Annotated in this window: 105 protein-coding genes (1 of these 105 running past the window's edge); 43 read left to right on the top strand and 62 right to left on the bottom strand. The window is 65.2% G+C overall.

Annotated elements, in window-relative coordinates; genetic code table 11:
• The 15 genes from V6M50_RS09900 to V6M50_RS09830 form a co-directional block, all read right to left on the bottom strand.
• Positions 1–307, bottom strand: the 5' portion of a protein-coding gene (locus V6M50_RS09900; RefSeq protein ID WP_332818394.1) for an MAPEG family protein. It extends 104 nt beyond the left edge of the window; 307 of the gene's 411 nt are visible here — the first part of the coding sequence; it begins with the start codon at positions 305–307; its stop codon lies beyond the left edge, outside the window.
• Between the two features lie 53 nt (positions 308–360).
• Entirely contained in the window at positions 361–1,368 is a 1,008-nt protein-coding gene (locus tag V6M50_RS09895; protein WP_332818393.1) for an alpha/beta hydrolase, read from the bottom strand.
• Positions 1,369–1,428: 60 nt separating this feature from the next.
• Entirely contained in the window at positions 1,429–1,800 is a 372-nt protein-coding gene (locus tag V6M50_RS09890) for a tRNA-binding protein (RefSeq protein WP_332818392.1), read from the bottom strand.
• A gap of 105 nt (positions 1,801–1,905) precedes the next feature.
• Complete coding sequence (locus tag V6M50_RS09885) at positions 1,906–3,912, bottom strand: acetyl/propionyl/methylcrotonyl-CoA carboxylase subunit alpha (RefSeq protein ID WP_332818391.1); 2,007 nt, start codon at positions 3,910–3,912, stop codon at positions 1,906–1,908.
• Positions 3,913–4,026: 114 nt separating this feature from the next.
• Entirely contained in the window at positions 4,027–4,419 is a 393-nt protein-coding gene (locus tag V6M50_RS09880) for a lysozyme inhibitor LprI family protein (protein WP_332818390.1), read from the bottom strand.
• Complete coding sequence (locus tag V6M50_RS09875) at positions 4,416–4,667, bottom strand: hypothetical protein (RefSeq protein ID WP_332818389.1); 252 nt, start codon at positions 4,665–4,667, stop codon at positions 4,416–4,418. The genes V6M50_RS09880 and V6M50_RS09875 overlap by 4 nt, the downstream gene beginning before the upstream one ends.
• Complete coding sequence (locus tag V6M50_RS09870; protein WP_332818388.1) at positions 4,664–4,894, bottom strand: hypothetical protein; 231 nt, start codon at positions 4,892–4,894, stop codon at positions 4,664–4,666. The genes V6M50_RS09875 and V6M50_RS09870 overlap by 4 nt, the downstream gene beginning before the upstream one ends.
• Positions 4,891–5,916, bottom strand: a complete 1,026-nt coding sequence (gene bioB, locus V6M50_RS09865; protein WP_332818387.1) for a biotin synthase BioB — start codon at positions 5,914–5,916, stop codon at positions 4,891–4,893. The genes V6M50_RS09870 and bioB overlap by 4 nt, the downstream gene beginning before the upstream one ends.
• Positions 5,917–5,937: 21 nt before the next feature.
• A complete protein-coding gene (locus tag V6M50_RS09860; RefSeq protein WP_332818386.1) occupies positions 5,938–6,384 on the bottom strand; it encodes a hypothetical protein in 447 nt (148 codons plus the stop codon).
• Complete coding sequence (gene scpA / locus V6M50_RS09855; RefSeq protein ID WP_332818385.1) at positions 6,381–8,528, bottom strand: methylmalonyl-CoA mutase; 2,148 nt, start codon at positions 8,526–8,528, stop codon at positions 6,381–6,383. The genes V6M50_RS09860 and scpA overlap by 4 nt, the downstream gene beginning before the upstream one ends.
• A gap of 109 nt (positions 8,529–8,637) precedes the next feature.
• Positions 8,638–9,075 carry a methylmalonyl-CoA epimerase gene (gene mce / locus V6M50_RS09850; protein WP_332818384.1) on the bottom strand — a complete coding sequence of 146 codons (438 nt, stop codon included), beginning with the start codon at positions 9,073–9,075 and terminating at the stop codon, positions 8,638–8,640.
• Entirely contained in the window at positions 9,072–9,530 is a 459-nt protein-coding gene (locus tag V6M50_RS09845; protein WP_332818383.1) for an OsmC family protein, read from the bottom strand. The genes mce and V6M50_RS09845 overlap by 4 nt, the downstream gene beginning before the upstream one ends.
• A gap of 22 nt (positions 9,531–9,552) precedes the next feature.
• Complete coding sequence (locus V6M50_RS09840) at positions 9,553–10,302, bottom strand: hypothetical protein (RefSeq protein WP_332818382.1); 750 nt, start codon at positions 10,300–10,302, stop codon at positions 9,553–9,555.
• Positions 10,303–10,446: 144 nt separating this feature from the next.
• A complete protein-coding gene (locus V6M50_RS09835) occupies positions 10,447–10,620 on the bottom strand; it encodes a hypothetical protein (RefSeq protein WP_332818381.1) in 174 nt (57 codons plus the stop codon).
• A gap of 56 nt (positions 10,621–10,676) precedes the next feature.
• Positions 10,677–12,209, bottom strand: a complete 1,533-nt coding sequence (locus tag V6M50_RS09830) for an acyl-CoA carboxylase subunit beta (protein ID WP_332818380.1) — start codon at positions 12,207–12,209, stop codon at positions 10,677–10,679.
• Between the two features lie 248 nt (positions 12,210–12,457).
• Here V6M50_RS09830 and V6M50_RS09825 point away from each other — a divergent pair, with 248 nt between their 5' ends.
• Positions 12,458–13,867 (top strand): helix-turn-helix domain-containing protein, encoded by a 1,410-nt coding sequence (locus V6M50_RS09825; RefSeq protein WP_332818379.1) that lies wholly within the window; start codon positions 12,458–12,460, stop codon positions 13,865–13,867.
• 15 nt (positions 13,868–13,882) lie between these two features.
• Here V6M50_RS09825 and V6M50_RS09820 read toward each other — a convergent pair whose 3' ends face one another.
• The 3 genes from V6M50_RS09820 to pgi all read right to left on the bottom strand — a co-directional run bounded on the left by V6M50_RS09820 (position 13,883) and on the right by pgi (position 17,999).
• Positions 13,883–14,899 (bottom strand): SDR family oxidoreductase, encoded by a 1,017-nt coding sequence (locus tag V6M50_RS09820; protein ID WP_332818378.1) that lies wholly within the window; start codon positions 14,897–14,899, stop codon positions 13,883–13,885.
• A 139-nt stretch (positions 14,900–15,038) separates the two neighbouring features.
• Positions 15,039–16,385 (bottom strand): glutathione-disulfide reductase, encoded by a 1,347-nt coding sequence (gor, locus tag V6M50_RS09815; protein WP_332818377.1) that lies wholly within the window; start codon positions 16,383–16,385, stop codon positions 15,039–15,041.
• A gap of 108 nt (positions 16,386–16,493) precedes the next feature.
• On the bottom strand, positions 16,494–17,999 hold the full coding sequence (gene pgi / locus V6M50_RS09810) for a glucose-6-phosphate isomerase (protein ID WP_332818376.1): 1,506 nt from the start codon (positions 17,997–17,999) through the stop codon (positions 16,494–16,496).
• 288 nt (positions 18,000–18,287) lie between these two features.
• Here pgi and lepB point away from each other — a divergent pair, with 288 nt between their 5' ends.
• The 4 genes from lepB to V6M50_RS09790 are packed head-to-tail and all read left to right on the top strand — an operon-like array spanning position 18,288 to position 21,019.
• A complete protein-coding gene (gene lepB, locus V6M50_RS09805; RefSeq protein WP_332818651.1) occupies positions 18,288–19,106 on the top strand; it encodes a signal peptidase I in 819 nt (272 codons plus the stop codon).
• Complete coding sequence (gene rnc / locus V6M50_RS09800) at positions 19,103–19,783, top strand: ribonuclease III (protein WP_332818375.1); 681 nt, start codon at positions 19,103–19,105, stop codon at positions 19,781–19,783. Before lepB ends, rnc begins: the two co-directional genes overlap by 4 nt.
• A complete protein-coding gene (gene era / locus V6M50_RS09795) occupies positions 19,780–20,673 on the top strand; it encodes a GTPase Era (RefSeq protein ID WP_332818374.1) in 894 nt (297 codons plus the stop codon). Before rnc ends, era begins: the two co-directional genes overlap by 4 nt.
• A gap of 10 nt (positions 20,674–20,683) precedes the next feature.
• Positions 20,684–21,019: a hypothetical protein gene (locus tag V6M50_RS09790; protein ID WP_332818373.1), complete on the top strand. Its 336-nt coding sequence runs from the start codon at positions 20,684–20,686 to the stop codon at positions 21,017–21,019.
• Here V6M50_RS09790 and V6M50_RS09785 read toward each other — a convergent pair.
• The 6 genes from V6M50_RS09785 to plsY form a co-directional block, all read right to left on the bottom strand.
• Entirely contained in the window at positions 21,016–22,140 is a 1,125-nt protein-coding gene (locus V6M50_RS09785) for a lipase family protein (protein ID WP_332818372.1), read from the bottom strand. The two genes, V6M50_RS09790 and V6M50_RS09785, sit on opposite strands and share 4 nt — an antisense overlap.
• Positions 22,141–22,319: 179 nt before the next feature.
• Entirely contained in the window at positions 22,320–24,869 is a 2,550-nt protein-coding gene (gene topA / locus V6M50_RS09780) for a type I DNA topoisomerase (protein ID WP_332818371.1), read from the bottom strand.
• A 66-nt stretch (positions 24,870–24,935) separates the two neighbouring features.
• Complete coding sequence (locus V6M50_RS09775; protein WP_332818370.1) at positions 24,936–25,553, bottom strand: hypothetical protein; 618 nt, start codon at positions 25,551–25,553, stop codon at positions 24,936–24,938.
• Between the two features lie 210 nt (positions 25,554–25,763).
• On the bottom strand, positions 25,764–27,371 hold the full coding sequence (locus tag V6M50_RS09770; protein ID WP_332818369.1) for a vWA domain-containing protein: 1,608 nt from the start codon (positions 27,369–27,371) through the stop codon (positions 25,764–25,766).
• Positions 27,372–27,483: 112 nt separating this feature from the next.
• Positions 27,484–28,569 carry a DNA-processing protein DprA gene (gene dprA, locus V6M50_RS09765; protein WP_332818368.1) on the bottom strand — a complete coding sequence of 362 codons (1,086 nt, stop codon included), beginning with the start codon at positions 28,567–28,569 and terminating at the stop codon, positions 27,484–27,486.
• Positions 28,566–29,168, bottom strand: a complete 603-nt coding sequence (gene plsY, locus V6M50_RS09760) for a glycerol-3-phosphate 1-O-acyltransferase PlsY (protein ID WP_332818367.1) — start codon at positions 29,166–29,168, stop codon at positions 28,566–28,568. The genes dprA and plsY overlap by 4 nt, the downstream gene beginning before the upstream one ends.
• A gap of 233 nt (positions 29,169–29,401) precedes the next feature.
• On the opposite strand from plsY, the gene murI reads away from it, so the two are divergent.
• Positions 29,402–30,208, top strand: a complete 807-nt coding sequence (murI, locus tag V6M50_RS09755; RefSeq protein ID WP_332818366.1) for a glutamate racemase — start codon at positions 29,402–29,404, stop codon at positions 30,206–30,208.
• Positions 30,209–30,215: 7 nt separating this feature from the next.
• On the opposite strand, the gene V6M50_RS09750 is transcribed toward murI, so the two are convergent.
• The gene (locus tag V6M50_RS09750) at positions 30,216–30,743 is read right to left on the bottom strand and encodes a hypothetical protein (protein WP_332818365.1); all 528 of its coding nucleotides are present in this window, start codon (positions 30,741–30,743) and stop codon (positions 30,216–30,218) included.
• Positions 30,744–30,956: 213 nt separating this feature from the next.
• Here V6M50_RS09750 and hemA point away from each other — a divergent pair, with 213 nt between their 5' ends.
• The 3 genes from hemA to V6M50_RS09735 all read left to right on the top strand — a co-directional run bounded on the left by hemA (position 30,957) and on the right by V6M50_RS09735 (position 34,192).
• The gene (gene hemA / locus V6M50_RS09745) at positions 30,957–32,171 is read left to right on the top strand and encodes a 5-aminolevulinate synthase (RefSeq protein ID WP_332818364.1); all 1,215 of its coding nucleotides are present in this window, start codon (positions 30,957–30,959) and stop codon (positions 32,169–32,171) included.
• Positions 32,168–32,857, top strand: coding sequence for a nitroreductase (locus V6M50_RS09740; RefSeq protein WP_332818363.1), 690 nt, complete (start codon positions 32,168–32,170; stop codon positions 32,855–32,857). Before hemA ends, V6M50_RS09740 begins: the two co-directional genes overlap by 4 nt.
• A 75-nt stretch (positions 32,858–32,932) precedes the next feature.
• On the top strand, positions 32,933–34,192 hold the full coding sequence (locus V6M50_RS09735; RefSeq protein ID WP_332818362.1) for a YceI family protein: 1,260 nt from the start codon (positions 32,933–32,935) through the stop codon (positions 34,190–34,192).
• Here V6M50_RS09735 and V6M50_RS09730 read toward each other — a convergent pair whose 3' ends face one another.
• The 4 genes from V6M50_RS09730 to V6M50_RS09715 form a co-directional block, all read right to left on the bottom strand.
• Positions 34,193–34,852, bottom strand: a complete 660-nt coding sequence (locus V6M50_RS09730; protein WP_332818361.1) for a class I SAM-dependent methyltransferase — start codon at positions 34,850–34,852, stop codon at positions 34,193–34,195. It lies immediately after the preceding gene.
• Between the two features lie 4 nt (positions 34,853–34,856).
• Positions 34,857–36,074, bottom strand: a complete 1,218-nt coding sequence (locus V6M50_RS09725) for a DUF3419 family protein (protein WP_332818360.1) — start codon at positions 36,072–36,074, stop codon at positions 34,857–34,859.
• Positions 36,075–36,299: 225 nt separating this feature from the next.
• The gene (locus V6M50_RS09720; RefSeq protein ID WP_332818359.1) at positions 36,300–36,746 is read right to left on the bottom strand and encodes a hypothetical protein; all 447 of its coding nucleotides are present in this window, start codon (positions 36,744–36,746) and stop codon (positions 36,300–36,302) included.
• A 49-nt stretch (positions 36,747–36,795) separates the two neighbouring features.
• Positions 36,796–37,785, bottom strand: coding sequence for a threonine ammonia-lyase (locus V6M50_RS09715; RefSeq protein WP_332818358.1), 990 nt, complete (start codon positions 37,783–37,785; stop codon positions 36,796–36,798).
• Between the two features lie 66 nt (positions 37,786–37,851).
• Between V6M50_RS09715 and V6M50_RS09710 the strand changes: the two genes are divergently transcribed.
• The 4 genes from V6M50_RS09710 to V6M50_RS09695 all read left to right on the top strand — a co-directional run bounded on the left by V6M50_RS09710 (position 37,852) and on the right by V6M50_RS09695 (position 41,813).
• Complete coding sequence (locus tag V6M50_RS09710; protein ID WP_332818357.1) at positions 37,852–39,060, top strand: saccharopine dehydrogenase family protein; 1,209 nt, start codon at positions 37,852–37,854, stop codon at positions 39,058–39,060.
• Positions 39,061–39,210: 150 nt separating this feature from the next.
• The gene (locus V6M50_RS09705) at positions 39,211–40,278 is read left to right on the top strand and encodes an alpha/beta fold hydrolase (protein ID WP_332818356.1); all 1,068 of its coding nucleotides are present in this window, start codon (positions 39,211–39,213) and stop codon (positions 40,276–40,278) included.
• A complete protein-coding gene (locus tag V6M50_RS09700; RefSeq protein WP_332818355.1) occupies positions 40,275–40,628 on the top strand; it encodes a DMT family protein in 354 nt (117 codons plus the stop codon). Before V6M50_RS09705 ends, V6M50_RS09700 begins: the two co-directional genes overlap by 4 nt.
• A 12-nt stretch (positions 40,629–40,640) precedes the next feature.
• Positions 40,641–41,813, top strand: a complete 1,173-nt coding sequence (locus V6M50_RS09695) for a carboxynorspermidine decarboxylase (RefSeq protein WP_332818354.1) — start codon at positions 40,641–40,643, stop codon at positions 41,811–41,813.
• A 42-nt stretch (positions 41,814–41,855) separates the two neighbouring features.
• On the opposite strand, the gene V6M50_RS09690 is transcribed toward V6M50_RS09695, so the two are convergent.
• Positions 41,856–43,514, bottom strand: coding sequence for an FAD-dependent oxidoreductase (locus tag V6M50_RS09690; RefSeq protein ID WP_332818353.1), 1,659 nt, complete (start codon positions 43,512–43,514; stop codon positions 41,856–41,858).
• 256 nt (positions 43,515–43,770) lie between these two features.
• On the opposite strand from V6M50_RS09690, the gene V6M50_RS09685 reads away from it, so the two are divergent.
• Complete coding sequence (locus V6M50_RS09685) at positions 43,771–44,964, top strand: type III PLP-dependent enzyme (RefSeq protein ID WP_332818352.1); 1,194 nt, start codon at positions 43,771–43,773, stop codon at positions 44,962–44,964.
• Positions 44,965–45,007: 43 nt separating this feature from the next.
• On the opposite strand, the gene V6M50_RS09680 is transcribed toward V6M50_RS09685, so the two are convergent.
• Positions 45,008–45,898, bottom strand: coding sequence for a PhzF family phenazine biosynthesis protein (locus V6M50_RS09680; protein ID WP_332818351.1), 891 nt, complete (start codon positions 45,896–45,898; stop codon positions 45,008–45,010).
• A gap of 66 nt (positions 45,899–45,964) precedes the next feature.
• Here V6M50_RS09680 and V6M50_RS09675 point away from each other — a divergent pair, with 66 nt between their 5' ends.
• The 5 genes from V6M50_RS09675 to V6M50_RS09655 all read left to right on the top strand — a co-directional run bounded on the left by V6M50_RS09675 (position 45,965) and on the right by V6M50_RS09655 (position 49,864).
• A complete protein-coding gene (locus V6M50_RS09675) occupies positions 45,965–46,264 on the top strand; it encodes an ArsR/SmtB family transcription factor (RefSeq protein WP_332818350.1) in 300 nt (99 codons plus the stop codon).
• Between the two features lie 61 nt (positions 46,265–46,325).
• A complete protein-coding gene (locus V6M50_RS09670; RefSeq protein ID WP_332818349.1) occupies positions 46,326–47,639 on the top strand; it encodes an MFS transporter in 1,314 nt (437 codons plus the stop codon).
• Between the two features lie 122 nt (positions 47,640–47,761).
• Positions 47,762–48,922, top strand: a complete 1,161-nt coding sequence (locus V6M50_RS09665) for a CaiB/BaiF CoA transferase family protein (RefSeq protein WP_332818348.1) — start codon at positions 47,762–47,764, stop codon at positions 48,920–48,922.
• 63 nt (positions 48,923–48,985) lie between these two features.
• Positions 48,986–49,417, top strand: a complete 432-nt coding sequence (locus V6M50_RS09660) for an MAPEG family protein (RefSeq protein WP_332818347.1) — start codon at positions 48,986–48,988, stop codon at positions 49,415–49,417.
• 12 nt (positions 49,418–49,429) lie between these two features.
• On the top strand, positions 49,430–49,864 hold the full coding sequence (locus V6M50_RS09655; protein WP_332818346.1) for an MAPEG family protein: 435 nt from the start codon (positions 49,430–49,432) through the stop codon (positions 49,862–49,864).
• Here the strand turns inward: V6M50_RS09655 and V6M50_RS09650 are convergent, their stop codons facing one another.
• Genes V6M50_RS09650 through V6M50_RS09615 form a run of 8 tightly spaced genes read right to left on the bottom strand, consistent with a single transcriptional unit; the run spans position 49,865 to position 59,652 of the window.
• Complete coding sequence (locus V6M50_RS09650) at positions 49,865–51,064, bottom strand: class I SAM-dependent RNA methyltransferase (protein ID WP_332818345.1); 1,200 nt, start codon at positions 51,062–51,064, stop codon at positions 49,865–49,867.
• 1 nt (position 51,065) lies between these two features.
• Complete coding sequence (locus V6M50_RS09645) at positions 51,066–52,418, bottom strand: NAD(P)H-hydrate dehydratase (protein WP_332818344.1); 1,353 nt, start codon at positions 52,416–52,418, stop codon at positions 51,066–51,068.
• A gap of 25 nt (positions 52,419–52,443) precedes the next feature.
• Positions 52,444–52,833, bottom strand: coding sequence for a hypothetical protein (locus V6M50_RS09640; protein ID WP_332818343.1), 390 nt, complete (start codon positions 52,831–52,833; stop codon positions 52,444–52,446).
• Positions 52,830–54,707, bottom strand: coding sequence for a dihydroxy-acid dehydratase (gene ilvD, locus V6M50_RS09635; RefSeq protein ID WP_332818342.1), 1,878 nt, complete (start codon positions 54,705–54,707; stop codon positions 52,830–52,832). The genes V6M50_RS09640 and ilvD overlap by 4 nt, the downstream gene beginning before the upstream one ends.
• Positions 54,708–54,766: 59 nt before the next feature.
• Positions 54,767–55,498, bottom strand: a complete 732-nt coding sequence (locus V6M50_RS09630; RefSeq protein ID WP_332818341.1) for an N-formylglutamate amidohydrolase — start codon at positions 55,496–55,498, stop codon at positions 54,767–54,769.
• Positions 55,495–56,343 carry a 4-(cytidine 5'-diphospho)-2-C-methyl-D-erythritol kinase gene (locus tag V6M50_RS09625; protein WP_332818340.1) on the bottom strand — a complete coding sequence of 283 codons (849 nt, stop codon included), beginning with the start codon at positions 56,341–56,343 and terminating at the stop codon, positions 55,495–55,497. The genes V6M50_RS09630 and V6M50_RS09625 overlap by 4 nt, the downstream gene beginning before the upstream one ends.
• The gene (locus V6M50_RS09620; protein ID WP_332818339.1) at positions 56,340–57,992 is read right to left on the bottom strand and encodes a tetratricopeptide repeat protein; all 1,653 of its coding nucleotides are present in this window, start codon (positions 57,990–57,992) and stop codon (positions 56,340–56,342) included. The genes V6M50_RS09625 and V6M50_RS09620 overlap by 4 nt, the downstream gene beginning before the upstream one ends.
• A 4-nt stretch (positions 57,993–57,996) precedes the next feature.
• Positions 57,997–59,652, bottom strand: a complete 1,656-nt coding sequence (locus V6M50_RS09615) for an electron transfer flavoprotein-ubiquinone oxidoreductase (RefSeq protein WP_332818338.1) — start codon at positions 59,650–59,652, stop codon at positions 57,997–57,999.
• Between the two features lie 139 nt (positions 59,653–59,791).
• Here V6M50_RS09615 and V6M50_RS09610 point away from each other — a divergent pair, with 139 nt between their 5' ends.
• The 4 genes from V6M50_RS09610 to V6M50_RS09595 all read left to right on the top strand — a co-directional run bounded on the left by V6M50_RS09610 (position 59,792) and on the right by V6M50_RS09595 (position 64,067).
• Entirely contained in the window at positions 59,792–60,559 is a 768-nt protein-coding gene (locus V6M50_RS09610) for a uracil-DNA glycosylase family protein (protein ID WP_332818337.1), read from the top strand.
• A 3-nt stretch (positions 60,560–60,562) separates the two neighbouring features.
• Complete coding sequence (locus tag V6M50_RS09605) at positions 60,563–62,326, top strand: lytic transglycosylase domain-containing protein (RefSeq protein ID WP_332818336.1); 1,764 nt, start codon at positions 60,563–60,565, stop codon at positions 62,324–62,326.
• Positions 62,316–62,840 carry a molybdenum cofactor biosynthesis protein B gene (gene moaB / locus V6M50_RS09600; RefSeq protein WP_332818335.1) on the top strand — a complete coding sequence of 175 codons (525 nt, stop codon included), beginning with the start codon at positions 62,316–62,318 and terminating at the stop codon, positions 62,838–62,840. Before V6M50_RS09605 ends, moaB begins: the two co-directional genes overlap by 11 nt.
• 138 nt (positions 62,841–62,978) lie before the next feature.
• Positions 62,979–64,067, top strand: a complete 1,089-nt coding sequence (locus V6M50_RS09595; RefSeq protein ID WP_332818334.1) for a PA0069 family radical SAM protein — start codon at positions 62,979–62,981, stop codon at positions 64,065–64,067.
• A 145-nt stretch (positions 64,068–64,212) separates the two neighbouring features.
• Here the strand turns inward: V6M50_RS09595 and V6M50_RS09590 are convergent, their stop codons facing one another.
• The 9 genes from V6M50_RS09590 to tpiA all read right to left on the bottom strand — a co-directional run bounded on the left by V6M50_RS09590 (position 64,213) and on the right by tpiA (position 76,135).
• Positions 64,213–65,811, bottom strand: a complete 1,599-nt coding sequence (locus V6M50_RS09590; RefSeq protein WP_332818650.1) for a long-chain fatty acid--CoA ligase — start codon at positions 65,809–65,811, stop codon at positions 64,213–64,215.
• A gap of 79 nt (positions 65,812–65,890) precedes the next feature.
• Positions 65,891–69,391 carry a DNA polymerase III subunit alpha gene (gene dnaE / locus V6M50_RS09585; RefSeq protein WP_332818333.1) on the bottom strand — a complete coding sequence of 1,167 codons (3,501 nt, stop codon included), beginning with the start codon at positions 69,389–69,391 and terminating at the stop codon, positions 65,891–65,893.
• 39 nt (positions 69,392–69,430) lie between these two features.
• The gene (locus V6M50_RS09580) at positions 69,431–69,907 is read right to left on the bottom strand and encodes a glutathione peroxidase (protein WP_332818332.1); all 477 of its coding nucleotides are present in this window, start codon (positions 69,905–69,907) and stop codon (positions 69,431–69,433) included.
• Positions 69,908–69,934: 27 nt separating this feature from the next.
• Entirely contained in the window at positions 69,935–70,612 is a 678-nt protein-coding gene (locus V6M50_RS09575) for an ABC transporter ATP-binding protein (RefSeq protein WP_332818331.1), read from the bottom strand.
• Complete coding sequence (locus tag V6M50_RS09570; RefSeq protein WP_332818330.1) at positions 70,605–71,855, bottom strand: lipoprotein-releasing ABC transporter permease subunit; 1,251 nt, start codon at positions 71,853–71,855, stop codon at positions 70,605–70,607. Before V6M50_RS09570 ends, V6M50_RS09575 begins: the two co-directional genes overlap by 8 nt.
• Positions 71,856–72,324: 469 nt before the next feature.
• Entirely contained in the window at positions 72,325–73,008 is a 684-nt protein-coding gene (locus V6M50_RS09565) for a Crp/Fnr family transcriptional regulator (protein ID WP_332818329.1), read from the bottom strand.
• 30 nt (positions 73,009–73,038) lie between these two features.
• On the bottom strand, positions 73,039–74,670 hold the full coding sequence (locus tag V6M50_RS09560) for a CTP synthase (RefSeq protein ID WP_332818328.1): 1,632 nt from the start codon (positions 74,668–74,670) through the stop codon (positions 73,039–73,041).
• Positions 74,671–74,790: 120 nt separating this feature from the next.
• Complete coding sequence (secG, locus tag V6M50_RS09555) at positions 74,791–75,237, bottom strand: preprotein translocase subunit SecG (RefSeq protein ID WP_332818649.1); 447 nt, start codon at positions 75,235–75,237, stop codon at positions 74,791–74,793.
• A 148-nt stretch (positions 75,238–75,385) separates the two neighbouring features.
• A complete protein-coding gene (gene tpiA, locus V6M50_RS09550; RefSeq protein ID WP_332818327.1) occupies positions 75,386–76,135 on the bottom strand; it encodes a triose-phosphate isomerase in 750 nt (249 codons plus the stop codon).
• A gap of 178 nt (positions 76,136–76,313) precedes the next feature.
• Here tpiA and V6M50_RS09545 point away from each other — a divergent pair, with 178 nt between their 5' ends.
• The 8 genes from V6M50_RS09545 (at position 76,314) to lexA (ending at position 84,997) form a co-directional block, all read left to right on the top strand.
• Positions 76,314–78,260 (top strand): SurA N-terminal domain-containing protein, encoded by a 1,947-nt coding sequence (locus V6M50_RS09545; RefSeq protein WP_332818326.1) that lies wholly within the window; start codon positions 76,314–76,316, stop codon positions 78,258–78,260.
• A 7-nt stretch (positions 78,261–78,267) separates the two neighbouring features.
• On the top strand, positions 78,268–79,785 hold the full coding sequence (locus V6M50_RS09540) for an anthranilate synthase component I family protein (RefSeq protein ID WP_332818325.1): 1,518 nt from the start codon (positions 78,268–78,270) through the stop codon (positions 79,783–79,785).
• 165 nt (positions 79,786–79,950) lie between these two features.
• Positions 79,951–80,541: an anthranilate synthase component II gene (locus tag V6M50_RS09535; RefSeq protein WP_332818324.1), complete on the top strand. Its 591-nt coding sequence runs from the start codon at positions 79,951–79,953 to the stop codon at positions 80,539–80,541.
• Complete coding sequence (trpD, locus tag V6M50_RS09530; protein WP_332818323.1) at positions 80,538–81,533, top strand: anthranilate phosphoribosyltransferase; 996 nt, start codon at positions 80,538–80,540, stop codon at positions 81,531–81,533. Before V6M50_RS09535 ends, trpD begins: the two co-directional genes overlap by 4 nt.
• 266 nt (positions 81,534–81,799) lie before the next feature.
• On the top strand, positions 81,800–82,594 hold the full coding sequence (trpC, locus tag V6M50_RS09525) for an indole-3-glycerol phosphate synthase TrpC (protein WP_332818322.1): 795 nt from the start codon (positions 81,800–81,802) through the stop codon (positions 82,592–82,594).
• On the top strand, positions 82,591–83,061 hold the full coding sequence (moaC, locus tag V6M50_RS09520) for a cyclic pyranopterin monophosphate synthase MoaC (protein ID WP_332818321.1): 471 nt from the start codon (positions 82,591–82,593) through the stop codon (positions 83,059–83,061). Before trpC ends, moaC begins: the two co-directional genes overlap by 4 nt.
• Positions 83,058–84,248 (top strand): molybdopterin molybdotransferase MoeA, encoded by a 1,191-nt coding sequence (locus tag V6M50_RS09515; protein WP_332818320.1) that lies wholly within the window; start codon positions 83,058–83,060, stop codon positions 84,246–84,248. The genes moaC and V6M50_RS09515 overlap by 4 nt, the downstream gene beginning before the upstream one ends.
• A 65-nt stretch (positions 84,249–84,313) precedes the next feature.
• Complete coding sequence (gene lexA, locus V6M50_RS09510) at positions 84,314–84,997, top strand: transcriptional repressor LexA (RefSeq protein ID WP_332818319.1); 684 nt, start codon at positions 84,314–84,316, stop codon at positions 84,995–84,997.
• On the opposite strand, the gene V6M50_RS09505 is transcribed toward lexA, so the two are convergent.
• The gene (locus tag V6M50_RS09505) at positions 84,951–87,110 is read right to left on the bottom strand and encodes a ComEC/Rec2 family competence protein (protein ID WP_332818318.1); all 2,160 of its coding nucleotides are present in this window, start codon (positions 87,108–87,110) and stop codon (positions 84,951–84,953) included. The two genes, lexA and V6M50_RS09505, sit on opposite strands and share 47 nt — an antisense overlap.
• A gap of 59 nt (positions 87,111–87,169) precedes the next feature.
• Here V6M50_RS09505 and gltX point away from each other — a divergent pair, with 59 nt between their 5' ends.
• Entirely contained in the window at positions 87,170–88,636 is a 1,467-nt protein-coding gene (gene gltX / locus V6M50_RS09500; protein WP_332818317.1) for a glutamate--tRNA ligase, read from the top strand.
• 36 nt (positions 88,637–88,672) lie between these two features.
• Positions 88,673–89,959: a citrate synthase gene (locus V6M50_RS09495; protein ID WP_332818316.1), complete on the top strand. Its 1,287-nt coding sequence runs from the start codon at positions 88,673–88,675 to the stop codon at positions 89,957–89,959.
• 62 nt (positions 89,960–90,021) lie between these two features.
• On the opposite strand, the gene V6M50_RS09490 is transcribed toward V6M50_RS09495, so the two are convergent.
• The 3 genes from V6M50_RS09490 to V6M50_RS09480 are packed head-to-tail and all read right to left on the bottom strand — an operon-like array spanning position 90,022 to position 93,606.
• Positions 90,022–91,401, bottom strand: coding sequence for a sensor histidine kinase (locus V6M50_RS09490; protein WP_332818315.1), 1,380 nt, complete (start codon positions 91,399–91,401; stop codon positions 90,022–90,024).
• Positions 91,398–92,333, bottom strand: a complete 936-nt coding sequence (locus V6M50_RS09485; RefSeq protein WP_332818314.1) for a hypothetical protein — start codon at positions 92,331–92,333, stop codon at positions 91,398–91,400. Before V6M50_RS09485 ends, V6M50_RS09490 begins: the two co-directional genes overlap by 4 nt.
• 58 nt (positions 92,334–92,391) lie before the next feature.
• Positions 92,392–93,606, bottom strand: a complete 1,215-nt coding sequence (locus tag V6M50_RS09480) for a hypothetical protein (RefSeq protein WP_332818313.1) — start codon at positions 93,604–93,606, stop codon at positions 92,392–92,394.
• 262 nt (positions 93,607–93,868) lie between these two features.
• Between V6M50_RS09480 and gyrA the strand changes: the two genes are divergently transcribed.
• From gyrA to V6M50_RS09465, 3 genes are all read left to right on the top strand, one after another.
• Entirely contained in the window at positions 93,869–96,589 is a 2,721-nt protein-coding gene (gyrA, locus tag V6M50_RS09475; protein ID WP_332818312.1) for a DNA gyrase subunit A, read from the top strand.
• Positions 96,586–96,894 carry a DUF952 domain-containing protein gene (locus V6M50_RS09470; protein WP_332818311.1) on the top strand — a complete coding sequence of 103 codons (309 nt, stop codon included), beginning with the start codon at positions 96,586–96,588 and terminating at the stop codon, positions 96,892–96,894. Before gyrA ends, V6M50_RS09470 begins: the two co-directional genes overlap by 4 nt.
• A 149-nt stretch (positions 96,895–97,043) precedes the next feature.
• Positions 97,044–99,113 (top strand): amidohydrolase family protein, encoded by a 2,070-nt coding sequence (locus tag V6M50_RS09465; RefSeq protein WP_332818310.1) that lies wholly within the window; start codon positions 97,044–97,046, stop codon positions 99,111–99,113.
• Positions 99,114–99,170: 57 nt separating this feature from the next.
• On the opposite strand, the gene V6M50_RS09460 is transcribed toward V6M50_RS09465, so the two are convergent.
• Positions 99,171–100,160 carry an MBL fold metallo-hydrolase gene (locus tag V6M50_RS09460; protein WP_332818309.1) on the bottom strand — a complete coding sequence of 330 codons (990 nt, stop codon included), beginning with the start codon at positions 100,158–100,160 and terminating at the stop codon, positions 99,171–99,173.
• A gap of 141 nt (positions 100,161–100,301) precedes the next feature.
• Here V6M50_RS09460 and V6M50_RS09455 point away from each other — a divergent pair, with 141 nt between their 5' ends.
• On the top strand, positions 100,302–101,156 hold the full coding sequence (locus V6M50_RS09455; protein ID WP_332818308.1) for a TauD/TfdA dioxygenase family protein: 855 nt from the start codon (positions 100,302–100,304) through the stop codon (positions 101,154–101,156).
• Here the strand turns inward: V6M50_RS09455 and V6M50_RS09450 are convergent.
• On the bottom strand, positions 101,153–101,824 hold the full coding sequence (locus V6M50_RS09450; protein WP_332818307.1) for a lysoplasmalogenase family protein: 672 nt from the start codon (positions 101,822–101,824) through the stop codon (positions 101,153–101,155). The genes V6M50_RS09455 and V6M50_RS09450 overlap by 4 nt on opposite strands.
• A 75-nt stretch (positions 101,825–101,899) precedes the next feature.
• On the opposite strand from V6M50_RS09450, the gene trmFO reads away from it, so the two are divergent.
• The gene (gene trmFO, locus V6M50_RS09445; protein WP_332818306.1) at positions 101,900–103,246 is read left to right on the top strand and encodes a methylenetetrahydrofolate--tRNA-(uracil(54)-C(5))-methyltransferase (FADH(2)-oxidizing) TrmFO; all 1,347 of its coding nucleotides are present in this window, start codon (positions 101,900–101,902) and stop codon (positions 103,244–103,246) included.
• Positions 103,247–103,346: 100 nt separating this feature from the next.
• Here trmFO and V6M50_RS09440 read toward each other — a convergent pair whose 3' ends face one another.
• The gene (locus tag V6M50_RS09440; protein WP_332818305.1) at positions 103,347–103,814 is read right to left on the bottom strand and encodes a hypothetical protein; all 468 of its coding nucleotides are present in this window, start codon (positions 103,812–103,814) and stop codon (positions 103,347–103,349) included.
• Positions 103,815–103,951: 137 nt separating this feature from the next.
• Here V6M50_RS09440 and V6M50_RS09435 point away from each other — a divergent pair, with 137 nt between their 5' ends.
• On the top strand, positions 103,952–104,857 hold the full coding sequence (locus V6M50_RS09435) for a hydrogen peroxide-inducible genes activator (protein WP_332818304.1): 906 nt from the start codon (positions 103,952–103,954) through the stop codon (positions 104,855–104,857).
• A gap of 145 nt (positions 104,858–105,002) precedes the next feature.
• Here the strand turns inward: V6M50_RS09435 and V6M50_RS09430 are convergent, their stop codons facing one another.
• From V6M50_RS09430 to pgsA, 3 genes are read right to left on the bottom strand one after another with little or no spacing between them, the layout of a single operon-like run.
• Positions 105,003–105,449, bottom strand: a complete 447-nt coding sequence (locus tag V6M50_RS09430) for a molybdenum cofactor biosynthesis protein MoaE (RefSeq protein WP_332818303.1) — start codon at positions 105,447–105,449, stop codon at positions 105,003–105,005.
• Complete coding sequence (gene moaD, locus V6M50_RS09425; RefSeq protein WP_332818302.1) at positions 105,446–105,703, bottom strand: molybdopterin converting factor subunit 1; 258 nt, start codon at positions 105,701–105,703, stop codon at positions 105,446–105,448. Before moaD ends, V6M50_RS09430 begins: the two co-directional genes overlap by 4 nt.
• 7 nt (positions 105,704–105,710) lie before the next feature.
• On the bottom strand, positions 105,711–106,283 hold the full coding sequence (gene pgsA / locus V6M50_RS09420; RefSeq protein WP_332818301.1) for a CDP-diacylglycerol--glycerol-3-phosphate 3-phosphatidyltransferase: 573 nt from the start codon (positions 106,281–106,283) through the stop codon (positions 105,711–105,713).
• 144 nt (positions 106,284–106,427) lie between these two features.
• Here pgsA and V6M50_RS09415 point away from each other — a divergent pair, with 144 nt between their 5' ends.
• Complete coding sequence (locus tag V6M50_RS09415; RefSeq protein WP_332818300.1) at positions 106,428–107,723, top strand: MFS transporter; 1,296 nt, start codon at positions 106,428–106,430, stop codon at positions 107,721–107,723.
• Between the two features lie 2 nt (positions 107,724–107,725).
• On the opposite strand, the gene V6M50_RS09410 is transcribed toward V6M50_RS09415, so the two are convergent.
• From V6M50_RS09410 to nadC, 3 genes are all read right to left on the bottom strand, one after another.
• The gene (locus tag V6M50_RS09410; protein ID WP_332818299.1) at positions 107,726–107,950 is read right to left on the bottom strand and encodes a hypothetical protein; all 225 of its coding nucleotides are present in this window, start codon (positions 107,948–107,950) and stop codon (positions 107,726–107,728) included.
• 83 nt (positions 107,951–108,033) lie between these two features.
• A complete protein-coding gene (locus V6M50_RS09405; protein ID WP_332818298.1) occupies positions 108,034–108,741 on the bottom strand; it encodes a ribonuclease T2 family protein in 708 nt (235 codons plus the stop codon).
• Positions 108,742–108,898: 157 nt separating this feature from the next.
• Complete coding sequence (gene nadC / locus V6M50_RS09400) at positions 108,899–109,747, bottom strand: carboxylating nicotinate-nucleotide diphosphorylase (RefSeq protein ID WP_332818297.1); 849 nt, start codon at positions 109,745–109,747, stop codon at positions 108,899–108,901.
• A gap of 104 nt (positions 109,748–109,851) precedes the next feature.
• Here nadC and V6M50_RS09395 point away from each other — a divergent pair, with 104 nt between their 5' ends.
• A complete protein-coding gene (locus V6M50_RS09395) occupies positions 109,852–110,985 on the top strand; it encodes an NAD(P)H-dependent flavin oxidoreductase (protein ID WP_332818296.1) in 1,134 nt (377 codons plus the stop codon).
• Positions 110,986–111,020: 35 nt separating this feature from the next.
• Here the strand turns inward: V6M50_RS09395 and V6M50_RS09390 are convergent, their stop codons facing one another.
• Positions 111,021–111,470, bottom strand: coding sequence for a peptidylprolyl isomerase (locus V6M50_RS09390; RefSeq protein WP_332818295.1), 450 nt, complete (start codon positions 111,468–111,470; stop codon positions 111,021–111,023).
• A gap of 171 nt (positions 111,471–111,641) precedes the next feature.
• On the opposite strand from V6M50_RS09390, the gene mgtE reads away from it, so the two are divergent.
• The gene (gene mgtE, locus V6M50_RS09385; protein WP_443030497.1) at positions 111,642–113,096 is read left to right on the top strand and encodes a magnesium transporter; all 1,455 of its coding nucleotides are present in this window, start codon (positions 111,642–111,644) and stop codon (positions 113,094–113,096) included.
• A gap of 228 nt (positions 113,097–113,324) precedes the next feature.
• A partial coding sequence (locus V6M50_RS09380) for an entericidin A/B family lipoprotein (RefSeq protein ID WP_443030499.1) occupies positions 113,325–113,429 on the top strand: 105 nt, incomplete at its 3' end.

The following is a 113,429-nucleotide window of genomic DNA, read 5'->3' as shown; positions in this document are numbered from 1 at the left end:
TGCCCGGTTCGGAAGGCGTATAGAGTCCGATCACATGCGCCACACGGCCGATCAGGAAGACCGCACCGATGATCATCAGCGCCAAATGATTGGCGCGCGCCGTCTCCAGCAGGCCGAGCAGGATGATGGTGATCGGTGCATATTCGGCAAGATTGCCATGCGCGCGGCTGGCGCTGATCAGCTTCGCGTCGCCATGGTCACCGAAGGCAGCCTTGAGCCTCAGGCGCTGGCGTACGGTGTCGATCGCCGTGACAAGCAGCAGCAGCGCGCAAATCGCGGCCACAAATGCGGTTACCGGTAAAGTCATGCACCCTCTCCCCTATTTCCCGTGCGCAGCCTAGCCGGTCGTTCGCCGCTTGGCTATTCGCGCGGCTTGTTGTCCAGCTTGGCCTCCAAAAACGCGAGGATGCGCGTCTCGACCGAGGTGCGGCTGACCTCGCCGCCTAGGCTGACCGCCCCCATCGGATAAAAGTGGCCGAAACCGGGCACCCAGGCCTGCTCGGTCGCGATCCCTTTGCTCGCCAGCGCCTTGACCGCGAAGCGCGTTCCCGACTGGATGCCTTCCAGATCGTTCTGGGCGACGAAGAAAAGCGCCGGCGGCATGCCCGGCTGGACGGTTTCGAAGAGATTGTAACCGCTCAACCCGCCCGAGAGCGCGAAAACCGCCTTGACCGGCGTGCCGATGCCATAAGCCGTGTTGAGCGCGGTGATCGCGCCCGCCGAAAAACCGCCGAGCGCGATGCGATCGGCATCGACACCGAATTTTCCCGAATGGCTGCGGATAAATTCGGTCGCCATCGCCATGTCCTCGGCCGCGCCGAGGATGCTGCGCCAATATTGGTCGCGGGTCGCGTCGTCGAGCGGCGGCAGCCCCATGCGCTGGCGCACGATTTCGATGCGCGCGAGCGCGGCGGGCGACAAATTGACCGACTTTGGGACCAGCTTCTTTTCGTCGACGGATTTCGCGAGACCGGGGTCTTCCTGCGTCAGGCGATAGTCGATCGAGAAACAGACATAGCCGTCGCGTGCGAAGCGGCGGCAATAATCGGCCATCGAGCTGTCCTGCGCGCCATCCTCGGTAAAGCGCTCCTCGCCTTTGCTGCCGCGATGGAAGGCGCCGCCGAACGCCATGATGACCGCGGGGCGGTTCGCCAGCGGATTGCCGTCTGCGACGGGACGATAAACGTCGAGCAGCAGGTCGCGTTCGCGTGGCCGGCTTTGCGAGGCGTGTATCGGCGCGCGGCCATAGACCACGTTGCGCGACAACTGCACATCATGTTCGCGCCGCACTTCCGCTTCGGCTGCCGCCGTTACGGGCAGCAGCATCGCGCAAGCAACCGCAACAATGGCGGCTTTCAGCAAGGCCATCGTCCTTCTCCCCCTGTTTCTTCACGCCAACCTAGCCCGAAGTATCAGAAGAGAGAAAGATCAGAAGAGCCGCGAGCCGTCCGGAACCGGACGATCTGGCGCGAACAGGATCACCGCGCCTTCCTCGTCCGCAAAACCGAGCGTGAGCACCTCCGACATGAACTTGCCGATCTGGCGCGGCGGGAAGTTGACGACGGCGGCCACCTGCCGCCCCGCCAGTTCCTCCAGCGCATAGCGATCGACGATCTGCGCGCTGCTTTTCCGGATGCCGATCGCGGGGCCGAAATCGATCTTCAGCTTGAACGCGGGCTTGCGTGCCTCGGGAAAGGGCTCGGCCTCGACGATCGTGCCGACGCGGATGTCGACGCGGAGGAAATCATCGAATGCGATTGTTTCCGCGGCGGGAGCGTCCTGATCGTGGCTAACGTGCATCTACAAAACTCCGCTCGCCCTGAGCTTGTCGAAGGGCCGTTCTTCTCTTCAACGCCGTAGAAGGAAGGACTGTGCTTCGACAAGCTCAGCACGAACGGATGGGGATTATTCCATCTCGAGGATCACCGCGTCGACCGCGAGGCTGTCGCCCTGCTCGGCGTTGACGCTTTTCACCGTGCCCGACTTTTCGGCGCGAAGGATGTTTTCCATCTTCATCGCCTCGACCGTCGCGAGCGGCTGGCCGCCCTCGACCTTGTCACCCACCCCGACATGCAGCGTGACGAGCAGGCCCGGCATCGGGCAGATCAGGAATTTCGAGAGGTCGGGCGGGATCTTTTCGATCATGTGCTGGGTCAGCGGCGCGATATGCCACGGCAGCACGCGCACGTCGTGGATGCGTCCGCGCGTCGTCATCCGCCAGCCGGTGCGCGTCCTGGCGACTTTCACCGCAAGCTCGGTGTCGTCGATCTCGGCAATCACGAGCCGGTCGCCGGGGGTATATTCGAGCGCGATGTCGAGCGCTTCGCCATCGACCTTGATATGCTTGTGGCCGAGCTTCACCTTGTGCTCGGCACCGCCCACGGTGACCTGCCATTTCGCCGGCGGATCGAGCCGGTCGCCGAGCTGGCCGTCGGTGCGGCGCGCGCGATCGGCCTCGGCGCTCGCCATGAAACCCGCGATCGCCGCGAGCGCGCGGATCACATGCTCGTCAGTATCGGCGCCGTGGAAGCCCTCGGGATATTCCTCGGCGATAAAGCCCGTCGTCAACTCGCCCGAGCGAAAGCGCGGGTGCTGCATGATCGCCGAGACGAAATCGATATTGTGGCCGAGCCCTTCGATCTCGAAGCGGTCGAGCGCCGCGATCTGCAGGTCGGCGGCTTCGTCGCGCGTCGCGCCCCAGGTCACGAGCTTCGCGATCATCGGGTCGTAGAAGATCGACACCTCGCCGCCCTCCTCGACCCCCGCGTCGACGCGAACGCCATCGACGCCGCGTGTCTCGCCTTCCCACGCCGGAACGGGGGTCCGGTAGCGCACGAGCCGCCCGGTCGAGGGCAGGAAGCCGCGATAGGGATCCTCGGCATAGACGCGGTTCTCGATCGCCCAGCCGTCGATCTTGATGTCATCCTGCGTCATCGCGAGCTTCTCGCCCGCCGCGACGCGGATCATCTGCTCGACGAGGTCGATGCCGGTGATCGCCTCGGTCACCGGATGCTCGACCTGGAGCCGCGTGTTCATTTCGAGGAAATAGAAGCTTTCGCCCGTCGGGTCGGCGCCCGAGACGATCAGCTCGACCGTGCCCGCGCTGTAATAGCCAACCGCCTTCGACAGCGCGACGCATTGTTCGCCCATCGCTTTGCGCATCTTCTCGGTGACGAAGGGCGACGGCGCTTCCTCGACCACCTTCTGGTGGCGGCGCTGGATGCTGCATTCGCGCTCGTTGAGGTAGAGGACATTGCCGTGCTGGTCGCCGAGGATCTGGATCTCGATGTGGCGCGGGTTGAGAATGAATTTCTCGATGAAGACGCGGTCGTCGCCGAAGCTGTTGAGCCCCTCGCGCTTGGTCGCCTCGAAACCCTCGCGGACGTCCTTTTCGTCATAGGCGAGCCGCATGCCCTTGCCGCCGCCGCCGGCGGACGCCTTCATCATCACCGGATAACCGATCTCGTTCGAAATCTCGACCGCATGTTCGGTGTCGCGGATCTCGCCGACGAAGCCGGGGACGACATTGACGCCCGCTTCCTTCGCAAGCTTCTTCGACTCGATCTTGTCGCCCATAGCCGCGATGGCGTTCACCGGCGGGCCGATGAAGGCGATATTTTCCTTCGCGAGCGCCTCGGCAAAGCTGGTGCGCTCGGAGAGGAAGCCATAGCCCGGATGCACCGCCTCGGCGCCCGTCGCCTTGCACGCCGCGATGATCTTGTCGGCGATCAGATAGGATTCGGACGCGGGCGAGGCGCCGATATGCACCGCTTCGTCGGCCATCTGCACGAAAGGCGCACGTGCGTCGGCGTCCGAATAGACAGCGACGGTCGCGATCCCCATGCGGCGCGCGGTCTTGATGACGCGGCAGGCGATTTCGCCGCGGTTGGCGATCAGGATTTTCTTGAACATGACAGCTCCTTCAAGCCGTCACCCCGGCGAAGGCCGGGGTCTCTGGCGAGACAGCTCTATGGTTGAGAGGGAGAGATCCCGGCCTTCGCCGGGATGACGAATAAGAAATGATCATCAATATTCCTCGACCAGTTCCTTGAGCTGCTTGGCGCGGGCTTCGGTGAGTTGGGCCTGGCAACCGCTGATCACCATCGGCTCGGCCGAACCGCCGCGCATCGTGTAGCCCTCACTGGCGCAATGCTGGTCGCGATAGGTAAGCCATGCGCGCTGCGCGGCGAGGAGCGTGTCGAAATAGCCCGGGCGATTGTCCTGCGTGCGGTCGAAATCCTTGTCGATTTGCTTCATGCGCGCAGACGTCAGCTTCCATTGGGCGTTCATCGCCGCATCGGCGCGCTCGAACTCCTTGTAAGCACAGGCGTTGAGTTCGAATTGCGCCATCGCATTGTCGCAATCGATCTCGGGTTCCACGGTGGCCGCGGAAAGAAGCAGCAACGAGGCAATTATCATTCGATGATCTCCTTGGGGGCCGGCTCGCCGGCTTCCGTTCGATAAAGGCGCTTGATCCGGTGTGCCCACACCAGCATCAGCGCGAGCGCTGCGACCCAGAGCAGGTTTTCCATCCAGAGCGGTCCGCCCTCGCCCGCCGAAGTTCCCAGCCGTACGCCCTGCATGCGGTTTGCAGTCACGCCGAACGCACAGGAGGCGGGAAGCAGCAGGATCGAAGTCAGGGCGGCGAGAAGCGGTTTACGGGTCATTCAAACATGTCCCTGCGTGCCGCCAGGCCCATCGCGCGTGCCAGCCGGTGACAAAAGATCAGGCACAGGACCGCATAGATCATCGGTGGAACTGCGCCAAACAGCCACTGCTGCCACATTGGCTCCGCTCCCGGACCGTCTATGGCGTAACTCCAGACGCCCTGCACCACCATCCAGTAGAGGGTGGATAACAGGGCAAATCCGATGGCGACCTTGCGGATGTTCACTCCGCAGCTTCCATCCGCATCGGCTCTTCGGCGACCATCGGTTTGATGCCGAGCTTCGCGAACAGCGCGGCGTCGGCGCTGTCGCCGCGATTGCCCGTGGTGAGCAGCTTGTCACCAGTGAAGATGCTGTTCGCGCCGGCCATGAAGCACAGCGCTTGGCATCCTTCCGACATGCTCTCGCGCCCCGCCGACAGGCGCACCATGCTCATCGGCATCGTGATGCGCGCGACCGCGACGGTGCGGACAAACTCGATCTCGTCGATCTGGGCAAGCGGCGTATCGGCGAGCATGTCGCCGAGCACAGTGCCCTTGATCGGGATCAGCGCGTTGACGGGCACGCTTTCGGGGTGACGCGGGAGCGTCGCGAGCGCGTGGATGAAACCGACGCGGTCTTGCCGTGTCTCGCCCATGCCGACGATGCCGCCCGAGCAGACGTTGATGCCCGCGGTGCGCACTTCCTCGAGCGTATCAAGTCGATCCTGGAAGGTCCGCGTCGAGATAATATTCTCGTAATTCTCCGGGCTCGTGTCGATATTATGATTGTAATAGTCGAGCCCGGCGACCGCGAGCGTCTGCGCCTGCTCCTTGCTCAGCATGCCCAGCGTCATGCAGGTTTCCATGCCCATCTGGCGCACGCCCTCGATCATCTCGACGATCGCGGGCATGTCGCGATCCTTGGGGTTGCGCCACGCGGCGCCCATGCAGAAACGCTGCGAGCCCGCATCCTTCGCCTCGGCAGCGGCCTGCAGCACCGCGCGGACATCCATCAGTTTCGTGGCCTTCAGGCCGGTGTCGGCGTGGGCGCTCTGCGAGCAATAGCCACAATCCTCGGCGCAGCCGCCGGTCTTGATGCTGAGCAGCGTGCAAAGCTGGACTTCGCCGCGCGCATGATGGCGGCGGTGGACGCCCTGCGCCTCCCACATCAACTCGTCGAACGGCAGGTCGAACAGTTCGGCAATTTCTTCGCGCGCCCAGTCGTTGCGCGCCGGATCGCCCTGATCGGCGGAAGCGGAGAGGTTCATCGTTTGCAACCCTTGTTGATGTTATTTGCAGAAGCGCGCGAGCGCCGCGTGGTAAAATTCCAACGGTGGCGTTTCGCCGAAGAGCGGCTGGTAATTGCCGTCGGCCCATGGTCGCCGGTCGGAATAGGGAACCGTCACCCGCCGGCGGTCGGCGTCGCTGCCATATTTGCCGACATCGTACAGGATGAGGTCGATATCGGCCTCGGGATCGGCACAGTTGAGGCGGATCAGCCCCTTGTTCACATATTTGTCGGCGGTTTCGAAATAGACGTCGCGCCACGGGCCGTCGGACTTTTCGAGCCGGCCGTACCAGTGGGTGAAATAGACGTCGTCGAGGTCCTGTTTGTATATCCACTCGACGGTCACATCGGGCCGATATTCGCTCGGCTTGCTCGCGGGTTCGGCGTGCGTCGTCGTCCCTGTCATCACGGCCACTCCGGCGAGCATCAAGCCAAATATCCGGTTCATGCGGCATCCTCCAATGGCGGCATATTGTGCCCGAGCAGGCGCAGCACGTCGGCGGCGCATTCGACGACGTTCGAGCCGGGCCCGTAAATCCCCTGTACCCCGGCGTCACGCAGATATTGGTAATCTTGCGGCGGGATGACGCCGCCCGCGATCACCTTCACATCAGCGCGCCCTGCCTCCTTCAGCTTGTGGATAAGTTCGGGGATAAGTGTCTTGTGCCCCGCCGCGAGGCTCGACGCGCCGATGACGTCCACGCCGCTGTCGAGCGCCAACACGACGGTCTCTTCGGGAGTCTGGAACAACGGCCCCGACACGACGTCGAAACCCATGTCGCCGAACGCCGAGGCGATGACGTTGGCGCCGCGGTCGTGCCCGTCCTGCCCCATCTTGGCAACGAGCAGCTTGGGTTTGCGCCCCATGCGTTGTTCGACCGCCTTGACGCCGTCGAGCACCTGCCGCCAGCGGCTGTCCCCCTCATAGGGCGCGGCATAGACGCCCTTCACCGGCGTCGGCTGGGTGCCGTAGCGGTCGAAGCTTTCTTCCATCGCCGAGCTGATTTCGCCGAGCGTCGCACGGGCGCGCGCCGCTTCGACTGCGAGCGCGAGGAGGTTGTTTTCGATGCTCGATGGCTGGGCCGCACCGTCGCGGAGCGCCTTCAGCGCGGCCTGACATGCCGCCTCATCGCGGCTCGCCTTGATCCGGTTGATCCGCGCGATCTGGCCTTCGCGCACCTTCGCGTTGTCGATATCGAGCGTTTCGAGCAGATCCTCGTCCTTCAGGCGATATTTATTCACCCCAACGATCACGTCGTCGCCGCGGTCGACGCGCGCCTGGCGGGCGGCGGCGGCGGTCTCGATCATCGCCTTGGGCCAGCCCGCGGCGACCGCTTTGGCCATCCCGCCTTCCTTTTCGACGCGCTCGATGATCTCCCACGCCTTGTCGACCAATTCTTGCGTCAGCGCCTCGACATAATAAGAGCCGCCGAGCGGATCGACGACCTTGGTCATCCCGGTCTCTTCCTGGATGACGATCTGCGTGTTGCGCGCGATGCGGGCCGAGAAATCGGTCGGCAGCGCAATCGCTTCGTCGAGCGCGTTGGTGTGGAGGCTCTGCGTCCCGCCGAGCATCGCCGCCATCGCCTCGATCGTCGTGCGCATGACATTGTTGTACGGATCCTGCTCGGTCAGCGAGACCCCCGACGTCTGGCAATGCGTGCGCAGCATCTTCGACCGCTCGTCCTTCGCGCCAAGGTTGGTCATCACGCGGTGCCACAGCACGCGCGCGGCGCGCAGCTTCGCGATCTCCATGAAGAAGTTCATGCCGATCGCAAAAAAGAAGCTGAGGCGCCCTGCGAACTTGTCGATGTCGAGGCCGCTGGCGACGCCGTAGCGCACATATTCGGCGCCATCGGCGATGGTGAAGGCGAGTTCCTGCACCTGCGTCGCGCCGGCTTCCTGCATATGATAGCCGGAGATCGAGATGCTGTTGAACTTGGGCATCTCGCGCGACGTGTAACCGAAGATGTCCGAAATGATCCGCATGCTCGGCTCGGGCGGGTAGATATAGGTGTTGCGGACCATGAACTCCTTGAGGATGTCGTTCTGGATCGTCCCGTCGAGCAGTTTGCGGTCGACCCCCTGCTCCTCGCCCGCGACGATGAAGAAGGCGAGAATGGGGATCACCGCGCCGTTCATCGTCATGCTGACCGACATCTGGTCGAGCGGGATGCCGTCGAAGAGGATTTTCATATCCTCAACGCTGTCGATCGCGACCCCCGCCTTGCCGACGTCGCCGACGACGCGCGGGTGGTCGCTGTCATAGCCGCGGTGGGTGGCGAGGTCGAAGGCGACGCTGAGGCCCTTCTGACCCGCCGCGAGGTTACGGCGATAGAAAGCGTTGGATTCCTCGGCGGTGGAAAAGCCCGCATATTGCCGGATCGTCCACGGCCGACCGGCGTACATCGACGCGCGCACGCCGCGCGTGAAGGGCGCGAAGCCGGGGAGACCCGGATCGGTCTGCACATCGTCGGCGGTATAGAGCGGCTTGACGTCGATCCCCTCGGCCGTGTGCCAGGTGAGATCTTTGCCCTTCACTTCCTTTGTCGCGGCGGCGGCCCATTGGTCGATGCTCGGCTTGTCAGTCATAAACAGTCTCTACTCTCTTTTCGTCATGCCGGACTTGATCCGGCATCCCGCTTTGCGACGTTGAATAGCGGGACCCCGGATCAAGTCCGAGGTGACGATGAAATGAAGGTCAGTGATCGCCCTTCGGCGTCTCCATAATCTCGGTCAGCACCCCGCCCATATCCCGTGGGTGGACGAAGAAGATCAGCGTCCCATGCGCCCCGATCCTTGGGCTCCCGAGCACGCGCTTGCCCATCGCCTCGAACTCGGCCTTAGCGGCGTGAATGTCGGGGACTTCGTAGCACATGTGATGCTGCCCGCCCGCCGGGTTCTTCTCGAGGAACCCCGCGATCGACGTGTTGCCGGGCAGCGGTTCGACCAGCTCGATCTGCGTGCCGTTTAATCCCGTATCGGTGGGTGTGTCGACGAAGCACACCTTCACCCCCTGTTCGGGCAGGTCGAAGGGTTCGTGAATTTGCGTCGCGCCCATCACATCGCGGTAAAAGACGATGCTGTCGGCGATCGACGGCGTCGCGACGCCGATGTGGTTGAGCCGGCCGAGCTTCATTGCACCACCTCGATCGGGAATTTGACGCTGTTCGCGATAAAGCATTGATCGTGCGCGTCGTGATGCAGTCGTTCGAGCGTGGCGGCGTCGGGCGCCGCGCCATTCCACGCGATGTCGGGTGAAAGATCGACCCTCGTTATCTGGACGCGCCCGTCGTCGCCCTTGGCCATCGTGCCCACGGCGGCATCGCGATAGGATCGAACGGCATAGCCCGCCTTTGCGGCCAGATAGAGGAAGGTCAGCATATGACAGCTGGAGGCGGATGCGACCAAGGCCTCTTCGGGATCGACCGCGGCTTCGACCGACCAGGGCAGCGGCACGACATGCTTCGACGACGAAGCCGGAACGGTCACATTTTCATCGAACGTCCAGCGATGCGCGCGGCCATATTTGCCCCCCAGGACATCGTCGCCCGGCGACGCTTCCCATTCGATCAATGCTTGATATTTCGCCATTTCGCCAATCCTTCGATCTGCCTCAGCAACCCGGAACCTGGTCCTTGCCGACCAGTTCGTATTTGCCATTCTTCAGCACATATTGCTGCTTGATCGCGCGCGTCCCGGTATAGGCGACGGTGAAGCTTTTGTCGGGAACCGCGGCAGCGATCTTTCCGTCATATTGTTCTTCCTTCTGGCCGATCCCGGCGCCCGAGCTCATCCCGTCGGTGAAACTGCCGCGGTCGACCGGGCCATCGGGCGCGAGTTCGGTGACGGTCGCCGATCCGATCGCACAGCCTTGCCACACCCCGCCGCCCGAGGTGATCAGATAAGGGTTGCGGCCCAAAAGGCTCGAAAAGGCCCAGCTCGTCGCGCCATTGCCCACCGTGCCGACCGCGCCGAGCCCGGTCCATTCGCCCTGCTTCACCCAGCCGGTGGGGCTCGATTTCAGATAGTGGATCGCGTTCAGCCCGCTTTCGCTATGCCCGGCTTCACCCAACGATCCGACGCTCAACAACACGCCGACGTTGTTCGGCAACAGATGAATCGCGACCGGCCGAAACTGATAGCTCCGCCCGTCGATCGTCCGCGTCGCTTCGGGGTCGGCACCGCGCGCCAGTCCGAAGGCGGCCCGGAAAGCAAGTTCGATCGTGCTATCCTCGTCGCTGCCGAGCGCGATCGGGAAAGCTTCCTTCTTTGCTTCGACAGGCGTGTCGGGGTCGAACGCCGACGCGGCCGGCGACACAAGCCCGGACAGGGCGACAAGAGCGGCGAGAACGGATTTGCGCATCTGAAAACCTCATTTGATCAGTCGAACATCGCGGCCGCGTTTTCGGGCCGCGATCCCTAACTACCTTATCCCCGGGGAAATTTTAGTGCCCGCTGTCACAGCGTGATATTGAAATGCTTCTTCCACGGGTTCTTGAGCATGTGCTCATTTCCATCCGTTCAATGCCATCAAGCCCACATAGACGAGTATCCCGATGCCCACGACGGCCAGCAGTTCGTTGAAGACGAACGAACGCGGATGATCCTCGCGGCGCTGGATCTCGCCATCCTCGTCCTTGAACCAGCCGCGCCGATGCGTGCGGATTGCGTAAAGGGTCATTACCCCCGCTGCCGCAAACATCATGTACGGCCAGATCGGTTCGAGTAGCGCACTGATCACAGTGGGATATTATCATGTTTCTTCCACGGATTCTCGAGGCTCTTGTTCCGTAGTTTCCGCAGCCCCAGGGCGATGCGCTTGCGCGTATTGTGCGGATGGATGACCTCGTCGATATACCCCCGCGACGCCGCGACGAACGGGTTGGCGAACCGGTCCTCATATTCCTTCGTGCGCTGCGCGATCTTTTCGGGGTCGCCGATGTCGCTGCGGAAGATGATTTCCACCGCGCCCTTCGCGCCCATCACAGCGATCTCGGCGGTCGGCCAGGCATAGTTCAAATCGCCGCGCAGATGCTTCGACGCCATCACGTCGTAGGCGCCGCCATAGGCCTTGCGTGTGATCACCGTGATCTTGGGCACCGTTGCCTCGGCATAGGCGAAGAGCAGCTTCGCTCCATGCTTGATGATGCCATTATATTCCTGCGCCGTGCCGGGCAGGAAGCCGGGGACGTCGACGAAGGTGATGATCGGGATCTCGAACGCGTCGCAGAAGCGCACGAAGCGCGCCGCTTTCTTCGACGAATTGATGTCGAGCACGCCCGCGAGCACGAGCGGCTGGTTCGCGACGATACCGATCGTACGCCCCTCGATGCGCCCGAAGCCGCAGATGATGTTCGCAGCGTGCGTGGTCTGCACCTCGAAGAAGTCACCTTCGTCGACGGTCTTCCGGATCAGTTCGTGCATGTCGTACGGCTGGTTCGCATTCGGCGGGATCAGCGTGTCGAGGCTCGGCTCGGCGCGGTCGAAGGGATCGCTCGTCGGGCGCGCCGGAACGCCGCTGCGGTTGTTCTCGGGCAGATAGTCGAAGAAATCGCGCGCCGCGAGCAGCGCCTCGATGTCGTTCTCGAACGCCAGGTCGGCGACCGAGCTTTTCGTCGTGTGGGTGATCGCGCCGCCCAGCTCTTCCTGCGTCACCACCTCGTTGGTCACCGTCTTCACCACATCGGGACCGGTGACGAACATGTAGGACGAATCCTTCACCATGAAGATGAAGTCGGTCATCGCGGGGCTGTACACCGCACCACCCGCGCACGGCCCCATGATCAGGCTGATCTGCGGCACGACACCCGATGCGAGGACGTTGCGCTGGAACACTTCGGCATAGCCGCCGAGCGAAGCGACGCCCTCCTGGATGCGCGCGCCGCCGCTGTCGTTGAGGCCGATGATGGGCGCGCCGACCTTCATCGCATTGTCCATGACCTTCATGATCTTCTCGGCATGGCGCTCCGAAAGCGACCCGCCGAAGACGGTGAAATCCTGGCTGAAAACATAGACGAGGCGGCCGTTGATCGTGCCCGATCCGGTGACGACGCCGTCGCCGGGGACGATCTGATCCTCCATCCCGAAGTCGGTGCAATTATGCTCGACATAGGTGTCGAGCTCTTCGAACGAGCCTTCGTCGAGGAGCACATCGAGCCGCTCGCGCGCGGTCAGCTTGCCCTTGCTGTGCTGCGCGTCGATGCGCTTCTGCCCGCCGCCCAAGGCAGCGGCGGCGCGTCGGCGTTCCATTTCGGCGATATTGGCGGACACATGGTTCTCCATCGAAGCGGGAAAGCGTCGTCTGCCCGCTTCGCATCGCATAGGCAAATGTGAATTTGCAAAGTTGCAAAGTACAGGTTTGCAAAGTATCTCACCCTCTCTCCCCTTGCGGGAGAGGAAGACGTGGCTTGGCGACTCGCCGCCTAGCAAGTCTTGAGAGGGGGCGCCCCTCTCCAACTACGCCCCGGATCAAGTCCGGGGCTCCATACCTCTCCCGCAGGGGGAGAGGAGGAGAAGCCATGGCACGCCAACGGATATTCGCAGGGACCCGCCTCAAATCGCTTCGCGACACGCGCGGTTTAAAACAGGCGGACTTCGCCAGCGCGCTCGCCATCTCTACCTCCTACCTCAGCCAGATCGAGCATGACGACCGCCCGCTGACCCCCGCGCTGCTCGACCGCCTGCAGCGGTTGTTTCCGCTCGAATGGGAAGAGGTGACCCACGACGCGGGCGATCGCCGCCAAGGCGCACTGCGCGAGGCGGCGGCCGATCCGCTGTTCGCCGCACAGCCGCTGGCACCCGAACAGCTCGAACGCGCGGCGCTGCAGCAGCCGCAGCTCGCCGACCAGTTCGTCGCGCTCCACGCCGCCTACCGCCGCGCGGGCCAGCGGCTTCAGATCATCGACGAGGCGCTGACCGGCGGCACCGCCGAGGGCAGCCGCCTGCCGTGGGAAGAGGTGCGCGACTGGTTTCACGACGCGGGCAATTATGTCGACAGCATCGACCGCGCGGCCGAGGCGCTGGCGGGACAGCTCCGCGGCAAAGAGCCCTCCCCAGCGATCGAGACGATCGAGCGGCGGCTGCGCGACGCGCTCGGCATTTCGATCGTCTATCAACAGACGCAGGCGCTGCGCGATTTCGACGCGACGATGCGCCATCTGGTGATCGATCCGTCACAGCCCGCCGAAAGCCGTCGCTTCCAGCTCGCGCACCAACTCGCCGCGCTCGCGTTGGCGGGCGAGATCGCAGCCGTAGTCGAGGCCTCGCCGCTGCGCACCGCGGCGGCGCGCCAGTTGCTCCATGTCGGGCTTGCCAATTACGCTGCCGGCGCGGTGCTGATGCCCTATGCTCCGTTTCGCTCCAGCGCGCGTGCGGTGCGGCACGACATCGATCGGCTGCGGCTGGCCTATGGCGTGAGCTTCGAACAGGCATGTCATCGGCTGTCGACGCTCCAGCGCCCCGGCGCGCGCGGCATTCCGATGTTCTTCTGCCGCGTCGACATGGCGGGCAATATCACCAAGCGGCACTCGGCAACGCGGCTGCAGTTCGCGCGCTTCGGCGGCGCCTGCCCCTTGTGGATTGTGCACGAGGCGGCGGCGATTCCCGACCGTATATTGTTCCAACTCGCCGAGACACCCGATGGGCTGCGTTATGTGTCGATGGCGAAGGGGCTGGTGAAACCGTCGGGAAGCTATGCGCGCAGCCCGCGCCGTTATGCCGTCGCATTGGGGTGCGAGGCGCAATATGCCGGCGACTTCGTCTATGCCGACGGGGTCGACGTCGCCGCACCGCAGGCGGCGACGCGCATCGGGCTGTCGTGCCGCATCTGCCCGCGCGACGATTGCGACCAGCGCGCCTTTCCGCCGAGCGACAGGCCGATTTTGGTCGATCCGGATCGGCGCGATGTGGTGCCTTACCGGATTGGGTGAATCGAACGGATTTTCTTAGATTTTGACGATTCCGCGCTCGATCAGGCTATGCGCCGTCGCCAGAATCGCCTCTTCGGGCGACCGCATCGTCCAGCCGAGCGTCTTCATCGCATGGCCGCTGTCGCCGCCGCGAACATTGCCCAGCTCGGCGACGAGCTGCTTGAGCTCGGGCCGGACCAGCGCGAACAGTTTGAGCAACCAGTCGGGCATCTTCCGCGCCGGCACCTTCTTCGCCTGCTCTCCCAGATTGGCGCGCAACAGGTTCGCGACGTCGATCATCTTGAGGAACGGTCCCGAGCAGACATAGCGCTCGCTCTGGATGTCCGGCGCGGTCAGCGCCCTGTAATGGAGGTCGGCGACGTCGCGCACATCGATGATACCGAAACCGATGTCGGGGCACATCGGCACCTTGCCCTCCAGCAGTTGCTTTACCAGTTCGATCGAGGTCGAGAGATCATCCGAAAGCAACGGCCCGAACACCGCGGCGGGATTGACCGAGGCGAATTCCATGTCGTCGCCTTCCGCGGCGACCCAATCGCGCGCGGCGCGCTCGGCGACGGTCTTCGAGCGCGGATAGGGCATGACCTCGGGGTTATCCAGATTGGTCCAGTCGCTCTCGTCATAGATGCCGCTGTCCTTGCCATGGCCATAGGCGATCGCCGCCATCGACGAGGTCAGGACGAAGCGCTTCACCCCTGCCGCTTTGGCGAAGCGCAATGCGCGGAGCGCACCCTCGCGCGCCGGGGTGATCAGTTCGTCGGGATCCTTCGGCACGCTCAGCGGAAAGGGCGAGGCAACGTGCGCGACATGGCTGCACCCCGCCATCGCTTCGGCCCAGCCGGCGTCATTTTCCAGATCGGCGGCAAAAAAGTGGAGCTTGTCGTTGTCGACGCCTAGCCAGCCGCGCACCTCGGGCTCGCGCTTCAGGCTGCGAACGGTGGTGTGGACGGTCCAGCCATTCTCGATGAGCTGCCGGATCAGGAAGCCCGCGATATAGCCGCTGCCCCCGCTGACCAATGCCGTGCCCGTCATGTGCGCCTCCATGCCAATATGCCGAGAGGTAGCAGATAAGTTGCGCCTTGGAACCGGTCCTCTCAATTCGTCATCCCGGCGAAGGGTGTTCAGAGTCACGTGCCTCTGAACACCCTTCGCCGGGGTGACGGACGTGTTGCTATTTCAGCAGCACCAGCTCCTCGGCCATGCTGGGATGCAGCGCGACCGTCGCGTCGAAATCGGCCTTGGTCAGCCCGGCCTTCACTGCGATCGCCGCGGCCTGCAGGATTTCGGGCGCGTCGGGGCCTATCATGTGCAGCCCGACGACCTGATCGGTCGCGGCGTTGACGATCATCTTGTAGAGCGCCCGCTCGTTACGCCCGGCGAGGACATTCTTCATCGCGCGGAAATCGCTCGTGTAGACGCGGATCGAGCCGAGCTTGTTGCGTGCCTCGGCCTCGGTCATCCCGACCGCGCCGATCGGCGGATGGCTGAACACCGCGCTGGGAACATTGGCATAATCGACCAGCACCGGCTTGTCGCCATAGAAAGTATCGGCAAAGGCATGGCCTTCGCGGATCGCCACCGGGGTCAACTGGATGCGGTTGGTGACGTCGCCGACCGCGAAGATGCTGGGCACCGACGACTGGTTGCGCTCGTCGACCTTGACCGCGCCATCCTTGTCGAGCTCGACCCCGGCGTCCTCGAGGCCAAGCCCCTTGGTGTTGGGAACACGGCCCGCCGCGACGAGTACGGCGTCTGCGTCGATCGGGTCGCAGCCGCCCAGATGGACGGTCAGCGATCCGTCTTCCTTTTTCTCGATATTTTCGAACGGCGCGTTGAAGCGGAACTCGATTCCCTTCGTCATCGAAATCTGGAGCAGGCGGTCGCGGATCTGCTCGTCATAGCCGCGCAGGATCGTGTCGCCACGGTTGACAATAATGACCTTGCTGCCGAATTCGTTGAAAATGCCCGCAAATTCGTTGGCGATATAGCCGCCGCCGGCGATCACGATGCGCTTCGGCAGTTTTTCGAGATGGAAGACCTCGTTCGAGGTGATGGCATGTTCGCTGCCCGGGAATTCGGGAACGAACGGCCAGCCGCCCGTCGCGATCAAGATACGCTCGGCGCTGATTTCCTGCCCGTCGGCGAGCCGCACCTTCTGCGGACCGATCACCGTCGCGCGGGTCTTGAACAGCACCACCTTGTGGCTGTCGAGCGTCTGCCCGTACAGGCCTTCGAGCCGTGTCACTTCCTCGAGCACATTGTCGCGGAGGCGGTTCCAGTCGAATTTGCAGTCGGGGACGTCCCAGCCGAATTTGCGCGCGTCCTTCAGATCCTCGGCGAAATGGGCGCCGTAAACGAGCAGCTTCTTGGGCACGCAGCCGCGGATCACGCAGGTGCCGCCGACCCGATATTCCTCGGCCACCGCGACGCGCGCGCCATAGGATGCGGCGATGCGCGAGGCGCGGACCCCGCCCGACCCGGCGCCGATGACAAACAGGTCGAAATCAAACTCGCTCATGGAAACCCCTGATCTGGATGGTCGCGTAAACTTCGCGCCGGGAGCCTATGTGGTTACCCGACCCCGTGATGCCAATCGAATTTTGCGGTCACAGTGATGGACCGGGGCTCACTCTCCCAGCGCGGCCTGCATCAGCGCGCGGGTCGCCGGGTCGAACTCGACCGTGCCCTCGGCAAGCCCCTTGGCCATTTCCTTGCCCAGCTCGACCCCGAACTGGTCGAACGGATTGATCCCGAGCAGCACGGCGTTGGCGAACACGCGGTGCTCGTAGAAGGCGATCAGCGCGCCAAGGCTCTGCGGCGTCACCTGGTCGAGCAGAATCGTCGTCGACGGCCGATTGCCCGGATAATTGCGCGCGCCATCCTCGTTCGCGCGCCCGGTCATCAGCGCCGCGCCCTGCGCGATGCAATTGGCGACGAGCGTTTCGTGATGGGCATCGTCGAGCAGATGGTCGGGTTCGCGCGCGACGACGAATTCGACCGGGGTCAAATGCGTGCCCTGATGGAGCAGCTGGAACACAGCATGCTGGGCATCGGTGCCGACGCCGCCCCAGGTGATCGGCGCGCTGTGGCAGCCGACCGGCTTGCCTTCGAGCGTCACCGACTTGCCGTTCGATTCCATCTCGAGCTGCTGGAGATAGTCGGGAAGCAGGCGCAACCGTTCGTCATAAGCGAACACCGCGCGCGTCTGGCAACCCAGGCGGTTGGCATAGAGCTGATCGGCAAAGGCCGCGAGCAGGCAGACATTGTCGGCGCCGTTGGCGAGCCGGAAATGGCGGTCCATCTCGGCCGCGCCCTCGAGCAGGTCGGCAAAGGCATCCCAGCCCAGCGCGAGCGCGGCGGGAAAACCGATCGACGACCAGAGCGAATAGCGGCCGCCGACGGTTTCGTTGAACGGCAGGATGCGCGTCTCGTCGATGCCCCATTCCATCGCGCGTTCGGGCTTGGCGGTCAGCGCGATAAAGCGGCCGAGCGGATCTTCGACCCCGGCCTCATCGAGCCATTGGAGCGCCGAATTGGCATTGAGCAGGGTTTCGGTGGTGGTGAAGGTCTTTGACGCGACCGCGACCAGCGTATGCTCGGGGCTGAACCGCGCGAACACTTCGTCCAGCGCCGCGCCATCGACGTTCGACACCACGGCGACGTCATAACGGTTGCTGTGACGCCCGAGCGCATCGACGAGCAGGTCGGGACCGAGCGCCGATCCGCCGATTCCGATGTGCAGCAAGTGGCGGATTTCGCCGAACGCGCCGGCCTCGATCGCGTCGATCATCATCCGCATCCGCTGATGCAGCGCCTGCGCAGCATGAACCGATTCCGGCGCACCGTCGCCGCGTTCGGCGCTATGCTCGGCGGCGCGGTCCTCGGTCGGGTTCGCGATACCGCCCGAGAAGAGCGTCTTGCGGCGCCCGTCGAAATCCTGCACCTCGGCAAGACCCGACAGGATTGCGACCACCGCGCCGTCGAGATGCGTCTTGGCGAAATCGAAGCGGATGTCGGCGACGCTGCGCACCAGCACCTGGAGTCGCGCTTCGGGATCGGCAGCGACAAGCTCGGTCAGCTGCCGCGGCTGCCATTCGGCAAGGGCCTGCCATGAGTGATCGGCTGTCGTCATCGAATTTCCCTTCATTTCCGTTCGTCTCGCGCGAAGTCGAGACACCCCGAAGGCAGATGCTGCCGATGGGCATCTCGACGGCGCTCGACACGAACGGATGCAAATGATCGTCGTTTTCATAGGCGCGGCGCCTTCATCGCGCCAGTGTCGTCCACCGATATTTGCTTGACGTGGCAACCTATTCATCGCCAATGCCGCGGCATGACCAATGCCAGCTTTACTGCCGATGTGACGCCCCCGACCGAGCCCCCGATCGGACCGAAGCCGTCCGGCCCCACCCCGGCGCCGGTGTCCGCCAAGGAAGAGGCGGTCGACACCGTGCGCTTCCTCGTCCTGCTCGCGATCGCGGTGCTGATTTTCCGCAGCTTTTTCCTGTCGCCCTTCAACATTCCATCGGAATCGATGCAGCCGCGGCTGCTGATCGGCGACTATCTGCTCGTGAACAAGATGGCCTATGGCTATTCGAAATACAGCCTGCCGTTCAGCGTCCCGCTGATCCCGGGGCGCATTTTCGCGCGAACCCCCGAACGCGGCGACGTCGTCGTGTTCAAGGCGCCGCCCGTCGCCGACAATGATTATATCAAGCGCGTCATCGGCCTGCCCGGTGACAGCGTGCAGGTGAAAGAAGGCGCCGTCTGGCTGAACGGCAAGCCGCTGAAGCGCGAGGCGATCGCCGATTTCGTGATCCCGGTAACGCCGAACATGATCGAGGCATCACGCACGATGGGCACCCTGCCCTGCTATTCGACGGAATTCGAGGAAGTCTCCGCCGACGGCCAACGCCAGTGCCGCTACAAGCAGTATCGCGAGACGCTGCCGAGCGGCAAAAGCTATGCAATCCTCGACATCACGAACATTCCCGAAGACAACACGCCACTCGTCGTCGTGCCCGAAGGGCATCTGTTCCTGATGGGCGACAACCGCGACCGCAGCGCCGACAGCCGCTTCCCCGCGATGGAGAATCAGGGTATCGGCCTTGTCCCCGAGGAAAACCTCGTTGGCCACGCGCTGGTCGGCATGTTCTCGACCGACGGGTCGGCGAGCTGGCTCAACCCGATCAGCTGGTTCACCGCCGCGCGCTGGAGCCGCATCGGGGACGGTTTTTGAACGATCCACTTAACACCGGGGCGCTCGCCGAGATCATCGGCTGCGCCCCGGGCGACCTGAAGGTCTATGATCTGGCGTTGACGCACGGCAGCACCGGGCGCGCCGATTATCAGCGGCTCGAGTTCCTTGGCGACCGTGTGCTCGGGCTCGTCATCGCGTCCGAACTCTACACGCGCTTTCCGACGGCCAGCGAGGGCGAGATGTCGTCGCGACTGCACGTGCTCGCGTCGGGCGCGACCTGCGCGGCGATCGCGCAGCGGCTGAACCTCACCGACCTCGTTCGTTTCGGGGCACAGGCACGAAGCGACGGCGGGCGCTACAGCGACAATATCGCCGCCGACGCGATCGAGGCGCTGATCGGCGCGCTCTATCTCGATCGGGGTATCGACGCCGCGCGCACCTTCATCCTCACCCACTGGGGTGATATGATCGACGGGCAGCAGGAAGCGCCCAAGCATCCGAAGGCGGCGCTTCAGGAATGGGCGCTTGCCCGCAAGCGCCGCCCGCCCGAATATGAAATCGTCGCGCGCGAAGGTCCCGACCACTCGCCGCGCTTCCGCGTTGCGGTGAGCATCGGCAAGCTTGCGCGCGCCGAGGCCGAAGGCACCAGCAAACAGGCGGCCGAAAAGGCCGCGGCGGCGGCCTTGCTCGCCGAACTCGAAGGACAAACTGAATGACTCACCGCTGCGGATTTGTCGCCGTCGTCGGCGCGCCCAACGCGGGCAAATCGACGATCGTCAACGCGCTCGTCGGCCAGAAGGTCGCGATCGTCAGCCCCAAGGCGCAGACGACGCGCACGCGGCTCATGGGCGTCGCGATGGACGGCGAAACGCAAATCGTGCTGATCGACACGCCCGGCATCTTCGCCCCCACCCGCCGCCTCGACCGTGCGATGGTCGCCGCCGCGTGGAACAGCCTCGACCAGGCCGAGGCGATACTCGTGATGATCGACGCCGCGGCCAAGCTCGGCGAGCGCGCCGAACGCGTGTTGCAGGGGATCGAGGGGCGGCCCGAGAAGAAATTCCTTGTCCTCAACAAGGTCGACCTGACCAAGAAGGACAAGCTGCTGACGATCGCGACGCAGCTCAACGAGCGCGTCGCGTTCGACGAAACCTTCTTCATCTCGGCGAGCACCGGCGACGGGGTTCCCGAACTGAAAGCGACGCTGGCGGCGCTGATGCCCGAAGGTCATTGGCATTTTCCCGAGGACGAAGTCAGCGACGCGCCCGAACGCATGCTCGCCGCCGAAATCACGCGCGAGCAGCTTTATCGCCAGCTCCACGAGGAGCTGCCGTACCAGTCGACCGTCGAGACCGAGAAATTCACGACGCGTAAGGACGGCAGCGCCGAAATCCACCAGCAGATCCTCGTCGCGCGCGACAATCAGCGCGCGATCATCCTCGGCCACAAGGGCGAGCGGATCAAGGAGATCGGCAGCAAGGCCCGCGCCGAACTGACCGAACTCTTGGGGCGCAACGTCCATCTGTTCCTGCATGTGAAGGTCAAGGCGAACTGGGACGAGGACCGCGGCGTCTATCGCGACATGGGGCTCGACTGGGTCGATTGAGAGGACAATCGTGACCTTCGACCCTTTCGACACGCCAGCGGATCGCATGCGTCAATGGAAGGCCTACCTTCTTGGAGGCGCCGTAATTTTGCTGATTCTTCTCGGTGGCAAGTTCGCGACAACCGGCGAAGACCATCTTGTTAACGGCACCGTGGTTCGCATCGAAAAAATCGGTACAAAGCAATTGGATGTCCGCGCGATCGTACGCCTCGATAATGGCGGCCAGATCTCTACGTCGCTTCCATCCCTCACCAACTGCCGGACAGGGTCGAAAATCAGACTGATACGGCGCGACAATATTGTTGGTAGAAGCTTCCGTCCTGCCGTCGCCGCCTGCGCGGATTAAATCCGCCGGCAATCGTTCGGCGGCGGGTTGCCGTCGAAGCGCGAGGTGATCCAGCCGATCGTTTCCTGGGCACTTTCGCGCGCGCTCGCGCCGTGATCGCCGGTCATATCGATCCAGCGTAGCTGCGTCCCGCGCCGGCAGACGGCCTTGGCGAATTTGCGCGTCACCGCGGGGGCGACGATCGTGTCGTTGCTGCTCTGCGCGATCAGCAGCGGCCCCGGAACGCGGGCCGCATCGATGCTGTTGGCGCGGGCAAAGCTTCCGAACGGCTCGATCCTCGCAATATCCTTGTTCTTCGTCGCGCGGACGATGGTCAGGATGCCGAGGATCGTGCCGAGCTTCGGCTTCTTGTCGAAATTCACGCAATTGTTCTGCGCCAGCCGGCGGACGATGCCCTGGTTCGTGCGGTTGACGATGGGATCGAGCGAAAAGCCATAAAGCGTCGACCAGCTATGCAGTGTGAAGGATAGCAATAGCGCACGCGCATTCTTGTCGCTGCCTTCGCGAAGATTGGCGGCGAGGTCGGTCGGCGGCGCGGCAGCCGCGGTGCCGATAAGCGTCAGGTCGGGGGCGTAAGAGCGCGCCGAAATCGCGGTCCACAGCGCGGCATGGCCGCCCTGCGATTCGCCCCACACGGCAAAGCGGCTGCCCGCCGCGGCCCCCGGAATCTCGCGCGCGGCGCGCACGCCGTCGAGTACCGACTGCGCGGTGTCGGCGCCGACGAGGAACGGGTGCATCGTCGGGTTGGCGAGGCCGATATAATCGGGCGCGACGACGACATAACCACTGCGCACCGCGTCAATCCCAGCGGTCGCGGCGAAGAATTTCGGGCTGAGCGACGGCGCGCATTTCTCGGCTACGCCCCATGCGCCGTGGGTCCAGACGATCACGCGGCGCGGGCGCGGCGGGATCGCTTCGCGCGGCGCGGCGACGATGCCGGTGACTGCGAAGCGCGCGCCGTTCCCGTTGGTGGTCCAATATTGCACGCGCCACGCCTGCACGCCGGGCGGGGTATCGGCGATCGGATCGGCCGAGATCAGGTATCGCGACTGCTGTGCGGAAGCCGGCAACGAAAATGCGGACAATATGGCGAGCAGGACGGCGGCAAGCAGGTGGCGCATGGACATGTCTCCCGGATGCGGCACCCTAACACGGGTTCGCGGTTGCGGGAACGCCGGCTGTAACGTCACCTCAAACCTCGCCATTCCCGCGAAAGCGGGAACCCAGCGAGCAACCGTTGCGCATCGGAAACTGGGTTCCCGCTTTCGCGGGAATGACGAGGCAATGAGAGGAGGTGCTGCTACTCGGCGGCTTTCTTCTTGGCCGGCGCCTTCTTTTTCGCAGGCGCTTTCTTGACCGCAGCCTTCTTCGGCGCCGCCTTCTTCTTGCCCTTGGCCGGCCCCTTCGCCGCGCGCGCGTCGATCAGCGCGATCGCTTCTTCGAGGGTCAAGGTCGCCGGATCGGCGCTTTTGGGCAATGTCGCGTTGGTCGTACCGTCGGTCACATAGGGACCAAAGCGCCCCTCCATCAGCTTCATCTCGCCGCCGCTCGTCGGATGCGGGCCAAAAGTGTTGAGCGGTTCGGCCTTGGTCCGCCCGCGCCCGCCGCCATTCGCCGCCTCGGCGATGCGGACGACCGCGGCGTTCATGCCGATGTCGAAGATTTCGGCGGTGCCCGCCAGCTTCGCATATTTTCCGTCGTGGAGCAGGTACGGGCCATAACGCCCGAGCCCCGCCATGATGACATTGCCGCTTTCGGGATGTGTCCCGACCTCGCGCGGCAGGCTGAGCAGCCGGAGCGCATAATCGAGATCAAAATCCTCGCCGGGAATATCCTTCGGAATCGACGAGCGTTTCGCCTCCTTGCCGTCGCCAAGCTGGATATAGGGACCGAAGCGCCCGCTGCGCTTCGTCACTTCCAGCCCGCTGTCGGGGTCATTGCCCATGGTCTCGGGGCCGGTGTCGGCGCCGTCGTTGCCGCCCGGCTGCGCGAATTTGCGCGTGAACTTGCAGTCGGGATAATTGCTGCACGCGATGAACGGCCCGAACTTGCCGCCGCGCAGCGCCAGCTTGCCGGTGCCGCAATTGGGGCAGAGGCGCGGGTCGGTGCCGTCGCCCTTGTCGGGGAAGAGATAGGGGCCGAGAAATTCGTCGAGCGCCGCAGTGATCTCCGACGGCTTCTGCTCCATCACCTCGCCGGTGCGCGGCTTGAAATCGCGCCAGAAGCGGTCGAGCACCGCCTGCCACTGTGCGCGGCCGCCCGAGACGTCGTCGAGCTCTTCCTCGAGCCCCGCGGTAAAATCATACCCGACATAGCGTTCGAAGAAGCGCTCGAGGAACGCCGTCAGCAGCCGCCCGCTTTCCTCGGGGATGAAGCGGTTCTTTTCGACCGTCACATAAGCGCGATCCTTCAGCACCTGGAGGATCGAGGCATAGGTCGACGGACGCCCGATGCCGAGCTCTTCCATCTTCTTGACGAGGCTCGCTTCCGAATAGCGCGGCGGCGGCTGGGTCTCGTGCTTTTCGACTTCGATCCCGGTTTTCGCGGGCGCGTCGCCCTTGGCCATCGCTGGCAGCAGGCGCGCGTCCTCATCCTCGCTGTCGTCGCGGCCTTCGTCATAAAGCGCGAGGAAGCCGGGGAATTTGATCACCTGCCCCGTTGCGCGCAGCATCGTCTTGCCGGTGCCGTCGGCCAGGTCGATGCTCGTGCGTTCGAGCCGCGCCGATGCCATCTGGCTCGCCATCGCGCGTTTCCAGATCAGCTCGTAAAGCCGCGCATGGTCGCCGCCGCCGGCCTTGTCCTTCGAAAAGTCGGTCGGACGGATCGCCTCATGCGCTTCCTGCGCATTCTTTGCCTTGGTCTGATACTGCCGCGGCTGGTCGGGGACATAGCCGCCGTCATAGCGCGTCGCGATGGCTTTCCGGGCGGCGCTGATCGCGCTGCCGTCCATCTGGACGCCGTCGGTACGCATGTAGGTGATCGCTCCATCCTCATAAAGGCCCTGCGCGATCCGCATCGTATGGCTGGCCGAGAAGCCGAGCTTGCGCGCCGCCTCCTGTTGCAGTGTCGACGTCGTGAACGGCGGCGGCGGGTTGCGGGTGAGCGGCTTGGTCTCGACCAGGTCGACGGTGAAATGCCCCGCCTTCACATCGGCTTCGGCGGCGCGCGCGTCGGCTTCGTTGGTGATCGTCAGCCGCTCGATCTTGTCGCCGCGCCAGCGCGCGAGCCTTGCCCGAAACGGCGTTCCCGACATTTCAAAGAGGCCGGTGACCGACCAATATTGCTGCGCAACAAAGGCCTCGATCTCGCGCTCGCGCTCGACCACGAGACGCAATGAAACCGACTGCACGCGGCCCGCCGATTTAGCGCCGGGCAGCTTGCGCCACAACACCGGCGACAGGGTGAAGCCGACGAGATAGTCGAGCGCGCGGCGGGCGCGATAGGCGTCGATCAGATCGTCGTCGAGCGCGCGCGGGTTCGCCATCGCGGTGAGCACCGCATCCTTGGTGATCGCGTTGAAGGTGACGCGGTCGACCTCGGCGGGCAGCGCCTTCTTGCTGCGCAGCAATTCCTGCACGTGCCAGCTGATCGCCTCACCCTCGCGATCGGGGTCGGTCGCGAGGATCAATCGGTCGGCGGTCTTCGCCGCGTCCTGAATTTCCTTCATCCGCTTCGCTTTGTCGGGGTAGAGCAGCCACTGCATCGCAAAGCCGTCGTCGGGATCGACCGAGCCGTCCTTCGGCGGCAGGTCGCGGACATGGCCGTACGACGCCAGCACCTTGAAATCGCGCCCCAGATATTTCTCGATCGTCTTCGCCTTCGCGGGCGATTCCACAATTACCAACTGCATGAAAAACCTTAGTCCTAACTGTCCCTTACGTACGTACGCGTGAGGGTGGCGCCGTCGGGCGCCGCGTCAACCGAAAATTTCCTGCAATGTCGATGCGGGGGATTCGATATTCAATAGCAGGGCCACCGCGGCAAGATATCCACCGACGATGCCGATGGCGGACACCATATTTGTCGCGACCAGCCAGCCGAACGCATATTCCGCCGCCAGCGCAGGCACCACGAACTCGAGCGCCAACGGCGCGACCGACAGCAGGAAAAGGATCAGTCCGACGCCGAGCGCTGCCGGCCAATGCACCGCCAGCATATCCCAACTGTGCCGCATCGCCGCTCGCCGACCGCCCTCGTCGCGGACCAGCAAGGCGGATGCCAGATACCAGCGAGCGAAAACATACAGCCCGGGCAGGACGAGCAACGCGAGACCGAGCAATATGCCGAGCCCGACAAGAAGGCCCTGCAGATAGACGCTGAGCGCATTGGTCATCGACATGGCGGCGGCGACCCCCGCCTGCTTCAGGGCTTCGCGCGTTATCCAGACCTGGATGAAGGTGATGGCGAGGCCATAGACGATCAGGATTCCGCTTCCACTGCCCCCCACGCGTTCGATGGCGACGTCCGACGCGACGCCGGCGACTGTCATCGCAAGCCACGCGACCAGAACCGCACCCGGCATCGCGGCAGCCATATCCCATGTGCGCCGCAAGGTTGGAACGAGCAAGCTCGCATCATATGGCATGTATCGACAATTCCCCGCTTGCCCCGTAGCGCGCGAAGGTGGCGGGCGGGGCGCCGTCCCGTCAAGAGGGATTGGCAGTGCAGATGGAAAGACCCACGAGGCGAGCAGCGCATGCCCCGCATCGATCAACTGCGGGGCGCGCGCCGGCCCATTTCCGCCCTATCCGTTTTGCCATTTGAAGTCGGCGGGCAGGATGCACTTGCCGGCGTCATATTTGCCGACGCTGCGAATGATCTCCTGATCGTCGGGCTCGATCCGGCGGCCGCTGATCTGGGTGTCGATCACGCGGCGGACCAGCGCGTCGAGCCGGGTGACGAGGTAGCAGTCGATCGCCGGCGGCGCGTGCGAATTGCCGACGCCGCTGTCGTCGGTCAGGAACAGGTAGCGCGACTGGGTTGCCGCCGCCATCGCCCGCATTGCATATTCGGCCTTGTCGGCAACGCCCGATGCGGCGACCGGGGTGATATGGATACGCTTGGCGCGCGCGGCTTCCGCGGCCGCCCATGTGCGCCCGACCTTGTCGTCGTGCGGCGGCGCGTCGGCGACCAGCAACAGCGACTTCACTGCGTCGGGGCGCCATGCCTGCCCGACCGCGCGGATCATCGCCTGGTCCATCGCCTCGGGATAGTCGCCGCCGCCATTCGCTTCCTGCCGCGCAAGCGCGCCCTGGATGCGCCCGACGTCGCGGTCGAAGGCGACCGTCCGTGTGACATAATCGTCGCCGAGATCGCGGTAGAAGACGAAGCCGATGCGGATATCGAGGTCGCGATGCTTCGCGGTGATCGCGCTGATGATCGATCGCAGCTCGGCCTGAAGATAATTGATCTCGTCGCCCATGCTGCCTGTCGTATCGACGACGAGCATCAGGTCGAGCTTCGTGACCTTCGTCGCGGCCTGATTCGCGGTCAGGCCGACCAATTGCCCACCCGCTGCGTTGGCGACGAGGACCGGCCGCGCATCGGCGATCGTGCGCCCCGCCTTCCGCACCGAAACGGTGATCCGTTCGCTCAGCCGGTCGAGGCCGGGGAAGAAGACCGCGCTGCCATCGGCCTGCGTCGCCATCGTGATGCTGTTACCGTCGCTGCATGTCACGGTGACGTCGGCAAAGGGGATCGGCTGCCCGCTGCGATCATTGACCTTCACCGTCACGACGCGCGTCGTATCGACTCGCGGCAAGTTGCGAACTTCCTGCCCCAGGTCGCCGCTACGGTTCACATAGGCGGCATAAAGTTCGGGGTTGAGCAGGTCGTCATGCTCACCCGCGGTCAAGATGCCCGATTGGGGTTGCGGTTGCGGGCGCGGATAGGGGCGCGGCGGCGGCAGGCGCGAATCCATCGACGAACCGGGCACGGGGGGCGCGGCCGACCGTTCGGCGCCGGCGTCGTCTGCGCTGATCGTCGTTATGGAACTCGTCGATTCCAGCGCGGGGGCGGAAACACGTGACCCGGTCACGATCACTTCCGACGCTTCGCTCCCATCGACATAGGACGGCGGCGGTGGAGGCGGTGGAGGCGGTGGCGGAACGGGCTCGGCGGTCATCGCGAGATCGCGGTCACGCTTGCTGCCGCCTTTCGTCTTCACGCCGCCGCTGGTCTGTTGCTGATGCGGCTGAACCTCGGGGTCGAGACGCGGCAGCGGATCGGCGGTCCGGCAAAAGCCCTGTCCCGGTGTGGTCCGGGCCTGCGCCATGGCGAGCGGGATCGGCGCGGGGGCAGAAGCCAGCACCGCGAACATCGTGACACCTGTCAGAAACCGGCTTCGCATCATCGAACTCCCCGCCATGTGATACAATATCATCAACCTGCGGGTCAGCCGCTGAACCGTGGCTGAACCGCGACGAAGTGTTAGATCGCCGGCAGTCAGAATGTTGTGCGAGCGATCACACGAGCGAAATCTTTGCCCCCGCGTGGCGTTCGACCCGGCCCGCCAGCTCGAGTTCGAGCAGCACGAGCTGCACCGTCGCCGCGGCCTGCCCCGACTGGCGCACCAGCTCGTCGACCGCGACCGGCGTCGGACCGAGCAGGTCGATCAGGGCGCGCCGGTCGCCGTCGCGCGCGTCCATTCCTGCGGAGGGCGCGGCATAGCGCGGCGCCGGCTCGCGAACCATCCGCGCGTCGATCGGGCCGACCGCCTCCAGCACATCGTCGATCGTCTGGATCAGCGTCGCGCCCTCGCGGATCAGCAAATTGCACCCCTGCGCGCGCGGGTCGAGCGGTGAACCCGGCACCGCCATCACCTCGCGCCCATAATCGCCGGCGCGGCGTGCGGTGATGAGCGACCCCGAGCGCGGCGCCGCCTCGATCACCACCGTCCCGTGCGCAAGCCCCGCGATGATCCGGTTGCGCGAAGGGAAATGACGCGCGAGCGGCTCGGTGCCCGGCGGCTGTTCGGCGATCAGCAACTGGTCGCTCGCGATCTTTTCCTGTAGCGCGGCATTTTCGGGCGGGAAGGCGATGTCGATCCCGCTCGCGATCACTCCAACCGTCGACCCACCGAGCGCGCCGATATGCGCCGCGGTGTCGACCCCGCGTGCGAGCCCGCTCACCACGGTCACATCGCGCGCGGCGAGGTCGGCGGCGAGCTGGCGCGCGAAACGGCAGGCAATCGCCGAAGCGTTACGCGCGCCGACAATCGCGACGCACGGACGGCGCAGCATCGCGGCGTCGCCGCGCACGACGACGACGGGCGGCGCGCCCTCGACCTCGCGCAGCAACGGCGAATACTCATCCTCGTCGCTGAAGATGTGGCGCGCGCCCAGCGCGGCGGCGCGGTCGAACTCGCGTTCGGCGATCTCGGCGGAAGCGACACGGGTCCTCCCCGCCCCGCCGCGCAGCACGAGGTCGGGCAAGACATCGAGCGCGGCTTCGCCCGATCCGAACCGCTGCATCAGCTGGTGCCAGCTCACCGGCCCGACATGCGGCGTGCGGATCAGCCGCAGCCGTGCCAGCCGTTCGGCGTGCGTCACGCCGGCTCTTTCTTTCCGCCCACGCGCGGCTCGGTCCCGGCACGCAGCCGCGCGATATTTTCGCGGTGCCGCCACAGCACGATCACCGCCAGACCGGCGAGCCCGACGGCATAGACGGAATGGCCAAACGCCAGCGCCGCGACGGGCGCCGAAACCGCGCCGAGCATCCCGCCGAGCGACGAAATACGCAGCAGTAGCACGGTTCCGACCCACACGGCCGCGAATACCAGCCCGATCGGCCAGGCGAGCGCGAGCGCGAGCCCGAGCAGCGTTGCGACCCCCTTGCCGCCGCGGAAATTCAGCCAGACGGGATAACAATGGCCAATCATCGCCGCGGCGCCCGCGATCATCGCGCCGTGATCACCGAACTCGGGCACGAAATGCCGCGCGAGCAGCACCGCCGCCGCGCCCTTCGCCCCGTCGAGGATCAGCGTCGTCGCCGCCAGCCCCTTGCGCCCGGTGCGCAGCACATTGGTCGCGCCAATGTTGCCCGACCCGATCTGGCGCAGGTCGCCCGCGCCGAACAGGCGCGTCAGGATGATGCCAAAAGGGATCGAACCGAGCAGGTAGCCGGCAGCGATCAACAAAAATATCGTCATGGGCACTCCCCGCTCCGTTCGGCGCCAGTGTGGCGATGTTGGACGATGCAATCAACGGATTCGATGGTGTTGGCTGCCAAAACGGACGAACATCAACGGGAAGTAATGGAAGCGTCGCCCCCGCGAAGGCGGGGGCCGTTGTCGGCGTGGTGTAAGGTTGCCAGCGGCCCCCGCCTTCGCGGAGGCGACGGCAGGTGATTGAGCGACATTCAACTGCCTGCTAGGCGATATACATGCACGCTCCCTCCCCCGACGCGCCCATCCTCTTTTTCGACAGCGGTCTCGGCGGGCTTACCGTACTCGGCCCGACGCATGCGCTGTTGCCGACCGCGCCGATCGTCTATGCCGCCGATTATGCTGGTCTGCCTTACGGGCAAAAAAGCGAAGCTGAACTCGCGGCGCGCGTCCCCGCGCTGCTCGGCCGCCTCGTCGAGCGATACCAGCCGCGCCTCGCGGTCATCGCGTGCAACACCGCCTCGACGATCGCGCTCGCGCATGTCCGCGCCGCGCTCGACCTACCGATCGTCGGCACCGTGCCCGCGATCAAGCCCGCCGCCGAACTCAGCAAAAGCGGTGTGATCGGGGTGCTCGGCACCGAGGCAACGGTACGCCAGCCCTATGTCGACGATCTCAGCGCCAGATTTGCGGCCGGCAAGACCGTCCTGCGCCACGGCAGCCCCGGCCTGGTCACCGGCGCCGAGGCCAAGCTGCGCGGCGAGGAAATCGATCCCGCGACAATTGCGCGCGCGATCGCGGGCCTTCGCGACCAGCCGGGGGGCAACGCGATGGACGTCATCGTCCTCGCCTGCACTCATTTCCCGCTGCTCCAGGCCGAGTTACAGGCGGCCGCCGGCCCCGGCGTCCAGCTGATCGACGGCGCGAGCGGCATCGCGCGCCGCGTCGCCGTGCTAACCGAAGGCCAGGCTTGGCCCGCAGCGGCCACGCCGGGCATCGCCGTGTTCACACGCAGCGCCGAACGCCCGCCTCCGCCTTTGGCAACGCTGACGCCCTATGGCATCAACCGGATCGAAACGATCTGACGAACCCTCATTCGGCGCCGCCGGCACAGGATTTCAGCCAGGCGAGATCCTCGGGTCCGGGGCCATCGCCCTTCAGCGATTTTGCCTTAGGCAAGCCCGCTGCGCGGCTTACCGCGCCGCAACCGGGCGCATCCCCCTCGCTCGCTCCGTGTAGACGCCCGTTGCAAAGGGCCAGCTTTTCGTTCGAAGCTTCCCAACCGACCTTTTCGGCATCGGACGGCGCCCGGCCTGTACAATAGGTATCGGTCTCCGATCCCGGATCGCCGCAAATCTTCTCGATGCGCGCCACATTCGCCTTGGCGGTGCCGACGAACCGCTGTTCGTAATAGGCGTTGGTCGCAAAATAGCGCTGGACGCCGCACACGCGGTTTCCGCGCTGGACCAGCTGTTTATATTCGCAAATTTCCGCGCCTTGCCAGGTTTCGCAACGCATCCATTTGCCGGTGAACGGCTCAGCGACGGGCGCGGGTTTCGTGGCCGACACGCCGCAGCCCAACGCAGCGACCGAAAGGATGGCGACCATTATGAAACGCATAGAACCCGACTCCTTTTCAATCTGCTTTTCCGGTTTCACGATAGCCGCGATCCGTCAACGGACACGTGCGATCGATCACAGTGATCGAGGCCGTAACTTGCGAATCGTTCGCACTGGATTTCAGCCAGATTCGGCGTTATTGGCCCGCGTGTTAATAGCCGCCGGAGGGAGCGGCCAAAGACCTGGACTGGCACCTGACTGCGGGGCTGATACGTGAACTATAACGATATTTTCGCCCGGGCCATCGACCGGCTGCACGAAGAAGGGCGCTACCGCGTCTTCATCGACATCCTGCGCAACCGGGGCTCCTTTCCCAATGCGCGCTGCTTTGCCGGCCACAACGGGCCGAAGCCGATCACGGTCTGGTGCTCGAACGACTATCTCGCGATGGGCCAGCATCCCAAGGTCGTCGAGGCGATGGAAGAGGCGCTGCACGACGTCGGCGCCGGTTCGGGCGGCACGCGCAACATCGGCGGCAACACCCATTATCATATCGACCTCGAGGCCGAACTAGCCGACCTGCATGGCAAGGACGGCGCGCTGCTCTTCACCTCGGGCTATATCTCGAACGAGGCAACACTCGGCACACTCGGCAAGCTGCTGCCGAACTGCATCATCTATTCGGACGAACTCAACCACGCGTCGATGATTGCGGGCATCCGCAACTCGGGCTGCGAAAAGCGCGTGTGGCGCCACAACGACCTCGACCATCTCGAGGAACTGCTCGCCGCCGACGATCCCGACGCGGCTAAGCTGATCGCGTTCGAAAGCGTCTATTCGATGGACGGCGACGTCGCCCCGATCCACGCGATCTGCGACCTCGCCGAAAAATATAACGCGCTCACCTATTGCGACGAAGTCCATGCCGTCGGCATGTACGGCCCGCGCGGCGGCGGTATTTCGGACCGCGACGAAGCCGCCGATCGCATCACCATCATCGAAGGCACGCTGGGCAAGGCGTTCGGCGTGATGGGCGGCTATATCGCCGCCGACAAGAATATCATCGACGTGATCCGCAGCTATGCGCCGGGCTTCATCTTCACGACCAGCCTGTCGCCGGTGCTCGTCGCTGGCGTGCTTGCCAGCGTGCGTCACCTGAAAGCATCGAGCGTCGAGCGCGACGCGCAGCAACAGGCCGCCGCTTACCTCAAGCAATGCTTCCGCGACGCCGGCCTGCCGGTGATGGATTCGACGACGCACATCGTCCCGCTGATGGTCGGCGACCCGGTGCGCGCCAAGAAGATCAGCGACATCCTGCTCGCCGAATATGGCGTCTATGTGCAGCCGATCAATTTCCCGACTGTCCCGCGCGGCACCGAACGCCTGCGCTTTACGCCGGGCCCGGCGCATGACGAGGCGATGATGCGCGAACTGACGTCTGCGCTCGCGGAAATCTGGGACCGGCTGGAGCTGCGCAAGGCGGCGTGACAAACCTGCCCGGCTATGACGAGATTGTGGTCGGGCGCCGCTCGATCCGTGGCTTCCTCGACAAGCCCGTCCCGAAAGCGCTGGTCGCCGAGGTGATCGCGATGGCGATGCGCGCGCCGTCGTCGTTCAACAATCAATGCTGGAATTTCTCGGTCGTCACCGGCGCGCCGCTCGATGCGATCCGTCGGGGCAACACCGACGGCATCTTGGCGGGTCAGCCCGACAGCCGCGAGTTCCGCCGCTTCGACGGCATCGCCGACGCGCATCGCGGCCGTCAGATCGAAATTGCCAAGCAGTTGTTCGGCGCGATGGGGATCGAACGCGGCGACAAGGACGCGCGGCAGGACTGGGTTCTGCGCGGCTTTCGCCAGTTCGACGCGCCGGTGAGCATCGTTGTCACCTACGACCGCGTATTGCTCGGCAGCGACATCGCCCCCTTCGACTGCGGCGCCGTGACCAACGCGCTGGTCAATGCCGCCTGGTCGCGCGGGCTCGGCTGCGTCATCAACAGCCAGGGCATCATGCAAAGCCCCGTCGTGCGCGAACATGCGCACATTCCCGACGATCAGGTTATCATGATCTGCGTCGCGATGGGTTGGCCCGATGCGGATTTTCCGGCCAATGCGGTGGTGTCGAACCGCAAGAGCGTCGAAGAGGCGGTACGCTTCATCGGGTTCGACGGTTAGCGCACCCTTCGACAAGATCGAGGCGAGCGGATAGGGTGACCGCGAATCCGACACCCCCGATCACGAAAGATTGTCATGCCAACACAGCGTTATAGCTATACCGCCATCACGCTTCACTGGCTCATCGCGCTGCTGCTGGCTTTCCAGATTGCGCTTGGCTGGGCGCTCGAAGGCAATAACAGCCCCGAACTCTTCGCGCGCTATCAACTGCACAAGTCGATCGGCATCACGATCCTGCTGCTCAGCCTTGGACGCCTTGCTATTCGCCTGTTCGCGCAACGCCCGCCCGCGTCCGACGGCCCGGTATGGACGCGCACGCTCGCGAGCGTCGTCCATTGGCTTTTCTATGCGGTGATGATCCTTGGTCCCATCACGGGGTGGCTGGTCGTGTCGACCGCACGGATACAGGTCCCGACCGTGCTATACGGACTCATCCCCTGGCCCCACCTGCCCGTCGGCCGCGGATTGCACGAGCCGGCCGAGACGATCCACGGCGCGATGGCGTGGCTTGCGATCGGCCTGTTCGCACTTCATATCGCGGGCGCGCTTCGCCATCAGTGGCTGCTTGGAAAACCCGAACTCCAGCGGATGATCCCCTTCGCGCGTGGCAAAGCAGCCGGTGCAGCGATCGGCGCGCTGGCGCTCGTCCTCGCCGCATTTCTCGCGGGCGGGATGGTCTATCCGGACGCCGAACGGACCGCCGTCAGGAATAGCACGGCGCTGCCCGTCCCCGCCCTCGCAACACCCGCCCCCCCTGCGGCTTCCGCGACCAAGGAAGATGAATCGGCCACCGCCGAGACACCCGATGCCGCACCGGCCGACACGGGCCAGCCGCTCGCCGACTGGACCGTCGCCTCCGGTGGACGCCTCGGCTTCACCGCACGCTGGAACGGCGAAGCGGTCAACGGCCGCTTCGACCGCTGGCGCGCGGCGATTCGCTTCAGCCCCGACGAACTCGCCAGGTCGCAGATCCGCGTCACGGTCGACCTTGCTTCGGCAGACACCGGCGATGGCCAGCGCGACGATTCGCTGAAGGGCAGCGATTTCTTCGACACCGGTGCGCATCCCAGCGCGGTCTTTACCGCGCGCGACGTCCGCCACCTCGGCGGGGATCGCTATGAAGCGCGCGGCACGCTCGATCTGCGCGGCGTCGGCAAACCGGCGACGGTGCGTTTCACGCTGCGCATCGACGGTGACCGGGCACGCGTCGCCGGTACCGCACGTATCGACCGCACCGCCTTCGGCGTTGGCCAGGGCGAATGGGCGGCAACCGACGCGATCGCGGCCAGCGTAGACATCGCTTTTTCCTTCACCGCGACGCGCCCGGCGTCCTGATTAGCGCGGGCGCCTGTCGAGCCGGAGCGCCCACGCATAGCCGCGATGGAGGCGCGTCACGGCAAGCCGTGCGCCGGCATCGTTCGCGACCTCGCGCGCGGCTTCGATCAACAAGGCGCGCGGTGCTACATGAAAGCGCGCCAGCCAGCCAAACAGCGCCGCGCGGAACCACTCGGGCATCTCCTCCTGCTGCCCGAAATCGACGATGTGGAGCGATCCATAGGCCGACAGATGGCGCACTGCTTCGCGGATCGCGCCCTGCCAATCGGGGATCATCGACAGCGTGTAGCTTTGAAAGATGCGGTCGAAGCTGGCGATACGGAACAAGGCCTGCGGATCGAAACCCGCCGCATCGCCCAGCGCGACACTCACCCTTCGGGACAGCCCGGCGCGCGCGATCGACGCACGCGCCGTCTTCAGCATCTCCTCCGAAATATCGATGCCATGGAAATGGGCCCCGGGCCAGCAGCGCGCCGCGGCGATCAGGTTGCGTCCGGTGCCGCAGCCGATTTCCAGCACATGCCCGCCAACCGGCGGCATCAGTTCGTCGATCAGCCGGTCGCGCCCGAGCAGATAATATTTGCGCGTCAGGTCATAGATATGACGCTGACCCCGATAAACGCCGTCCATGCGCGCGGCATGCCCCTCCCCCCCGGTCATGGCATCAGTCTTTCAGGATATAGAGATGGACCCCGCCATAGATGGCCGACCGGTCGCGCCGCGTAAATGCAAGCGATTCGGCGGCGCGATAGTCCCACCGTTGCAACAGGTCGTCGGGAAGTCGCCCCGGCAGCAGGCTCGGTTCGGCAGCGGTGCGGAACAAAACGCGCGCGCCGGGCCGCGCGGTGCGCGTGACCTCGCTCCACAGCGCCGCGAGCTGCGCGTCGCTCATCCAGTCCTGCGCATCGAGGAAGATATAGCGATCGAAGCTCGCGGCCCCCGCTGCGGCGAGCATGTCGGTCATGTTGGCGTGCAGCATCGTCACCCGCCCGGCGCGCGCGCGGACGGCGTCGTAATGGGCCGCTTGCAAATAGGGCGGCAGCGACGCCGCAGCACCCTTTCCATAGCCGCGCCCAAAGGCCTGCCAGGCGAAATAATTATCCTCGAGCGCGAAGTCGCAGGTCAGCTTTTCCAAGCGGCCGCGTAGGACATCAGCCATCGGCTTCCCGTCCGCCAGTGCGTCATATTGCGCCGGCGGAATGCCCAGCCCGAACAGCGACGAGCGCTGGTCGGTGATCCAGCGGATGAACTTGCGGTCAAAGAAAGGCGCGAATTTCTCCTCGAAGATCGCGCGCTGTTCCTCGATCGTCTTGGCGGCAAGGAACTGGCGCGGATCGATGCGGTGCATCCGCGCGACCAGATGTGCGAGCCCGATGAAGCTGCCGAGCAGTCCGCGCTTGTAGAGCCCGTGCGCGAAGCCGTTGATGCGGCGGCGCCCGACGAGATCGCGGCCTTCCCAATAGCGCCGGCTCGTCTCGTCGAGTTGCGGGCGGACGAAGGCGCGATAGTCGGCGATATTGGCGCTGTTGTCGGCGTCGGCGAAAAAGCGATGCAGGCTGCCATGATCGGGCAGCCGCTGGATCGCGACGCGCTTGAGATTGTTCAGCGCGACATGCGCGGTGTTGAGGTCGACCGCGACGATTTCGGCCGGGTCGGCGACAAGATAGGAAAAGACATTGCAACCGCCGCTGGCGATCGTCGCGATTCGGTTGCCTGGCTCGATCGCCAGCGCCTCCATGTCGACGACCGGATCCTCCCAGATCTGGGCATAGACCAGCCCCTTGAAAGCGAAAGAAAAAGCGCGATCAAGCAGGCGCTGTTTACGCGCGCCATCCTCGCGGACGACGGCAGCGGCGATCTTGCGGTTGGGTTGGCTGGCCATGCGAATGGGTTCCCCGGATTATGTTGATCCGAGGCCGCGCATGGCAGGCTTTCATGCGATTTCCGTGCCGGTTCGATGACAAATCGGCGACATGGGCGAAAAGATACGCCGCCGATTCGAACCTTCCATGGCCGTCATCCCGGCGAAGGCCGGGATCTCGCCGTTGCGCTCTGTGGCTCCGGTGAGACCCCGGCCTTCGCCGGGGTGACGACCAGAGTGGTGAGCCTAATCCCGGCAATAGCCCTCGCCAGTCTTGACGATCAGGCATTCCTTCTTGCCGGCCAGATATTTGAGGCCCGTTTCGTCGCCGTTGCCGCGGCGCAGGCTCAGTTCTTCGGTCCCGCGCTTGAACTGGATGCCATGCTCGGTGTCGTTGCCGTCGTACGTTCCCTTGGTGTCGAGGTCCGACTGCATCTCGAGCTTGTATTTGCCCGGTTCGGCAGCGGTGATCGTAACAAACATACCCTCGACCCCCGTCCATTTGCCCGCCCAGCTCGCAAAGCGGTGCGGCGCGGTGGCCGGGTCTTCGGCCGCGGTCGGTTCGGAGGGAACGGTTTCGTCGGGAACTTCGGTCGTCGTCGTATCGGTTGGCGCGGGCGCCGGCGCTTCGGCCTTCTCGCACCCGCTCAGCAACACCAGCGCCGCAGCGCCGATCAGAAAGCTCTTTTGCATCTTGCTTCTCCTTTCCCGTCCAAACGCACGCGCGCGGATAAGTTTCCGCTTATCCCGCCAGTATCTCTGCATAATGCTTCGGGTCGACGTTGCCGCCCGACAGGGTGACCAGCGTTGCCTCGCCCGGCTCGACCTTGCCCGCGAGCACCGCGGCAAGCGCCGCCGCGCCGCCCGGTTCGACGATGAGATGCAGTTTTTCGAACACCACGCGCATCGCATGGCGCACCTCCTCGCGCGTCACCACAACCCCGCGTACCCCGCGCGCCTGCAGCACCGCGAAATTGATCGGCCAGGTCTGCGGCGTCTGCAGCGCATCGCATTCGGTCGGATAGGACAGATCCTCGACCGGCAGTATCTCGCCAGCTTCGAGCGAACGCGTCACATCGTCCCAGCCTTCGGGCTCGACCGCGATGACCTCGGCATAAGGACAAGCGAGCGCGAGTCCCGCCGAGAGGCCCCCGCCGCCGCAGCAGGCGATAATCTTGTCCGGACCGGCAATCCCGCGCGCGGCGAGCTGAGCATGCGCTTCAATCCCGGCGCTGCCCTGTCCTTCGATGATCCACGGATCGCCATAGGCATGCACCAGCGTCCCGCCGCGCTCGTCGAGTAGCTTCGCCGCCACCGCATCGCGCGATTCGGTCACACGGTCGTAGAGCACGACCTCGGCCCCCAGCGCGCGCGTCGCGGCGAGCTTCATCTGCGGCGCGTTGCTGGGCATCACGATCGTCGCGGGGATGCCCAGCCGCTTTGCCGCCCAGGCGACGCCCTGGGCGTGGTTGCCGCTCGATACGCCGACGACCCCGGCGGCCGCCTGCTCGGGCGTGAGGTCGGTCAGCCGGTGCCATGCGCCACGAATCTTGAAAGCGCCGACCGGCTGCAGGCATTCGGCCTTGCACCATATGGTAGCGCCATCGACTTCGAGCGGCAAAAGCGGTGTCTGCGGAAGCAATGCAGCGACTTTTGCCGCCGCGCGTTCGACACCGGCGAGGGATGGCGCGCGCGCCGGATCGAGCAGGGGATCGGGGCTTTGCTGTGTCATGGCTTCGTCCTATAGGGCGCGGCATAGATCACAAGCGGCATAAGGGTCGCGACAGGAGATTTTTCAATGAGCAAGGTTCTGGTGATCGGCGCAGGCGGCGTCGGTTCGGTCGCGGTGCACAAGATGGCGATGAACCCCGACATTTTCCCTAGCATCACGCTGGCCAGCCGCCGCAAGTTCAAGTGCGACGCGATCGCCGAATCGGTGAAAGAACGCACCGGCGTCACGATCGAGACCGCCGAGGTCGACGCCGACCATATCGACGCGACCGCGGCGCTGATCCGCTCGATCGGCGCGACGCACGTCGTGAACCTCGCGCTCCCCTATCAGGACCTGACGATCATGGAGGCGTGCCTGTCGACCGGCGCGCATTACCTCGACACCGCGAATTACGAACCGCGCGACGAGGCGAAGTTCGAATATCACTGGCAGTGGGCATATCAGGGCCGCTTCAAGGATGCGGGGCTGATGGCGCTGCTCGGTTCGGGCTTCGACCCCGGCGTGACGAGCGTCTTCACGACCTGGCTCAGGAAGCATCATTTCGACCGCATCGATACGCTCGATATTCTCGATTGCAACGGGGGCGATCACGGCCAGCATTTCGCGACCAACTTCAATCCCGAGATCAACATCCGCGAAGTGACCGCGGTTGCGCGCCACTGGGAAAATGGCGACTGGGTCGAAACCCCGCCGATGTCGGTCAAACAGCAGTTCGATTTCGAAGCCGTCGGCCCGAAGACGATGTACCTCATGTATCATGAGGAGATCGAAAGCCTGAAGACGCACCTGCCCGAGATCCAGCGCATCCGTTTCTGGATGACCTTCGGCGAGGCCTATATCACGCACCTCACCGTCCTCCAGAATGTCGGCATGACACGCATCGATCCCGTCATTTACGAGGGCCGCGAGATCGTCCCGCTCCAGTTCCTGAAGGCCGTTCTGCCCGAACCGTCGAGCCTCGGCGAAACGACCAAGGGCAAGACCAACATCGGCGTCATCGCCACGGGCCTGGGCAGGGACGGCAAGGAAAAGACGCTCTACCTCTACAACATCTGCGACCATGAGGACGCCTATGCCGAAACGGGCAATCAGGCGGTCAGCTACACCACCGGCGTCCCCGCGATGATCGGCGCCGCGATGATGGTCACCGGCACGTGGTCGGGTGACGGCGTGTTCAACATGGAACAGATGGACCCCGATCCCTTCATGGATATGCTCAACCAGCATGGCCTGCCGTGGCAGGTGAAGGAATTGGACGGGCCGCTGGATTTCTGAGCGGCTTTCCATTTTCGTCATTCCCGCGAAAGGCGATCAGAGGCACGTGACTCTGACACGCAACCCAGTAGCCACGTCGGAACTGGGTTCCCGCTTTCGCGGGAATGACGCGAGGTAGCTAAAATGAAGTTGGGATTTGCAGCACTTGCTATGCTTGCCGCCCTCACCACCCCCGCGGCGGCCCAAATCGGCGACGCTTACGCTCCAGCGCGCGCGATCGTCGCCGACATCGGCAAGATCGTCACCCCGAACGGCGTACAGGAAACCTTCGAGGCAACGCTCGGCGGCGCGCGCCAAGTCGTCAATGTCCGCGGTTCGGACAAGGACAACCCGATCCTCGTTTTCGTCCACGGCGGGCCCGGTGCGGTCGAGATGCCCTTCGCCTGGGCGTTCCAGCGATCGTGGGAGGACGTCTTTACCGTCGTTCAGTACGACCAGCGCGGCGCGGGACGCTCCTATCCGCTCAACAACCCCGCGACGCTTGCGCCGACGATGACGGTCGAGCGCTATCGCGACGATGCGATCGAGCTGATCGAATTGCTGCAAAAGCGCTATGGCAAGCGCAAGATCGTGCTGATGGGCCACAGCTGGGGCTCGGTCGTCGGCCTGTCGGTCGCAGTGAAACGCTCCGACCTGCTCTACGCCTATGTCGGTGTCGGTCAGGGCATCGATTTTCGCGAAGGCGAAAAGGCCGGTATGGCGTGGACCCGCGCCAAGGCGGTCGCAGCAGGGAATACTGAAGCCGTCGCGGCAATCGACGCGCTAGCGCCCTATCCACAAGGCGATTTCACCATCGCGAAAGCCGACGGCTGGCGCAAATATGCGATCCCTTACGGCTCGCTCATGTATAACAAGCCCGACCTCAATCTCTATTTCCAGACCCCGCGCCTGTCGCCCGAATATAGCGAGGCCGACCGCAAGGCGTGGGGCAAGGGCAGCGAATTTTCGGTGACGACACTCTGGCCGCGCCTCGCCGACGTCAGCTTCACCAAGGTGAAGACGATGGACGTGCCGATCGTCTTCCTGCTCGGGCGGCATGATTATACTGTGCCTTCGCCGGTGGCCGCCCAGTGGTTCGGACAGGTCAAGGCGCCGTCAAAGAAACTCATCTGGCTCGAAAATTCAGCGCATATGCCGATGGTCGAGGAACCGGGGCATTTCTTCGCCGCGCTGCTCCGCGACGTGCTGCCGCTGACGAGGACGAAAGAGACAAAATGACCGCCTATCTCGCGCCGATCGGGCTGCTGTTCGTCTCGAACATCTTCATGACCTTCGCCTGGTACGGACAGCTTGGCGCGGTATCGCGGCCGATCTGGCTCGCGGTGCTGATCGCGTGGGGCATCGCCTTTTTCGAATATTGCCTCGTCATCCCCGCGAACCGCATCGGTTATGGCGTTTACAGCGCCGCCGAACTCAAGACCTTGCAGGAAGTCATCACGCTGATCATATTCGCGGGCTTCGCGGTCTTCTGGCTGGGCGAGAAGCTGACGCTCAACCATCTCGTCGGTTTCGGACTCATTGCCGCCGGGGCCTTTTTCATCTTCAAGGGGCCGATTGCGGTCTCATAGGAATATAGCGACATGGAAACCCGTGCCGGCGACCCCGGAGCCTTTGCCCGCTTCGACCTGACCCGCGTCCCCTCGCCCGCCTTCGTCGTCGATGCCGCGAAGGTGCGCGCCAACCTGTCGGTGCTCCGCCGTATCGGCGACGCGTCGGGCGCGCGCGTGCTCGCGGCGCTCAAGGCCTTCTCGATGTGGCCTTTGGGACCGACCGTCACCGAATATCTCGACGGGGTCTGCGCTTCGGGCCTCTACGAAGCGAAGCTCGGGCGCGAGGAATATGGCGGTGAGGTTGCGACCTATTGCGCGGGCTACAAGGAAGCCGACCTGCCCGAGATTGCGCGGCTGTCCGACCATCTGATCTTCAATTCCCCCGGCCAGATTGCGCGCTTTCGTCCGCTCCTCGACGAACTGCGCGCCGGGGGCGAGGTCTTCGACATCGGCCTGCGCATCAACCCGATGCACAGCGAGGGCGAGGTCTCCAAATATGACCCCGCCGCGCCGTGCAGCCGCCTCGGCTTCCCGGTCACCCAGCTGCTCCCCGAGCATATGGAGGGGATCGACGGCATCCATATGCACAGCCTCTGCGAACAGGACTTTCCGCCGCTCGCGCGCACATGGGAAGCGGTGCAACCGATGCTGCGTCCCTTTTTCAGCCAGCTCAAATGGATCAACTTCGGCGGCGGCCACCATGTGACGCGCGCCGATTACCAGGTCGACGATCTGATCGCCTTCCTGAAACAGGTTCGTGCATCGACCGACTGCGACGTGATGATCGAACCCGGCGAGGCGATCGCGCTCGACGCCGGCATCCTCGTCGGCGAAGTGCTCGACCTGTTCGACAATGGCATGCCGATCGGCATCACCGACATTTCGGCGACCTGCCACATGCCCGACGTGATCGAGGCGCCCTATCGGCCCGCGATGCTCGATGAGGGCAGCGAAGGCATGCCGACGCGGCTTGGCGGACCGTCGTGCCTCGCGGGCGATGTCATCGGCGATTACCGCCTGCCCGGCGGGGCGCGGATCGGCCAGCGTTTCGCTTTCCTCGACCAGGCGCATTATTCGATGGTGAAGACAAACACCTTCAACGGCGTGCCGTTGCCGTCGATCTGGCTGTGGGACAGCGAGAGCGATGCGCTGAAACTGATCCGCGAATTCGGCTACGAGGATTTCAAGACGCGGCTGGGGTGAACCCGGTATCTTTCGTCATCCCGGCGAAGGCCGGGATGACGATTAGTCGGCGGCTGGGCTGAGTTCCGCTAGCGCCTGATGAATGTGGCTGACCACCACCGATCCCTCGCCGACAGACGACGCGACGCGCTTCACCGACCCCTTGCGGACGTCGCCGACGGCATAAATTCGCGGCCAGCTCGTCTCGAGACGGCTCGGCATCCGGTCGAGCGACCAGCCCGCCTTGACCAGTTCCATCGGCGTGATGTCAGCACCGGTCTTCACAAAGCCCCGCTCATCGCACACCATTTCCTTGGGCAGCCAACGCGTGTTCGGCGTTGCGCCGAGGAACAGGAACAGGAAGCGGCAATCGCAATGCCCCTCGGCGCCCGTCTCGCGGCAACGATAGGTCAGGCCCGCAAGCCCTTCTTCGCCGTGCAGCGCGGTGACGTCGGTCGATGGAATTATTTCGATATTCGGATGCTCTTCCAGCCGCTTGACGAGATATTCGGACATGGTGTCGCGCAGGCTCGACCGGCGGAAGATGACATAGACCTTGCGCGCAACGCTCGCGAGATAGATCGCGCCCTGCCCCGCTGAATTGCCCGCGCCGACGACGGTCACCTCGGCATTGCCGCAAAGCTGCGCCTCCATCGGCGTCGCGCCATAATAGATGCCGCGCCCTTCATAGGCCTCGATGCCGTCGATCGGCAGCCGCTGATATTGCGCCCCGCTGGCGACCACCACCGCGCGGCTGCGCAGCTTGCGCCCGTCGGCCAGATGCAGGCAATAGGCGTCTTCGTCGCGTGCGATAGACGCCGCGCGCACCGGCGCCACCAACCGCGCACCGAATTTCTGCGCCTGCACCGTCGCGCGCCGCGCCAGCTCGTTGCCCGAAATGCCGGTGGGGAAGCCCAGATAATTCTCGATCTTCGACGACGTGCCGGCCTGTCCGCCGGGCGCGAGCGAGTCGATTGCAATCACGGTCAGCCCTTCCGACGCGGCATAGACCGCCGCCGCCAGCCCGCCGGGGCCGCTGCCGACAACGATGACATCGGCGGTCGCGCCATCAGGCAACAGGTCTAGCCCGAGACCCGCCGCGAGTTGCTCGGGGGTCGGCTGGATCAGCACGTCGGCCGCGCCCAGGATAACCGCCGGCAATTGCGCCCCGGTCAGCCCGCGCTCGGCCATCAGATGCCCCGCGACCGGGCCGTCGGCGGGGTCGAACCAGCGATGCGCGACGCCGTGCTTCATCAAAAGGTCGCGCAGCGCATAGACGCTGCGATCCATCGCCGCGCCGATCACAATGGTCACCGCGAAACCGCGATGATTGCTGAACTCACGCCGCGCGGACAGGACACGAACGAAAATGTCCGAATAGTGCGAGTTGCCCGCGATCAGCCGCTGGAAATCGGGGTGGACGATGCGAAGAATCTCGCCGTCGGCGCCCATTTCGACGCGCGACAGATGCCGCTGCCCGGTCAGCACCGACAGATCGCCCGCGAACTGCCCGCGCTCCATCCAGCCGACGCGTTTGCGCCCCTCGTCGGTCGAGGCGAAGATGTCGGTGTGACCCGACAGGGTGATGATGCAATCGGGCGCCATCGCGCCTTCCTCGACGATAAGGTCACCCGCCTTGTGCGATTCGACCACGCCGAACGCCGTCAGTTCCTCGAGTTCCGCGTCGGTGAAATCAAAATTGACGTCGGAGCGGGAGACCATGACGAACGCGTCCTTTCGGGTTGGGGAATCGCACAATCCCTAGCGCGGACATACGGCTTTGTCTCGTTTTGCCCCGCTCGGCGCGCGCCGGCCCCGGTTCGCCCTTTATGTTACCGGACGATTACAAAATTGCGCGATAGGGTCTTTACAGGGGGGACCCCCCTCCATATATGCGCTCTCCGCTGCCCCAGGGGGACTTCCAATAACCGCAAGGCAGCCTTGTCGTTTACCGTTTAATTTTTGGGGGTCCCTTGAGTTGCACCAGCATCATAGCGCCCACGGGCTGATTCAGGCACTTTCGCCGATCGAACCTGTTACGCTTGTCCGCCCGCACGCCGCGCGGCGCGCAGCGCGTTTCTTCATCGAGCGATTTCCCGGCACGACCATGTACGCGGTCAAGGCGAATCCCTCGCCCGACCTGCTGCGCGTGCTGTGGGATTCGGGAGTCACGCATTTCGACGTTGCCTCGATCGCCGAGGTGCGGCTGGTCGCGCGCGAACTGCCGCAGGCGACGCTTTGCTTCATGCACCCGGTGAAGGCCGAGGAAGCGATTTCCGAAGCCTATTGGAAGCATGGCGTGCGCACCTTCTCGCTCGACACGATGGACGAGCTCGAGAAGATCGTCCGCGCGACCGAAGGCGCTGCCGATCTGAACCTGCTCGTGCGTCTGCGCGTTTCGTCCGACCATTCGAAGCTCAGCCTCGCCGCCAAGTTCGGCGCCGAGGCCGATGAGGTCGTCGAACTGCTGATGGCGACTCGCCAGGCGGCCGACGCGCTCGGCATCTGCTTCCATGTCGGCAGCCAGGCGATGACCCCGCACGCTTATGCGCAGGCGATGGAGCGCGTCCGCGCCGCGATCGTCGCGGCGTCGGTCACGGTCGACATCATCGATGTCGGCGGCGGCTTCCCCTCGACCTATCCGGGCATGGAGCCCCCGCCGCTCGACGCCTATTTCGAGACGATCCACCGCAGCTTCGAAAGCCTGCCGATCAGCTATTCCGCCGAACTCTGGTGCGAGCCCGGCCGCGCGCTGTCGGCCGAATATAGCTCGCTGATCGTCCGCGTCGAAAAACGCCGCGGCGACGAACTCTACATCAACGATGGCGCGTACGGCGCGCTGTTCGACGCCGCGCACGTCGGCTGGCGCTTCCCGGTCACGCTGCAGCGCGATGCCGGCAGCGATGCCGAGATGGTGCCGTTCAGCTTCTATGGCCCCACGTGCGACGACCTCGACCATATGGCCGGTCCCTTCTTCCTCCCGGCCGACATCAAGGCGGGCGATTTCATCGAGATCGGTATGCTCGGCGCCTATGGCTGCGCGATGCGCACCAAGTTCAACGGCTTCGGCGCCGAGGAAACCCACGTCGTCAGTGACGAACCGATGGCGAGCCTCTACACCGGCGAAGTCGAACAGGAACGCCGCACCGCGACGGTGACCAAGCTGTTCTGATCCATCGAGGGGCGGGTCCCGACCGGCCCCTCCTGCGACCCGCTCAGCCGCAGTCGATCTCGCCCTTCATGATCGGAACGCAGGTTCCGCGCAGCGTCGCCCGAATACCGTCGGGTGTCCGGCGAGCGGTGACGTCGAGCAGGCTAGGCCGCCCCATCTCGACGCCTTGGTGGATTTCGAACCGGGCCTCATCGGTGCCCGGCTCCAGCGACAGGAGCAGGCAGGCAAGCGGCGCATTCGCGCTGCCGGTCGCGGGGTCTTCCCACGTTCCTGCGAGCGGCGCGAACATACGTGCGCGAAGCGTGCGCCGGTGTTTGCAATAGACATGGACCGACATCCGCGTGCCGAACTGCGGATGCGCAGCCAGCGCGTCGCGGAACGCCGCCAGATCGGGATCGCACCGCGACAAGGCCGCTTCGCTCAGTTCGGCAATCACATAGGGGTTGCCGACCGACGCCAGGATCGGCGGATGGCTGGTCACGACAATATCGCCCGGCGCGAGCCGCAGCATGCTCGCAACGACCTCGGGCGCCACCGTTTCACCAAGGTTGAGCGGTTGCGGCGCGGCAACCGTGGCGCCAAGAGGGGCGCCCTCGGCATTACGCTCGATCTTTATCTCCACGGTCCCTGCAGGGATCTCGAAGGTCACGGTCGCGAGGCCCGGGTCGGCGGCAGCAAGGACGAACGCGGTCCCGACCATCGGATGCCCGGCGAAGGCCATTTCCTCGGTGCGGTTGAAGATGCGCACGCGCGCCGTGTGTGCCGGGTCGGCGGGCGGGAGGACGAAGGTCGTCTCGCTCAGGTTGAACTCCGCTGCCACCGCCTGCATCGCCCGATCGGAAAGGCCTTCGCCGCCCCTCACGACCGCGAGCGGATTTCCGCCGAACCGGGTTTTGGTGAACACATCAACGGTCGAAAAGGGCAGCAGGGACATGGCACGGGCTCCGTTTGATTCGGGCCGACAGTTGACACATAGTTCGTTGATTGGCAAATTACCGATATGACCGATGCTGAACTGTTCCGCGCGCTGGGAAACGAGCGTCGCCTTCAAATCCTCGCCTGGCTCAAAGACCCGCGGGCGCATTTCCGCCCCCAGGTGGACGGCGATCTGGTCGATGACGGCGTGTGCGGGCAATTGATCGCCGAAAAACTTGGCATCAACGCCTCGACGCTCAGCGAACATATGCGTATCCTGCAGGGCAGCGACCTCGTCATCGCAAAGCGCATCAAGCAATGGACATTCTACCGCCGCAACGATGAAAGGCTGCGCGCGCTAGCGGCGGTGGTCGGGACGATCTAGGGTCCAGCCATGCAAATTTTGGAATAGCCTGACCGAAGGGCGCCGCTAGATTGCCGGATCCATGCAGCCCTTTCATCATCTCCTCGCCAATAATCTGATCGCCAACATCACCAATTTCACGGTGTGGTTCGCGCTGACCTTCTGGATCTTCCTCGAAACCCGGTCGGTGTTCGCGACGGGGATGATCGCGGGCATCTATCTCGTGCTCACGGGCGCGCTCGGCATATGGTTCGGCAGCCTCGTCGATCATCATCGCAAGCGGGGCATGATGCTTCTGTCCAGCCTCGCTTCGCTGGCGATTTACGGACTGGCGCTCGGCGCCTTCCTCGTCGATCCCGACATTCGCGCCGCCAGGGTACCCAGCCTGTCCCTCTGGCTGTTCGTCCTCTTGACGATGCTCGGCGTCATTGTCGGCAACATTCGCATGATCGCCCTACCGACGCTCGTCACCCTGCTCGTTCCCGAGGACCGGCGCGACAAGGCGAACGGGCTGGTCGGCATGGTCAGCGGCATCGGATTTCTTACCACCTCGGCGATCAGCGGCTTCCTCGTCGCGTGGGGCGGGATGGCCGCGACGCTCGTCTTCGCGCTGGTCTTTTCACTCTGCGCAGCGCTGCACCTTCTGTTCGTCCACGTCGACGAGCCGCGCGCTACCGGCGAACATGGCGCACCGAAGCGGATCGACCTGGCCGGAACCTTTCGCCTCGTCATCGGCATTCCGGGGCTTTTCGCGCTGATCCTCTTTGCCGCATTCAACAATCTGCTCGGCGGCGTCTTCATGGCGTTGATGGACGCCTATGGCCTGTCGCTGATGGCGGTCGAGGAGTGGGGATTGCTCTGGGCTTTCGTCTCCTGCGCCTTCATCCTCAGCGGCGCCGTGATCGCGCGCACGGGGCTGGGTGCGAACCCGGTGCGAACGCTGCTTCTCGTCAACCTGATCGTCTGGGCCGTCGCCGCGGTGTTCACCGTCCAGTCGTCGATCCTGTTGCTGACGGTCGGCTGCTTCATCTGGCTTTTCCTCGGCCCCTATGCCGAGGCGGCAGAGCAGACGACGTTGCAGAAGGTCGTGCCCTTCGAACGGCAAGGCCGTGTTTTCGGTTTCGCCCAGTCGGTCGAACTCGCCGCCTCGCCGCTGACCGCTTTCTTCATCGCCCCGCTCACCCAGTTCATCTTCGTGCCTTTCATGACCGACGGTGCGGGTGCGGCGGCGATCGGCGACTGGTACGGACGCGGCCCCGAACGCGGTATCGCGATCGTTTTCACGATCACGGGCCTGCTCGGCATCCTCGCGACATTTGTGGCTTTCCGGTCGCGATCCTATCGCCAGATATCGGCGGCCTATGCGACCGGAACCGAGGCTGTTCCCGCAAAATAGCGCCGCCGGTCAATCGCCTCTTCCGTTTCACTTCGCAATCATTCTATCCTCTCGCCAAGATCAACGAGAGGACACCGCATGGCCGCCAAGATTTCCGGGACTGTCCGATCGGCAAAACCGGCATGAGGATGCTCGAGGGCATCCGCATCGTCGATCTGACGACGGTCATCTTCGGCCCCTATGCGACGCAGATGCTCGCCGACCTCGGCGCCGAGGTGATCAAGGTCGAGACGCCGGGTGTCGGCGACGTCTCGCGCTATCTGGGCAACGGCATTCCCGACCCGACGATGGGGTCGATCCACCTCACCGTGAATCGCGGCAAACGATCGATCGCGCTCGACCTCAAAAAGCCCGAGGACGCGGCGGTTTTAAAAGACCTTATCGCGACCGCCGACGTCTTTTTCCACAATGTCCGCGGCAAGGCGATTGCGCGGCTGGGCTTCGACTACGCGGGCTGCAAGGCGATCAAGCCCGACATCATCTATGTCCATGGCACCGGTTTCGGACAGGACGGCCCCTATGCCGACCTCCAGGCCTATGACGACGTCATCCAGGCCGCGACCGCGACGACCAGCCTGCTGCCGCGAGTCGATGGCGACCCGCGCCCGCGCTACCTCCCATCGCTGATCGCCGACAAGATCGCGGGCCAGTTCGGCGCGCAGGCGATCCTCGCCGCGCTCGTCCATAAGCTCAGAACCGGCGAAGGACAGCAGGTCGAGGTGCCGATGTTCGAATGCTTTGCGTCGTTCATGCTGGTCGAACATCTGCGCGATGCGACGCTCGACCCGCCGATCGGCCCCGCGGGCTATCCGCGCCAGCTCGATCCGACGCGCCAGCCCTTCCCGACCCGCGACGGCTATCTCGCGATCGTCCCCTACACCCCCGAATCGACAGCACGGCTGATGGATCTGCTCGGCAGCACGGGCCTTACCGAAACGCCCGAGTTCGAAGCCGCCAAGGCAAAGGGGCAGCATATGCCGATCGTCTATACCGAGATCGCCCGCAAGACCCCCGCGAAGACCACCGCCGAATGGCTCGCGCTGTTCGTCGCGAACGATATTCCGGCAATGTCGGTCCGCGATCTCCAGGATATCGAGGAAGACCCGCATCTCGCCGCCACCGGCTTCTTCCGCCGCCGCGAGCATCCCGATGTCGGCGGATTCCACGAAATGCAGCCGCCGGTGAAATATGGCGCGGCGCCGGCGCGCGACCTTGGATTTGCCCCGCGCGTCGATGGCGATGGCGCCGCGATCCGCGCCGAACTGGACGGCAGACGCGGCTGAACTCGGCCGTTGCATATTGGCGGCGGCGCCGTAGCATCGCCGCAAACAATCAGGGGGAATATCATGCCTGAAAGCCTGCTCGCACCCGGCGCGGTCCTCGCGCTGTGGACATTGATCATGCTCGGCTGGGTAGCGGCAACGCGTTTCGGCGCGATGGCGAAGGCCGGCATCGATCTGAAAGCGGCACCGCCCGGCGGGCGCGGCGTCGATCTTGAAAGCGTACTGCCGCCGCTGACCAACTGGAAATCGCACAATTATACACACCTGCTCGAACAGCCGACGCTCTTTTATGCGGTGACCCTGTTCCTGCATCTTTCGGGCGGCAGCACCGACCTGACGCGCGGGCTGGCATGGACCTATGTCGTGCTGCGCATCGTCCACAGCCTTTGGCAGGCCACCGTGAACCGCATTCCGATACGCTTTGCCATCTTCGCGCTCGCGACATTCTGCCTGTTTGCGTTGTCGGTGCTGGCCGTGATCGCCACATTGGGTTGAGGGGAAGAGAATATGGAAAACAATGCGATTCTGGGTCCGGTCGCGACGCTTGCGCTGTGGTCGATGATCATGTGGGTGTGGATGTACGCGACGCGCATCCCCGCAATGCAGCGCGCCAAGATCGACGCGGCGAAAATGGTCGGCGGCACCGGAAAAGGCCTCGACGATGTCTTGCCGCCCGAGGTCCAGTGGAAGGCGCACAATTATAATCATCTGATGGAACAGCCGACGGTCTTCTATGCCGTTGCGCTGGCGCTCGCGATCGGGGGCATGGGCGGCGGACTCAACGCGCAGATCGCCTGGGCATATGTCGCGCTGCGCATCGTCCACAGCCTGATCCAGGTAACGGTCAATCGCGTGATGTGGCGCTTTGGCGTGTTCGCGCTGGCAAGCCTCGCGCTATTCGCGCTCTGCCTGCATGCGTTCATGGGCTTTGTTGTGCACTGATTACCGGCTGAAGCGTGCCGCCAGTTCCACATGGGTCGACCAGCGGAACTGGCCGACGGGCTGCACCCAATCGAGCGTGTAACCACCCTCGACCAGCATCTTCGCGTCGCGCGCGAAGCTCGCGGGATTGCAGCTGACATAGGCGATAACCGGCGTCGTTGACGCCGCGAGCTGCTTCACCTGATCTTCGGCCCCAGCGCGCGGCGGATCGAGGATGACCGCGCCGAAGCGGCCCAGCTCGGTAGGCACCAATGGGCGGCGAAACAGGTCGCGATGTTCGGTTGCGACAAGCGCGCGGGCGCGGTTGGCGGCTCCCGTCAGCGCCGCAATCGCATCGCGCGCGCCCTCGGCGGCATAAATCTTCCGCCCGCCCTGCACCGACAGCGCGAACGTGCCGACCCCCGCGAACAGGTCCGCCACCGCCCCGGCATCGCCGATCGCTTTGGTCACCGCATCGACCAGCGCCGCCTGCCCCGTCGTCGTCGGCTGCAGAAAGGCAAAGGGCGGCACTTCGACCGTGACATCGCCAAAGCGCATCGTCGGCGGCTCGGGTTGCCAAAGAATTTCAAGGCCATCGCCCTGGTCGATCGCGAAACGCGCAAGCTTGTGCGCGCCGGCAAAATCCTGCAGCGCCATCGCGGCATCGAGCCCCTCGGCCTTCACGCCTTCCAATATCAGCTCGACGCCCTGGTCGAGCATCTGCAGCTTGACCTTCACCGGGCGGCGCTGCTGCGCAATCATCGTCAGCAATTCGCGCACCGGCGCGATCAGCGCGAAGAGTTCGGGAAGCAGCAGCGGGCACATCCGCATATCGACGATCTGGTTGCTCTGCGCGGCGTTGAACCCGATCGCGACCTGCTTGCCCGTCCGGAGTGCAGTCAGCGCGGCGCGGCGGCGGCTCTGCGGGGGCGAAAGCTGCGCGGGCAGCACCTCACCGAAAGGGACCTCCTGCCCTTCCAGCCCGCCAACCACGCGGTCGCGCACGAACTCGGCGAGTGCAGGTTCGGCGACATGCTGCAACTGGCAGCCGCCGCATTTGCCGAAATGGCGGCACGGCGGTTCGGTCCGGTTCGGGCCGGGGATGATGATCCCGTCGTCGCGGACACGATCACCCGGAACGCCGCCCGCCACATGGCGGCCGTCGCCCGTCACGCCATCGCCGCGCGCGGCGATGCGCTCGATCAGCGCAGCTTCACTCATTTCATTCCCTAACCAGATCGTCGGCGACAAGGCCGGGGCCTATACGCGCGGCCTGCGCGATATGCCACCCCACGGCCGCGACGGCGGCGTCGAAGGTATCGCCGCCACGCGCCAGCATCGCGCCGCATGCGCCCGCGAGCACATCGCCGGTCCCCGCTGTCGCCAGCCATGGGCTGCCGGGCCAGGCGGCCGCAACGCGTCCATCGGGCGCCGCGATGATCGTGTCGGCGCCCTTGTAGATGATGACGGCCTGCGTCCGCATCGCGGCTGCCTTCGCGCGATCGATCTTGCTGCCGTAAAGTTGCGGAAAGGCGCGCGCGAACTCGCCCTCGTGCGGCGTCAGGATCGCCTTGCGCGGCGTTTCGGACAGACGTGGCAGCGCCGCCACAATCGCCGCGGCGTCGAGTACGAGCGGTTTGCCCGAATCAAGCGCCGCCTCGACGTCGAAAAGCAGTTCATCGCCCGCCGGGAACCCCGATCCGATCACGACCGCGCCGACGCGCGGATCGTCGAGGCGCTCGCCGAACCGTTCGTCACTCTCGGCGATAATCGCCGAAAAAGGTGCGCGCACACTACCTTCAAGCACGACATACCCCGCCCCCGCCCGCTGCGCCGCTGCGGCCGTCAGCCCAGCGGCACCGCGCATCGGCCCGGCAAAGACCAGCACCATCCCGCGGGTGAATTTATGCGCCGTCGCATCGGGCTTCGCGGTGTGCGATCGCGGCAGCGTTCGCATCGCGTCATTCGCGACAATATTGATCGGCGCGAGCAGCACGCGGCCGCATGTCGACGCTGTTGGCAGCAGCACATGCGCGGGCTTCAGTGCACCGAGCGCCAGTGTCACATCGGCGGGCAGCGGCGGCATCCACTCGGCGGCGCCATCGCCGTCGACACCGCTCGGGACATCGACGGCAAGAATGCGGCGATCGGCAAAAGAGCGCAGGGTCGCCGCCAGATCATCCGCGATCGGCCGCGAAAGGCCGACGCCGAACAGTGCGTCGACAATCAGTGGCGCGTTCCTCGTCCTGCCGTCCAGCGTCTCGACCGGCCCATCCCAGCGCGCCCGCGCCGCGCTGGCAAGCTTGGTCGCGGGCTCGGCCAGCGCCGTCACGCGCACGGTCGCTCCGCGCGCCGCGAGCAGGCGCGCCGCGACATAACCGTCGCCGCCATTGTTGCCGGGGCCGCACAGGATCAGGATCGGCGCGCCCGCTGCCATCCGCCACGCGGTATCGGCAACAGCGGCGCCCGCATGATCCATCAACTCGGACAGCGAGGTGCCTTGGACCGCACAAGCGGCCTCGGCCTCGCGCATCGCGGCGCTGGTCAGGATCGGGGCGTTGGCGGGAACGGACATCGCCGTTTCCCTAGCATGATTTCCGCTATTTCGCGCCGCCCGTATTGGCGGGCAGGCGATAGCGATCGTTGCCCACTGCCACTTCGATCACATTGTCGCCGACGATGCTGACTTTCGCGGGTTCGGCGCCGTCGGCCGACACGACGCCGCGCCCGTCGGTGGTAATCTGTAGGCGGCGGTAGCCGACATTGCTGCGCCCGACGACCAGAATCGCCCCTTCGGCGCCGCTCATTTCCTCGACGGTGCAGGTGCGGTCGAACAGCTTCGCGCCCTCGAGCGCACATTCGATACGGCCATTCTCGGCGGCTTCGCGCGAACCGCGCGCTTCGGCTTCGGCGAGTTCGCCATTGTCGGGCGCGCCGCTGCACCCCGCGAGCAGCAAGAGCGGCAGGATCGCGCCCCGTTTCGATATCATCCCTTGCCCCCCCTTTGGCCCTGTTTGGCGAGCTGCGACAGGTCGCGCACCGCGCCGCGCGCAGCGCTCGTCGTCATCGCAGCATAGGCCTGAAGTGCTACCGAAACCTTGCGCGGGCGCGGCTTGGCCGGCTGCCATGCGGCGTCGCCCTTCGCTTCCATCGCGGCGCGGCGCTCGGCGAGAACGCTATCGGAGACCGCGAGCTCGATCGTGCGCTTCGGAATATCGATCTCGATAAGGTCGCCATTTTCGACGAGACCGATCGTACCGCCCTCGGCGGCTTCGGGCGAAGCATGGCCGATCGACAGCCCCGACGTGCCGCCCGAAAAACGTCCGTCGGTGACCAGCGCACACGCGGCACCCAGCCCCTTCGACTTGAGGTAGCTCGTCGGATAGAGCATTTCCTGCATCCCCGGCCCGCCCTTCGGCCCTTCGTAACGGATGACGACGACGTCGCCCGCTTCGACCTGCCCGGTGAGGATACCCGCGACCGCGGCATCCTGGCTTTCATAAACCTTCGCGGGACCCGAGAATTTCAGGATCGATTCGTCGACGCCCGCGGTCTTCACGATACAACCGTCGAGCGCGAGGTTGCCCGACAGCACCGCAAGCCCGCCGTCCGTGCTGAACGCATGTTCGGCCGAGCGGATTACGCCGCTTGTCCGATCGAGATCGAGCGAGTCCCAGCGTCGGTCCTGGCTGAACGCGACCTGCGTCGGCACCCCGCCGGGCGCCGCCATGAAGAATTTCTGCACGTCGGGGTCGTTGGTGCGCGATATGTCCCATTTGTTGAGCGCATCGCCCAGCGTCGCGCTGTGTACCGTCGGCAGATGCGCGTGGAGTAGTCCCGCGCGCTCGAGCTGGCCGAGGATCGCCATGATCCCGCCGGCGCGGTGGACGTCCTCCATATGGACGTCGCTCTTCGCCGGCGCGACCTTCGACAGGCACGGCACGCGGCGCGACAGTCGGTCGATGTCGGTCATGGTAAAATCGACCCCCGCCTCGAAGGCCGCGGCCAGCAGGTGAAGCACGGTATTGGTCGATCCGCCCATCGCGATGTCGAGGCTCATCGCATTCTCGAACGCCTCGAAGGTCGCTATATTGCGCGGCAACACGCTGTCGTCGTCTTCCTCATAGTGCCGCTTGCACATCTCGACGACGATGCGACCGGCGCGCAGGAACAGCTCCTTGCGGTCGGCGTGGGTGGCGAGCGTGGAGCCATTGCCGGGCAGCGAGAGCCCCAGCGCTTCGGTGAGGCAGTTCATCGAGTTCGCCGTGAACATCCCTGAGCATGAACCGCAGGTCGGGCACGCCGCGCGCTCGATCTCGGCCACTTCCGCGTCGGTATATTTCTCGTCGGCGGCGGCGACCATCGCGTCGACCAGATCGAGCGCGACTTCCTTACCCTTCAGAATCACCTTGCCCGCTTCCATCGGCCCGCCCGAGACGAAGACAACCGGAATATTGATCCGCAGCGCCGCCATCAGCATGCCCGGGGTGATCTTGTCGCAGTTCGAGATGCACACCATCGCGTCGGCGCAATGCGCATTGACCATATATTCGACCGAGTCCGCGATCAGGTCGCGCGAGGGCAGCGAATAGAGCATGCCGTCATGCCCCATCGCGATGCCGTCATCGACCGCGATCGTGTTGAATTCCTTGGCAACCCCGCCCGATGCCTCGATCTCGCGCGCGACCATCTGCCCCAAGTCCTTGAGGTGGACATGGCCCGGCACGAACTGGGTGAAGCTGTTGACCACCGCGATGATCGGCTTGCCGAAGTCGCTGTCCTTCATTCCCGTCGCGCGCCATAGCCCGCGGGCACCGGCCATATTGCGGCCATGGGTGGTGGTACGCGAACGATAAGAAGGCATTTAACAGGCTCCGAGAAATATTATTTCACAAAATGGCGACTGCGTGCGCGTCTACACGCCTATTTAGCGATGTTCAATGTTACTTTCTTGCACATGCGCGCCAGCCGTTCGGCGAACAGCGCCTGTCCCGCCGCATCGCCGACCAGATCCTGCCGCATCTCGATCCCGACATAGAGAATGCCTTCACCCTCGGCATGGCGGTTCATCGTCGCGTTGAGCAGCTTGCCCGAATAGGGCTGCTGATCGCCGACGGTCATCCCCTCGGCCTCCAACGCGGCAATCGCGGTAGCCGCGAGCCGGTCGTCGTCATTATAGAGCACCCCGACATGCCACGGCCGCGCCTGATCGGGGTGGCTCGCCAGCGACGGCGTGAAGCTGTGCAACGACAGGATCATCGCCGGGCGATGCGCCGCGATCGTCGCGGCGATATGGTCATGATAGGGCCGGAAAAAGCGCGCGAGCCGCGCCTCGCGCGCGGCTTCATCGAGTGCGTTGCCCGGAACCGCATGTCCGTCGCTCGCAATCGGCAGCACCCCCGGCGCCGCTTCCTCGCGGTTACAATCGACGACGAGCCGCGACACGCCGCCAAGGATCGCGGCGTCGACCGCGCCGCTTTCGACCAGCAGCGCTGCGACCTCGGCAACCCCGATGTCGATCGCGATATGGTTCGCCAGCAGCGCAGCATCGATGCCAAGGTCGATGTCGTCCGGAACAAACGCCGAGGCATGATCGGCGATCAGCAAAATGCCGCCGGCGCGCGCGCCGCCGAGCTGGCGCCACGCCTCGCTCATCGCAGCGCCCCCGCCATCAGCCACCAGCCCGGATGTTTCTCCGCAAGGATGGCCGCCGCCGCGTCGCGGTCGGCGGCGGCGTCGAACAGCGCGAAACAGGTCGCGCCCGACCCCGACATGCGGAACAGCCACGGCCTGAGCCCACCCAGCTCGGTCAGGACATCGGCCACCGCCGGGCACCCTGCGGTCGCCGGGCGCTGCAGATCGTTGCGCCCCGCGAACAGCTGCGCCCGCAGATCGGCGCCGGTGAACAGCGGCCCGCGATCGATCCCGTCCCATGCCGCAAAGACCGGCCCCGTCGCGACCGGCTGCCGCGGATTGACCAGCAGCACCGGCGTCGCCGCCAGCCGCAATTCGGGAACCGCGCTCAATTGCTCGCCGACGCCGAGACCGAGGCACGTTGCGCTCGCGACGCACGCGGCGATGTCGGCGCCGAGCGGCCCGACGAGCCGCGCGAGTTGCTCGTCGCCCAGTTCGGGCAGGAAATGCCGCCGCACCAGCCGCGCCATCGCCGCGGCATCGGCCGAACCGCCGCCGATCCCCGCCGCCACCGGCAATTTCTTCGTCAGCGTCACCGCGAGCGCTGGCACCCGGTCGGCGCCATAGCGGCTGCGCAGCAGCGTCAGCACCTGCATCACCAGATTGTCGCCGCCCGTGCTCAGCCCCTCGGCGAACTCGCCGTCGATCGCCAGGCTGTCGGTATCGGCAAATTCGGCCTCGATGGCATCGCCGTCGTCGACGAAAGCGAAAAGCGTCTCGATGTCATGATAGCCGTCCGCGCGCCGTCCGCGGACATGCAGCGCGAGGTTGATCTTCGCCCAGCCGGTGTCGCGATAGGCGGTCACGGCGCGGTGTTGGCGGGGGTCAGCCCGTCGCGCAGCTTCGCTTCCAGCCGCGTCGCCATCTCGGCCTCCGCGAGCAGCGCGGCGGCGCGCCAATTATATCGCGCCTGGAACTTCTGCCCCGCCTGCCAATAGGCATCGCCGAGATGCTCGACGATCACCGCATTGTCGGGTTCGCCGCGCTGTGCCTTTTCAAGCATCGTCACGGCATCGTCGGCGCTGCCGGTCAGGAAATAGGCCCAGCCGAGCGAGTCCGTGATGCTCGCATTCTGCGGCTCCTGTGCCCATGCCGCCTCGATCCGCGCCAGCGATTGCTTCACATCCTTGCGCCGCTCGAGCGCCGAATAGCCGGCGAAGTTCAATATGCTCGCATCGTCGGGACGCAGCTTTACCGCCTTTTCCATCAAAGGCTCGGCTGCATCCCAGTCGCCGGCCTGCAACAAAAGCTCGGCGCGGGCGATCAGCAAGGTGCCGCGTAGCGACCGGTCGCCTTCATCGTCGCCGAGCGCGGCGTCGAGGCGCTCATAAGCACGCGCGGTCGCCTTCGGATCGTCCGCTCGCCGCGCAATATCGGCAAGTCGCACCAGCAGGCTGCGCGGAGGTTTATCGTCGGCCGCGGCGGACTCGGCCAGCTTCGCTGCCCCCGGCAGGTCGCCGGCGTCGGCCATCAGCTCAGCGCGCCGCATCGCGAGCACCGGCGGCAGCACGGTGCGCCCGGTGCCGAGCAGCGCCATCGCCTCGGCTTGCTGCCCATTGCGGTCGAGCGCCTCGACCAGCGTCGCGCGAACCGCCCAATCCTGATCGTTCAGCCAGTGCGCGGCGCGCGCGAACAACAAAGGCACTTTCGAGCCGCCATTCGGCGTGCGCGCGAGGCCATCGGCGAGCAGCCCGAGCCACTGCGCCGCACCGGCGCGCGGAGTCGAAACGGGCTGGTCGGGCAGCAACAGCATCGGATCCTCGCGCTGCCCCGATGCAAGCGCGATGCGGCCGCGCAGCCGTTCGGCTGCGCCGCGCTCGCCCGCTTTGTCGAGCGTCGCCGCGAGCCGAAGGCCGACGAGCTGGCTCGTCCGATCGGTGAGCGTGATGCCGTCGGTCAGCGTCGCCGCCTCGCCCGCGCGCTGCGTCGCGATCTGCACCAGCGCGACCTGGAGCGACAGCGCAGGTTCGGGACGCGTCTGGCCCGCTGCAGCAAGCAGATGGCGTTCGGGCAGTTTCTCGCGCGCGCCGACGTCGATCCAGGCGTTGATCGTCGGCAGGATCAGCCGCGCGATCGTGTCGGCCCCCGCCTTGGCGTTGCGCCCTGCCATATATTCGCGCGCGGCCTTCCAGTCCGAGCGGCGCATTGCGTCGACCATCAGCACCAGCTGGGCATCGAAACGGCGGTCGCCAGCGGTCCACAGCCGGAGCGCCGCCGCGCGCGCAGAGGCCAAGTCACCCGCCTGGATCGCCTGTTCGAGCATCCGGCCGCGCACTCCCGGCAGCTCGGGCGCGAGGCTCGACACAGCGGTGAGCGCCGACAGCGCCGCCGCAGGCTCGCCACCTTCCTCCGCCAGCCGCGCCCGTACCAATGCGTTCAGTGCTGCGCCGCCGTCGTCCGCGGCCTGCGCGGGCAAAGCCACCGCAAGCGCGCCGACGGCCAACAGGAAACGCACGGGGTTACATGTTCGGATAATTGGGGCCTCCGCCGCCTTCGGGGGTGACCCAGTTGATATTCTGGGTCGGGTCCTTGATGTCGCACGTCTTGCAATGGACGCAATTCTGGGCGTTGATCACGAATTTGGGATCGCCCTCGGCCTCGCCGACGATCTCATAGACGCCCGCCGGGCAATAGCGTTGCGCGGGCTCGTCATAGAGCGGCAAATTATAGGCCACCGGGATCGACGGATCCTTGAGCTGCAAATGGACCGGCTGGTCCTCCTCGTGATTGGTGTTCGAAACGAACACCGAAGAGAGACGGTCAAAGGTCAGCACGCCGTCGGGTTTCGGATAATCGGGTTTCGGCATGATGTCGGCCCGGTACAGGCTCTCATTGTCCGGATGATGCTTCATCGTGAACGGCATTTTGATCTTCAGCGTCTCGGCCCACATCGTAATTCCCGACAGGATCGTGCCGGCGAGGTCGCCCCATTTCTCGACGAGCGGCAGGACGTTGCGGACAACACTCAGTTCCTTCTTCACCCAGCTGTCGTCATAGGCCGCCTGATAGGCGTCGAGCGTGTCGCCGCCACGCCCCGCGGTCACCGCGGCAAAGGCCGCTTCGGCCGCCATCATCCCCGATTTCATCGCGGTATGCGTGCCCTTGATGCGCGGGACGTTGAGGAAACCCGCGCTGTCGCCGATCAGCGCGCCGCCGGGGAACGCGAGCTTGGGCACCGACTGATACCCACCGTCGCTGATCGCGCGCGCGCCATAGGACACGCGCTTGCCGCCTTTCAGGATCGCGGCGATCGCAGGATGCGTCTTCCACTTCTGCATCTCCTGGAACGGGGAGATGTGCGGATTGCGATAATTGAGCCAGGTCACGAAACCCAGCGCAACCTGCCCGTTCGCCTGATGATAGAGGAAACCGCCGCCATTGGCGTTTTCGTCGAGCGGCCAGCCCTGCGTATGGATGACCCGGCCGGCGGCGTGGTTCTCGGGCTTGATGTCCCAGAGTTCCTTGACGCCAAGGCCATAGACCTGCGGCTCGCAATCGGCGTCGAGCGCAAACTGCGGCTTGAGCATCTTGGTCAGATGCCCGCGCACGCCTTCGCCGAAAAAGGTATATTTGGCATGGAGTTCAAGCCCTGGGGCATAGTCCGCCTTGTGGCTGCCGTCGCGCGCGACGCCCATGTCGCCGGTCGCGACACCCTTTACCGAGCCGTCTTCATTATAGAGGATTTCCGCCGCCGGAAAGCCGGGAAAGATTTCGACCCCCAGCCCCTCGGCCTGTTCGGCGAGCCAGCGGCAGAGGTTGCCAAGGCTGCCGGTATAGGTGCCCTCGTTGTGCATGAAGGGCGGGGTGATGAATTCGGGCATGCCGAACTTTTTGGTCTTGGTCAGCACCCAATGCTGGTTGTCGTTCACCGGCACCTCGGCGAGCGGGCAGCCCTGTGTCCGCCAATCGGGCAAAAGCTCGTCGAGCGACTTCGGATCGATCACGGCCCCCGACAGGATATGCGCGCCGACCTCGGACCCTTTTTCGAGGATACAGACCGACAATTCGCTGCCGGCGTCATTCGCCAATTGCTTCAATCGGATCGCCGCCGAAAGCCCCGCCGGACCCGCACCGACGATGACCACGTCATAGGGCATCGATTCCCGTTCGCTCACCGCAATAACCTTTCTGCCGTCCCCGCGCCGACGTTCATCGCGTCGGGCGCTCATTCTGTCACGAATTGCGATGCCCGCCAATTGACGGGTCCGTCAACCACCTGTTTGGTGTAAATCGATGGGTGGGACTTATTCAGCCTTGCTGGCGGAAAGCACGTGCGACTGGTGGTCGCTTGCGGGCGTTGACGCGCTTGTCGGTGAGCAGCCGGCGGGCTGGCTTGTGTTGCCTCCCGCAAATGACGCTGCTGCCGCCAAACCGAAACAGGCGGCCATCGCCGAACCCGAGCAGCCACCGCTGCCCGCCGCACTGCAGCGTCAGGAAGCGCCAAAAGCGCCGGAACCAAAGGCCCCTGCGGTCTTCCCCGACGATTGGAATGATTTTCAGCACTGGCTCGCGACAAGCGACGATGTACCCGGCAGCCAATGGGATGCGCGCCGGGTGCTGCCGACCGGGCAGACCGAAGCGCCGCTGATGCTGCTCACCGCCTGGCCCGAAATCGACGACCAGCGCGACGGAAACCTGTTTTCGGGTTCGGCAGGCCAATTGCTCGATGCGATGCTGCAGGCGATCGGCCTCGCGCGCGGCGATTGCTATGTCGCCAGCCTCGCCGTGACCCGCCCTGCTGGCGGCCGCTGCGACGGCGAAGAGGCGGCGGAGCTCGAGCGGCTGCTTTGGCACCATTTGCGGCTCGCAAAACCCGGACGCCTTCTCCTCATCGGCGGCGACATCGTCCGCATGGCGGCTCAGACGACGCTTCCCGACGCCCGCGGAAAGTTACTCAATATTAACCAAGATGGCGGCAAGGTGGAGGCGGTGGCTGTGGCGCATCCCGCGATGCTGCTGGCCCGGCCCGCCCAGAAGGCGGCCGCCTGGGATAGCCTGAAACTGTTCAACCGGGGACGTTGACAGATGCAGAAGATGACCAAGACCTTCATTTCATGTGCGGTTCTCGCCGCTGCCTTCGCCGCGTCACCGGTCCTGGCTGCCGATGCCGGCGACCGCGACCTCGTAACCGCGCCGCAGACGGTGCCCAACATATTGTCGTCGAAGCAGAAGCAGCTCTACACACAGGTGCTCACCGCGATCCGCGGCCAGCGCTGGGCCGATGCCAAATCATTGCTCGACGGCGCAGACAACGGTGCGCTCACCGATTTCCTGCGCGCCGAACTGCTGACAGCACCGAACAGCCCGCGCGCCGAAGTCGCCGACATCATGCCGATCCTCTCGCGCTCGCCTTACCTGCCGCAGGCCGAACAGCTTGGCCGGCTTGCGACGAAGCGCGGTGCGACCGACCTGCCGACGCTGCCCTACCAGTCGCGGCTCGCCTGGGCCGGCAGCGCCCCGCGCCGCCTCGGCGCCGACGCGGTCAGCGGCGACCCCGCCGCCGCCATGCTCGCCAGCACGATTCCCGAACGGATCAAGAATGACGACCCGGCAGGCGCCGAAGCGCTGCTCAACGCCGCTGCCGATCGGTTGACCCCCGAGGCGCGCGACGAATGGCGGCAAAAGGTCGCCTGGTCCTATTATATCGAAAATGACGACGCCAACGCGCTGCGCCTCGCCAACGACTGCAGCGCGGGCAGCGGTGCCTGGTCGACGCAGGGCGCGTGGGTAAAGGGTCTCGCCGCGTGGCGCACCCGCGACTATCGCACCGCGCTGACCGCTTTCGACCGCGTCGCGAAGGAAGCGCCCGACAGCGAACTGCGCGCCGCGGCGCATTATTGGGCCGCGCGCGCCGCGATCGCGGCCGGCGAGCCTGCATCGGTGCAGACACGCCTGCGCGCCGCCGCCGCCAACGAGGAAACCTTCTACGGCCTGCTCGCCGCCGAAACGCTCGGCGTCGAGCCGAACCGCCAGCGCGAGAATGTCCGCGCCGACCGCAGCGCGTGGCGTGCGCTCGAAGACCTGCCCAACGTCCGCGCCGCGATGGCGCTCGCCGAGATTGGCGAGGATAAATATGCAGGCGCGCTGCTGCGTCACCAGGCGCTGATCGGCGACGCCCGGCAGCACGAACAATTGCTCGCGATCGCCGGCACGCTCAACCTGCCCGAAGTCCAGCTTTACCTCGCGCATAACACGCCGCAGGGGCGCAAGCCCGCCGCGCAGACCCGCTATCCGCAGCCCAAATGGGAGCCCAATGGCGGGTGGAAGGTCGACCCGGCGCTGGTCTTTGCCCACACGCTGCAGGAATCGCGCTTCCAGCGCACCGTCGTCAGTCCCGCGGGTGCCTTTGGCCTGATGCAGGTCCGCCCCGGCACCGCGCGCGACGTCGCGCGCTGGCGCGGCGACCTCGGGACGGGCGACCTGCGCATCCCCGCTGTCAACATGGATATGGGGCAGAGCTATCTGCAGTATCTCAGCAAGGATCCCTCGACCGGCGGCCTGCTGCCCAAGGTGATCGCCGCCTATAACGCCGGCCCCGCCCCCGTCGCGCGCTGGCAGTCCGAAATCCGCGATAATGGCGATCCGCTGCTCTATATGGAATCGATCCCCTATTGGGAAACGCGCGGTTATGTCGGCATCGTGCTGCGCAATTACTGGATGTACGAGGCGCAACAGGGCAAGCCCTCGGTCAGCCGCGCCGCGCTGGCGCAGGGCAAATGGCCGCGCTTTCCCGACGGCAAGGACCGGACGCGCCTGTCCTATGCCGGCGATCTCGCGAATGCCGATTGACGAAAGCCTTGTCTTCAAGCCCGTCCGTATCGCGGTCCTGACGATTTCGGACAGCCGCAGCGCGGCCGAGGACCGGTCGGGCGACAAGCTCGTGGAACTGCTCACCGGCGCGGGCCATATCCTCGCCGCGCGCGCGATCATCAAGGACGAGACGGCGCTGATCGTCTCGCGCCTCCACAACTGGATCGACGATCCGGAGGTCGATGTCGTCATCACCACCGGCGGCACCGGCCTGACGGGCCGCGACGTGACGCCCGAGGCTCTCCACCGCCTCGACGGCAAGGACATCCCCGGCTTCGGTGAGCTGTTCCGCTGGCTTAGCTACCAGACGATCGGCACCTCGACGATCCAGTCGCGCGCCTGCGCGGTCGTCGCGCGAGGCACCTATATCTTCGCGCTGCCCGGCTCGACCGGCGCGGTGACCGACGCGTGGGAGGGCATTTTGTCGACCCAGCTCGACAGCCGGCACAAGCCCTGCAATTTTGTGGAGCTGATGCCGCGGCTGATGGAATAGTGAACGGAAAACTCCACGTCGCCCCCGCGAAGGCGGGGGCCGCTGGAGATGTAGCGCAAGGCCGATAGCGGCCCCCGCCTTCGCGGGGGCGACGAATATGTTCTTTATTTGTTCTCGCCGGAAGCGTAGTCTCCGCCGATGGAATCATCCAAGCCCCTGCCACCGATTTCGGGACGCGGCGCGCCGACCAATCTACGCCCAACCCGCACCGGATCGGCCGAGCGCGTCCTCGATGGCGACTGGCTCGATGCCGTCGAGGACGTCGATGGCGACGCCCCGCCGTTGCGCACGACGGTCACGGTCGAGCACCCCAAGACCATCATTTCGCGCAATAAATCGCCCGACATCGGCTTCGACCGCTCGATCAACCCGTATCGCGGCTGCGAGCATGGCTGCATCTATTGCTTTGCACGCCCGACCCACGCCTTCCACGACCTGTCGCCCGGCCTCGATTTCGAAAGCAGGCTCTTCGCCAAACCCGACGCGGCAAAGCTGCTCCGCGCCGAATTGGCGAAGCGCGGCTATTCCGCGGCCCCGATCGCGATCGGCACCAACACCGACGGTTATCAGCCGATCGAACGCGAGTGGGGTATCACCCGATCGATCATCGAGGTGCTCGCCGAAACGCGGCACCCGCTGATCATCACCACCAAGTCCGACCGGGTGTTGCGCGACATCGACCTGCTCGCCGACATGGCGCGCGACAATCTGGTCGGGGTCGCGGTGTCGGTCACCACACTCGACCCCAAGGTTGCGCGCACGCTCGAACCGCGCGCGCCGCACCCGCGCCGCCGGCTGGCCGCGATACGCAAGCTGATCGACGCCGGCGTACCGACGCAGGTCAATATCTCGCCGATCATCCCCGCGATCACCGATCACGAGATCGAGGCGATCATGGCCGCCGCCGCCGAAGCCGGCGCGATCCGCGCCTCGTACATCTTGATGCGCCTGCCCTACGAGGTCGCGCCGCTCTTCCGCGCCTGGCTCGCCGCGCATTATCCCGACCGCGCCGACAAGGTGATGCACATGGTGCAGGACATTCGCGGCGGGCGCGACAACGACCCCAATTTCTTCACGCGCATGAAGGGCCACGGCGTCTGGCCGCAGCTGATCCGAACCCGCGTCAAGCGCGCGGCGCGCGAGCACGGCATGGACAGGAGTTTCCCGCCGATTCGCAGCGACCTGTTCAGGCCACCCGAGAGGGATGGGCAGATTGAGATGTTTTGAGTGCAAGCAACACATGCCGTTTGTCCTGAGGAGGGGCTGAGCGAAGTCGAAGCCCCGTCTCGAAGGACCAAGCGCCGCGCCAGCGTCCTTCGAGACGCCATTTCGACAAGCTCAATGGCTCCTCAGGACAAACGCATAAATTGGATCACGCAGCCGCCAGCGACTTCAGCTTATAGTCCTTATAATCGTCGCGGATCTGGCGCTTCAATATCTTGCCCGTCGCCGTATGCGGCAGTTCATCGACAAAGACGATCTCGTCGGGCAGCCACCATTTGGCCACCTTGTCTTTCAGATAGTCGACGATCGCCGCCTCACTCGCCTCGGCGCCCGGCTTTTTGACGATCAGCAGGATCGGCCGCTCGTCCCATTTGGGGTGATAGACCCCCACCGCCGCGGCTTCCTGCACCCCCGGCGCGCCCACCGCGGCATTTTCGAGCTCGATCGAACTGATCCACTCGCCGCCCGACTTGATCACATCCTTGGCGCGGTCGGTGATCTGCATGACCCCGTCGGGGTGCAGCACCGCGACGTCGCCGGTGTCGAACCAGCCGTCCGCATCGGCGGCGTCGGTGTCGGCCTTGAAATAGCGCTGGATGATCCACGGCCCGCGGCATTGCAGCCGCCCGCTCGTCACCCCGTCGCGCGGCAGCACATTGTCCTCATCGTCGACGATGCGCAGCTCGACGCCAAAGGGCGGGCAGCCCTGCCGGCAGACAACGTCGACCTGTTCGTCGAAGCTCAGCGCGTCCCAGTTCCACGGGCGCTTGCCCATCGTCCCGATCGGGCTGGTTTCGGTCATCCCCCACGCGTGACCGACGACGATCCCCGCTTTCATGAACCGCTCGATCATCGCGCGCGGCGCCGCCGATCCGCCGATGATCACGCGTTCCAGCTTGCCATAACCGATGCCCGTCGCATCCATATGCGCGAACATCGCGATCCAGACGGTCGGGACGCCGGCGCTGTGGGTGACACCCTCGTCCTGCATCAGGTCGCACAGGACCTGCGCGTCGTTGGTTGCCGAGAACACCAGCTTTGCGCCCACCGTCGCCGCTGCAAAGGGCACGCCCCAGCTGTTGGCATGGAACATCGGCACGATCGGCAGGATCACGCTGCGGTTCGACAGGCCGAACACGTCGGGCTGGATCTCGGTGATCGCGTGGATGACGTTCGAACGATGCTCGTAGAGCACGCCTTTGGGATTTCCGGTCGTCCCGCTCGTATAGCAAAGCCCCACCGGGTCGCGCTCATCGAGCGCCACCCATTCGAAGCTGCCATCCTCGGCGTCGACAAGATCGCGATACGATAGATAGCCGTCGCGCGCCGGCGCATCGAACAGCACAAAATGTTCGACCGTCGGCAATTGGGGGCGCAGCCGCTCGACGATCGGCAGGAACATCGCGTCGAACAGCAGCACGCGGTCGTCGGCATGGTTGATGATATAGATGAGCTGTTCGTCGAACAGCCGCGGGTTCACGGTGTGCAGCACCCCGCCCATGCCCGCGCTGCCGTACCAGCTGACGAGATGATGGCCGTGGTTCATCGCCAGCGTCGCGATGCGGTCGCCCTTCTGCATTCCCAACCGCGTCATCGCCGCGGCAAAGCGGCGCGCATCATGCCCCACATCGCCCCAGGTCGTTCGCGTCAGGCGGCCGTCGGCCCAGCGCGACACGATCTCGCGTCCCGCATGCTCGCGCGCGGCATGGTCGATCAGGCTGGTGACCAGAAGCGGCTGGCCCTGCATTCCGTACATCAGGCATTCCTCTCTTTTGTTTGCCCTAGGGATAAGGCGAGGAATGCGTTTTGCGCAAGCGTCAACGGGATCAGCGCGCGCGAAAGTCCTTGGGTGTAAACAGCGACAGCGCGGCTTCGCCGATCCCCGGCACCATTTCCAGCCGCGCGACGACGTCGGGGCCGAGGGCAAAGCCGCGGCCGAGGCTGACGCGGAGTTCGTCGCCGGTGTCCGGATCTTCGGTCAGAATGAAGACGCGGCCACGCGCATCGTCGCGGCGATCGAGCAGGCGCGCCATTTCCTCGATCGCGCCCGGCAACGCGACGCGGCACGTCAGCTCCAGCGCGGCGGTCGCGGCTATCTCGGCCAGCGGCTGCGCGCCGCGGACGGTGACGCGCGGCGTCTCCTCGCCTTCGAGCAGGTCGAGCTCGACGGCGAGGATCGCGCAGCCGCCATCGGCCGCGAGCGCTTCCAATATCTTGCTCGCCTGTTCGTCGAAACAGCTCGACTGGAACTGGCCGCTGCGGTCCGAGAGCGTCAGGTTGAGGAAACGATTGCCGCGCTGCGACACGCGTGGCCGTGCGCTTTCGACCATTCCCGCCATCGTCATCGGGATACGCGTTCCCGGCGTCATCTCGACATTGGTGCAGATGTCGCCATAGGTTCGCGCGCCGCGCGCCGCGACGATCGCCTCATATTGTTCGACCGGGTGCGCCGAGAAATAGAAACCGAAAGCTTCCTTCTCGCGCGTCATGCGCTCGGCGAGCGTCCAGGGTTCGGCCGCGGGCAGCTGCAGCATCGGCGCAACGTCGATGTCGCCGCCAAACAAACCACCCTGCCCCGTCGAACGCTCGTGCGCCGAGGCATTGGCGCAGGCGAGCAGGCTTTCGGCGCCAGCATAGGCGCGCGGCCGTTCGGGTTCGACGCCGTCGAACGCCCCTGCCCCCGCCAGCGCCTCGATCTGGCGCCGATTGAGCAGTTTCGGGTCGATGCGCGCGGCAAAATCGTCGAGGCTGGCGAAATCGCCGCGATCGCGCCGTTCTTCGACAAGCGCCTCCATCGCGCGTTCGCCGACACCCTTCAGCGCGCCGAGCGCATAGCGTACCGCGAGACCTCCACCGCTTTCGCCGACCGAGAAATCGGCTTCGCTTTCGTTGATCGACGGCGGTGCAACGACAATGTCCAGCCGCCGCATATCGTCGATAAAGATCGACAATTTGTCGGTCTGGTGGCTGTCGAACGACATTGACGCCGCAAAAAACTCATGGCTGTGATACGCTTTCAGCCATGCCGTCTGATAGGCGAGCAGCGCATAGGCGGCGGCGTGGCTCTTGTTGAAACCATAGCCCGCGAATTTGTCGATCAAGTCGAACAGCTCGTTCGCCTTCTTCGCGTCGATCTTGTTGTGCTCGGCGCAGCCCGCGACGAACGTCTCGCGCTGCGCATCCATCTCGGCCTGGATCTTCTTGCCCATCGCGCGGCGCAAAAGGTCGGCGCCGCCGAGACTGTAGCCAGCCAGGATCTGCGCCGCCTGCATCACCTGTTCCTGATAGACGAAGATGCCGTATGTTTCGGCGAGGATGCCCTCGAGCAAAGGATGCGGATAGGCGATCGCCTCGCGCCCGTTCTTGCGCGCGCCGAACAGCGGAATATTGTCCATCGGCCCCGGGCGATAAAGCGCGACGAGCGCGATGATGTCGCCGAAATTGGTCGGTTTCACCGCCGACAGCGTGCGCCGCATCCCTTCGGATTCGAGCTGGAACACCCCGACCGTCTCGCCGCGCTGGAGCAGTTCATAAACCTTGGGCGTCGCATCCGAGTCTTCCCACGGCAGCGCGTCGAGATCGACGTCGATCCCGCGCAGCGCGAGCAGGCGCTTGGCCTCCTTCAGTACCGACAATGTCTTCAGGCCGAGAAAGTCGAATTTCACGAGGCCCGCGCTCTCGACATATTTCATGTCGAACTGCGTCACCGGCATGTCCGAGCGCGGATCGCGATAGAGCGGGACGAGCTGGTCGAGCGGGCGGTCGCCGATGACCACGCCCGCGGCGTGGGTCGAACTGTGGCGCGGCAGGCCTTCCAATTGGCGCGCCATGTCGAACAGGCGGCGCACCCCGTCGTCCTGCTTATATTCGGTCATCAGCTCGCTGACACCATTGAGCGCGCGTTCGAGCGTCCACGGATCGGTCGGATGGTTGGGCACCAGCTTGGCGAGCCGGTCGACCTGGCCATAGCTCATCTGGAGAACGCGCCCGGTGTCCTTGAGCACCGCGCGGGCCTTCAGCTTACCGAAGGTGATGATCTGCGCGACGGTATCGCGGCCGTATTTCTCCTGCACATAGCGGATCACTTCGCCGCGCCGCGTTTCGCAGAAGTCGATGTCGAAGTCGGGCATCGACACGCGTTCGGGGTTGAGGAAGCGTTCGAACAGCAGGCCGAGCTTGAGCGGATCCAGGTCGGTGATCGTCAGCGCCCACGCGACCACGCTGCCTGCACCCGAACCGCGCCCCGGGCCCACCGGAATATCATGCGCCTTCGCCCATTTGATGAAGTCGGCGACGATCAGGAAGTAGCCGGGAAAGCCCATCTGCGTGATGACCCCGACCTCGAAGTCGAGCCGCTCGACATAGGTCTGGCGCTCTTCGTCGGTGAGGTCAGGATAATGGGCGAGCCGTGCATCGAGCCCGTCGCGCGCGTCCTGCGCGAGCTGCGCCGCCTCGCCCTCGCGGTCGCCGGCAAGGCTCGGCAGGATCGGGTCGCGCTTGGGCGCCATGAAGGCGCAGCGCTGCGCAATGACGAGCGTATTGCGCATCGCCTCGGGCAAGTCCGAAAACGCATCCTCCATCGCCTCGGCGGGCTTCAGCCAGGCTTCGGGGCTCGAAACGCGCCGGTCCTCGCTTTCGACATAGGCCGACTGCGCGATACACAGCATCGCGTCGTGCGCGGGATGGAATTGCGGTTCGACGAAGCTTGCGGGGTTGGTCGCCACCAGCGGCAGGGCGCGCACATAGGCCATGTCGATCAGCGCCTTTTCGGCCGCCATCTCGGTCGCATCGCCGCGCCGCGCCAGCTCGATATAGAGCCGTCCCGCAAACAGCGCTTCCAATTGCTCGACATAATCATCGGCCGCGGTCTTCTGTTCGCCCGCGAGCAAGCGCGCCAGCGCACCCTCGCCCCCGCCGGTCAGGCAGATCAGCCCGTCGGTCTTGCCCGCCAGGTCGGACAGCGTGACATGCGGGTCCTGCTCGATCGGCCGATCAAGATGCGCCGCCGACACGAGCGCGCAGAGATTCCCATATCCGGCCTCATCCTGCGCATAAAGCGCGAGCCAGTCGATCAGCGGTGCCCCATTGGCCATCCGTTGCCCCGGCCGCGCAACGCTGAGCAGCGCACCGACGACCGGCTGCACCCCCGCGGCCTTGCACGCCTCGCCGAACGCCATTGCACCGTAAAGCCCGTTGCGGTCGCAGATCGCGATCGCGGGAAACCCGCGGTCGCGCGCGGCTTTCGCAATCGCCTTGGGCTCGATCGCCCCTTCCAGCATTGTGTAGCTGGAAAAGACGCGCAGGGGGGCAAAGGGGCTGTAGGCCATCAGATGACGCTACAGTGACAGCGGTGATTCTGCCAAGGCTTAACCCAGCAGTTCCTCAATCTCTTTGCGGAGTTGCTCGGGCTTGGTCGTCGGCGCGTGGCGCGACACGACCTTGCCGTCGCGGCCGACGAGGAATTTGGTGAAATTCCACTTGATCCCGCTGCCGAGCAGACCGGTCTGTTCCTTCTTCAGATGCTTGAAAATCGGATCGGCGCCGTCGCCATTGACCTCGATCTTCGCCATCACCGGAAAGCTGACATCATAGGTCAGCGAACAGAAATTCGCGATTTCCGCCGCATCGCCGGGCTCCTGCGCGCCGAACTGGTTGCACGGAAAGGCCAGTATCTCGAGCCCGCGATCCTTGTAATCGCGATAGAGCTCTTCGAGCCCCTCATATTGCGGGGTAAAGCCGCATTTCGACGCGGTGTTGACGATCAGCAGCACCTTGCCGCGATAATCCGCCATCGATTGCGTGCCGCCGCCGGGCAGCGGGGCCGCGAGATCGTAAAGTGCCATATTCCGTCCCCTACTGTTGGCGCGAGCCTACGCCTCTATCCGTCCGTCGTGCAAGCGCAGCACGCGGTCCATCCGCGCGGCGAGCCGTTCGTTGTGCGTCGCGACGAGTGCGGCCGAGCCATGATCGCGCACCAGCTTGACGAACTGATCGAACACGCGATCCGCCGTGGCCTCGTCGAGATTGCCCGTTGGCTCGTCGGCGAGCACCAGCAGCGGCCGGTTCGCGAGCGCGCGCGCCACCGCGACGCGCTGCTGCTCGCCGCCCGACAGCTTGCTTGGCTTGTGATGCAACCGCTCGCCCAGACCCAGCCGGCCGAGCAGGTCGGCGGCGCGTTCCTCAGCTTCGGCCTGCCCCGCGCCGCGGATCAGCTGCGGCAGGATGACATTCTCGATCGCGCTGAAATCGGGGAGCAAATGATGGAACTGGTAGACGAAGCCGATCTTCTCGCGCCGCGTCTTCGTCCGTTCGCCCTGATCATATTGCGTGACGTCATGGCCGTCGATGCTGATCGTTCCGTCGAACCCGCCTTCGAGCAGGCCGACCGCTTGGAGCATCGTCGATTTGCCCGACCCCGACGGCCCGAGCAGCGCGACGATTTCGCCGCGCTGCAAGTGCGCATCGACCCCGCGCAGCACGTCGATGGTCACATCGCCCTGCGTGAAGCTGCGCTTGAGCGCATGAAGTTCCAGAACCTTGTCACTCATAACGCAGGACCTGCACCGGATCGGTGTTCGCCGCCTTGAACGCCGGATAGAGCGTCGCGAGGAAACTGAAGACGATCGCCATCACCGCAATACCGGTGATCTCGAACGGGTCGGGCTTCGACGGCAATTCGGTGAGGAAGCGGATCGAGGGATCCCAGAGCGGCTGGCCGGTGATGAATTCGACCCCGCGCAGCACACCCTGCCGGAAATAGAGCAGCCCGAAACCGAACGCCATGCCCATGAGCGTGCCCGCGACGCCGATCGACACCCCGATCGTCATGAAGATGCGCAGCACCGCGTCGCGCGGTGCGCCCATCGTGCGCAGGATCGCCATGTCGCGCGTCTTGGCACGTACCAGCATGATCAGCGACGACACGATGTTGAACGCCGCAACGAGCACGATCAGCGACAGGATGACGAACATCGCAACGCGCTCGATCGACAATGCCTCGAACAGGCTGGAGTTCATCTGCCGCCAGTCCGAAATGACCGCCTGCGCTGCGACCTTTTCCTTGAGCGGCGCCAAGATGCTGTCGACATCGTCGGGGTCGGTGACCTTCACCTCGATCATCCCGATCTGGTCGCCGGATAGCAGCAACAGCTGCGCATCCTCCATCGGCATCACCACATACATTTTGTCGAAATCATAGACGCCGATTTCGAACACCGCGGTCACCCGGTAACTTATTTCGCGTGGCACCGTGCCGAACGGCGTCGGCCGCCCTTGCGGATTGATGATCGTCAGGTTCGACCCCACCGTCGCACCCAGGTTGCGCGCCAGCTCGCTGCCGAGCGCAACATTGCCCGAATTGGCGGTCAGCGTGCCGAGATTGCCCTGGAGCACCTTGCCGCCCAACGTCTGGTTGTTGCGGATGTCGGGCACGGTCATGCCGCGCACAAGGATACCCTCGACGCGCCCGCTGAAGGTGGCTAGCAGCGGCTGTTCGATCAGCGGGGTCGCCGACACGACACCTGGCGTCGCCTTTGCTTGCTTGAGCACATCGCGCCAGTCGTCGAGCCGCCCGCCAAAGCCCTGAACCACCGCGTGGCCGTTCAATCCGACGATCTTGTCGAACAGGTCGCTACGCACCCCGTTCATCACACTCATCACGATCACCAGCGCCGCGACGCCCAGCGTCACCGCGACGAAACTGAACGCCGCCGCGACGAAGATGAACCCTTCGCCGCGCTGCGGAAGCATATAGCGTTTGAAGATGGTGCGTTCGTAAGGACGCAGGATCATGGAACGGTGTGCCTTTGCGGCGCATGAGGAATGACACGCATGGCGCCGCTTTACGCAGCGCCGACAGTGCTGGCAATGGTCGCCGGACCGTCACAAGCTTGCGAATGATTCGCAAAATATGTTGCTCATAGGTCACAGCGCCCCGCAAAAGCGGGGCCAAGTGACCGCGAGAGGGTGACAAAGCCCCCCCGCAGTCCTAGCCCAGCAACTTCTGGTTCAACGCGGCCCAAAGGCCCGGCTCCAGGGAGTGCAAGCCTTTCGCCAGGCTTGCAACAAAGGGGGATGGCGAGTGTTCGTCACAGGCGCCCGGGTCTCGAAAACGAGGCCCGGGCGTTGTGATTCCGACACGAAGCGCCGCCCCCTTATCAACCTTCGTCATTCCCACGAAAGCGGGAACCCAGTTGTTCATGTGCAACGGTAGCTCGCTAGGTTCCCGCTTTCGCGGGAATGACGATGTGAGGAGATGGGGTTATCCCTCGCTCTCGCTAATATCCTCGAGCATATCGGTATCGAGCACACGCACCCGGCCCTGCTCGAGCGAAATCACGCCCGATTCCTCCCAGCTGCGCAACTGACGGTTGATATGCTCGCGGCTCATCCCAGCAAAATTGCCGAGCTCGGTCTGGCTGAGTTCGACGCGATGCGACGCTTCGACATCCTTGCGAATCAGCCGTTTGAGGTAGCGTGCGAGCCGCGGGCCCGAGGCATAGGCGCGATCGCTTTCGATCGTCTGGTCGGCGGTGCGCAGCCGCCGCGCCAGTTGCTGCATCAGCGACCAGGCAAAATCAGGATGGCTCGCGGCAAAGTCGCGCAGCGCGTTACGGCCAAGCTGAAGCGCGCCGCCGGCGCTCGTCGCAATCACCGAGGCGGTGCGTTCGCCGCCATCGAGCAAGGCGATCTCGCCTAGCACCGCGCCGGGTTCGGCATAGGCGAGCACGATTTCGCGGCCACCCGCGGTCAGCATCGACACGCGCGCCGTGCCTTCGGTCAGGATGAGCAAGCTGTCGCCCGTATCGCCCTGGCTCAGCAATTCCTTGCCCTTGGCGAAATTGACCTGGACCGCGCGCCCCGCGATGTCGGCCCAATCCTGGATCGAAAGGCCCGAAAAAATGCTGTCGGGGCCCTGCAACTCGGCGAGTCTTGCGTGATCCATGCCCCTAAACCCCTTTTTCGCGGGCCAGCCCTAGACCAGCCGGCTCTGCTTCACCGCCGCTTCGATAAAGCCCGCGAACAAGGGATGCGGGTCGAAGGGCTTCGACTTGAGTTCCGGATGGAACTGCACGCCGATAAACCACGGATGATCCGGCCGCTCAACGATTTCCGGCAACATGCCGTCGGGCGACATGCCCGAAAAGACCAGCCCGCCCTTTTCCAGCCGATCGCGATAGGCGCCGTTGACCTCGTAGCGGTGGCGGTGGCGCTCGCTGATCTCGTTCGCGCCATAGACGGCCGCGACATGGCTGTTCGGCGACAGCTTCGCTTCATAGGCGCCGAGCCGCATCGTGCCGCCCATATCGGTGTTGGCGCCGCGCTTCTGCAGCCCTTCGGCGCTCATCCATTCGGTGATCAGCCCGACGACGGGCTCGTCGGTCTGGCCGAACTCGGTGCTCGATGCGGATTCGATGCCGCTCGTGTTCCGCGCGCCCTCGATGCACGCCATTTGCATGCCAAGGCAGATGCCGAAGAAGGGCACGTTGCGTTCGCGCGCGAAACGCACGCTCGAAATCTTGCCTTCGGACCCGCGCTCACCGAACCCGCCGGGCACCAGAATGCCGTGCAATGGTTCCAGATTGGCGGCCAGATCCTCGTCACGCTCGAACATTTCGGCGTCGAGCCAGCGGATATTGACCTTGACCCGGTGCGCCATGCCGCCGTGGACCAGCGCCTCGTTCAGCGACTTATACGCATCGGGAAGCGAGACATATTTGCCGACGACACCGATCGTCACCTCGCCCTCGGGATGCTGCTTGCGGTCCATGATGTCGTACCAGCGCGACAGGTCGGGCGCGGGCGCGTCATGGATGCCGAATGCGTGCAGGACTTCGCTGTCCAGCCCCTCGCCATGATATTGGACCGGCACCGAATAGATGCTGTCGGCGTCGAGCGCGGGGATCACCGCTTCCTTGCGGACGTTGCAGAATTGCGCGATTTTTGCGCGCTCGCTCTCGGGCAGCGGCTTTTCGCAGCGGCAGAGCAATATGTCGGGCTGGACGCCGAGCGACGCGAGTTCGCGCACGCTGTGCTGCGTCGGCTTGGTCTTCAGCTCGCCCGCGGCGGCGATATAGGGCACCAGCGTGACATGGACCGAGATCGCGTTTTCGCGCCCGACCTCGTTCTTGAGCTGACGGATCGCCTCGATGAACGGCAGCGATTCGATGTCGCCGACGGTGCCGCCGATCTCGCACAGCACGAAATCGAGGTCGTCGATCTCGGCGCGCGCGAAGGCCTTGATCTCGTCGGTGACGTGCGGAATGACCTGCACCGTCGCGCCCAGATAGTCGCCGCGGCGCTCCTTGGTGATGATGTCGCGATAGATACGGCCCGAGGTCACATTGTCGCTCTGCCGCGCCGCAACGCCGGTAAAACGTTCATAATGGCCGAGGTCGAGGTCGGTTTCGGCCCCGTCATCGGTCACATAGACCTCGCCATGCTGATAGGGCGACATCGTCCCCGGATCGACATTCAGATAGGGATCGAATTTCCGGATGCGAACGCGGAAACCCCGCGCCTGCAACAGAGCCGCAAGGCTAGCCGCCATCAAACCTTTGCCAAGGGAGGAGACCACGCCGCCGGTGATAAAAATGAACCGCGCCATGGGAGGAAAGACTTACTCAACAGGAGGGGGACGGCGCAACCCGTCGAATCGCTTCCGGCGGAAAATAATTCCGCCGGGCGGGTTACAGGCGGAGGCCGAAGCCCCCGCTACTTTTCAAGCTTATTTCTTGGCGGGAGGCGCCTGTGTGCCTTGCGCCGGGGCCGGAGCGGCCTCCTGCGTCGCCGCCGCAGCGGCGGCGGCGAGCGGATCGTCGCTCGCCGGGGCGGGCGCCGCGTTGGCGGGCGCGCCCTGCACCGGCTGCGCCGTGCCGGTCAGCGGCGAGGAGCCGCCGGTCTGCGGCTGCGCCGTCTTCGACAGCGAGGTGTCGATCGTCGAACCGCTACGGCCGACCGAGGCCATCGCCGCGAGCACGATCGACAGGCCGACAAACAGCGTCGCGAGGATCGTCGTCGCCCGGGTCATGAAATCCGCCGCACCGCGCGCCGACAACAGGCCCGCGGGGCTGCCGCCGACACCCAGGCCGCCACCTTCCGACTTCTGCATCAGGATGACGCCGATCATCACCGCGGCGACGAGCGCCTGGACGACGAGTACGAAGGTGAACAGATTGGACATCAGAATTTCCCGAACTTGCGCGGCCTCACACGGACCGCGCCCGCGGCGCACATAGAGACGATGGCGCTGCGCTTCAACCCATACGTCGCCTCGAGAGGCCGTTGGGAATGATGATGAACTCTAACCGCAAGCAGTTCGGTCAACCCAACGCTGCCGCAGCCGCGACAATCGGCATAAACTTGGCCGCCGTCAGGCTCGCGCCCCCGACCAGCGCGCCGTCGACGTCGCCCGCGTCGAGCAGCTCCGCGGCATTGTCGCCATTCACCGACCCGCCATATAGAATGCGCATATCCTCCGCCGCGCCGCCGAAACGCGCCGCGAGCGCCCGCCGGATCGCACCGTGCATCGCGGCGACATCGACGACCGTGGGCACGAGCCCGGTGCCGATCGCCCAGATCGGTTCATAGGCGATGGCCAGCCGGTGCGCATCGAAGCTCTCCGGCACCGATCCCGCAATCTGCGCCAGGACATAGTCGATCGCCCCGCCCGATTCGCGAACCGCGCGCGGCTCGCCGACGCACAGGATCACCGACAGCCCCGCCGTCAGCCCCGCCTCGGCCTTGGCCCGCACATCGGCATCGCTTTCGCTGAACCCTTCGCGCCGCTCGCTATGCCCGACGATCACCAGGCTCGCGCCGATGTCGGCGAGCATCGGTGCCGCGACCGATCCGGTGAAGGCGCCCGATGTAGCGCTATGGCAGTCCTGCCCTCCGACCGCCGAGCCCGGCGCGGCGGCAACCATCGCGCCGACCAGCGTGAAGGGCGGGCAGATCGCGACATCGACCGCCGAATGGTCTTCAGCCCCGGCAAAAATCGCCTGCGCGTCGGCGAGCGCCGCCGACAGGCCGTTCATTTTCCAGTTGCCGACCACATATTTGCGCCGTGCCATTGCCGCGTCTCTCCCGCTATTCAAACGATGCGCGTCCCCTAGCGGCGAGCGGGGAAGATAGGCAAGCCGCGTCGCTCGGCGCGAAAAGCCCCTTTCCCGCCTTGATGCGGTGCCGCCACGCCTCTAAAGCAGCGCGCAACCGCGCATCCTCGCACCCTGCCGAAAGAACGCCCGTTCCATGATTACTGCCATTCGCGCCATGTTTTCCTCGACGATCGGCAAGTTCCTCGCCCTCGCCTTCGTCGTCCTCGTCGGGCTCGCCTTTGCGCTGAGCGATGTGACTGGCAATTCCAGCTTTGGCGGGATCGGGGGCGCCAATGTCGCCAAGGTCGGCAGCGAGGAAATCGGCGTCGGCGAGCTGCGCGATCGCGTCCGTCAGGCGTATAACCAGGCGCGGCAGAACCAGCCGGGGATGACGATGGCCGCCTTCGTCGAATCGGGTGGTCTCGACCAGGTGCTGAACCAGCTGGTCGAAGGCCGCGCGTTCGACCAGTTCGCGACCGACATGGGTTTCGGCGTTAGCAAGCGGCTGCTCGACGGCCGCATCGCCGACATCCCCGCCTTTGCCGGCGTGTCGGGAACCTTCGACCAGACCCGTTTCGAAAGCTTCCTGCGCGAAAATGGCATGACCGAAACCCAGCTTCGCGCAGACCTTCGTCAGCAGCTTTTGATCGAACAGCTTGCCGCGCCGGTCGGGATGATGCCGCGCATCGCGCCAGGCATGGCGCAGCCCTACGCCGCCCTGCTGATGGAGCAGCGGCGCGGTCAGGCGACCTTCATTCCGGCCAGCCCCTTTGCCCCGACCGCCGATCCGGGCGATGCGACGCTGCGCACCTATCTGACGCAGAATGCCGCCAAATTCACCGTGCCCGAGCGCCGCGTCGTGCAATATGCGCTGTTCGATCGCGCCGCCGTCCCGGTTCCCGCCGTCACCGACGCCGAAATCGCCAAGGTTTATAAGGACAATGCGGCGCGCTATGCCGCTAGCGAGACGCGCCGCTTTTCGCAGGTGATCGTCCCCGACCAGGCGACGGCGAACAGCCTTGCCGCCAAGGTCCGTGGCGGCACCTCGCTCGCCGCCGCCGCGCAGGCCGCGGGCTTGTCGGCTTCGACCACCGGCGACCTCACCCAGTCGGCCTATGCTGCGACGGCCAGCGCCGCCGCCGCCAAGACCGCTTTTGCCGCCAAGCGCGGCGACCTCGTCGGCCCGACGCAGACCGGCCTTGGCTGGAGCGTCGCGCGGGTCGAGGATGTGACCGCGCGCCCGGCGCAAAGCCTCGCCGACGCCAGCGCCGAAATCCGCACCGAACTTGCCAAGAACAAGGCGAACGAGGCGATCGTCGATTATTATAACGCGATCCAGGACGCCGTGAACGGCGGAGCATCGGTCGAGGAAGTCGCCGCCGACCGCAAGCTCCAGCTCCAGACGACCCCGGCGCTGTTGCCTAGCGGCCGCGTTCCCGGCCAGCCCGCTTTCACGCTCGCGCCCGAACTCGCGCCGCTGGTCAGCCAGGCCTTCCAGGCAGCCGGCGAAGGCGAAGGCCATATCGCGACGCTCGTCGAAAATGAAAAATTCGCCGTCTATTCGGTGAAATCGATCATCGCCGCGGCGCCGCCGCCTTTCGCTCAGATTCGCGGTGACCTGCTCAGCGAATGGCGCTTTGCGCAGGGCCAGAAAGTCGCCCGCGACAAGGCCCGCGCGATCGCCAAGGCGGTCGAGGGCGGCAAGAGCCTTGCCGATGCCGTCGCCGCCGCTGGCCCGAACATCGGCAATGCGCAAACGATTGGCGGCCGCCGCGCCGAACTCGGCGCCAATGGCCAGCCCGTTCCGCCCGAACTCGCGCTGCTCTTCTCGATGGCCAAGGGTAGCGTGAAGACGCTCGAAATCCCCGGCAATCGCGGCTGGATGGTGATCGCGCTGACCGACGTCGCGCGCCCCGATCCGAAGTCGATCGAACCGCAGCGCGTCGCCGCCATCGCGCAGCCGCTCGCGCCGGCATTCGGCAGCGAACTCGTCGAACAGCTTGCCGCCGAGGCGAAGCGCCGCGTCGGGGTGACGATCAACAAGACCCTCGTCGACCAGCTGCGCCGCGAGCTGACCGGCACCGCGCCGGTCGCCGAATAGGCGGCAGGTGACGCTGGAAGGCAAAGCCGCAGCGCTCGAGGCGCTGGCCGGGGGGCGCGGCGCGGTCGTCTGGCAGCGGCTGATCGCCGATATCGAAACCCCGGTATCGGCGGCGCTCAAGCTGATCGAGCCGGGGCGCGGCGACTGGGTGCTCGAATCGGTCGAAAGCGGCGAGACGCGTGGGCGCTACAGCCTGATCGGGCTCGACCCCGACCTGATGTTCGAGGTCACCGGCGACGCCGCGCGGATCAATCGCGACTGGCGGCACGACCGCGATGCTTTCGAGCCTTTGCCCGCTCCGGCGCTCCAGGCGCTTCGCGATCTCGTCGCCGAATGTCGCTTCGACGTCCCCGAGGGGCTGCCCAAGGCGCTCGCGACGCTCGTCGGCTTCTTCGCCTATGAAACGATCGGCCTTGTCGAACGCATCCCGCGCGCGCCGGGCGCGGGACTCGGCCTGCCCGACATGATATTCGTGCGCCCGACGACGATCCTCGTGTTCGACCGCCTCGCCGACGAACTGTTCCTGATCGCGCCGATCTGGCCCGACCCCGATGGCGCCATCGACCGCATGATCGAAGCGGCACAGGACCGGCTCGATACCATCGCCGCGCGCCTGTCGAGCGTCAGCGCCCACGCCGACCGCGCCGCGACCGAGGCGCTGCCCGCCGACATCGGACCAAATGCCGCGACGACGCCTGCGCAGTTCGCGGCGATGGTCGCAGCGGCAAAGGATTATATCGCCGCGGGCGACATCTTCCAGGTCGTGCTGTCACAGCGCTTTTCGACGCCGTTCGACCTGCCGCCGTTCGACCTGTATCGCGCGCTCAGGCGGATCAACCCCTCGCCCTTCCTCTATTTCCTCGACCTGCCCGGCTTCGCGCTGATCGGCTCGTCGCCCGAAATCCTCGTCCGGGTCCGCGATGGCGAGATCACGATCCGCCCGATCGCCGGTACGCGCCCGCGCGGCCGCACGAGTGCCGAGGATGTCGAGAACCGCGAATCGCTGCTCGCCGACCCCAAGGAGCGCGCCGAACATCTGATGCTGCTCGACCTCGGCCGCAACGATGTCGGGCGTGCCGCCATCGGGGGCTCGGTGACCGTCACCGACAGCTATACGGTCGAATTCTACAGCCATGTCATGCACATCGTGTCGAACGTCATCGGCCGCATCGCGCCCGACAAGGACGCGATCGACGCGCTGTTCGCGGGCTTCCCGGCAGGCACCGTCAGCGGCGCGCCCAAGGTCCGCGCGTGCCAGATCATCGCCGAACTCGAAGCCGATGCGCGCGGGCCCTACGCCGGCGGCGTCGGCTATTTCGCGCCCGACGGCAATATGGACAGCTGCATCGTGCTGCGCACCGCGATCGTCAAGGACGGCGAGATGCACGTCCAGGCAGGCGCCGGCATCGTCGCCGACAGCGATCCCGCCTATGAACAGCGCGAATGCGAAGCCAAGGCGGGCGCGCTCTTCGCCGCCGCGCGCGAAGCCGTGCGGCTGGCGGGCACGCCGGGTTATGGGCAGTAACTGACCTCAGGACAACCACTTTCGTCATTCCCGCGAAAGTGGGAACCCAGCCCGCAACGGTAGCTCGCTGGGTTCTCGCTTTCGCGGGAATGACGAAGTTGGGATTGCAACGCCGAAAGCTACTTGCGCTTCCCCCCCGACTGCAAAATCGTTACGGCCCCCACCATGATCCTCGTCATCGACAATTATGACAGCTTCACCTTCAACCTCGTTCATTATCTGATCGAGCTGGGGGCCGACGTGCGCGTCGAGCGCAACGATGCGCTGACCGCCGCCGACGCGATGGCGAGCGGCGCCGATGCGATCCTGATCTCGCCCGGCCCGTGCACGCCGAACGAGGCGGGCATCAGCCTCGACCTCGTCGCCGCTTGCGCCGAAGCGCGGCGCCCGCTGCTCGGCGTATGTTTGGGCCATCAGGCAATCGGCCAGCATTTCGGCGGTATCGTCCAGCGCGGCCACCTGATGCACGGCAAGACCTCGCCCGTGTGCCACGATGGCAGCGGGCTCTACGCCGGCCTGCCCTCGCCGTTTCAGGCGACGCGCTATCACAGCCTCGAGGTCGTCGACATTCCCGCCAGCCTCATCATCAACGCGACCAGCGACGACGGCGCGGTAATGGGTTTCCGCCACGCCGAGCTGCCGATCCACGGCGTGCAATTCCATCCCGAAAGCATCGCGACCGAGCATGGCCACGCCATGCTCGCCAATTTCATGGCATTAGCGGGGTTGCCGGTCGGCGCACGGAAAGCCGCGTGAGCCGGTTCGGGCCGTTTCCCGATCCGGCGCATCTGCTGGATCATGACGAGGCAGCCAACGCTTTCGCGACGATGCTCGATGGCGGCGCGAGCGACGAGAATATCGCCGAATTCCTCTCCGCACTCTCCGACCGCGGCGAAACGATGGTCGAGATCGCCGCCGCGGCGCAGGCGATGCGCGACCGGTTGATACCGATCGATGCTCCCGCCGGCGCAATCGACGTCTGCGGCACCGGCGGCGACGGCCATCACACGCTCAACGTCTCGACCGCGGTCGCAATCGTCGTCGCGGCGTGCGAAGTTCCCGTCGCAAAGCACGGAAATCGTGCCGCTTCGTCCAAATCCGGCGCCGCCGACACGCTCGAAGCGCTCGGCCTCGACATGGAGCGCGCGGCGCTGACGGCCGAGGCGCAGCTCGCCGATCTAGGCATCTGCTTCCTCTTCGCTGCGCACCATCATCCGGCGATGAAACGCATCATGCCGATCCGCAAGGCGCTCGGCCGTCGCACCATCTTCAACCTGATGGGGCCGCTCGCCAATCCGGCGCGCGTCACGCGCCAGCTTATCGGCATCGCGCGCCCCGCTTATGTCCCGGTCTATGCCGCGGCGCTGCACCGGCTCGGAACCGATCATTCGCGCGTCATTTCGGGCGACGAGGGGCTCGACGAACTATCGCTCGCGGGCGGCAACGAAGTGGCGGTCATTACGCCCGAAGGCGTACGCATGCAGCGCAGCCACGCTGCCGATGCCGGCCTGCCGACGCGGCCGCTGGCGGAAATCCGCGGCGGCGATGCGGCCTATAACGCCCGCGCGCTGCAGGCCTTGTTGCAGGGTGAACCCGGTGCCTATCGCGACGCGGTGCTCTACAATGCCGCCGAAGCCCTCATCGTCGCCGGCGCGGCGCAGACGCTGGTCGAGGGCGTCGAGGAAGCCGCCGAGGCGATCGACAAGGGCCTTGCCAACGCGCTGCTCAACTGCTGGATCGCCTACTAGGGTCAGAGTCTGCCAATTGCGCGTCCGAGGTTTGAAGCGATTTTGTTCAGGGCAAGGAAGCGAGGCGCAGGCATATGGGCATATTCCAAGGCTCGCTGACGCAGCCATGGACAAAATCGATCAAATCCCGCAGGGACGCCGAAATGGCTTCGATCTCGCCTCCGCGCGGCCTTGCTGATGGACCCACCATCCGCGGCGGCCACACGAAGTCGATATCTTTGCCATTTCGACGCCTCGGACGTGCAATTGGCAGACTCTGACCCTTGATGAACAAGCTGACGCAAATCCTGGCCACCAAGGCCGACGAAGTCGCCGAACGCCGCGCGCTGCGTTCGCTGTCTGAACTCGACGCGATCGACGCCGGACCGGTGCGCGGCTTCGCCGCCGCTCTGCAGGCCAAGATCGGGGCCGGCGGTTTCGGCTTGATCGCAGAAATAAAGAAAGCTTCACCATCCAAGGGGTTGATAAGGGAAGATTTTGATCCTGCCGATCACGCCCGCGCTTATGCCGCGGGCGGCGCGGCGTGCCTCTCGGTGCTCACCGACGCACCCTGGTTTCAGGGGCATGAGGATTATCTGATCGCCGCGCGCGCCGCCTGCGCCCTCCCCGCGCTGCGCAAGGATTTCATGGTCGACCCGTGGCAGGTCGCCGAGGCGCGCGCGATCGGCGCCGACGCGATCCTGATCATCGTCGCCGCGCTGAGCAACGGCGCGATGCGCGAGATCGAGACGGCCGCGATCGAGCGCGGCATGGATGTGCTGGTCGAGGTGCATGACGAGGCCGAACTCGACCGCGCGCTGACGCGGCTCGAATCGCGCCTGATCGGGGTCAACAACCGCGATTTGCGGACCTTCGAGACCGATCTTGGCGTCACCGAGCGACTGGCAAGACTCGTGCCGTCCGGAACCTTGCTCGTCGGCGAAAGCGGCATCGCCACCCACGCCGACTGCGAACGCCTCGCCCAAAGCGGCGTCCGCGCCTTCCTCGTCGGCGAAAGCCTGATGCGGCAAAGCGACGTCACGGCGGCAACGCGCGCACTGCTCACGGGCGCCACGGCGTGACACGGCCGACGCACCTCGACGAAACCGGGGCTGCGTCGATGGTCGACATCGGCGCCAAGCCCGCCACCCAGCGCCGCGCGGTCGCTGGTGGCCGCATCACCATGTCGGCCGCTGCGCTCGAAGCGATCCGTAGCGGCAATGCGCCCAAGGGCGATGTCCTGTCGACCGCGCGGATCGCCGGGATCATGGCCGCGAAACGCACCGCCGACCTCATCCCGCTCTGCCATCCGCTGGCCCTCACCCATGTCGGGGTCGATTTCGAGTGGGAAGCCGATGGCATCGCGGTGCGCGCGACCGCCGCGACCGCCGGCCCCACCGGGGTCGAGATGGAGGCGCTGACCGCGGCATCGGTCGCGCTGCTCACGCTTTACGACATGGCAAAGGCGCTCGATCGCGCGATGATACTCGGCGATATTCGCTTGCTCGAAAAGAGCGGCGGCCGTTCGGGCGACTGGCGCGCGGAATGAGCAGCTTGCTCCCGGTCGAGGAAGCGCAGGCACGATTGCTCGCCCTGCGCGGTCCGCTTCTACCAGAAAATATCGCTCTTTCCAAATCGCTTGGACGCTATCTTTCAGACGATGTCGTCGCACTCCGCGATCAGCCTGCCGCGCCTTTGTCGGCGATGGACGGCTATGCGATCCGCTTTGACGACCTGCCCGGGCCATGGACCGTTACCGGCGAAGTCGCCGCGGGCGCTGCGCCCAATCGCGCCGTCGGCATGGGCGAAGCGATGCGCATCTTCACCGGCGCCATCCTCCCCGACGGCGCCGACACGGTCGTCGTGCAGGAGGATGTGGCGATCGACGGTACGCAGCTGGCGCTAAGCGGCGACGGCCCCGGCGCGCGCGGCCGTCACATCCGCGATCGCGCCATCGATTTTTCCGCCGGCGCCCGCCTTCTGGCTGCGGGGACGCGGCTGACCCCGGGCGCCATCGCCACCGCGGCGATGAGCGGCGCCGGGCAGTTCGCCGTCGGCAAGCTTCCCCGCGTTGCGATCGTGACGACGGGTGACGAACTCGTCCAGCCGGGCCGTCCGCTCGCGCCGGGCCAGATCCCCGACAGCAATGGCGTGATGCTCGCGGCGATGCTCGCTGGCGAAGTCGCCGACCCAATCCTGCCGCATCATATCCCCGACGACCGCCCTATACTTGCCAAGATTCTCAAGGAGTTGGCGCGACGTCACGACGTCATCGTCACCGTCGGCGGCGCGTCGGTCGGCGACCATGACCATGTCCGCGGCGCGCTCGAGGACGCCGGTGGACATATCGATTTCTGGCGGATCGCGATGCGTCCGGGCAAGCCGCTGATCGCGGGCATGATCGGCGATGCCGTGCTGCTCGGCCTGCCCGGGAACCCGTCGTCGGCCTTCGTCACCGCAACCCTGTTCCTGTTGCCGCTCGTCCGACACCTCGCCGGCGCGCGCGATCCGCTGCCGACGGTCCACAAGGCGCCGATTGCCGAACCGCTGCCGGCGGGCGGCACCCGCCGCGATTATCTGCGCGCGCGCCTTGAAAACGGACGACTGACGCCCTCCTGCGGGCAGGAGAGCGGGCTGACCCTGCCGCTGGCATCGGCCAACGCGCTGCTGATCCGCGACATCGACGCACCGGCGCGCGACGAAGGCGAGATGGCGGACTATATCGTCATCGCTTGACAAGTTCCGCTTTGTTCCACTATCGTTCTCCCTATGTCCGGCAATGGCATCATGGAGAACGACCGATGTTGACCGCAAAGCAGCATGAGCTGCTCCACTTCATCCAGGAACGCCTCGACGCGAGCGGCATCTCACCGTCGTTCGAGGAGATGAAGGAAGCGCTGGGCCTGAAATCGAAATCAGGCATACATCGACTGATAAGCGCTTTGGAAGAAAGGGGTTTTCTCCGCCGCCTTCCCAACCGCGCCCGCGCGCTCGAGGTACTCAAGGTGCCCGAAGCCACGAAGCCGTCTGTGCGCAACGATCGCGACAATATCGTGCCCCTGCGCAAACCCGCTCCCGCGCTGCGGCCGATCGCCGCGAACGACATCGTCGAGGTGCCGCTGCACGGCAAGATCGCCGCGGGCGTGCCGATCGAGGCGTTCGAGGAGCATAATAATCTCGCTGTCCCCGCCGCGCTGCTCGGATCGGGTGAACATTATGCGCTCGAAGTATCGGGCGATTCGATGGTCGAAGCGGGCATCTTCGACGGCGATTATGCGCTGATCCAGAAAGCGAGCACCGCGCGCGAAGGCGATATTGTCGTCGCCTTGGTCGACGGACAGGACGCAACGCTCAAATATTTCCGCCGCGAAGGCCCGATGATCCGGCTCGATCCGGCGAACAGCGCTTACGAACCGCAGCGTTACCCCGCCGAGCGCGTCATCGTGCAAGGGCGCCTGTCGGGACTGCTTCGTCGTTACCACTAAGCTGCTGCGGTAGGCGCCACGGATGGCCGTCGCCCGCGCGAAGCGTGGCGACGGCCTCGGGCTTCTCACCCAGATAAAGCGCAAGCCCCCCGCTTTCGGCCAAGCTGTCGCGGTCGATCGTCATCCATCGCCCCGCGCATTCGTGCGGTAGCCAGCGGTCGCTGATCACGACATCGGCGGCAGCGCAGGCTGACGCCATTTCCGTGCCATCGATCCGGTCGCGCCCGCGCGAGGCAAGGATGACGCGGCGCGCGGCGCCGGTCCCCTGGCTCCAGCGGCAGAAATCGCGATTGCATTCGACATGGCCCAATTCGGCGAGCGCGGCGAGCGGCGCGTCGACACCCGCCGCCTCCGCCATCGTATCGCGGATATAGTCGCCCGCCCGGTCGCGGAGCAGCGCATAGCTGCCATCGGGCAGCGCCGCCGCGATATGGCGGCCATCGCCGGTAACGAGGATGTCGGGGCGCGGCTGGGCGAGCAGCGCTGCCATGCCGATGGCCAGCGGCACCGCCCCCGCACGGCGCCAGCGCGTCTTCCAGAGCAGCAACCACAGCCCGCCGAACACCGCTAGCGCAAAACCCCAGCGCGGAAAGACCGGCAGCGTCGCAATCGCGCCGGGTGCTTCGGCGACCAGGTGCGCGAGGTAAATCAGTCCGCGCAGCGCCTGTTCGGCGACCCACCAGAAGGGCGCACCGAGCCCGATGCCGTCGAACAGCAGTGCCAGCGCTTCGGCGGGCATGATGATAAAGGTCGTCAGCGGGATCGCGACGACATTGGCAAGCGCGCCATAAAGGCCCGCCTTATGAAAATGGAACAGCGCGATCGGCGCCAGCGCGACCTCCACAATAAGCCCGGTGACGAGCAGCCCCGCAACCCCGCGCCCGAAACGGAATATCCATGGCTCCTCGCGGCGCGCGAGAAAGGCCCGCATCGGACGGCTTTCGTGGAGCGCGATGATCGCGGTGACCGCCGCAAAGCTCAGCTGGAAACTCGGCCCCGCAAGCGATTCGGGCCGCCAGACGAGCACGATCAGCGCGCCCGCCGCGACCAGCCGCAAGGTCAACGCCTCGCGCCCCATGAGGAAAGCGACGAGCACGAGCAACGCGGCAATGAACGAACGCAGCGTCGGCACCTCTGCTCCGGCTAATAGCGTATAGGCCCCACCAGCCAGCGCCCCGACCGCCGCGGCAAGCGGCAGTACATAGCCCGCGAGCGCGAGCCGCCGGCTGAGCGCGAACAACCGCAGCGTCAGGAACATGGCAAAGCCGACCACTGCGGTGACGTGCAGGCCGCTGATCGACAGGAGGTGCGCGAGGCCGCTGCGGCGCATCGCTTCCTCATCCACTTCGCTGATCGCGCCGCGATCGCCCGTCACGAGCGCCGCGGCGATGCCCCCCGCCGATCCCTCTACCTGCCCGTGGATATGCGCGCTCAGCCGCGCGCGCAGCGGCGGCGCCCTGGCCCCTGCTCCCGGCGCGCGCGAAACTTCGCCCAGCACCGTCCCGACGGCGCCGATGCGGTCGAACCAGGCGCGCTGTGCAAAATCATAACCGCCGGGCAGGCTTGCGGTCGGCGGCGGCATCAGCCGCGCCCGGACGCCGATCGTCTCGCCGTCTGCAAGCTCCGCCGCCTGCTCGCTCCGCAATGTCAGGCGAATCCGCGGTGGCAGGTCGCTCCGGCGCTGCGGCAATGCGATAATGCGCACCTGGCCCTTCGCCGGCAGCGGCTCGACGCGCTCGACGATCGCGGAAAACCCGGTCGTAACCGGCGCGGCGAGTACCGGCGCCGCAACCCAAAGCGCACGAGCCCAGATGAGCATGACGCCGACCGCCATCGTCCCGCATCCGATGACAATCACCCGTCCGAGGCGGCTTTGCCAGCCGATCAGCATTCCCGCGAGCAGGCCGCCCGCGAGCAGCAGCAATAATCCGATCCAGTGGATTTCGGCCGGAAGCGCGAACCATGCCGCGATTCCCGCGCCGAGCGCGACGGGCAGCCAAAGCCCGATCCGCTCGCGCTCCGCCTCCAGCCGCGCCTCGATCGCGTCGGCCAGCCCGCGCCGGACACTTGCCCAGCGCGCGGCAATGGGCGTTTGAAGCTGCCTTGTCGCCATGCTAGGGGCTCCCCCGATCCCCGTCCAGAAGGACGGCAAATTGAGTGAAAGAGGCCTTGGTGGCAACCGAAAACCAGACCAATTCAACCGAAGCGACCCCAGAAGCGACCGGCGGCGCCGTGGTGACGCGCTTCGCCCCCTCGCCGACCGGCTATCTCCACATCGGCGGCGCGCGCACCGCGCTGTTCAACTGGCTGTTCGCGCGCCATCACGGCGGAAAATTCCTGCTGCGCATCGAGGATACCGACCGCGCGCGATCGACCGACGCGGCGATCGACGCGATCATCGACGGGATGCAATGGCTCGACCTCGATTGGGACGGCGAGACGGTGTTCCAGTTCGCCCGCGCCCCGCGCCATGCCGAGGTCGCGGCGGAACTGCTCGCGAAGGGCGAGGCCTATCGCTGCTACCTGACGCAGGACGAGCTCGCCGCAATGCGCGCCGAGGCGCAGGAAAAGCGCCTGCCCTTCCGCGTCCGCAGCCCGTGGCGCGAGCGGAACGATGGCGATCCTTCGGTCCCGCACGTCATTCGCCTCCGCGCGCCGCAGGACGGCGCGGTGACGATCGCCGACAAGGTGCAGGGCGAGGTCACCGTCCAGAACGCCGAACTCGACGATTTCGTCCTGCTGCGCAGCGACGGCACGCCGACCTATATGCTGAGCGTCGTCGTCGACGATAACGACATGGGCGTAACGCACGTCATCCGCGGCGACGACCACCTCAACAACGCTTTCCGGCAGGTCGCGCTGATCCGTTCGATGAACTGGCGCGAGCCCGTCTATGCGCACGTGCCGCTGATCCACGGCGCCGACGGCGCGAAGCTGTCGAAGCGCCACGGCGCGCTCGGCGTCGATGCCTATCGCGACGAAATGGGCTATTTGCCCGAAGCGGTGAACAATTACCTGCTTCGCCTCGGCTGGGGTCATGGCGACGACGAGATCATCAGCCGCGAACAGGCGACGCAATGGTTCGATCTTGCGCATGTCGGCCGCTCGCCGTCGCGTTTCGACTTCAAGAAGCTCGAAAATCTGAACGGCCATTATATTCGCGAGGCCGACGATGCCCGGCTGGCGGAACTCGTTGCGCCGCGCGTCGAAAGGCTCGTCGGGCGCGCGCTCGATGGCCTCGGCCGCGAGTTGCTGCGGCGCGCGATGGAATCGCTCAAGCCGCGTGCGAAGACGCTCGACAAGATCGCCGACGGCGCGATTTTCTTGTTCCAGCCGGACCCGTTGCCGGTAGACGAAAAGGCGGCCGAGGTGCTAAAGGCCTCGCCCGAAGGCCTGCTGGCCGCTGTAACACAGCGGCTGCGCGGGCTCGAACATTGGACGACAGAAGAGCTGGATGCAGCCGTGCGCGCCGAAGCCGAAGCCGCCGAACTGGGGCTCGGCAAGCTGGCGCAACCCTTGCGCGCTGCCCTAACCGGCCGGACCGTTTCCCCAGGGATTTTCGACGTGCTGTTGTTGCTCGGACGCGATGTCAGTCTGGCGCGACTTGACGCAGCGCAACATTATCCGGCAGGGGCGTAGCCACTCTCTCTCCCGCCGTCAGAACAGGGAAAAAACATGACCGATCAGCCAGCAAAAATCACCCTGGGCGACAAGACTGTCGAGAGCCCCGTGCTGTCGGGCACCGTGGGCCCGGACGTTGTCGATATCCGCAAATTCTATGCGCAAACCGGCGCGTTCACCTATGATCCCGGCTTCACCTCGACCGCGAGCTGCGAATCGCAGATCACCTATATCGACGGCGACGAAGGCGTCCTGCTCCACCGCGGCTATGCGATCGGCGACCTTGCCGAACATTCGAGCTTCATGGAGGTCTGCTACCTCCTGCTGAACGGCGAACTGCCGAACGCCGACGAACTGACCTCGTTCGATACGACGATCACACGCCACACGATGCTCCACGAGCAGCTCGCGACCTTCTACCGCGGTTTCCGCCGCGACGCGCACCCGATGGCGGTGATGTGCGGCGTCGTCGGGGCGCTCAGCGCTTTCTATCACGATTCGACCGAGATCCACGATCCGCACCAGCGGATGATCGCGAGCCACCGGCTGATCGCGAAGATGCCGACGATCGCCGCGATGGCGTATAAATATTCGGTCGGCCAGCCGTTCGTCTATCCCGACAATTCGCTGAGCTACACCGGCAATTTCCTGCGCATGACCTTTGGCGTGCCCGCGGAACCTTATGAGGTGAACCCGGTCGTCGAACGCGCGCTCGACCGCATCTTCATCCTTCACGCCGACCATGAGCAGAATGCGTCGACGTCGACCGTTCGCCTTGCGGGTTCGTCGGGCGCCAATCCCTTCGCGTGCATCGCGGCGGGCATCGCCTGCCTGTGGGGGCCCGCGCATGGCGGTGCGAACGAAGCCGCGCTCAACATGCTGCGCGAAATCGGCCGCCCGGAGCGCATTCCCGAATATATCGCGCGCGCGAAGGACAAGGACGATCCGTTCCGCCTGATGGGCTTCGGTCACCGCGTTTATAAAAACTATGATCCGCGCGCGACCGTGATGCAAAAGACCGTGCGCGAGGTTTTCGACGCGCTCAAGGTCAACGACCCGGTGTTCGAAGTCGCGCTGCAGCTCGAAGAAATGGCGCTCAACGACCCCTATTTCATCGAGAAGAAGCTGTTCCCGAACGTCGATTTCTATTCGGGCGTGATCCTGTCGGCGATCGGTTTCCCGACGACGATGTTCACCGCGCTCTTCGCGCTCGCCCGCACCGTCGGCTGGGTCGCGCAGTGGAACGAAATGATTTCGGATCCCGCGCAGAAGATCGGCCGCCCGCGCCAGCTCTATACCGGCCCGACGCACCGTCCGTTCATCCCGGTCGACAAGCGCTAAGCCCCGGTTTCAGAGAAAGTTTTCCGGAGCGGCGGTGCAGGAAACTGCGCCGCCGTTTCGATTCAAGCTTCGCGCACCGGCAAGCTGAGCGTGAAGCGCGCGCCCTGCCCCGGCGCGCTCTCGACGGTCAACTCGCCGTCCATCGCGCGCGCAAGCCGCCGCGCGATATAGAGGCCGAGGCCCGATCCGCCGCTGTCGGTGCGGCCCAGTCGTTCGAACTTCTCGAACACCACGGCCTGCTGCTCGGCATCGATCCCCTGCCCCTGGTCGGCGACGGTCACCATCGCGCGGTCGCCTTCGCGGTTCACGCGGATCCAGATCAGCGAATTGTCGGGCGAATAGCGGATCGCATTGCCGAGCAGGTTCAACAGCACCTGCAACACGCGGCGGAACTCGCCCGTCGCGGGCATCTGATCGTCGGTGCGCGGGGCGTCGATTCGGATGCCCTTTTCCTCGGCCTTCATCCCGAGCAGGCCGACCGCGCGGCGCGCGAGGTCGCCAAGGTCGATTTCATCACGCGCCGCCTTGAACCCCGGCCGCTCGATATTCTGAAGGTCGGCCAGATCGTCGACAAGCCCGAGCAGATGCCGTCCGGCATGCGCAATATCGCCGGCATAGCGCGCATAATCGGCGCGGATTGGCCCGTCGAACTGGCCCGAAATCGTCTCCGCGGTCGCGATGATGCGGCTCAGCGGTCCGCGCAGCGCGCCGTCGATCCGCCGCCCGAATTGCGGGTCGGACAAGGGAAGCGATCCAAAGGCGGGGTCGACCCGCGCTGCGCTGGGCATCGGCTCGGCGGCCGCCTGTGCGTCAGCGGGCGCGGCGAGCCCCCGGAAACCCGTGAATCGCCCGGTCGCATCGAACAGCGCCTCGCCCGACAGCGTCATCGCTGTGCGCGCCGCCGAACCATCGGCCTGGACATGTTGACCCTCGAACCGCGATTGCCGCGCGAGCGCGCGCAACACTGGAAAGCGGCCATCTTCGTCGGGTTGCAGCTCGAACAGCTCCGAAAGCGATCGCCCCTCCCAATCTTCGGGCACCGCCGGGGCGTCGGACGCGCCGCGCAACGCGACCATGCGCAATTGCTGGTCGCATTCCCACGTCCAGCTCTGCGGCACGATCGCGCTGTCGGCGATCGCCGGTATCTGTGGCTGCACCACGGCCTGCGTGCGCCAGTCGCTGATCTCGAGACTCGCGCCGTCGGCGTCGGGCACGATACGGACGAGCGCGTGGATGTCGCTATGGTCGTCGGCAGCGTACAGGGGCCGGCTGATGTCACAGTGCAGTCGCTGCGCGAGCGCGACAAGCCGCGCGAGGTGCGGCAACGCCAGCGGCTTGTCGAGCCCCGCACCCGCACGCTGTTGCAGGCGTAGCAGCGGGGCATCGGCGCTGACCAGCGCGCCCGACCGGTCGATCCGGCCGCGGACGATACGCTCGGTCATCGCGAGACCTGCTCGGATACGGCGGCGTCGACATAGCCCCCGGCGCTGCCGTCGGCCACGGCGCGTGCCGGTAGCATCGCCAGCGACGCCTCGAGCGGCGCCAACGCGGCGCGATCGAGCCGCAGCGGCGCGAGCAACGATGGCAGGGCAGCGGTTTCGGTGGTGAGCAACGCGAGCGCCATCTCCTCGAAGGTCCGATGGTGTGCCGCGGCGGCGAGCGCAATCAGCACGGGCCAGTTGTGCCGGACGATCGCGGTTCGCGCGACGTCGGGAACGGCTGGACCCAATATCCCGTAATAAGCAGCACCAGCGCGTGCGATGCCCGTTTCGCTCGTGTGCCGTTCGATCGCCGTCCGCACGGCTTCGCCCAGTTCGGCGGCGCGGGCCTGATCCTTGCTCACCTCGGCCAGCCGCCATGCGGCGACGTCGAGCAGCAGCACCCGGAACAGCTCGCCATCGAGGTCCGCCACGGCAAGCGCGGGGTTGCCCAGCGCGTCGAAGCGGCGGCGGTCGGCAATCTGCAGCGCCAGATAGGCGCGATCGACGTCGGACAAAGCTTCGCCGACCGCGAGCGCTTCGGCGACCTCCTCATCGGGTTCGGCCAGGACCAGCGGCACACTGGTCCGCAGCACCGATTGCTCGCGCCAGCGATGTTCTTCAGCGCGCGCGAAACAGATGCCCGCGAGCCGTTCGGCGCACGGAAGTCCACCGCGTAGCCATTCGCTCCACAAAGTGTCGGGATCGATACCGGGATCGAGCCGCGCGGCGACGTCGGCGACCAGCCGTCGCGCAACCCCCAACGACAGCGCACGCTGCTCCTCGGTCAGCCGGCCGGCGATGGGCGCGGCCAGATAATCCGCTAGTTCGCGCAGGCGCGCCGACAGCGTCGGCGACGGCGGATCGATGCCGGGCGAGGAGAGCGATTCACTCATGCGTGTCCGCCAATAACAGGATGGCGTTAATAGGCGTTAAACCTTGAAGGCCTTTGTTTTACCGCGTTTCCGGACGCCGTGCGAGCCGCAGCCAGAGCAATATCTGGAGCAGGGCGAGCAGCGGCAGGATCGCGAACATCAGCGGAGCGAAGCCGAAGAGCAGCGCCGGCGCCAGCATAATCCACGCCTGATCGGCGTCGGGAAGCAGCCAGTGAAAGCGCCGCCGTTCACCCGAATCCTCGTAAAGCGACCGGGCGAGCAGAATCGCCGCGGCAAGGCACGGCGCGAGCGCGGCTTCCGAAAACAGCGGCATTTTGTGCGCCGGTCCGGTGAGCGACAGCAGCCACGGGAAAATCGCGAGAAGCACCCACGCGAAGGTGCGGATCACCTCGCGAGCCCGGTCCTGCGCCGCGCTTTCGGCGCGAAAGGCCGACAGGAACCGCATCGCCGCAAGCCCGAGCCCGCCGAAGATAGCGACCAGCGCGCCCGCCGCCGCAAGCCCGCTTGCTGCCAGCAACGCGACGATCACCCACAGCAATGCAGTGACATAGGGCAGGTAACGCGCCGTCGTCGGCGATCTGACCAGCAACGGCCCCGCAAGCCGGATCAGCGGCATCATGATCGCTGAACGGCCGAGCCCCATTCCGCCATATTCGACCTGCTGCAGGCTCGATTGCTCGATCAGCGCGGCAGTGGGGCGGTCGGAGACGATTGCGATCTCGCCCTGTTCGAACAATGCAGGCTCGCAATAGAGCCGCCGCGCGCCCGATTGCACCGCGAGCCGCAGCAGCGTCAGCATCATGTCCCATTCGCCCGGCATCGCGGCGAGTTCGGCGACCATCGGTTCCGAAATACAGGCGAGCCCGCCCCAGCGCCGCGCCGCGTCGATGCGCTCGAACCCCTGCGTCAGCGGGGTGTCGCCGGTGACGAGGATCGCCGGCGATCCGGGCTTGGCGATCGCGGCATAATGCGTCCCGCCCGCGCGCAGCCCATCGGCGACCAGAATGATGCGGTCGTCGCCCTGCACCAGCCCCATCAGGTCGGCCGCGGCGCGTATCGGGGTCACCTTCAGCCCGCGGCGGCGGATGCGATCGCAGGTAGCGAGCAATTCGGCGGGAACCGCGCCGACGGCGACGGCGATATGCGTCACCCCGACGTCGGCGAGGCGCGCCGCCTGCCGCTCGATCAGCGTTTCGCCCGCGACGGTGACGAGCGCGCGGAGGCCGCCATCGGGCAGGACTTCGCTGGCGCCGATCAGCGCGATCAGGGTCATCGGCGGGCGCCAGACGGATTAGCGGTCATCACCCCCGACCTTTAGGCGCGAAGACCCGATTGGCAAGCCGCGAAATCGCGGGATGGCGCGACGATAAGAGCGCCCTTTTCGCTGCAAAAATACGCGCGGTTTCCGCGCCGTTTCCCGACCCAAAAAATCATGCGCAAAATGACCGAATCACTGGCTTTTGCACGGACCTTCGGCTAATCTCGATGCTCCTCCCGAAAGAACGAAAAAAGGCCGGGTTTTGACCGAAGAAAATATGCCTACGCCGCCGTCCGAGGACGGCGTTTCGTCGATCAACATCGTCGACGAAATGAAGACCTCGTACCTCGATTATGCGATGAGCGTGATCGTCAGCCGCGCGCTGCCCGACGTGCGCGACGGCCTGAAGCCCGTCCACCGCCGCATCCTCTATTCGGCGCAGGAGGGCGGCTTTGTTCCGGGGCGGCCGTACAAGAAATCGGCGAAGATCGTCGGCGACGTCATGGGTAACTATCACCCGCACGGCGACAGCTCGATTTACGACGCGCTGGCGCGGATGACGCAGGACTGGTCGATGCGCGCGCCGCTGATCGACGGTCAGGGCAATTTCGGATCGATGGACCCCGATCCGCCGGCGTCGATGCGTTACACCGAGGCGCGGCTCGCCAAGGTCGCGATGACCCTGCTCGGCGATCTCGACAAGGACACCGTCGATTTCCAGCCCAACTATGACGCCAGCCGCCAGGAACCGCAGGTTCTGCCTGCGCGCTATCCCAATTTGCTGGTCAATGGCGCGGGTGGCATCGCGGTCGGCATGGCGACCAACATTCCGCCGCACAACCTTGGCGAAGTCATCAACGCGACGCTCGCGACGATCGACAATCCCGAAATCACCCTCGACGAGCTGATGGAGATCGTCCCGGCGCCCGATTTTCCGACCGGGGCGATGATCCTGGGCCAGGGCGGCGCGCGCAGTGCCTATGCCACCGGGCGCGGTTCGGTGATGATGCGCGCAACGCATATCATCGAGGAAGGCCGGAGCGACCGCCAGTCGATCGTGCTGACCTCGATCCCGTTTCAGGTCGGCAAGTCGGGCCTGGTCGAAAAGATCGCTGAAGCCGCGCGCGACAAGCGGATCGAAGGCGTCTCCGACATTCGCGACGAATCGAACCGCGAGGGCGTGCGCGTCGTCATCGAACTGAAGCGCGATGCGACCGCCGAAGTGGTGCTCAACCAGCTGTGGCGCCACACGCCGGCGCAGTCGAGCTTCCCCGCCAACATGCTGGCAATCCGCGGCGGCCGCCCCGAAATGATGGGGCTCAAGACGATCCTGTCGGCGTTCATCGCCTTCCGCGAGGAAGTGATCACCCGTCGCTGCAAGTTCGAACTCGCCAAGGCCCGCGACCGCGCGCACATCTTGCTCGGCCTCGTCGTCGCGGTCAGCAACCTCGACGAAGTCGTCCGTATCATTCGCGGCTCGTCGAGCCCCGCGGCGGCACGCGATGCGCTGCTCGCCCGTGAATGGCCGATCGGCGACATCGCGCCCTATATCCGCCTCGTCGAAGCGATCGAAGGCGAGATGGACGACAGTTCGACCTATCGCCTGTCCGAAACGCAGGTGAAGGCGATTCTCGACCTCCGCCTGCATCGCCTGACCGCGCTCGGCCGCGACGATATTGGCAAAGAACTCAGTGAATTGGCGGCCGAGATTGAGGAGCTGCTTTCAATCCTCGCCGACCGCGATAAACTCTATGCCGTGATGCGCGAAGAGCTCATCGCGGTGCGCGACGAATTCGCGACCCCGCGCCGCACGATGGTCGCTCCCGCCGCCGACGGCATCGACGACGAGGATCTGATCGAGCGCGAGGAGATGGTCGTCACCGTCACCCTCGACGGCTATATCAAGCGCACCCCGCTCGACACCTTCCGCGCCCAGCGCCGCGGCGGCAAGGGCCGCGCCGGCATGGCGACGAAGGACGAGGACGTCGTCACCGAGCTGTTCGTCACTTCGACGCACACGCCGGTGCTCTTCTTCTCGACGCTGGGGAAGGTCTACCGCATGAAGGTGTGGCGCCTGCCCGAGGGCGGGCCGGCGACGCGCGGCCGTCCGATGATCAACCTGCTGCCGCTGGGCAAGGACGAGACGATCTCGACCGTGCTGCCGCTGCCCGAGGATGAGGCCGAATGGGGCAAGCTGCACGTCATGTTTGCAACCGCAAAGGGCAGCGTGCGTCGTAACAGCATGGACGCCTTCACCAACGTGCCTTCGAACGGCAAGATCGCGATGAAGTTCGAAGGCGAAGACGAAGACGACCGGTTAATCGGCGTCGCGCTGCTCGACGAAAGCGATGATGTCCTGCTCGCGACGCGCCAGGGCAAGGCGATCCGCTTTGCCGGCGATGATGTCCGCGAATTCCAGAGCCGCAATTCGACCGGTGTCCGCGGTATGCGCCTCGCCGACGGCGACGAAGTGATCTCGCTGTCGATCCTCCATCGCGTCGGCACTAACTCGGAAGAGCGCGAGGCCTATCTGCGCGCCGCGCCGTGGAAGGATAATGAGAATGAGCCGACGCTCGATGGCGAGCGCATGGCGGAACTTGCCGGACGCGAGCAGTTCATCCTGACCGTCTGCGCCAACGGCTATGGCAAGCTGTCGTCGGCCTATGAATATCGGCGCACCGGCCGCGGGGGTCAGGGGATCACCAACATCGACAATATCGCGCGTAACGGCCCGGTCGTCGCCAGCTTCCCCGCCACCAAGGTGCATCAACTGATGCTGGTGACCGATCAGGCGAAACTGATCCGCATGGGGCTCGATTCGATGCGCGTCATCGGCCGCGGGTCGGCGGGCGTGCGCCTGTTCGACGTGTCCAACAATGAACATGTCGTATCGGCGGCGCTGATCGAGGAGAGCGACGAGGAAGAAATCGAAGGCGTGGAAGGCGCGGAAAACTCCGGCCCCGAAGCCGAAACCCCGACCGAGGCGCCCTCCGAATGACCGCCTCGACGGCCTTCAAGGTGCTGACCCAGCAGCAATGGGTCGATTTCGAACGCGAACGCGTATTCCGCGGCGCGCCGGTGGATATTGCCGACGGTTATATCCACCTGTCCACCGCACAGCAGCTCGAGAGCACGCTGGCCAAGCATTTCGCGGACCAGACGGCGCTCATGATCGCCGAGGTGGACCTGATCCTCCTCGGCGACGCGATCCACTGGGAAGAAGCCCGCGGCGGCGAGCTCTTCCCGCACCTTTACGCCGAACTGCCGATCCACGCGGTCGTGAGCCTGCAAAAGCGCGACTAAAAAATTCATCGGCGGGGCGACGGCCAAGACGCCAGCGACAATCCCGTTGAACGAGCGCTTTCGGCCGTTGGTCGCATCTTGCTTCGCGCGCCGAAATGCTTCTACCACCGTCGGGCGTTGCAACCGTCCGCTCATGGGGGAAATAGAAGATGCGCCTCGTTTTGATCGCTGCCCTGCTGGCCTCTGCCGCATCCGGCCCCGTCTACGCCCATGACGAAGCCGCCCCCGTCGAACAATCGAAGCCTGTTCCCAAGGAGCAACTGCTGAAGCCGCCCGCCGACGCGGTCCATTATGTGGTCGTGTCCGAAGCCGGCCAGCATGGCAGCCAGTGGCGCTGGCAGCTCCCCGATGGCCGCACCGCCTATCGCTGGTCGCAGGAGCTGCGCGGCTGGATTACCGAAATGGATCAGGTCACCACCTTCGGGCGCGGCGGCGCGATCGAGGCGCTGACCGTCCGCGGCGTCACTACTTCGGGCGACGCAGCCGAAGATTTTCGCGTCGCGAACGGCCGCGCAACCTGGAAGACGGCAACCGACTCGGGCGAGGCTCCGGCTGGCGGCTGGTATATCCCGGCCGGCGGCGTCGGCATTGCGAATGCCCCGCTGATCGACGCGCTCGCCGCGGCGGGCGATGCCGGGCTGAATTTCCTGCCGAGCGGCAAGGGCCGCATGGCCTTCGGCGCGACGCAGACTATTCAGGGGCCCGGCGGCCCCAAAAAAGTCCAGCTCGCGTTCGTCAGCGGCATACTCCCGTCGCCGTATCCGGTCTGGCTCGACGAGAACAAACGCTATTTCGCCGACATCAGCTTCATCTCGGTGATCCCGGCGGGATATGAGGGCGCGCTGAAGCAGCTGCGCAACACGCAGGACAAGGCGACGGCCGAAGCAGTCGCCGGCATCGCCAAGCGCTTCCTCTCGCCCGCCGCCAAAGCCCCCGTGTTGTTCGACAATGTCCAGCTGTTCGACGCCGACAAGGGTGCGTTTATTGCCAGCCGGTCGGTGCTCGCACGCGATGGCAAGATCGCCGCCATTGGCGCGGCCGGATCGCTAAAAGCCCCGGCCGGCGCGCAGGTCATCGACGGGCGCGGCAAGACGTTGGTGCCGGGCATCTGGGACAGCCACCTCCACATCGGCGACGATTGGGACGTGCTTTCGAACATGGCCAACGGGATTACCAGCTTCCGCAGTCCCGGCACGAACCTGGATCGCGCGGTCGAGGCAACCAAGCGCCGCGCCGATGGCAGCTTGTTGATGGGCGAGCCATTCATCTCGGCCATCATCGACAAGAAGGATCCGCTGGCGGCGCAGGGCGCCGAGGTGGTCAGCAGCGCCGAAAAGGCCATCGCCGCCGTGCGGCGGATCAAGGCGGCCGGCCTGTGGGGCGTCAAATTCTACACCTCGATGAATCCGGCCTGGATCGCCCCCGCCGCAGCCGAAGCGCACCGCCTCGGCCTGCATGTCCATGGCCACGTCCCCGCCACGATGAAGCCGAGCGAAGCCGTCGCCGCGGGCTATGACGAGCTCACCCACCTCAATTTCGTGGTGATGGAGTCGATGCCCCGCGAGGTGATCGACAAGGCGAACACGCGGCAGCGCGTCGAGGGGCCGGCGCGCTATTTCAAAGACGTCGATCTCGACGCGCCCCTGATGTCGGGCTTCGTCGCCGATCTGGCCCGGAAGAAAACAATCGTCGATCCGACGATCGTCATCTTCGAAGGTATGCTCACGCAGGATGGCGGGAAAGCCCAACCGGCCTATGCCCCCTATATGGGCATCATTTCCCCCGTCCTCGAACGCTCGGTGTTCACCGCCGGCGGCTATCCGCTGGTCGAAGGGCTGACGCGCGACGATTATCGCAAAAGCTATGCGAAAATGGTCGAGCTGGTCGGCAGGCTGCACAAGGCGGGCGTGACGATTGTCGCCGGCACCGACGGCTGGGGGATCGAACTCATCCGCGAACTCGAAATCTATCGGCAGGCCGGGTTCACCGCGGCCGAGGCAATCCAGAGCGCGACCATCGTCCCGGCACGCGTGGTCGGCGCCGACAAGCGCACCGGCTCGATCGCGGTGGGCAAGGAAGCCGACATGGTGCTGGTCGACGGCGATCCCTCGACCGACCTCGGCGCGCTCCGCCGCGTCGTTACGGTCGTGAGCGATGGTTATGTCATGGACGCCGCCGACCTGCGGAAGGCTGCCGGCTACAGCGGTGTACCAAAGTAACGGCGGCCATCCCCTCGTCAGCCTGGGCCTGATCCACGGCCCCGCTTTTCCATCCCGTCACTGGCTAAAATCGGCGACGTCGGCGGGATGCATGGCGACAAAACGAGCCGGCTCGATTCCGCGCACAGCCAATTCGGCCGCCAGGCGGCTTTCCGGCTCTTTTCGCGACTCGTCGGTCAACTTGAACGTGCCCCAATGCATGCCGACCGCTGCCTTGGCGCCTACGTCTTCGAAGATCTGAATCGCCTCTTCTGGATTGCAATGCTGGGCGGCCATGAACCAGCGTGGATCATAGGCCCCGATCGGCAGAATTGCGAGGTCGATCACGCCAAATCGCGCCCGTATCGCCCGGAAGATATCGCCGGTGCCATAACCCGTATCGCCCGCAAAATAGACCAGCTTCCCGGCTGCCTCGATCATGAAACCGCCCCATAACGCCATGCGGCGATCGCGCGGCCCGCGCGACGACCAGTGTAGCGCGGGAACGATATGCGCCTTGGCTCCGGAGCCGATGTCGAAATGATCGCCCCAATCACCTGACGCGACCCGGGCGGTCGGCAGCTTGTTGTGAATGATAACGTCGTTGCCGAGAGGCGTTATGATCAGCGGATCATGGCGGGCATGCAAAACGCGCAGCGTCGCCATGTCGAGGTGATCATAATGATTATGCGAGAGTAAAATGGCGTCGATCTGTGGCAGATCCGCAAGCTCGATACCGGGAGATGTCACGCGCTTAGGGCCGGCGAAGGAGAGCGGGCTGGCACGATCCGACCAGACCGGATCGGTCAGGATATTGAGTCCGCCGATCTGGATCAGCAGCGTTGCATGGCCGACCATCGTGACGCGCAAGCCGTCGACTCTCGTATCGGGAGCCACGGATACGACTTCGACCGAGGAGGGCCACGGGTTATTAGGAGCGGTACGGCGCCACCGGAGGAGGTCGCCGAGCGACCTGTCGGTTTCGGGCTCGCCTAAGGGATTGAGAAAACGCGTTCCGTCGAAATGATCCGTGACAGGTCCCTGGTAGTATGGATTGCGCGCGCTCATGTCGGGCCTCTGCCTCTATCCGGTTGATCGATCCCGATATGGCCCCCATTCGTCCAGCAACAAGTGGCTCTTTTTAAATGCCTTAATAGCGCCCAGCCGCTGCCAATTGACCCCGCCAAGCATTCGGCGCAGCATCGCACTATGATGCTTACCATCACCCCCAGCGGTCAGGCGTGCGGTGCACGCGTGACCGGCGTCGACCTGACGCGGCCGCTCGACGACGCCATCGTGGCCGAAATCCGCGCCGCATGGCTCGACCATCACATCCTCGCCTTCCCCGGCCAGAAGCTGAGCGACGACGATCTCGAACGCTTCACCCGCTATTTTGGCGGCTTCGGCGAAGATCCCTTCATCAAGCCCATCCCCGGCCGCGACCACGTCATCGCGGTCAAACGCCGCGCCGACGAAACCTCGCCGCTCTTTGCCGAAAACTGGCACAGCGACTGGAGTTTTCAGGCGCGTCCGCCCGCGGGCACCTGCCTCTTCGGCATCACCATCCCGCCCGTCGGCGGCAACACCGAATTTGCGAACCAGCACGCCGCGCTCGATGCGATGCCCGACAGCCTCCGCAAGCGGATCGAGGGCAAGCAGGCGATCCACAGCGCGCGCGGCGGCTATGCGCCGTCGGGCATGTACGGTGCGAACGACCCAAAGGGACCACGCGGCCGCAGCATGGACATCCGTTCGGGCGAAGCCGCGATGGCGACCCAGCTTCACCCCTTCATCCGCAAGCACCCCGAAACCGGCCGCGAAGGCCTGTTCGGCTGCGCCGGCTATATCATCGGCATCGACGGCATGGTCGACAAGGAAGCGCTCCCGCTGCTCTACGAGCTGCTGCAATGGCAAGGCCGCGAGGAGTTTCGCTACAGCCATGCGTGGGAGCCCGACATGCTGATCATGTGGGACAATCGCTCGCTGCTCCACCGTGCCACCGGCGGTTACGACGGTCATGATCGCCTCCTCCACCGCACGACGATCGCGGCGTGGGATGGCTAGGTTTTGGCCTCGCGCGATAGCGTGCTGACGACACCCCACGCGATCAGCGCCTGCCCCGCGAAATAGAGCGGCCAGACGAGCCACATGGTGACGTCCTTCGACAGCGCGCCGCCCTCGCCCGCAAAGATGAACAGGTCGCTCGCGAGGAACATCATCGCGCCGATCCCGGTGCGATAGCGCGGAAAACGGCTGGTCCACGCCGTCGCCGCCATGATCGCGACTCCGCCGGTATAAGCGATCGCCGCGCCCATCTGGTGCACCTCGGCCCCGCGCGTCAGCCCCCAGGCGATAAGGATCGCGAGCGGCACGAGCACCCAGCCGAGCAGCTTTTGCGAAGCGGTCAGGCTGGGCCGTCGGTTGCGCATATAGAGGATGATCGCGATCAGGTGGCCGGTCGCAAAGGCGGCCGCCCCGGGCAGCATCCCGGCCGCGTCGAGCAACCAGTCACCGAACGCGCCGAATGCCAGCGCGGCGGCAATCAACTTGCCGTCGGTGCTTCGCGCATTGGCCGCCGCCCACAGCGCGAGCAGGCCGACCCCCGATGTTTTCCACGCCCAGATCGCCGGGCCATCCCAATGCTTGAAAACCGCGAGGAAAAAGCTGATCCCGCCAACCAGTGCCAACAGCCACAGCCAGCGCGCGCGATCCCAACCCAGTTCCCCGCTCATCGTCGCCCCCTTTGCATCTTGTCTCCAACCGGCCTAGTGCGCGGCGGATTGGTCGCAAGTCAACGGATATGGGTAATGAGCCACGACATTCACATCATCGGCGGCGGCCTCGCCGGATCCGAAGCCGCATGGCAGCTCGCCGAGGCGGGTTTCCGCGTTCGGCTGTCCGAAATGCGCGGTGGCGGCGATATGACCCCCGCGCATCAGGGCGATGCGCTCGCCGAAATGGTCTGCTCGAACAGCTTCCGCAGCGACGACGGCGACAGCAATGCCGTCGGACTGCTCCACCGCGAAATGCGCACGCTGGGCTCGATCATCATGCGCGAAGCCGATGTGCACAAGGTCCCCGCGGGCTCGGCGCTCGCGGTCGACCGCGATCTCTTCTCGGGCGGCGTCACCCGCGCGCTCTCTGAGCACCCCAACATCACCATCGTCCGCGAACGCATCGACACGCTGCCCACCGAGGGCCTGACGATCGTCGCGACCGGCCCGCTCACCGCCGCCGGCCTCGCCTCGAGCATCGGGACCGCAACCGGCAAGGATGCGCTCGCCTTTTTCGACGCCATCGCCCCGATCGTCTACCGCGACAGCATCGACATGGACATCGCGTGGATGGCGAGCCGCTGGGACAAGGTCGGGCCGATCGGCGACGGCAAGGATTATATCAACTGCCCGATGGACAAGGACCAGTATCACACCTTCGTCCAGGGGCTCGTCGACGGCGACAAGACCGAATTCAAGGATTGGGAAAAGGACACCCCCTATTTCGAGGGCTGCATGCCGATCGAGGTGATGGCCGAGCGCGGCCCCGAAACCTTGCGCTTCGGCCCGATGAAGGGCGTCGGGCTCGACAATCCGCGCACCGGCAGATGGCCGTACGCGGTGGTCCAGCTCCGCCAGGACAATGCGCTCGGCACGCTGTGGAACATGGTCGGCTTCCAGACCAAGCTGAAGCACGCCGCGCAGGTCGAACTCTTCCGCACGATCCCCGGCCTCGAAAAGGCCGAATTCGCGCGCCTCGGCGGGCTCCACCGCAACAGCTTCATCCGCTCGCCCGAGCTGCTCGACTCCCAGCTTCGCCTCAAATCGGCGCCGCATATCCGCTTCGCAGGGCAGATCACCGGCTGCGAAGGCTATGTCGAAAGCGCCGCGATCGGGCTCGTCGCGGCGCGCTTCGCCGCCGCCGAGCTTGCGGGGCGCGACCTGCCGCCGCCGCCGCCCGACACCGCGCTCGGCGCGCTGCTCGGCCACATCACCGGCGGCGCCGACGCGGCGAGCTATCAGCCGATGAACGTCAATTTCGGGCTATTTCCGCCGTTGGCGGAGGATGTGCGCAAGAAGGACCGCAAGCTCGGCTATACCGCGCGCGCAGGTGCCTCGCTCGCCGAGTGGATCAGGCAAGCCGAGGGCGTCGCCGCCTAACCATCTTCGTCATTGCGAGGAACCGAAGGCGACGCGGCAATCCAGAGCCGGCGTAAGCCGCCCTGGATTGCTTCGCTCCGCTCGCAATGACGAAGTGTTTTCAACAGCTACATTTCGCCACTGCCGCCCGCTTCGGCGCCGTCGTCGCAAACTCCACGCGCGTCAGGTCACCCGACTTGTCGCCATCGGCCCCGGCAAAGCGCTGCCCCGTCGCCCCCGCCCATTCCTCGAAGGTCAGCAGATTATTGCCATCCTTGTCGAGCTTGCGGAACGCCGCGGTGCGCGACGACATCAGTTCGACGCGGCTGATGCGATCGTTGCGGTCGCGGTCGAAGCGGTTGAAGCGCCGCTCCTCGCGCGAAGCCTCCTTCGCGGCGGGCAGCGCCGGCGGCGCCGGTCCGCGCTTGGGCGCGCCCGCGGCGGCAACGGGGATCGCGGGCAAGGCCGGCGGCGGATCGGGAAGCACCTCTTCCTCGACGATCTGCGTGTAGCCCTTCCACATGAACAGGCCGCCGGTCAGCAACAAGGCGCTCGCCACACCGCCGATCAAAAAACGGGAAACTGCCATCCACGCCCCTCCGCGCTGGTTGATCGGACTAGCTATCACGACGCGCCGGACAGCGGCAACAAACGTCGCCATTTTGGTTTCGAATTTTAATCGGTAAAGTTATTCAAAATCGGCGCTCTAATTGCTATATCCGATCAATGCACAATTACCTCCCCTCGCTGAAGCAGATGCAATATCTCGTCGCGCTGCACGAACATGGCCATTTCGGCCGCGCCGCCGATGGCTGCAACGTCACCCAGTCGACGCTGTCGGCCGGCATCCGCGAGCTGGAAACCTTGCTCGGCCAGACGCTCGTAGAACGCACCCGCCGCGTCGTCCGCTTCACCGGGCTCGGCAACGCCATCGTCGAAAAGGCGCACCGCGTGCTGCGCGAGGCCGAGGAACTGGCCGATATGGCGGCTGCCGCCGCGGCGCCGCTCGTCGGCGAGCTGCGCATGAGCGTCATCCCGACGATCGCGCCCTTCCTGCTCCCCGGCCTGTTGCCGCGGCTGCGCAAGGAGCGTCCGTCGCTCAAGCTGTTTCTTCGCGAAGAACCTAGCGCGCAGGCCTGCGAATCGCTGCATCATGGCACCGTCGACTGCGTCCTCCTCGCGCTCCCCTATGGCTGCGGCGACGTCGAAGCCGAAAATCTGTTCGACGACGCGCTGTTCGTCGCCTTCCCGGGCGACCAGTCCGAAGACCTGCCTGCGATGGTCAGCGCCGACCAGATCGACCCGGCGCAGATGCTGATGCTCGAGGATGGCCATTGCCTGAAGGATCATGTCCTTGCCGCGTGCAACCGGCCCGAACTGCGCGCCGGGGCGCGGATGATGGGCACGTCGCTGCACACGCTGGTGCAGATGGTCGACAATGGCCTGGGCATCACGATGTTGCCGCAAATGGCGATCGAGGCGGGCATTCTCGACCATACCGACATCGACACCCGGCCGCTCGATTCGGAGCATGACTGGCGCACGATCGCGCTGGTGTGGCGCAAAGGCAGCCCACGCGCCGAGGAATTCCGGATGCTGGCGGATATTTTCCGCAAGCATCAGGGGGATTGAGCCAACAAGGGCTAATCAAGAACCCGTTTATCCCGAGGAGCCATTGAGCTTGTCGAAATGGCGTCTCGAAGGACGCCAGCGCAGCGGTCCTTCGAGATGGGCCTTCGCCAAGGCTCAGTCCCTCCTCGGGACAAACGGGTTCTTGCTATCGCTCAGCCCACCGCTCCGCGCGGCCCTGATCGCCCTCGCGCGGCTCGACCCATTCGACGCGCCCGTCGGCGAAGGTCTCGCGCTTCCAAAGCATCACGTCGGTCTTCAGCCGGTCGATCAGAAACTCGCACGCCGCCAGCGCCTCGGCGCGATGCGGGCTGCTCGCGAGGACGAACACGATGGTGTCGCCGGGCACCATCGCGCCGACGCGGTGGACCAGCGTCAGCGCCGCAAGCCGCCAGCGGTCGGCCGCGGCATGGCCAAGGTCGGCCAGCCCCGCTTCGGTCATCGCAGGGTGATGGTCGAGGAACAGTTCGACCAGGTCGCCGTCGCCGCGCACGCGCCCGATAAAGCTGGCGCTCGCGCCATGCCCGCCCGCGTCATGCAGGTCGAGTTCGCCGGCGATATCGATCGCCTCCGGCTGGACCGCGACGCGGATCATCCGCCCGTCACCGGCGGGAACAGCGCGACCTCGCGTACGCCGACAAGCGGTGCATCGGGGCCCATCATCACGCCGTCGATCGCGGCACGGATGCGGTGCGGTTCGGCAAAAGCGAGCGCCCCGCGCGCGTCGCGCGCGGCCAGCCATGCGATCAGCGCGCCGACATCGGCGATGCCCGCGGGAACGTCGATCGTCTCATCGGCGATCCCCATCCGTTCGCGTACCCAGGCGAAATAGGCGATGTCCATGACCATCGAATATTCAATCCATATGTTTCAGGCCAACGCGCAGATAATCCCAGCCGGTAATCAGCGTCAGCACCGCGGCGCCCCATAGCGAGGCGAGCCCGACGGTCTTGATCCATGCCATCGCCGGCAGCGCGCCGGCGAGGATCAGCGCGCCGAACGCGACGAGCTGGAATGTCGTTTTCCATTTGGCGAGCTGGGTCACCGGCATCGACACCTGCAGCGTCGCAAGGAATTCGCGTAAGCCCGACACGATGATCTCGCGCAGCAGGATCATCAGCGCCGCGACGACGTGGTAACCGGTAATATCGCGGGTAAAGACGAGCAGCAGGATGACCGCCGCAATCATGATCTTGTCGGCGATCGGATCGAGGAACGCGCCCAGCCGCGACACGATGCCGCGTGAGCGTGCAACATAGCCGTCAAAATAATCGGTAATGCCCATCAGGCAGTAGAGGCCGAAGGCGAGCGCGTAGTCGATCGGCTTCGGCTGGTGCGACCCTTCGACCACCCCGGGCCACAGCAGGAACAGCAGGATGGGCACCGCCAATATTCGCGACAATGTCAGAATGTTCGGAAGACTGAGCATGACCCCTGATTCCCGCCGCGATGGCGCGCATGTGCCAAAATGGCCTTTGACCGCATCCGCCCTAGCCGATAAGCCCCCGGGGCGACAACCGAATTGCCCGCGGATCGCGTGGTAACGAACAATGCTGAAGAGATTGGACCACGCATGACCGGCACCTTTGCGCTGTTGAAGCAACGCCGGTTCCTGCCCCTTTTCGTCACCCAGCTGCTCGGCGCGTTCAACGACAACCTGTTCAAGAACGCGATGGTGTTGTTCGTCGTCTATGGCGTGTTCAACGACGAGGCGTCGGAAACGGCGTTCAGCGCGGTTGCGACGGGCCTGTTCATCCTGCCCTTTTTCCTGCTCTCGGCGCTCGCCGGGCAGCTCGCCGACACGCGCGACAAGGCGCGGATTATCCGCATCGTCAAATTCTGCGAGATATTGATCATGGTCGTCGGCGGGGCCGGGCTCGTCCTCGCCTGGATGGGCTGGGCGGTGCATGTCGTCGCCATCCCGCTGATGTTGCTCGCGCTTTTCGCGATGGGGATCCACTCGACCTTCTTCGGCCCGATCAAATATGCGATCCTGCCGCAGCATCTCCAAAGCGACGAAGTGCTGGCGGGCACCGGCCTGGTCGAGGCAGGCACCTATATCGCGATCCTCGCGGGGACCATCCTCGCGGGCGTGATCGATGTCGAGTGGGCCGCGCTCGCCGTCGTCCTCATCGCTGCCCTCGGTTATTGGACCGGGCGCAAGGTGCCGCCGGCGCCGCCTCAGCATGAGGAAACCGGTATCGACTGGCACATCGTCCGCTCGTCGATCGCGCTCGTTCGCGGGACGATGCACATCCCGCGCCTCTACCTCGCGATCCTGTCGATCAGCTTTTTCTGGACGATCGGCGCGGTGCTGTTCATCCAGTTCCCGCCGCTGGTGAAGAATATCCTCCATGCCGACAAGAGCGTCGCGAGCCTTTTCCTCGCGGTCTTCTCGATCGGCATCGCGATCGGCTCGGTCGCAGTCAATCGCCTGCTCAAAGGACAGGTTTCGGCGCGTTACAGCCCCGCCAGCGTCATCGTCATGGGCGTTTTCGTCCTCGCCTTTTATTGGGTGTGCCGAAACTGGGAGCATGACCCGTCGGGTGCGATGTACGGCATCGACGGATTCCTGGGTCACGCCGACGTCTATCCGCTGCTGGCCAGCCTGCTCGGCATCGCGATCAGCGGCGGCATGTTCGTCGTGCCGCTCTATGCTTTCCTCACGACCACCGTCCCCAAGGACCAGACGGCGCGCACCGTTGCGGCGAATAATATCGTCAATTCGGGCGCGATGGTCGCGGGGTCGCTGCTCGCGATCGGGCTGGGTTTCGCCGGAGTCGGCGTCGTCGACCAGCTGCTGATGAGCGCGGTGATGTGCCTGATGTCCGCATGGCTCGCGGTAAAGCTGCACCGCGCCTGCGACTGACCCTAAAGCAGGAACATCATCGTCGCGGTAAAGAACATCGCGAAACTCTGGACAAACAGGCGAAGGTCGCTGCCCGCGAAAATCGACGCGGGCTCGCGATGCGCCGCGAGCGCCGACCGCAACTCCCCCTCCCAGTCCGCGGGCGCGCGCAGCCGGGCAATGGTCAGCTGCCGCGCACCATGCGCGCGGACGAGGCGACGAATGTCGATATGATTGTCCGAGTCCATGCCCGGCAAGCTATGCCGTTCTTAACTTCTCGGTAAGGTTAAAAGATCGTTAACAACCGGCGCGTACCAAAGCGGGACGCCGCTCAACCATCGGGCATGGGTCGGACGCGCACGGATTTCCGGTCGCCAGCCCCTGCCTGAAAGGGCTTGCAACGCTGCGGCCGCATCCGCGGCCCCAGGCACAATCGCACTTCGTCGAGCCAACCTTTCCGATCCACCGAGACCGCGATCATCGGTTCCGAAACGCCCGGATTGGCGGCGGCAAAGGCGCGGCGAACCCTGCCCGCGGTCTGCGGTTTCGCTGCCAGCGCCTTCATGTCGGGAAAGCGCACCGCGCGGAACAGGATGTCGGCGGAACGGAAATAGGCGGCGGGGTGCGGGCTCATGCAGGTGCCATGCTTCGCCCATTCGTGCTGGAGCAGCTGCGCCGAGGGCGTCATGCACATATGTTTGCGCAGCACCGGCTGCGGCACGATCTTGGCTGGCCGGCACCATTGCGGATAGCCGGGCGTATCACTTTCGGGCCACAGGCCGTGGAGCACCCAGCCAAAGCGGCCATTCTCTCCCGAGCATTGGAAACGATCGCGCGCATCGTGCGGATTGCGCACGTCGATGCAATGCTGCGGCGACCAGCTCATGCTGAGAAGATAGCCCGTCGTTTTGGGCTTGCGCACGGATTCGCCGCGCTTGGGTTGTTCGAGGCGCGGGACAGGAATCCGGTCGGGGATGTTGCACGCCAGTGCCTGGGCGTGGGCTGCGGTGGGAGCGAATAGCACCGCAAGAGCGACCATGAGCCCCCCTCTCTTCCGTTCGTGCTGAGTTTGTCGAAGCACCGTTCTTCCTTTCGCCGTGGAATCAAGAAAAAGGACGGCCCCCTTCGACTGCCTTGCAGGCGCTCAGGACAGGCTTCGACAAGCTCAGGGCAAACGGATTGATGAGACCGGCAATCTAAACCAGCGCAAAATCGAGCCCGACGTCGGCCGCCGGCGCCGATTGGGTCAGGCGCCCGACCGACACATAGGTCACGCCCGTCTCGCCGATGGCGCGGATCGTATCGAGCCGCACCCCGCCCGACGCCTCGGTCGGCACCTTCCCATCGACGATCGCAACGGATGCGCGCAATTCGTCGAGGTCCATATTGTCGAGCAGCAGGTGCGTCGCCCCGGCATCCAGCGCGGGCGTGACCTGTTCGACCCGATCGACTTCGACGATGATGCTTTCGATTCCCGCCGCGACGGCGCGGCGCACCGCTTCCTCGACCGAGCCGGCGACCGCGACATGATTATCCTTGATCATCGCCGCGTCCCACAATCCCATTCGGTGGTTGGTCGCACCGCCCATACGCGTCGCATATTTCTCCAGCACCCGCAGGCCCGGAATCGTCTTGCGCGTATCGAGCAAAGTCGCGCCGGTTCCGGCGAGCGCATCGACATATTGCCGCGTCATCGTCGCGATGCCCGACAGATGCTGCACGGTGTTGAGCGCCGACCGCTCGGCGGTCAGCATCGCGCGGGCATTGCCCGACAGGCGCATCAGGTCGCTTCCGGACGCAACCTGCGCCCCCTCCTCAACCAAAATCTCGATCTCCATGGCAGGTTCGAGCGCACGAAAGAAACGTTCGGCGATCGGCAGCCCCGCGACGGTGATCGCGTCACGGCTGTCCATCACCCCGCCAAAACGCGCGCCGGCGGGAATCACCGCCATCGAGGTAATATCGCCCCCCGCCCCCAGATCCTCGGCCAAGGTGGCGCGAACGAAGGCATCGAGGTCGAAATCGGGCAGGGAAAATTGGGTCATGCCCCTGCGATAATCCGCGGGGCCAGCAAATCAACTTGACGTTTACGTAAACTAGCGCTGACATGCACGCTACGTGGCAACTTAGCCAACATCGGAGAGGCCCAATGCAATCCCCCATCTGCGCCATGCTCGGCATCGAATTCCCGCTGCTCGCCTTCTCGCATTGCCGCGACGTCGTCGTCGCGGTGTCGAAAGCCGGCGGCATGGGCGTGTTCGGCGCCGCGTCGCTGCCGCCCGAACGGCTCGAGGAAGAACTGGCGTGGATCGACCAGCATATCGGTGGGCGTCCCTATGGCGTAGACCTGATCGTCCCCAACAGCTTCGCCGGCAAGGGCGACGAAAAGGCCGCGCTGCCGCCGATCCCCGACGAGCATAAGGCCTTCGTCGCAAGCCTGCTTGAAAAGCATGGCGTCGGCGACGGCGACCTTGCCCTGCCCACCGCGACGCGCAGCAGCCTTGGCGACAATATGCGCGAGGATGGCACGGCGAAGCTGCTCGAGGTCGCCTTTCGCCACCCGATCAAGCTGATCGCCAATGCGCTGGGTGTCCCGCCGCCACTGATGCTCGAACTCGGCAAGCGGCACGATGTCCCCGTCGCGGCGCTGGTCGGCACGCGCGATCACGCGCTGACGCAGGTGCGCGCCGGCGTCGACATCCTTGTCGTCGCGGGCGGCGAGGCGGGCGGTCATTGCGGCGAGGTCGCGACGATGGTGCTGGTGCCCGAGGTCGCGGCAGCCGTCGAAGCCGTCGGCGCGAACACGCCGATTCTCGCCGCGGGCGGCATCGTCACCGGGCGGCAGATGGCGGCCGCGATGGCGATGGGCGCGCATGGCGCGTGGACCGGATCGGTATGGCTCACCACCGCCGAGGCCGAGACCAATCCGGTCGTGAAGGAAAAAATGCTCGCGGCCTCGTCGCGCGACACGGTGCGCTCGAAGAGCCGCACGGGCAAGCCATCGCGCCAGCTGCGTTCACCCTGGACCGACGCATGGGAAGCCGAGGGTGCGCCCAAACCACTGCCGATGCCGCTGCAGTCGCTGGTCAGCGAACCCGCGCTGCGCAAGGTCGATAAATTGTCCGAAGGCGGCCACGAAGGCGCAAAGGCGCTCGCGACCTATTGGGTCGGCCAGGGCGTCGGCCTGATGAACGAGGCGATGGGCGCCGGACAGGTCGTCCAGGCGTTCAAGGAAGACTGGATTGCCGCCTGCGAGCGGTTGAACGGCTTTATCGACGACTAGGCAAAAAAGTCCCCGCCGAAGCGGGGACTTGGAAATCAGCTGACGGTCGCCTTGACGATCTTGCCCGGTTCGCGCGGCGGTTCGCCCTTCGGCAGCGCGTCGATAGCGTCCATGCCTTCGATCACTTCGCCCCACACGGTATACTGGTTGTCGAGGAAGCGCGCGTCGTCGAAGCAAATGAAGAACTGGCTGTTCGCGCTGTTCGGGTTCTGCGCGCGCGCCATCGAGCAAACACCGCGAACGTGCGGTTCGCTGCTGAATTCCTGCGGCAGGTCGGGAAGCTGGCTGCCGCCCATGCCGGTGCCGGTCGGATCGCCGCCCTGCGCCATGAAGCCGGGGATCACGCGGTGGAAAACGACATCGTCGTAAAAGCCTTCGCTCGCGAGGCTCGTGATGCGTTCGACATGCTTGGGCGCCAGGTCGGGGCGCAGGCGGATGACGACATCGCCGGTCGACAGCGAAAGGGTGAGGGTCTGGTCGGACATATTATGACTCCTGCATTTTAGGTTTGGCGGTCCCATAGCTGGACGGATCGCCAAAGCCACGCATTAAATGCGCAAAATGGCGTCGCGGCGTTGCCATCTGCCGGCGCCGGCACTAGGGGAAGGCACGGCCCGCCGGCGACCAGCGCCGCACAAAACAGGGAGGACCGCGCGATGGATAAACGCGAAGATTCCCTGCCCCCCGAAGATAGCGTCATCACCGACGACCGCGATCGCGAGCAGCCCATGCGCGAAACCGAGACCGAGCTGGACGAAGACGATCGACTGAAGCCCGAATTCGTTCGCGACGTCATCGATTTGGCAGAAGCCGGCGAAGGCGAAGCCGCGCGCGAACGCATCGGGCGCCTCCACCCCGCCGACATCGCCGACCTGTTCGAACTTGCGCGCCCCGACGAGCGCCCGATGCTCGCCGCCGTGCTCGGCGACATGCTCTCCGCCGACGTTCTGGCGGAAATGAACGATTATGTGCGCGAAGAGCTCATCGATCTTCTCGCCCCCGAACAGGTTGCCGAACTCGCATCCGAACTCGATACCGACGATGCCGTCGCGATCATCGAGGATATGGAGGCCGACGAGCAGCAGGCGGTGCTCGACGCGATGGAGCCCGAAGATCGCGCCGCGATCGAGGACGCCCTTTCTTTCCCCGAGGAATCAGCCGGCCGCCTGATGCAGCGCGATCTGGTTGCGGTGCCCGAGCATGTGACCGTTGGCGATGTCATCGACCGGCTGCGCGAAGATGTCGACCTGACGACCGATTTCTGGGAAATTTTCGTCGTCGATCCGATGCACCGCCCGGTGGGTTCTTGCCAGCTCAGCTGGATTTTGCGCACTCCGCGCGACATTGCGATCAGCGACGTGATGAAGCGCGAACAGACGCTGATCCCGGTCGACATGGACCAAGAAGAGGTCGCGCTGCGGTTCCAGAAATATGCGCTGATCTCGGCCGCCGTCATCGACAGGGCGGGCCGGCTGGTCGGGATGATCACAGTCGATGACGTCGTCCACATCATCCAGGAAGAAGCGGGCGAGGACATCTTGCGCCTGTCGGGCGCGGGCGATGGCGACATCAACGAACCGATCCGCGAAACCTATAGCGCGCGCGTGCGCTGGCTGGTCGCCAATCTGGGCACCGCGCTGCTGGCTTCTTCGATCGTCGGATTTTTCGGCGGTGCGATCGAGCAGATGGTCGCATTGGCGGCGCTGATGCCGATCGTGGCCGGCGTCGGCGGCAATGCGGGAACGCAGACGCTGGCGGTCACCGTGCGCGCGCTCGCGATGAACCAGCTCACCGATTCGAACAGCTGGCGCGCGATCTGGCGCGAAATGAAGATCGCGCTGCTGAATGGCGGGACGATCGCGCTGATCGCGGGGACCGCCACCGCGCTATGGTTCGGCAATCCGCAGCTCGGCGCGGTCATCGCCGCGGCGATGGTCGTGAACATATTTGTGGCGGGCGTCGCGGGGGTTGCCATCCCGCTGCTGCTCGACCGGCTCGATCAGGATCCCGCGGTCGCGAGTTCGATTTTCGTCACCATGACGACAGATTCTATGGGCTTTCTGGCCTTCCTCGGCCTTGCCGTGCTCAGCGGGCTGACCACGATGGGCTAATAAGCCCCTGGAATCCCATCAGGATTTTATGGCTTTCGGATGGACGAAAAAAATTTCGCAACGGCGATATTTTTTTGGAACTTATCCGCCGCTCCGGTCGTTTTCCATTCGAGCAGCGGTCATCGCCCCCCCGCAGCGCTGCTCAGCAACATTGGCCCGGCCCGCATTCCCTCCCCCCCCTCGAAAGCGTGCCGGGCCATTTTGCACCACATCCTGAGAGGTAGAAATATGACGAGTTACCGCGCAATCCTTCTCGCCCTGATGGCAAGCTTTCTGGTCGCTGGCTGCAACACGGTAAAGGGTGCCGGTCGCGACATCGAATCTGTCGGTCAA

The organism is Sphingopyxis sp. (assembly GCF_036675685.1).
GTDB lineage: Bacteria > Pseudomonadota > Alphaproteobacteria > Sphingomonadales > Sphingomonadaceae > Sphingopyxis.
This window is presented reverse-complemented; position numbering and strand designations above follow the sequence as displayed.

What these genes read in the sequence shown, in the direction of transcription:
- V6M50_RS09595 (WP_332818334.1), top strand. Translation starts at nt 62,979, where the DNA reads ATGGAATCATCCAAGCCCCTGCCACCGATTTCGGGACGCGGCGCGCCG.
- moaD (WP_332818302.1), bottom strand. Translation starts at nt 105,703, where the DNA reads ATGGTCATGGACATCGCCTATTTCGCCTGGGTACGCGAACGGATGGGG.
- mgtE (WP_443030497.1), top strand. Translation starts at nt 111,642, where the DNA reads ATGGATAAACGCGAAGATTCCCTGCCCCCCGAAGATAGCGTCATCACC.
- V6M50_RS09655 (WP_332818346.1), top strand. Translation starts at nt 49,430, where the DNA reads ATGGAAAACAATGCGATTCTGGGTCCGGTCGCGACGCTTGCGCTGTGG.
- V6M50_RS09545 (WP_332818326.1), top strand. Translation starts at nt 76,314, where the DNA reads ATGATTACTGCCATTCGCGCCATGTTTTCCTCGACGATCGGCAAGTTC.
- V6M50_RS09735 (WP_332818362.1), top strand. Translation starts at nt 32,933, where the DNA reads ATGCCAACACAGCGTTATAGCTATACCGCCATCACGCTTCACTGGCTC.
- V6M50_RS09460 (WP_332818309.1), bottom strand. Translation starts at nt 100,160, where the DNA reads ATGAGCGCGCGCAATCCATACTACCAGGGACCTGTCACGGATCATTTC.
- V6M50_RS09890 (WP_332818392.1), bottom strand. Translation starts at nt 1,800, where the DNA reads ATGCACGTTAGCCACGATCAGGACGCTCCCGCCGCGGAAACAATCGCA.
- V6M50_RS09880 (WP_332818390.1), bottom strand. Translation starts at nt 4,419, where the DNA reads ATGATAATTGCCTCGTTGCTGCTTCTTTCCGCGGCCACCGTGGAACCC.
- V6M50_RS09630 (WP_332818341.1), bottom strand. Translation starts at nt 55,498, where the DNA reads ATGAGCGAGGCGTGGCGCCAGCTCGGCGGCGCGCGCGCCGGCGGCATT.
- V6M50_RS09605 (WP_332818336.1), top strand. Translation starts at nt 60,563, where the DNA reads ATGCAGAAGATGACCAAGACCTTCATTTCATGTGCGGTTCTCGCCGCT.
- V6M50_RS09730 (WP_332818361.1), bottom strand. Translation starts at nt 34,852, where the DNA reads ATGACCGGGGGGGAGGGGCATGCCGCGCGCATGGACGGCGTTTATCGG.
- V6M50_RS09875 (WP_332818389.1), bottom strand. Translation starts at nt 4,667, where the DNA reads ATGACCCGTAAACCGCTTCTCGCCGCCCTGACTTCGATCCTGCTGCTT.
- dnaE (WP_332818333.1), bottom strand. Translation starts at nt 69,391, where the DNA reads ATGGCCTACAGCCCCTTTGCCCCCCTGCGCGTCTTTTCCAGCTACACA.
- V6M50_RS09845 (WP_332818383.1), bottom strand. Translation starts at nt 9,530, where the DNA reads ATGGCGAAATATCAAGCATTGATCGAATGGGAAGCGTCGCCGGGCGAC.
- V6M50_RS09840 (WP_332818382.1), bottom strand. Translation starts at nt 10,302, where the DNA reads ATGCGCAAATCCGTTCTCGCCGCTCTTGTCGCCCTGTCCGGGCTTGTG.
- V6M50_RS09560 (WP_332818328.1), bottom strand. Translation starts at nt 74,670, where the DNA reads ATGGCGCGGTTCATTTTTATCACCGGCGGCGTGGTCTCCTCCCTTGGC.
- V6M50_RS09405 (WP_332818298.1), bottom strand. Translation starts at nt 108,741, where the DNA reads ATGGTCGCTCTTGCGGTGCTATTCGCTCCCACCGCAGCCCACGCCCAG.
- tpiA (WP_332818327.1), bottom strand. Translation starts at nt 76,135, where the DNA reads ATGGCACGGCGCAAATATGTGGTCGGCAACTGGAAAATGAACGGCCTG.
- V6M50_RS09390 (WP_332818295.1), bottom strand. Translation starts at nt 111,470, where the DNA reads ATGTCCGACCAGACCCTCACCCTTTCGCTGTCGACCGGCGATGTCGTC.
- V6M50_RS09410 (WP_332818299.1), bottom strand. Translation starts at nt 107,950, where the DNA reads ATGGACTCGGACAATCATATCGACATTCGTCGCCTCGTCCGCGCGCAT.
- pgsA (WP_332818301.1), bottom strand. Translation starts at nt 106,283, where the DNA reads ATGCTCAGTCTTCCGAACATTCTGACATTGTCGCGAATATTGGCGGTG.
- V6M50_RS09825 (WP_332818379.1), top strand. Translation starts at nt 12,458, where the DNA reads ATGGCACGCCAACGGATATTCGCAGGGACCCGCCTCAAATCGCTTCGC.
- V6M50_RS09775 (WP_332818370.1), bottom strand. Translation starts at nt 25,553, where the DNA reads ATGGCTGCCGCGATGCCGGGTGCGGTTCTGGTCGCGTGGCTTGCGATG.
- V6M50_RS09885 (WP_332818391.1), bottom strand. Translation starts at nt 3,912, where the DNA reads ATGTTCAAGAAAATCCTGATCGCCAACCGCGGCGAAATCGCCTGCCGC.
- mce (WP_332818384.1), bottom strand. Translation starts at nt 9,075, where the DNA reads ATGAAGCTCGGCCGGCTCAACCACATCGGCGTCGCGACGCCGTCGATC.
- V6M50_RS09680 (WP_332818351.1), bottom strand. Translation starts at nt 45,898, where the DNA reads ATGTCCCTGCTGCCCTTTTCGACCGTTGATGTGTTCACCAAAACCCGG.
- V6M50_RS09430 (WP_332818303.1), bottom strand. Translation starts at nt 105,449, where the DNA reads ATGATCCGCGTCGCGGTCCAGCCGGAGGCGATCGATATCGCCGGCGAA.
- V6M50_RS09440 (WP_332818305.1), bottom strand. Translation starts at nt 103,814, where the DNA reads ATGGCAGTTTCCCGTTTTTTGATCGGCGGTGTGGCGAGCGCCTTGTTG.
- V6M50_RS09785 (WP_332818372.1), bottom strand. Translation starts at nt 22,140, where the DNA reads ATGCGCCACCTGCTTGCCGCCGTCCTGCTCGCCATATTGTCCGCATTT.
- V6M50_RS09670 (WP_332818349.1), top strand. Translation starts at nt 46,326, where the DNA reads ATGCAGCCCTTTCATCATCTCCTCGCCAATAATCTGATCGCCAACATC.
- V6M50_RS09480 (WP_332818313.1), bottom strand. Translation starts at nt 93,606, where the DNA reads ATGACCCTGATCGCGCTGATCGGCGCCAGCGAAGTCCTGCCCGATGGC.
- V6M50_RS09640 (WP_332818343.1), bottom strand. Translation starts at nt 52,833, where the DNA reads ATGATATCGAAACGGGGCGCGATCCTGCCGCTCTTGCTGCTCGCGGGG.
- V6M50_RS09470 (WP_332818311.1), top strand. Translation starts at nt 96,586, where the DNA reads ATGACCGCCTCGACGGCCTTCAAGGTGCTGACCCAGCAGCAATGGGTC.
- V6M50_RS09435 (WP_332818304.1), top strand. Translation starts at nt 103,952, where the DNA reads ATGCACAATTACCTCCCCTCGCTGAAGCAGATGCAATATCTCGTCGCG.
- topA (WP_332818371.1), bottom strand. Translation starts at nt 24,869, where the DNA reads ATGCAGTTGGTAATTGTGGAATCGCCCGCGAAGGCGAAGACGATCGAG.
- V6M50_RS09415 (WP_332818300.1), top strand. Translation starts at nt 106,428, where the DNA reads ATGACCGGCACCTTTGCGCTGTTGAAGCAACGCCGGTTCCTGCCCCTT.
- V6M50_RS09570 (WP_332818330.1), bottom strand. Translation starts at nt 71,855, where the DNA reads ATGATCCTGCGTCCTTACGAACGCACCATCTTCAAACGCTATATGCTT.
- V6M50_RS09395 (WP_332818296.1), top strand. Translation starts at nt 109,852, where the DNA reads ATGCAATCCCCCATCTGCGCCATGCTCGGCATCGAATTCCCGCTGCTC.
- bioB (WP_332818387.1), bottom strand. Translation starts at nt 5,916, where the DNA reads ATGAACCTCTCCGCTTCCGCCGATCAGGGCGATCCGGCGCGCAACGAC.
- V6M50_RS09575 (WP_332818331.1), bottom strand. Translation starts at nt 70,612, where the DNA reads ATGAGTGACAAGGTTCTGGAACTTCATGCGCTCAAGCGCAGCTTCACG.
- V6M50_RS09695 (WP_332818354.1), top strand. Translation starts at nt 40,641, where the DNA reads ATGGAAACCCGTGCCGGCGACCCCGGAGCCTTTGCCCGCTTCGACCTG.
- trmFO (WP_332818306.1), top strand. Translation starts at nt 101,900, where the DNA reads ATGAGCCACGACATTCACATCATCGGCGGCGGCCTCGCCGGATCCGAA.
- murI (WP_332818366.1), top strand. Translation starts at nt 29,402, where the DNA reads ATGCACGCTCCCTCCCCCGACGCGCCCATCCTCTTTTTCGACAGCGGT.
- V6M50_RS09725 (WP_332818360.1), bottom strand. Translation starts at nt 36,074, where the DNA reads ATGGCCAGCCAACCCAACCGCAAGATCGCCGCTGCCGTCGTCCGCGAG.
- trpC (WP_332818322.1), top strand. Translation starts at nt 81,800, where the DNA reads ATGAACAAGCTGACGCAAATCCTGGCCACCAAGGCCGACGAAGTCGCC.
- V6M50_RS09465 (WP_332818310.1), top strand. Translation starts at nt 97,044, where the DNA reads ATGCGCCTCGTTTTGATCGCTGCCCTGCTGGCCTCTGCCGCATCCGGC.
- V6M50_RS09690 (WP_332818353.1), bottom strand. Translation starts at nt 43,514, where the DNA reads ATGGTCTCCCGCTCCGACGTCAATTTTGATTTCACCGACGCGGAACTC.
- moaB (WP_332818335.1), top strand. Translation starts at nt 62,316, where the DNA reads ATGCCGATTGACGAAAGCCTTGTCTTCAAGCCCGTCCGTATCGCGGTC.
- V6M50_RS09835 (WP_332818381.1), bottom strand. Translation starts at nt 10,620, where the DNA reads ATGACCCTTTACGCAATCCGCACGCATCGGCGCGGCTGGTTCAAGGAC.
- lexA (WP_332818319.1), top strand. Translation starts at nt 84,314, where the DNA reads ATGTTGACCGCAAAGCAGCATGAGCTGCTCCACTTCATCCAGGAACGC.
- V6M50_RS09720 (WP_332818359.1), bottom strand. Translation starts at nt 36,746, where the DNA reads ATGCAAAAGAGCTTTCTGATCGGCGCTGCGGCGCTGGTGTTGCTGAGC.
- V6M50_RS09675 (WP_332818350.1), top strand. Translation starts at nt 45,965, where the DNA reads ATGACCGATGCTGAACTGTTCCGCGCGCTGGGAAACGAGCGTCGCCTT.
- V6M50_RS09455 (WP_332818308.1), top strand. Translation starts at nt 100,302, where the DNA reads ATGATGCTTACCATCACCCCCAGCGGTCAGGCGTGCGGTGCACGCGTG.
- plsY (WP_332818367.1), bottom strand. Translation starts at nt 29,168, where the DNA reads ATGACGATATTTTTGTTGATCGCTGCCGGCTACCTGCTCGGTTCGATC.
- V6M50_RS09565 (WP_332818329.1), bottom strand. Translation starts at nt 73,008, where the DNA reads ATGGATCACGCAAGACTCGCCGAGTTGCAGGGCCCCGACAGCATTTTT.
- V6M50_RS09515 (WP_332818320.1), top strand. Translation starts at nt 83,058, where the DNA reads ATGAGCAGCTTGCTCCCGGTCGAGGAAGCGCAGGCACGATTGCTCGCC.
- V6M50_RS09535 (WP_332818324.1), top strand. Translation starts at nt 79,951, where the DNA reads ATGATCCTCGTCATCGACAATTATGACAGCTTCACCTTCAACCTCGTT.
- V6M50_RS09750 (WP_332818365.1), bottom strand. Translation starts at nt 30,743, where the DNA reads ATGCGTTTCATAATGGTCGCCATCCTTTCGGTCGCTGCGTTGGGCTGC.
- V6M50_RS09590 (WP_332818650.1), bottom strand. Translation starts at nt 65,811, where the DNA reads ATGCAGGGCCAGCCGCTTCTGGTCACCAGCCTGATCGACCATGCCGCG.
- V6M50_RS09770 (WP_332818369.1), bottom strand. Translation starts at nt 27,371, where the DNA reads ATGATGCGAAGCCGGTTTCTGACAGGTGTCACGATGTTCGCGGTGCTG.
- V6M50_RS09665 (WP_332818348.1), top strand. Translation starts at nt 47,762, where the DNA reads ATGAGGATGCTCGAGGGCATCCGCATCGTCGATCTGACGACGGTCATC.
- ilvD (WP_332818342.1), bottom strand. Translation starts at nt 54,707, where the DNA reads ATGCCTTCTTATCGTTCGCGTACCACCACCCATGGCCGCAATATGGCC.
- V6M50_RS09490 (WP_332818315.1), bottom strand. Translation starts at nt 91,401, where the DNA reads ATGACCGAGCGTATCGTCCGCGGCCGGATCGACCGGTCGGGCGCGCTG.
- V6M50_RS09895 (WP_332818393.1), bottom strand. Translation starts at nt 1,368, where the DNA reads ATGGCCTTGCTGAAAGCCGCCATTGTTGCGGTTGCTTGCGCGATGCTG.
- V6M50_RS09710 (WP_332818357.1), top strand. Translation starts at nt 37,852, where the DNA reads ATGAGCAAGGTTCTGGTGATCGGCGCAGGCGGCGTCGGTTCGGTCGCG.
- V6M50_RS09820 (WP_332818378.1), bottom strand. Translation starts at nt 14,899, where the DNA reads ATGACGGGCACGGCATTGGTCAGCGGGGGCAGCGGCTATATCGCGGGC.
- V6M50_RS09650 (WP_332818345.1), bottom strand. Translation starts at nt 51,064, where the DNA reads ATGAGTGAAGCTGCGCTGATCGAGCGCATCGCCGCGCGCGGCGATGGC.
- nadC (WP_332818297.1), bottom strand. Translation starts at nt 109,747, where the DNA reads ATGACCCAATTTTCCCTGCCCGATTTCGACCTCGATGCCTTCGTTCGC.
- scpA (WP_332818385.1), bottom strand. Translation starts at nt 8,528, where the DNA reads ATGACTGACAAGCCGAGCATCGACCAATGGGCCGCCGCCGCGACAAAG.
- V6M50_RS09700 (WP_332818355.1), top strand. Translation starts at nt 40,275, where the DNA reads ATGACCGCCTATCTCGCGCCGATCGGGCTGCTGTTCGTCTCGAACATC.
- gyrA (WP_332818312.1), top strand. Translation starts at nt 93,869, where the DNA reads ATGCCTACGCCGCCGTCCGAGGACGGCGTTTCGTCGATCAACATCGTC.
- V6M50_RS09505 (WP_332818318.1), bottom strand. Translation starts at nt 87,110, where the DNA reads ATGGCGACAAGGCAGCTTCAAACGCCCATTGCCGCGCGCTGGGCAAGT.
- V6M50_RS09485 (WP_332818314.1), bottom strand. Translation starts at nt 92,333, where the DNA reads ATGAGTGAATCGCTCTCCTCGCCCGGCATCGATCCGCCGTCGCCGACG.
- V6M50_RS09660 (WP_332818347.1), top strand. Translation starts at nt 48,986, where the DNA reads ATGCCTGAAAGCCTGCTCGCACCCGGCGCGGTCCTCGCGCTGTGGACA.
- gor (WP_332818377.1), bottom strand. Translation starts at nt 16,385, where the DNA reads ATGAGCGAGTTTGATTTCGACCTGTTTGTCATCGGCGCCGGGTCGGGC.
- V6M50_RS09450 (WP_332818307.1), bottom strand. Translation starts at nt 101,824, where the DNA reads ATGAGCGGGGAACTGGGTTGGGATCGCGCGCGCTGGCTGTGGCTGTTG.
- V6M50_RS09580 (WP_332818332.1), bottom strand. Translation starts at nt 69,907, where the DNA reads ATGGCACTTTACGATCTCGCGGCCCCGCTGCCCGGCGGCGGCACGCAA.
- V6M50_RS09860 (WP_332818386.1), bottom strand. Translation starts at nt 6,384, where the DNA reads ATGAACCGGATATTTGGCTTGATGCTCGCCGGAGTGGCCGTGATGACA.
- V6M50_RS09495 (WP_332818316.1), top strand. Translation starts at nt 88,673, where the DNA reads ATGACCGATCAGCCAGCAAAAATCACCCTGGGCGACAAGACTGTCGAG.
- V6M50_RS09715 (WP_332818358.1), bottom strand. Translation starts at nt 37,785, where the DNA reads ATGACACAGCAAAGCCCCGATCCCCTGCTCGATCCGGCGCGCGCGCCA.
- V6M50_RS09645 (WP_332818344.1), bottom strand. Translation starts at nt 52,418, where the DNA reads ATGTCCGTTCCCGCCAACGCCCCGATCCTGACCAGCGCCGCGATGCGC.
- era (WP_332818374.1), top strand. Translation starts at nt 19,780, where the DNA reads ATGACTCACCGCTGCGGATTTGTCGCCGTCGTCGGCGCGCCCAACGCG.
- pgi (WP_332818376.1), bottom strand. Translation starts at nt 17,999, where the DNA reads ATGACGACAGCCGATCACTCATGGCAGGCCCTTGCCGAATGGCAGCCG.
- V6M50_RS09705 (WP_332818356.1), top strand. Translation starts at nt 39,211, where the DNA reads ATGCTTGCCGCCCTCACCACCCCCGCGGCGGCCCAAATCGGCGACGCT.